Raw genomic sequence first — 115343 nt, forward strand, 5'->3', positions numbered from 1 at the left:
GTTCAACCAGTCCGGCAGGAATGACGCCATGGACGGCTGAACCGGGCCCGCGCCTCCGAAAGTGGATACGGCAAGGTCGCTTATCGCAGAAAAGATCACCCCACAAGCCTACTTGACCGCTGTTGCGGCGACTGTTCCGGCAAACTCTTGACATCGGCTTAGTTGCTTATATGGTTAGTTACATGAGTAATGAACCAGTAAGGCGGTGGTGCTCATGATCGATGACAGCAAGCCGATCTTTATGCAGATCGCCGAACTCATTGAGAACGGAATTGTGGACGGCAGCATGGCCGAAGAATCCCAAGTGCCCTCCACCAATGAGTTCGCAGCCTTCCACCGCATCAACCCGGCAACTGCTGCCAAGGGCGTCAATGTGCTGGTGGATTCAGGAATTCTCTACAAACGCAGGGGGATAGGGATGTTCGTAGCGACCGGGGCGCGGTCCCAGCTGGTAGCCCGCCGGACCGAGGAGTTCTTCGAACAGTACGTCAAGCCGCTGGCATTGGAGGCCCGGAAACTGGGCATCTCGGCAGAGCAGCTGAACACCATGATTGAACGCAGCTCCGGGCTTGTCCCGGAACCCGGGACAGACAAGGAAAGGAGTGCGGCCCTGTGAACGACACCATCGTCGAGGCCCGTAACCTGATCAAGCACTACAAAGACCTCAACGCTCTGGACAACGTCAACCTCAGCCTCTCTGCGAACCGTATCTACGGCCTGCTGGGACGCAACGGCGCCGGCAAGACCACGTTGATGTCCGTCCTTACTGCCCAGGCTTTCGCCACCTCCGGGGAAGCGCTCGTCTTTGGCGCAAACGCCTACGAGAACGACGCCGTCCTGTCCCGGATCTGCTTCATCCGTGAATCGCAGAAATACCCGGACGATTTCCAGCCGCGGCACGCCTTTCGCTCCGCTGCGCTGTTCTACAAGAACTGGGACCAGGGGTTCGCGGACAGGTTGGCTGAGGACTTCCAGCTTCCCGTCAAACGGCGGATCAAGAAGCTTTCGCGCGGTCAGTTATCCGCCGTCGGAGTTATTATCGGCCTTGCTTCGCGCGCGGAACTGACGTTCTTCGACGAACCGTATTTGGGGCTCGACGCCGTCGCCCGCCAATTGTTCTACGACCGGCTGGTGGAGGACTACGCAGAGCACCCGCGCACCATCATCCTTTCGTCACACCTCATTGATGAAGTGGCGAACCTCTTGGAACACGTGGTGGTGATCGACCGGGGCCGGATCATCATGGACGCCGATGCCGAGGATATCCGCGGTTCCGCCGTCACCGTTTCAGGTTCTGCCGAGAAGGTGGACGCGTTCCTGGCCGGCCGGAAGATCCTGCACCGCGAAACCTTGGGGTCCCTGGCGTCAGTGACGGTCGATGAGGCTCTCGGCAGCCGGGGGCGCGCCGAAGCGCAGGAACTGGGCCTTGAACTATCGCCCGTTTCCCTGCAGCAATTGGTGGTCCGCAAGACCATGGCCGGTGCTGGTGGTGCCGGCCACACAGCAGCCACTGGAGATTTCTCCGATGACACGTTGGAGGCAAGGCGATGAGCAGGACCGTAGCAGTTGCCCGGATGCAACTGATCAACAAATGGACGTATATCGGATGGCCGTTGACCATCCTGGCGGCTTCATTTCTGATGTCACTCGCCATCTTCGCCCTGATTCCCGTCCAGGAAGGCAAGTACGGGGGAGGGAGCCAAGCACCTATGTGGTATTTCCTCGTCCTCGGCATCCAGAGCATGACCTTGGTTTTCCCGTTCTCGCAAGGCCTGAGCATCAGCCGCCGCGCCTTCTACCTGGGAACTTTGAGCCTCTTCTCACTCATCGCCGTCGGGATGACGGGGCTCTACCTGCTGGGTGGCGTCATCGAGAAGGCAACCAATGGCTGGGGAGTCTACGGCTACTTCTTCAGCATTCCTTGGGTAACGGACGGTCCTTGGTACTCCACCGCAGCCTTCTTCTTCGTGGTGATGATGTTCATGTTCATCATCGGATTCTGGTTCGCCACGATTTTCAAGCGGTGGGGGACCAGCGGAACCCTGGTCTCCACCTTGGGGTCGGCCGTGGTCCTGATCGGCCTTGCAGCCCTCACCACGTTGCTCGAATGGTGGGGTTACGTTGGGGCGTGGTTCGCCCAACAAACACCGCTGAGCATCAGTGGCTGGGCCGCGTTGCTCTGCGTTGTCTTGGCGGCCGGATCATACTCAACGCTGCGGCGGGCAACACCGTGATGTAGCGTTCGCCACAATACTGGCTGGAAGGGCCGCCCCGCCGCGCAAATCGGCAGGGGCGGGCTTTTCCGGCGGTAACCTTGTCCAGTGGCATTGGACTTTACGGCGATCGACTTTGAAACAGCCAACGGCTTCAGGGGATCGCCCTGCTCGGTAGGCCTGAGCAAGGTCCGCAATGGAATTGTGGTGGAAGAAGCATCCTGGCTGATGCGTCCCCCGGAGAACCACGATCACTTCGAGTTCCACAACACCCGTATTCACGGCATCCGCGCCGAAGACGTGGCCGGCCGCCCGAGGTTCGGCGAGCTCTTCCCGGAAATTGGGGCCTTCATCGGCGGTGATGTCCTGGCCGCCCACAATGCAGCCTTCGACCTCGGCGTTATCCGGTCGGGCCTGGAAGTCTCCGGCCTGGCCGGACCTGCCTATCACTACGTCTGTACGGTGATGCTCTCCCGCCGCTGCTACTCGTTGGTGTCCAACTCCCTGCCCTATGCCGCCGAAGAGGCGGGGGTCCCACTGGTCAACCACCACGACGCAGCGGAGGATGCCCGTGCCTGCGCGGGCATCCTTGTGGATATAGCCCGGCGCAACAATGCGAACAGCGTTGCGGAGCTATATCTGTCGCTGGGCCTCAACCTGCCCCATCAGCCGGCATTCCATCCCTCTGAAGGCCTCTCCAAGGCGACCATGTCAGCGCTCGCGGCCAGGACGGGCAGTTCCCTTGAACGAAACCTGGAGGGGGCCCTTGGCGGACCCAGCGGCTGGTCGGCTTGGCCGGAGGAAGGACCCAACCCCCTGCCGAACCCCGCAGCCGAACCGGGACATCCACTCTTTGGACAGACCGTGGTGTTCACGGGTGACCTCGCCATCACGCGGCCGGAAGCCAAATCCCGGGCCGCAGACATGGGCGCGCGGCCCGAGAGCCGCGTAACTGCACGAACCACAGTGCTTATTGTTGGCGACGGTTTTGTGGCAGGTGACTTGAGGGCCGGTCGTCTCACAGGCAAGGCAAAACGAGTCCTTGAACTGCACGCGAAAGGTCAGCAGATCGAGGTGGTCTCTGAGGGTGAGTTCCTGCAGATGGTGGGCGGCGCCTAGAGGGGCCTTCGGGTCATAGTGCGCAACAATGCTTTCGGTCAGTGGAGCAGCGCTCCTAGCCTTGGTGCATGACCAAGCCCAGCCTTCCCCAAGCACCGGCGCGCCAATCTGCGGACACTTCCGGAAACAGCGGGGTTGATTGGCGGGCTGTTTTCGCTTTTCCCAACCCCGTCAACGAATATGCGGCCCGGATCACGGCTGGGCTGGTTACTGTGCTGGCAGTCGCCACACTGCTGACCGGATGGGGTTGGGGGCTGATCGCCCTGGCGGCCGGCTTCTGGCTGCGGGTGCTGTTTGGTCCCAGAATCTCCCCGCTGGCCCTGCTGTCGGTCAAAGTGCTGGCGCCGCGGATCGGGCACGCCAAGCTGGTGGCCGGTCCTCCCAAGCGTTTCGCCCAAGGCATCGGTGCCGCCCTGACGAGTGCCGCCGTCGTCCTGTTCTTCACCGGCTTCCAGCCGGCGGCGTGGGTACTGCTTGCGATGTTGATCGTGGCAGCGTCGCTGGAATCGTTGGTGGGCTTTTGCCTTGGCTGCGCCATCTTCGGGTTCCTGCAGCGCCTGGGGCTTATTCCCGCTGAAGTATGCGAGGCATGCAACAACATCGCCCTGCGCGGTGCGTAGCAGGGCTACTTGGCAGCGGGGCGTAGTGCCCGTCAGCCGGTGGTCACGGCGAGCAGCCGGTCTGCCATGCCACGGATAACCTCAGGGGCCTCCAACGCCTCCAGCCAATCAGCGGGGAGGCATTGCTCCCCGTAGTGGGCCCCCAGGATGTTCCCGGCGATGGAACCCGTGGAGTCACTGTCGCCATTGTGGTTGATGGCCACCGCGATCGCCTTGCGGAAATGCTCGGCAGGGCTATTGCCGCTGGTGGACAGGACAGCATAGAGCCCGACGGCGAGTGCCTCCTCGGCGACCCAACCCTCGCCGAGCGTTGATATCAGTTCTTCCGGACCCAACGCTGTGGGCTCGGCGGACAGCTGCAGGGCAGCTTCCAACTTCCCACCCAGCTCGGGCGCCTTGGTGGGCACTCCGTTGACGAACACGAGCGCCTCGTTGGCGGCGCTGCGGATATCGCTGCCGGCCACGATGTTATGGATCAGCAGGCTGAACGCAGCTGCGCTGAGCCGCGCCGATGGATGCCCGTGCGTGAGCGAGGCAGCGTCGGAGCTGAGTTTGTAGACAGCTTCCCGCGAGATGTGCGGGATGAGCCCGAACGGAGCCGAGCGCATCACGGTGCCGCATCCCTTCGAATCGGGGTTCACCGGCCGGGCCACCGTTCCCATCTCACCGGTTGCCAAGCCACTCAGGCAGGCGTTCCCCGGTGCGCGGCGGTGCCGCAGAACGTCCTGGGTGTCGATCCACCGCGGCTGCGGGACGGGGGCGGAGGCTGAGACAGCGACGTCCTGGGTGCCGAGCCAGCGCAAATATGCCAGCCACAGGCAGGCGATTTCGTCGGCTGCCACGCCGTCGTTCGCCCACTCGAGGGCTTCCACCAACCCATCAACGGTGTACAACGTCATCTGGGTGTCGTCCGAGAAGTGGCTGCCGCCGTCGAGCTGTCCAAAGGAGGTCAGGCCTGCAGCACCGAAGCGTCCCCGAATCGCCGCAAGGGAATCGAACTCCACCTCATAGCCAAGGGAATCACCCAGCGCGCCACCCAAAAGTGACCCATAAACCCGGGATTCGAAGGACGGCGCGGCGGGGGAGGAAGCTTCAACACTCATGCCAGTAACTTACCGTGCCCACCAAGCTGCGCTGGTATGGTGATGAAGCTGCCGGCACCGATGAAACCCTTGGAGAGACAACGTGCGCGAACCTGCTTGGCGACGAACAGGCAAGACACCTGACTACAGGTTCTCGTTGGCCAATGAACGTACCTTCCTGGCATGGATCCGCACCTCCCTGGCGTTGCTCGCAGGTGCCGTAGCCGTTGACCAACTGGCGCCGAACATCGCGCCGACGCCTGTCCGATTGGTCCTGTGCGTCCTGCTGGCACTCGTCGGTGCAGGCCTGGCCGCTTTGTCCTACCGCCGATGGGGACAGATGGAGGCAGCGATGCGCAACGACCAAGCGCTTCCTTTCTCCCGGGTGATGCTGTTCATGACCATCGTGGTGGCTGTAGCGGCGTTTGCCTTCGCTGTGCTGATTTTGGTGGCTCGGTAAGCGTGGAAGTCCGCGACCCTGGCTTGCAGCCGGAGCGCACCACGTTGGCGTGGCGCCGGACGCTGATCTCTCTGGTTGTGGTGGACCTGTTCATCTGGCGCAGTTGGCTTACTTCCGAACCGTCCACAGGGAACCTCGTGGCGGGCCTTCCGGGGCTCGACTACCAAGGTCTCTGCGCGTTGATGGCTGCTGCTGCCACCATCGTGCTGGCCACGGTGGTTTGGGTCCGCTCCCGCCAGCTCCAGACGGGTACCGGAGCGGCATCGGCACGGCTGGTGCTGGTCAGTACTCTGGCAGTGATGGGCCTTGGGGGTACTGCAATCGCGGCAATCGCGTTGGGCGGCTAAGCTCGGAGGCAGGATTCAGCAACTGCCCAGACTCGGCTGGCAAAATGCTCAAGGGCCCCAGGTTGTCACCGGGGAATACCCATGGCACATCATTGTGCAGCCCTATGCGGCAGGCCAGACCTGCTTCACACCAACCGTAAGGACACATTCACCATGACCTCTCCTGTGCAGGCCACTTCCGAACCCCAACCGGGACTTGTTGCCCGGCTGTCGGCTGAAGCCCTGGGATCGATGTTCGTTGTGGTCGCCGCTGTAGGTGTGGGGATCTTTTCCAATCCCGGTGGTGCGCCTTTGCCGGTAGCCCTGGCGACCGGCCTCACCGTGACGGTCGCGATGCTGGCTTTCGGCTACGTCTCAGGCGGCCATTTCAACCCGGTGATCACTGTGGGCAATCTGATTGCCGGCCGAATCCGGGCTGTGGCGGCCGTAGCTTACGTTGCGGCGCAAATCATCGGAAGCGTGGTTGGCGCGGCGCTGATGTACTTCGTGGTGACCACGGTTCCGGTCCTGACAGATGCCAGGGCGGCGTTCGACGTCGTGTCCCCGGCTTTTGGCGAGCATGCCGCCGCCCAAACGCAGATGGCCGGGGTTCTGCTGGTTGAAGTCCTTGGTTCGGCCCTGTTGGTGGCAGTGTTCCTTGGCGCTACCGCCGGACGCCGGGCGGTTCCCACCTTGGCCCCCTTTGCGGTGGGCCTTGCCATGGCAGTTTTGCTTCAGCTCGGCCAGGTCCTGGGTAACCTTCCCTTCAACCCGGCGCGTGCAACAGCCCAGGCATTCTTCAGTTCATCCTGGGCGCTGGGGGGCCTGTGGCTCTTCTGGGTGGCGCCGCTGATGGGCGCCGCGCTTGCCGGACTCGCTTTCCGAGGCTTCCGGGGCCTGTCGACCGTGGCCAGCCCCGACGAGTTCGCCGGCAGCACCGATGATGGCGTCAACGACTCCTTCGACGCCGACGAGGACCCCACCGAGGACGGCGTGAAAACCGTTGTCATCGGGGGCAAGCAGGAAACGGCGGACGCCAAGGCTGAACCCACTCCGGCGGCTGAGGCTCCGGTTGCGTCGGCCAACGACGACGCACGCGATTTCTTCGACGGTAAAAAGGGCTAAGAACCGGACGGGTTCGACGACGGACGGCTGGCCTCCGCTTTAATGTCGGGGGCCCCGGATAACTTGGGAATATGCGGTTACTTCACACGTCCGATTGGCATCTTGGCCGGTCCTTCCACGGCGTTGGGATGCTTGAAGCCCAACGCAGCTTTGTGGACCAGTTGGTGTCGCTCGTCGAAGCCAAATCCATTGACGTCGTCCTGATAGCCGGCGACGTTTACGACCGCGCGCTGCCTGGGCTGGATGTCGTGAAACTGCTGGACGATGCCCTTGTACGCATCACGCAGGCCGGAGCCAGCGTTGTACTCACTAGCGGCAATCACGACTCCGCCATCAGGCTTGGCTTTGCCTCCCGCCTGCTGGAACGCGGGGGAGTGCACCTGAGGACGCGGGTGGAGGACCTTGATGTGCCGGTTCTGGTCCCTCTTGAAGGGGATGGAAACGGCAAAGATGATACTGGCGGTGGCGTGGTTGCCATTTACGGCATCCCGTACCTTGAGCCGCGGCTCGTGGCTGAACGTCTGGGCGCTGAAAATGCCAATCACTTTGATGTCACCTCCGCGGCAGTGGAGAAGATCCATCGGGATGTTGAGGCCCGCAGCGCATCAGGGCCCGTCTATCCCGTGGTCCTGGCACACACTTTTGCCAGCGGAGGCATTACCTCCGAGAGCGAGCGGGACCTGAGCATCGGCGGGCTGGGAGCAGTTCCCCTGGACCTCTTTGAAAACTTCTCCTACACCGCTCTGGGCCATCTGCATGGTCGGCAGGAGTTGGCGCCCCACGTCCGCTACTCCGGTTCACCCCTGGCCTATTCGTTCTCAGAGGCCAAGCACCATAAGGGCGCTTGGCTGGTGGACATCGACGCCGACGGAGTGACCGGGGTTCAGGACGTGACCTGGGAAGCGCCAAAGGCCCTGGCCGTGCTGCGCGGAACACTGGATGACGTGCTTGGTTCCGTGGAGTACTCCTGGGCGGAAAGCGCGTATTGCCAGATCACGTTGACGGACGCGCAACGTCCCGCGCAGGCCATGGAAAAGCTGCGTGCCCGCTTCCCCGGGACCTTGGTTCTTGCCTTCGATCCCGAAGGCGCTGAAGCCCGGTCCAAGACCAGCTACAGCAGTCGGCTTGCGGAGGCCGAGGACGACCTTGGGGTTTGTTGCGGTTTCCTGGAACATGTCCGTGATCGCACGGCCGGCGACGCCGAAGAAGCTGCACTGCGCGAGGCCCTCGAGGCTGTTCGGTTGGAGGAAGCGGAGCTGTGAGAATACACCGCTTGGACATTGAAGCGTTCGGTCCGTTTGCCACGCCCCAGCACATCGACTTTGACCAGCTGAGTGCACAGGGACTCTTCCTCCTCAATGGCGCCACCGGGGCCGGCAAGACCAGCATCCTCGACGCCATTTGCTTCGCCCTTTATGGATCGGTGCCCGGTGCCCGCCAAGACGGAAAGCGGCTTCGCAGCGACCATGCGGCCCCCGGGGCAGAACCCCGTGTGGTCTGCGAGTTTTCCGCGCGCGGACGTCGTTTCGAGGTATCGCGGTCACCTGCATGGGAACGGCCCAGTGCCCGCGGTCGCAACGGCTTCACTACACAGCAGGCCAAGACGCTCCTCCGTGAGCGGGTAGGCGGCAGCTGGGAAGAAAAGTCATCCAGAAATGACGAAGTGGGTGCAGAACTCGCCGACGTCCTGGGTATGGATCGCGAACAGTTCACCCGGGTGGTGATGCTGCCACAGGGGGACTTCGCGGCATTCCTGAGGTCCAAGGCCAGCGATCGTCTGGAACTTCTGCAGAAACTGTTCGGCACGCAACGCTTCGAGGCTGTTGAACGGCAACTCGCCCAGCAAGCCGCTTCGGCGGCCCACGCCGTGCGGGAGAACGCAACAGAGCTCAAGGCACTTCTGGACAGGGTTGCCTCAGAGCGGGACCAGTTAGGCCTTTCTGCCGCTGGCAGCGAGGAAGCAGACGCCCTGGATGCCAACGCCCTGGACGGCAAGGCCCAGGGTGCCGGCTTAGCAGCGGCAAGCCCTTCCGAACCCTTCCCTGCGCACGAGGAACCAACAGTGTGGCTCGCCGGGGTGGAAGCGGCGGTCAAGGATGAACTGAAGCGCCGGGTTGACCTAGCCAGTGAGGCAGAATCCCTGTCTGCCCGCCTTGCGGCGAGCTTCCAGGAAGCCCAGGAGAAATCCCTGCGTCACGGGCGCCTCGCCGCAGCAAAGCAGCGGCGGGTCCTGAATGAGTTGGCGGCTCCTCGCGCGCTTGAGAACAGGGAAGCGCTCGGAAAGCACCGTCGCGCCGCTGTTTTGAGCGGCCAGATCGAAGCCGTGGATGCGGCCGCCCGCAAAGTCACAGCTGCCGTCGCACGGGTTACAGCAGCCCGGGAGAAACTGGCGGCCGCGGGAGTGGACGCAGCTGACCCTGCCGCGGCCCTTGACGTGGTGAAGTCATCCCATGCGGTTCTTGAAGCCCGTCTTCCAGAGGAACATCGCATGTTGGACGTCGCAGACCGCCTCGCCGCTCAACGTGATGAACTGACCGGCCATCAAGGGGCTGCGGAATCAGCAGCCTCTGCCCTGGAACAGTTGGCTGGCGATGCAGCAACGGTGGAGTCACGGATCCGGCCGCTGGAGCCACTGGCCGGCATGCTCGCGGAACGGGAGCGGGAGGCAGTGGCGGCTGCTGAACGGGTGGGCATCGTAGCCCGCCACAGCACCGCAGCCGCGGAGCTGGAAACTATCACTGCGGAGCACCTCCAGTCCAGGTCCGCCTCGCAGGACCTTCGGCAACAATGGCTGGACATCCGTGAGCTCCGGCTTGCCAACGCGGCGGGGGAACTGGCAGCGGCCTTGGAAGCTGGCCGGCCATGCGCTGTTTGTGGCAGTGCGGACCACCCCAATCCTGCCGCTGCCGTGCGGTCGGCACTCTCACTCGCCCAAGACGAGGAGGACGCCAGGCTGAACTTTGAAACAAGTGAAAAAGCCGTGGGGATCCTCGCCGGGAAGGTTTCGTCCGCAGCGCAGGTTCTCGCCGGGCTGGTGGCTCAAGGCGGTTCCCTGGATGCCGCCGAAGCGGAGGCGATGCTTGTGACTGCCCAAGCACTGGCGTCTGAGTCCCGTGAGGCAGCGGTCATGCTGGAGGGGCTTCGTGGAGAGCACCAGGCCCTCACACAGCGCATTGACAACGCGCGCCAGGAACACTCGGGGGCTGTGAGCGCAGCTGCCCAGGCATCGGCGGCCATCTTGCTGCTTGAGGAACAGCACTCAGCCCTGGCCACCGAGCTGGCAGGCTTGCGGGGCGACTTCCCCAGCCTTCGTGAACGTTTGGAGGCCTTGTCCGCAGAGCGTGCATACCTTCAGGCGGCAGCCGAGGCGGACCAGGAACTGGAACGTGCCGGGCAGCTCCAACGTGACGCCGCTGCTTCACTGGATCGGGTTTTGCCGGAATCGGGATTCCACTCTGCAGAGGAAGCCCGTCGGGAGCTTCTCTCACCCGCAGACGTGGTGGGCTTGGAGAAAGACCTTGCCGATTTCGACGCTGAGACATCCCGCTTGGATGAATTGTTTGCCGGTGAGGACCTGGTTCTGGCGGCGAAGGAAGCCAGCATCGGCGAACTGCCCATGCCAGAGGCCGCACGTGCTGAAGCAAAGCTGCTTGCAAACAAGGCCGCCGAGGATGCGCGGTCCGCGGCTCTGGCAGCAGGCCTGGCCGGGAAGTCCGCGGAGGCCGTTGTACAGCTCCGCGCGGACTATCATCTCCTTGCAGCGTCCGGTGAAGAACCGCGTAAAAAGGCCCGCGTCCTGGCTGATCTGGCAGACACGGTACGCGGGGCAGGAGACAACAACTACCGGATGAGCCTGAACAGCTATGTCCTGGCCGCGCGTCTGGAGCAGGTAGCCATCGCCGCGTCGGAGAGGCTCGTTGCCATGAGCGACGGCCGCTATACGTTGCAACACACCGACGCGAAGGCCGCGCGGGGCGCTAAGTCCGGACTCGGATTGGAAGTCGTTGACGAGTGGACGGGCCAGCACCGTGACACGTCCACCTTGTCCGGCGGGGAATCATTTATGGCTTCCTTGGCTCTTGCCTTGGGTCTTGCAGACGTGGTTCAACAGGAGGCCGGCGGCGTGGATATTGAGACGTTGTTTGTCGATGAGGGTTTCGGCAGTCTCGATGAGCAAGCACTGGAGCAGGTCATGGATGCCTTGGAAGGTCTGCGCGATGGCGGCAGGGTAGTGGGCCTTGTCAGTCATGTTGCGGAAATGAAGCAGCGCATCACCAGCCAACTGCAGGTGCTTAAGGGACGCCAGGGGTCCACGGTGCGAATTGCCGAGGTAGCTCCGGTCTGACGGCTATCCGATAGACTTAACCCGTTACACCGGGTCGCGCGCATCGGGAGGAGGGACGATGCGCACCTTTTAGCGAACCCGGATTAATGGAAAAATCTTCAGTGGCCTCCAAGCCCTCGTCATCTGCACCCCCACGCCCCTCACGTCTGCCAGGCCGTTTCGCCCGGCTTCCGGAACTGGCGGGCCCCGGATTCCTGCCGTTGGGCCTCTTTGCCCGGCTTCCGCTCGCCATGCTTACAGTCGGTACCCTGACGTTGGTGACAGCGGTGAGCCACTCGTATGCCATCGGTGGCATGGCTGCAGGAGCAGTGGGCATTGGCTCAGCGCTGGGGGCCCCGGTCCTCGGTTCCCTGGCTGACCGTGCAGGGCAGCGGGTGGTGCTCCTCGTGGCGGCTGTGGTGAATACCCTCGCCGTAGCAGGACTCCTCGCTGCCGCCTACATCACGCCCGGCTACGGATCCGTTAGTGATGCCGCGGGAGTGCTGGTTGCCGCCTTCCTTGCTGGTGCAAGCTGTCCGCAGGTAGGCCCGATGGCCAGGGTACGGTGGATGGCGCTGACCACACGCAATCTTTCCCCTGGCGCGGGCGCCGGAAGCAAAAGTGTGGCAGCCAACCGTGCCGATCTGGATACTGCCCTTTCCTACGAAGGCACCGCTGACGAGATCACCTTTGTGCTTGGGCCGGCCTTGGTTGGTGTCCTGGCCAGTTTGGTGGCGCCGTGGCTGCCGCTCGCACTGGCGGCCGTCATGACCATCACGCTGGTCCCCGCTTTCGCTGTCCATCCCAGCCAGCAGGCGGTGGCGCCGGCACCCCGGAAGCCGACTGCCGGCGTCGTTGATTCCGGTGCTGAAAGCGGCCAGGCGAATCCCCAGCGGCGCAGCCGTTGGGCCAACGCAGTGGTGGCTGTCCCGGTGGTGGCCATGGTGTGCATGGGTACTTTCTTTGGGGCAACCCAGAACGCGCTGAGTGCCTTCTCCGCGCAGTACGCAAATGCGGAGATCGCGGGGCTCCTTTACGCGGTAATGGGCCTCAGCTCGGCCGTGGCGGCGTTGTCTGTTGCGTTCTGGCCACAACGATTCAGCCTTGCTTCGCGCTGGGTTGCCGCGGCGCTGGCCATGTCGGTTTTGTCGCTGCTGCTCCTGCTCCCAGCCGGAATCTGGCCCATGGTCTTTGTCCTGCTGATACTGGGCATTCCGGTGGGACCTGTCATGGTGACGGTGTTCAGCATCGGGGGCGTGGTGGCCCCCGCGGGCCGAATGGCAACGGTGATGACGGCCCTTGCCAGCGGCATCGTCGCAGGAACCGCGTTGGGCTCCTACTTGGCCGGGCAGCTGGCCGAGACGCAGGGGCCGGCTGCGGCATTCGTTGTTTCCATGGCGGCTGCCGCGGGCCTGCTGCTCCTGGGGGTCGTCACGTCCCTGGTGATGAAGCGCCAGGCTCAGGGGTAGTCGAGCGCTCCGGCGAGGGACCGGGCCATGAGTTCCACCAGCCGCTGGGACCGTTGTTCGTCGGGGTCGGCCAAATGCTGCATGCTGATGCCATCAATGCCGGAGATGAACAACCGGGTGATGTCCTCCAGATTATCCGGGACGGGTTCCCCGGCTGCCTCAGCAGCCCCGCGGAACAACTCGAGGGTTGAGCTGACCCAGCCGTCATACATGGAGCGGTTCATGAGCAATGCCTGCGGCTGGTCTTCGGCTTCCACCCGGAAGCGCCGGAGCAACAGCTCAAACGTGGTGACCTGCTCATGCGGGTTCTCCAGCATGCGGCTCCAGATGCGCCGGGCGTGGGCGCCCACCATGTGGCGCAGTCCCATTCCAGGGTCGGCCACAGGTTCCAGGGCTTTGGCGTAGTCCCGGCTGAGGAAGTTGTAGACCTCCTCAAGGAGCTCATCCTTGCTCCGGAAACAATAGTGCAAGGCTGCAAGCGGGGCGTCGGCTTCACTGGCGATCCGACGTGTAGTCGCCGACGCCAGTCCATCCTGGGCGATCACCCTGGCCGCGGCTTCGACGAACTGCAGCCGCCTTTCCTCGGCGGGAACCCTGGCCATGCACTCACCTTCTTCTTGTTCATTCCACCCTTGGTTGAGTCCACCAACCCGGCGGTCTCATCGATCGTAGGCGTTATCCGCCAGGACTGCCCTGTGGCCGTGCCGTCGAGGTGAAAATGTCCTCTTGGAGAAATTTTACGTCAAAACCTAGTCAAGTGACCCAGTCAAGCGACATACTTCTTTCAGGAACGTTGTCTGCATCACATTTAGGTGCGGTGACCTGAGGAGAATCGATGCAGGATTTCGCTGATCTGGTGATCGTGAATGCCGCGGTCCACACCATGGACCCGACGCGACCACACCGAATGGCTAGTGCCATCGCTGTCAAGGACGGCCGAATTGCAGGGCTTGGCCGCCACGAAGTGAGTCACATGACCGGCCCCAACACCACGGTTATTGATGCTGCCGGTGGGGCAGTTATTCCGGGCATCAACGATGCCCACCTGCATTTCGTTTCAGCAGCCATGGCCGCCCATGGCTATGTGCGGGTGGATCCGGCTGCGGCGCCGGACTGGGCGGCCGTCGTCGACGTCGTCAACGCGGCACCCGCGGGGGAGGACGGCTGGGTTCGTGCCCATGGTTGGGACGAGGCCATCCTCGGTACGGCTTCAGGCAACCTGCTTGATTGCCGGCCCGGCGCACCGCTCGTGGCATTCGACAGCACGGGCCATCAGCTGCTGGCTAACCGGGAGGCGTTACGCCGGGCGGGTATCACCGCTGAAACGCCGGACGTCGACGGCGGCGTGGTGGCCAGGAACGCTGACGGCAGCCCCACGGGCCTGCTTCAGGACGGAGCCATGGAGCTTTTGTCGCGCGCGATGCCGCCCGTTCCCGCATCCACGTTGAGGCCGGCTCTGATGAATTTCCAGCAGGAGCTGCATGCACTGGGAATTACTTCCCTCACTGATCCCGGCCTGGGTCCAGCCAGCGCGGGACTCATGGATGGTGCCGGTTCGACGGCGGCACTTGAGTTACTGGGCGACCTCGCCGCGGCGGACAAACTGACGCTAAGAATCAACGTCCTGATGCTCTTCGCAGGAACGGGGGGAGCCAACGCCCGCGCCGTTGCAGATGGCCTGTCCAGCGGACTGGGTGAATGCTTTGCTGACCGCGGCATTGATCCGCAGCAGTTGCGGATTGCCGGCGTCAAGGTCTTCGCTGATGGTATTCCGCGCAGCGGCACGGCGTGGATGAGTGAGCCCTATGGCAAAGCCTGTACGCATGGAAGCCTGGTGATCCAAGGCGCCAGCGATGAAGAGCGGGTCAAGGAGCTCAACAAGATCCTGGAGCTCATTAATGATGCCGGGCTGCAAGCTGGTGTCCACGCCACCGGAGACGCGGCCACCGCGGTGGCCGTCCAGGCCATGATCGCTGCGTCCAAAAACGCCGGAGGTGCCGGCAAACGTCACTACGTCATCCATGGTGCCTTCAGCGACGCCGACACCCTGGCAAGCATGGCTGCACACGGGATCGGCTACAGCACCAACCCCCTGATCCGCCAGGAAGCCGGTGACATCATGCGGCGCGTGCTCGGCGAGGACCGGTTCTCCCATCATCAGCCCCTGCATTCAGCCCTCGAAGCAGGCGTTCGATTCAACCTCGCTTCTGACGCCCCGGTGACTAGTGCGGATTGGCGGCGCACCGTCGTGGCTGCCGTCCGCCGGGCCACTCGTTCCACGCCTGGTGCGCCGGGGGATCCCGAGCGGATCACCGGCCTGCAGGCGCTCGCTGCCATGACCATCGACGCCGCGTGGCAGGACCACGCAGAACACGTCAAAGGCGCGCTTGTCCCTGGCATGACGGCTGACCTGTGTCTCCTGTCCAACCCGTGGCCGGCCGACGAAGAAATTGAGAAGCTCCTCGACAACGAGGTCAGGCTCACCCTCAGTGGTGGCCGCGCAGTCCACCAATCAACCCGCTAGAACCATCCCTATCCGTTCCACCCTTCGTGATTCAAGGAGCACCATATGCGACGCACTATTCCTTTGGCCGTGGCCGCAGCCCTTTCCATGGCTCTTGCAGGCTGCGGGGGCGGTTCGGGCCCTGCCGCCACACCCGCCGCCGACGGCACCACAACCCTCAAGGTAGGTACCATCGGCATCGGGTCCGACGCCGGCATTCGCCTCGCGGCTGACAAAGGCTATTTCAAAGAGCAGGGTCTCAACGTCGAGATTTCCGTGATAGCCAACCCGCCGGCGGGCATTGCTGCCGCACAGAGCGGCCAGATTGACCTCACCTACACGCCCTCCATCCCGCTGCTGAATGCCCTCAGCCAGAACGTACCACTCAAGATTGTGGCTGCCGCCGACGGCTACAAAGATGGAGCAGGAGAATCCAGTGACCTCAAACGCGTTGACGACACAGGCCTCCTTGTCCAGAAGGCGTCCACCATTACCCGGCCGAAGGACCTGGAAGGCAAGAGCGTCAGTGTTCCTGCCCGGAAGGCCCAGCTGGAGGTTACGGTCAGCAAACTGGTCAAAGACGATGGGGGAGATCCCGCCACAGTGAATTGGATGGTCCTTGACCCGTCCTCGGCGCTCCAATCGTTGAACTCCGGGCGCGTTGACGCCGCATCGCTGGTTGCCCCGTTTACGTCCAAAGGGGTATCTGAAGGCAACCAGCTTCTGGCGTCGCCCGGCGTCGAGTTTTTCGAGCAGGGGGCCATTGGCCTCTGGGTAGCTGGCTCCGGAACCGTGAAGTCCAAGGAGAAGGCACTGCTGGCCTTCAAGACTGCCATCTACAAAGCCAATGCCTACGCCAACGGCCACACCGATGAAGCGCAGCAACTCAGCGCCGAGATCACCAAAACACCGCTGGACGTGGTCAAAGCGGGCGCTGTGAATTACTGGCCGGAGGAGGTTCGCATGGAAGACATCGAGCGGGCCAACAACAACCTTGCTGATCTTGGCTTCCTGAGTGCACCTGTGAAGCTGCCCGCCGACGTTATTTTCGGCAAGTAGGCCGGAAGCGACGTGGGAGATTCATCATGAAAGTATCCATCCACCCCTATGCGCTCAGTGCGGTGGGCATCGCCGGCGCCCTCGTTATTTGGCAGATTCTCTCCGCAGCGAACCTTGCAGGAAACGCACTGCCCGCGGCAACCACAGTATTCGCAACTCTCGCCAGCATCCTGGGGACAGGCGCCTTCTGGTCATCCTTGGGTGCCACCCTCGGTGTGGCATTGCTCGCCTTGGCGGTAGCGGCTGTGGCGGGAGTAGCCCTTGGGTTGCTCGTTGGCAGCTTCGAACCCGTCCACTACGCCACTGCGGCAGTCTTGGAATTCCTCAAGCCAGTCCCGCCGATCGTCATTCTCCCTCTTGCGGTGCTGGTCCTTGGGCCAACCGCGGAGATGTCCTTTTTCCTGGTGGTCTTTGGGTGCTTGCTCCCCATCGTCATGCAAACTGTGGACGGGGTGCAGGGCGCTGACCCGGTGGCACGTGATACGGCCCGTTCCTACGGCATGGGCGAGGGAGAAATCCTGGCCCGGGTTGTGCTGCCCAGTGCCATGCCCTACATCGGTACGGCGATGCGGGTGGCGGCGCCCGCGGCCTTGGTGGTCACTGTGGTGGCAGGACTTCTTGGTGGTGGGCCCGGCCTCGGCCAGAACATTTACCAAGCCCAAGCGGCAGGTGACTATGCCAGTCTCTACGCCTTGGTGATTGTCCTCGGCGTCCTGGGTCTGTTGTTCCAAGCTGCTACCCGGCTGGCGGAGCGCCGGGTACTGCACTGGCATGAGTCCTACCGGGAAGTGGTGCACTGATGAGAAACCTTGCAATCCGAAACCTGGTCATCGGTACAGGCACCCCCGTGCTGCTGTTGGTGGCGTGGTGGTTTCTCTCAGCCAACTCCGCAGACCCGTTCTTCCCGCCGTTGGAAACCATCCTCCTCCGTTTCCGGGAGCTCTGGCTGTTTGACCACTTCCAGTCCGATGTACTCCATAGCTTGGGAAACCTGTTCCTGGGCTTCGCCATCGCAGCGGTGGCCGGGGTCGCCCTGGGCTTCGCTACAGCGCTGGTCCCTCCGGTCCGGTGGATGATCGATCCGTTGATCCATTTCCTTCGTGGCATTCCTCCCGTTGCACTGGTGCCGATCTTCATCTCCCTCATTGGCTTCGGGACGCAAATGCGAGTGACCAGCATTGCGCTGGCGGCGTTCTTTCCCACCATGATCGCCACAGTGGACGGGATTCGGAGCGTCAGCAACGATCTCTTGGACGTTGCAAGGGTTTACCGGCTGAGCCGAAAGGAACGGGTGCTCAATGTGCTCCTTCCCGCAGCGATGCCCCAGATCTTCTCCGGGCTGCAGGTGAGCCTTCAGGTGGCCTTCATCGTGATGATCGCCAGCGAGATGCTGGGCAGCTCACAAGGGATTGGCGCCATGACTTTGCTGGCCCAGCAGAGCTTCATGGCCGCCGACATGTGGGCCGGAATCCTGCTCCTGGGCGTCATTGGCTTCCTGGTCAACATCCTCTTCGGCCTGCTCAGGGGCAAGGTCTTGTCCTGGTACATCGGATCACGTCGCCTGGCGCGTGCAGCATGAGCATCCGTCAGGCCCCGGCTCTCACCACCCACAACAGAAAGTCCACCATGGCACAGCAACCAGAAACCCGCGTCAGCGCAACCACGCCACGGCTGCACGTCGCGCACCTCGCCAAGACCTATGGCAGCGGCGGGAAAGCCCGGACAGTCATCGAAGACCTCACCTTTACTGTGGATGCAGGTGAAGTTGTCTGCATTGTGGGTCCTTCCGGCGTTGGAAAGACCACGCTCCTGAAATGCCTGGCCGGGCTGCAGCCGGCCAGCAGCGGAAGGGCGGCCATTGACGGCCGGACCATCAGTGGCCCACCTCCGGAAATGGCCCTGGTGTTCCAGGACTACAACCGGTCTCTCATGCCGTGGCTTACCGTCCGGAAGAACCTTGTGCTTCCCTTGCGGCACCTCAAGTTGCCCGCGGCGGAACTGAAGGAGCGCTGCGACAGTGCGCTGGCCGCCGTCGGCCTTTCCCATGCCGACAACCAGTATCCCTGGCAATTGTCAGGCGGCATGCAACAACGCGTGGCGATCGCCAGGGCACTGGCCTACCGGCCGGAGATCCTCATCATGGACGAACCCTTCGCTTCAGTGGACGCGCAAACCCGCTTTGACCTGGAGGATCTGTGCCTGAAGATCCGGAAGGACTTCAACATGACGATTCTGGTGGTGACCCACGATATCGATGAAGCTGTATACCTTGCAGATCGCGTGGTGGTCCTCGGTTCAAGGCCTGCGCGCGTTCTCAGGGTGGTGGAGGTGGATTTGCCTGCGCCACGTGACCAAATCACCACACGCTCATTGCCGGAGTTCGCACGGCAGCGGACCGATGTGTTGTCCCTCATTAAGAGGCCCGCATGACGCGGCAGCGGAGCGCCTCCGTCAACCGCCGCCCCAACGTCTTGTTCATCATCGCCGATCAGCTCCGTGCGGACCATCTGGGCTTCGGCGGCAACGTCATTGTGAAGACGCCACATCTGGATGCGCTCGCAGCCAAAAGCGTGGTTTTCGAGAATGCCACGGTGGCCAACCCCACCTGCATGCCCAACCGTGCCAGCCTGATGACCGGCAGGTGGCCGTCGGCGCATGGAACGCGATGCAACGGCATCACTCTGGACCCGCTCACGCAGACCGTTCCCGGATCCCTGGGGGCGGGCGGCTACCGGACCGTGGGTGTGGGAAAGCTGCACCATCAAAACATGGGATGGGAATTTGAGCCGCATCAAGCCGACGAGATCCAGGCTGCTGATCCTCTCCTCTTGGAACGGGGAGTAAGTGATGCGCGGCGTCAGGCATTCTCCCCAGGGTGGGATCAGTGGGAAAACCGTGAAGCTCACGACGATCGCTTCATAGGGCTCCCCTCGGATTACTACGGATATCAGCACGTGGACCTCGTGATTGGGCATGGAGACCGGCCCGGCGGGCACTACGTGCACTGGGCCAGGGAACGGGGTGTTGATCCGGAAACCCTGGGCGGTCCAGGCAATTCATCCAGCACGTACGGCGGGTGGGACCAGGTGTACCAGACGGCCATTCCGGCCGAAGTACACCCCACGAGTTACGTGAGCGAAAAAGCAATCGAGCACTTGAAGGATGCCGCGGGCCAGGATCAACCGTTCTTCATGTTCGTTTCCTTCCCTGATCCCCACCACCCGTTCTCGCCGCCGGCTGGCTACTCGGATCTCTACGATCCGGCTCAATTGCCTCTCCCTCTCGGCTTCGAGCAGGACCACTCAGCTTCGCCAGCGCATGTGCGGGACATGATGGAACACCGTGGTGAGCCCAATGCGGACCCCACCATGACCTGGGCGGCCACTGAGGAACAGTACAGGTTCGCTGCGGCAGCCCAGTACGGGCTGATCACCATGATGGACGAGCACATCGGCCGGATCCTGGACGAGCTGGATCGCCAAGGCCTGGCCGAGGACACCATCGTGGTGTTCACCAGTGATCACGGGGACCTGTTCGGAGACCATGGCCTCATGCTTAAGCACTTTGTCCATTACCGCGCAGTGACCAATGTTCCTTTGCTGGTGCACGTGCCGGGCAGCCTGCCGCGCCGCACAGAGGCCTTGGTTTCCAGCGCGGATTTGGCTCCGACACTTCTTGAACTCACGGGCTCCGCTCCGTACAGGGGAATCCAAGGTCGGTCATTGGTGCCGTTGCTGGAGGGAAAGACGGAACAGCATCGGAAGGCGCTCTTGGTGGAGGAAGAACAGCCCTTTGGCCTGGAAGGACTGCCGGGGCCGGTCAGCATGCGTACAGTCATCACCCTTGAGGGTCGTCTGACCCGGTACTTCGGAACGGACATCACCGAACTCTACGATCACCATGACGATCCCGGGGAACTACTCAACCGAGCGGGGCATCCGGCGTCCGCAGGGTTGGAGGACCGCTTAATGCGGACGATGTTGGACGAGATGGCTGCGTTGGCGGACCGCGGTACGGCCCCGACGGCGGCTGCCTAGCGGTACGGCCCCGACGGCGGCTGCCTAGCGGTACGGCCCCGACGGCGGTCGCTGCGTTGGAGGCGCGGGCCGCCGTCAGTGGCTGTTGCGGTAGCCGGTGGGGGAGTTCCCGAAGGCGGCCCTGAAGATACGGCTGAAATGCGCGGCATCGGTGAACCCCCACCGCGCGGCGATGGCAGTCACCGGGCGTTCTGCAAGCACAGGATCCCTCAGGTCGCGCCGGCAACGCTCAAGCCGCCTTTGCCGGATGGACGAAGCCACGGTGGTACCAATTTCCTGGAAAAGGTCATGCAGATGCCGGGTGGAGATGTAGTGGGCCGAGGCAATGGTTCCGGGGGAGAGCTCCGGGTCGCCGAGGTTTGCCTCAATGTAATCGTGGATGCGGCCCAGCAGCAGCAGATGGGGATCCCGGCCCGTTTCAATCAGCTGGTCGAGTTCGCCGTTGAACAGCGTTGTCACCAGATCCAGGGCGTTGTGGACCAGGCGGAGGCCGTTGGCGCCCGACAAAGCCTCAAGGTTGTCTGCCAGTTTCACCAGGAAGGGGCTGATGAGTTCGCCGAGTCCCTCGTCACCTGGAATGCGCAAGGCCGTCACATGGCCCATGGCTTCGGCCGGCAAGTCCAGCAACACGTGCGGGAACATCAACACAAGGGTACGGAAGTCGTCGTCGAACGTTAGCTCATAGGGGCGGGAGGTGTCGTAGATGGAAAGGTCGCCAGGGCGCAACACGGCTTCGCGTTCGTCCTGAACCAGTCGGCCGGATCCAGCGAGCTGGATGCTGAGTTTGAAGAAACGCCCCGATGACTTGGCGATCAGCTCAGGGGTGCGCAGAACAGTATGGGGTCCGGCCGTAATCTCCACTACGGAGATCTGTCCCAAAACGCGTGCCCGCATGGTGCCGTGGAAGGTGGAATCACGCGGCCCTTGGGCCAGTAATGGAACGAACGATGCGGAGATTGCCCGGCTCCACTCCTGGAACGACTCTGCCACGATGGTGTCCACGGTTGCGGGGCCCGTGTCAGCCGCAACGGTCATCAAACTCCCTTTCAATGGCCCGCGGTGCCGCTGCCACTGGGGCCGGAAGGCCGATCCTGCGGACGTGAGCTTGCCCACGATTCTACACCGGGGCCAGTGGGCCGCCGTGCTTGCGTGCAGCGACAAACACCTTGCCGTGTGAGACAAGTCACGCAACGTCCCGGCGGTGGAAGATTGCGGAATGACAGACACCGTGCCGCGCAATCTCCCGCGGCACCGAGGCAGGAGCACACTATGAGCGTGGACAACCCCGTTAAGGGCAGGACCGCCGCGGCCGCCGGCACCAAGAGGCGGCTGGGCGTACCGGCCGTGACTTTCATGATCATCGCGGCCTCGGCGCCGCTGACCGTCCTTGCTGGCGGAGTAACCACCACCTTCGCGGTCACCGGCGTAACGGGGGTGCCATTGTCCTTCCTGATCCTGGGCGGAATCCTGGCGCTGTTCGCCGTGGGCTATGCCGCCATGAGCCGCTACGTTACCAATGCAGGAGCCTTCTACGCCTACATAGCACAGGGCATCTCAAGGCCGGCAGGGGTGGGCGCATCGCTGATTGCCCTCATGGCCTACAACCTCATGCAAGTGGGCATCTACGGGCTCTTCGGCTTCACGGTCTCGTCACTGTTGTCCGCGAGGCTGGGCGTCAGCGTTCCCTGGTGGATCCCGGTGCTGGTGTGCATCGCCATCGTTGGGTGGCTGGGGGTGAACAGGGTGGACCTGTCCGCCAAGGTACTCGGCGTCCTGGTGGCACTCGAGTTCCTGGTGGTCATCGTGTACGACGTCATCAGCCTTGCTGTGGCTCCGGAGGGTATCAGCGCCGCGACGTTCAGCCCGGAGAGCCTGTTTGTTCCGGGCATCGGCGCCGTCCTGTCCTTCGGCATTGCCGCGTTCATGGGCTTTGAGTCCGCCGCCATCTACGGTGAAGAATCCAAGGACCCCAAACGAACTGTTGCCCGAGCCACCTTTGCAGCCGTGGGCATCATTGCCGTCTTCTATGCGGTATCGGCGTGGGCCATGACCATCGGAGCGGGACCGTCCGCCGTGATAGAGACGGCCACCAACAATGGTCCGGACATGATCTTCGCTTTTCTTGGAGCAAACGGGGGTGTGCTGCTGAGCGACATCGCCCAGGTCCTCTTCGTCACCAGCCTCTTCGCCGCACTGGTGAGTTTCCACAACGCGGTTGCCCGCTACTTCTTCTCTCTCGGCCGCGAACGTGTCTTGCCGGCGGCGCTGGCCAAGGTGCGGGCGCAAAGCGGTGCACCCTTCGCCGGTTCGCTGGCGCAGACGGTGATTGCCGTCGTCGTGACGGTCGCCTTTGCCATTGCAGGAACGGGTTCCGAACTGGGCGAACTGTACCCCGTACTGACCATGTTCACCTGGCTGACCAACAGCGGTGCCATCGGCCTCGTGTTGCTGATGACTGTGGTCTCTGTGGCTGTGATCGGCTTCTTCCGGCGGGAACAACACGGCGCCAGCCTGTGGGTCAGGGTTATCGCCCCGGGCTTGGGCTTTGTGCTCCTGGCCGTGGTCTTCGTGCTCATCCTGGCCAACTTCAACGTTCTGCTGGGCCAGACTGAGTCGACAGCCGTTACGTTCGTCTTGCCGATGCTGGTCCTGTTGCCCGGACTTGCCGGCGTGATCTGGGGCTTGCGTCTCCGGCGCTCGCAGCCGGCACTCTATGCCCGGATTGGGCACGGTGCCGAGGACTGATTCCGGCCCGATAGCAAAGTAAGCCCCGGCGGTTCGTGAACCGCCGGGGCTTACGTTCGTTCTCTGCAGTTGGATTAAGTCGCGTTGGCTTGGTTCAGTTCGGCGGCAGGGTTCAGTTGGGTGGCAGGGTTCAGTTGGGTAGCAGGGTTCAGTTGGGTGGCAGGGTTCAGTTCGGCGCTGTGGTGGGTGATGCTGATCAACCTGCCGTATGCACCAAAGGTGAAGTGCACGGGCTCTGTTCCTGCCTCGTCCCAGCCGAAGAGGCTGCCGTGTGAGCGGATGGCGTGGGGATCGCGGTGGTCGGCCACTGTTACCGAGCCGCAGGGGATGACTTTCTCCCGCCACGTGAAGACAAAGATCCCGGGGCGTATCTGGAAGACGGTGTTGGAATCAGTGTCTGCCAGTCCCCGTTCCGGACCGGCGAGGCATTGCCAGGTGTACCAGGTGGGGCTGAGGTAGATGTGCTCGTACGCGTGTGCATCGCTGTAGACCCATTCGACGCGTCGTCCGATGAGTGCATTGCTTTCAGAGATCGCCGGGCCGAGGGTGCCGTATCCTTCCAGGGTTCCGGCCCGGAAGTCGTGGTGGACTGCGACGCTGGATGGGGTTGCCCTGCCCAGCGCGGCGCCAATGTAGAGCGCCCGGCCGTTGGCCAGATCCAGGACCAGGGATACGGCAAGTTCCCGGTCCACAGGGCTACGCCATTGGGCGTAGTAGAGATCTTCGGCCACGGAAAAGGCCTCGTAGTTGGAGGTTCCCGCGTGGCCGGCGGCAGCCCATTGGACGTCTTCGTCGTCGAAGCTGAACGTCATTGGGCCGCCTTCGCTGCGGACGGAAAACTGTTGTCCTGCCAGGTCTTGCACGGCAGGGGCCTTGTTGGCATCGAAGCCGGGTGCCAGGCCGTCCAGTGGCAGCCAGTTGGAGGTATCAAGAAGATTCAGGCTCATGGGTTCCTTCTGGTGTTCAAAAGAAGGACGGAACGGGTTTGTCCTGTCCTTCTTCGAGTATTCGGTGAACCGATGATTGCCGTCTTGTGCTGTGGGGCACGTCGTTTGACCTGGAAGGAAAGGTTCAGGCCAGTTGGCTTTCGATGCGGGCTGCGCTGGCGGCCAGCGCCTTGCCCACGGCGTCGGCGTCCTGGTCCAAGCGGATGTACACGACGGCGATCGCTGCCGGCCGCCCGCCGGGAACCCGGATGGGGGCTGCGATGGAGGAGAGGCCGGCGATGACTTCGTCATGGCTGGTTGCATAGCCAAGCCGGCGCGCCTCGTGCGCTTCAGCGCGGTAGGGGTTTCCTGCTCCGACTTGCTGCCAGCGTTCCTCGGTCATGGTTGATTGGATCGCAATTCCGGGAGCGCCTGTGGCGATGGGGTGCCGGTTTCCGGGGTGTTGGGCGAGGGCGGCTCCCGAATGTCTGGGTTCCACTGTGACCAGGTTGACGCATTCCTGGTGGTCCCACACGGCCACGAAAGCGGTCATGTGCAGGGTATTGGCCAGCTGGGTGAGTTCCGGGAGGGCAGCGGTTTGGAGGTTCCGGGAAACTCCGCGGGCCAGGACGGACAGGCCGGGGCCTGGTTGGACGCGCCCGGAGTCATCGCGCACCAGCAAGGAGTGGTCCTCCAGGGTCCGCAGGATTCTGTAGGCGACAGAACGGTGCACTCCGAGTGCCTCTGTCAGTTCCGCGATGCTGAGGGGGCGCTCGGCCGCGGCAAGAATCTCCAGTGCCCGGATGCCCCTGGACAGGGTTTGCGACGGCGGAACTTGCGTCGCTGTTTCCGGTGGACCCTTGATGTCGCTGCGGGGATTCATGCGGACCATCCTATGTTGGCGGGGATGTTCCCGGCCGGACGCCCGCTGCGCGGCGGCGTCGACGAGGCGTGTTCCATATGGGAACCATCATTCCGATTATAGAAGTGCCTGGTCTATTGACTCGGCGGGACGGCACAACTGACGCGCTGTGGGGCCGGCTCTGCGCCCCTACTCTCCGTTGAGCCGCGCACGCCGGGCCCCGCAACGCGGAAGCTCTGTGCTTTGGGTCACAGTATGTAGTATCCTTTCCTAACTGACCGTTCTGTCGGTTAATGCACGTCACGCGCCGACCAGTCACTCTCACCCCATGGAGTTCCAATGACCGCAACTTCCACTGTCGACTCCCTGTCAGGACCCAGCAGCAAGCGCGAAGAGCGCCGGGTACTCGCGGGGACACTGGTGGGCACCACCATCGAGTGGTACGACTTCTTCATCTTCGCCCAGCTCACGGCCACCTTGCTGGCTCCGCTCTTCCTTTCTCCCCTTGAGAAGTCCAATCCTGGCGTAGCCCAGCTCTTGTCCTTCGCCACCATTGGTATCAGCTTCCTGTTCAGGCCACTCGGCGCCACCATCGCCGGACACCTCGGAGACCGCCTGGGCCGCAAGGCTGTGCTGGTCATGACGCTGGTGATGATGGGTGCAGCCACGGCCCTCATCGGTGTGCTTCCGACCTACGACACCATCGGCATCTGGGCTCCCGTGCTGCTCATCACCCTCCGTGTTGTCCAGGGCTTCTCCGCTGGCGGCGAATGGGGAGGAGCGGCGCTGATGGCAGTGGAGCACGCTCCCATCAAGAAGCGCGGGCTCTTCGGCGCTTACCCGCAGATCGGCGTTCCCATCGGCATGATCCTGGCAACAGGGCTCCTGTTCTTCCTGCAGTCCGGCATGTCGAAGGAAGATTTCGCTGCCTGGGGCTGGCGCGTCCCGTTCCTGCTGTCCGTGGTCCTCATTGTGGTGGGCTACCTGATCCGGCGTGCTGTGGGCGAAAGCCCGGTCTTCAAGGAAATCGCGCAGCGTAAGGCAGCCAGCAAGGCACCCCTGGGCGAGCTCTTCCGTAAGAACAAGAAGGAAGTCATCCTTGCGGCCATGATCTTCATTGCCAACAATGCTGCCGGGTACCTTCTGATCGCGTTCTTCATCTCCTACGCCACCAAGACCCTGAAGATGCCAACTCCCCAGGTCTTGCTGGCCACCACCATTGCGTCCTTCGGCTGGTTGATCTTCACCATGGTGGGTGGATGGTTGTCGGACAAGATCGGCCGCGTGAAGACGTTCCTGATCGGCTATGGCCTGGTCTTCGCCTGGATGATTCCCATGTTCGTACTCATCGATTCCAAGGACATCCTGCTCTACGGAACCGCCCTGTTCGTTCTGACCATCGGTCTGGGCCTCTCTTATGGCCCCATGTCCGCCATGTATGCGGAGATGTTCCCGGCGCAGGTCCGCTACTCGGGTATCTCCATCGGCTATGCCCTGGGGGCAATTCTGGGCGGTGCCTTTGCTCCGCTGATCGCCCAGGCCCTTCTTGATTCCACCAAATGGTCGGGCTCTGTTGGCCTCTACATCATGGGCCTCTGCATTGTCTCGGCAGTTGGCGTGATCCTGGCCAAGGAAACCAAGGGGCGCCCGCTGGGTTTCAGCGCGCACCACTAGCCCTTCACGGGAATTGACGTGAAAGGCGGGAGCGGTCCAAGTGGCCGCACCCGCCTTTTGCTTTCAGGCAGCGTTTCCGTCAGTCACCTGTTGGGGGTGCCTGCGCCTTCCAGTTGATGGACGACGTCGGAATCGGACAACTGCTCGAATCGTTCGTAGAACGCGCCAACAGCATGGAACTTGCCGGGCGTGTGGAGAGCGAACACGTAATCGCACACCCTGGCCAGGGAAGTGGATGCCTCGAGGGATGCCACCGGCACCGCAGCCACGATGACGCTGGCGCCGCCGGCCCGGACTGCTTCCACGGCTGCACGCATGGTGGCTCCCGTGGCCAGGCCGTCATCGGCCAGCACTATTGTCTTGCCCCGGAGGTCATGGTCCGTACCGGGATACTCTTCTGCCCGCCGAAGAAGCTCCGAGCGTTCATGGGTTTCCACAGCATCCAATGCGGACTGGGAAATACCGCGGGAAAGGATGAGCTCTTTGAGCGGCTTGTTCACGATGCGAAGAACGTCGCCCCGGGACCATGCCAGCGCCCCAAAGGCGGTCTCGTCACGGCCGGGGATACCGAGCTTGCGGACCAGCACGGCGCCAAATGGGAGATACAACTCAGCTGCCGCAGCTGCGGCTACGGGGATTCCTCCCCGGGCGAGGCCCAGGACAATGGTGTCCGGGCGCTCCCTCAGCTGGGGGAGTCCTTCAGCCAGGCGTCGACCGGCTTCCGCACGGTCCTTGAAACGCATGCCCATCTGCTCCACTTCCACGATATTCGTTGCACTTCCAAGCCTACCGTCCATGCCTTGCCCGGGGGCGCCTCCGCTGCAAGCATGGCCTTGTGAACAAGCCCATCGGATACTGGATCAAGAGGCTCGACGCTGCGCTGGACATCCAGCTGGACAGTACCTTGGCGCGGATCAAGCTCAGCAGGCGTCAGTGGCAGACCCTGGGCACTCTCTCAGGGGGCGCCATGCTTCCTGACGAGCTTGAGCAAGCACTGCTGCCACTGTGGGGCAGCGATATCCGCTTGCGCGAAAGGGAGCTTGCGGCCTTGGTGGGCCGCGGATTAATCACCATGATCGATGACCGGCTGGCGCTCAGCGAACGCGGCCGCGAGAGGTATCACGAAGCCCAGCGCCTCGTGGAAGATGCGCGCCGGGACTTGTCCATGGGCATCGGAATTGACGAGTACGCCATGACCTTAAGCGTGTTGGAGCGCATGAGCCTTAACGCGGAGCGGCTGGCCCGCTGACGTCAGCCAGCAGGACCAGCCGAGGGCGTCGGGGGCCAGCGCCTTACACGCAGGCGCCTTGCACGCAGGCGCACTGCACACCAATGACCCTACACACCAATGAATTGGACGGCGGCTTCCTTGAAAGCGCGGCTGGTGATCACGTTGGTGTGCGTGCGTCCGGGGATAACCAGGGTTTCCACCATCCCGCCGCGCTTGCCGGCGATGGAAGCCAGCTCCGGCATGGTGGCAGCCCGCTCGTCCTTCTCGCCCGCAACCAGCAGCAGCGGTACCTGCGGAGCTGCCTCGGCGGGATCGAAGGGCTCACCCTTGATGGCCTCAATGAGGGACAACATGGCGAAAAGGTTGTTGCTGGGCAGCATTTGCGCCATCTTCAACAAGCCGGCAGTTGATGGGTCCTCGATGGGCGTGCCGTCGGCCAAATGCCGTTGGGCGGCCACGAGGTCGAACGCCGCCAACGGATCCGCTGAGCTGGGTCCACCCAGGACAATCCGGTGGACGAGGTCGGGCTGGGTGGCACCGAATTCCCACGCGAGCCTGGAGCCGAGCGAGTAGCCAATGAGGTCCAGCCCCGTGGACGAGTCGCCATCGCGCAGAGGCCGGGCGCCGACGTCGGTCACTATCTGCAGGAGGTCGGCACGGATGCGGCTGGGGGTGTACGAGTCCAGGTCCTCGGGGGAGTGACTGCGGCCGTGACCGGGCAGGTCAACAGTAATCACCCGCCGGCCGGCGTCCTGCAGAGTGGTAATCCATCCGCTGTCCACCCAGTTCAGTTTGCTGGAGGAAGAGAAGCCATGGATCAACAGGACGGGGCGGAGTCCGGCATCGGCGGCGGGCTCATGGACTTCCACAAACAATCCGGGGTCGGTGCCTTCCACGGTGTGCCTGTTGTGTTCCACGGTGTGCCTGCCGGTCATGGTGTCAGTCCTCATCGAGTACGGCGCTCAGGCGGACCCGGCGCTTGGGTGCTTCGTCCTTCGGAACAGTGCCCACGATACCGGCAGTGTCATCCGGAACCTCGAACACAATCAGGGGTTCGCCGACGTTGATGGTGTCACCGGGCGCCCCATGAATACGCACCACTTTACCTGCCTGCGGGCTGGGCAATTCGAGGGCCGATTTGCTGGTTTCAAGCTCCACGAGCGGCTGGTTCCGTTCCACCTGCTGCCCCGGCTCCACCAGCCAATCCAGCACGGTTGCTTCGATGAGGCCTTCGCCCAGATCGGGGAGCGGGAAGGAAATTTCAGCCACGGCGGTACTCCAGTACGCGTTGGATCCCAAAGAGGATGCGGTCGATGTTGGGGATGTATTCGTCCTCCAGGTCTCCGGAGGGATAAGGCACGTCGAAGCCGGTGACACGCTCCACCGGCGCCTTCAGGGTTGCGAAACAGCTCTGCGTAATGAGTTGGGCCACTTCGGCGCCCAGGCCTGAGGTCAGCGGCGCTTCATGGACGACGACGGCGCGTCGCGTCTTGCCGACGGAGGTCGCCAATGCTTCGGCGTCAATCGGCTTCAGCCAGCGCAGGTCCAGGACCTCGACGTCGATGCCGTCCTCGGCCGCGAGCTCGGCAACCTGCAGGCACCGGGCAACCATGGCACCCCATGCCACCAGCGTAAGGTGGCGGCCTTCCCTGACCACGCGTGCGCCCGTGAGGTTTCCGCCGCTGTCCGTTCCGGCGTCGTGCGCTGCTGTATCCATGTCCGCGGACGCAAGGTTCACCGGGCCCTTTTGCCAGTAGCGGGACTTCGGTTCCATGAAAATGACAGGATCCGGCCGCGTGGCTGCGTACTTGAGCAGATGATAGGCATCGTGCGGGGTGGCGGGCGAGACTACCTTGAGGCCCGGTACGTGGGCGAAGAGCGCCTCCAGGCTTTCGCCGTGGTGCTCGGGTGCGCGGATACCGCCGAAGCTGGGCACCCGCAGCGTGATGGGCATCGGCAGGGTGCCGCGGCTGCGGTAGTTCATCCGGGCGATCTGGCAAACGATTTGGTTGATGGCCGGATAAGCGAAGCCGTCGAACTGGACCTCGGGGATGGGGTGGAATCCGGCCATGGCCAGCCCCACCGACATTCCGAGGATGCCGGACTCAGCCAGCGGGGTGTCGAAGACGCGGTCCTCGCCGTGCTTCGACTGGAGGCCGTCGGTAATCCGGAAAACGCCGCCCAGGCGGCCGCAGTCCTCACCAAAAATGACGGCCTTCGGATTGTCGGCCAGGATCTCGTCCAAGGCCCGGTTCAGTGCCTGCTGCATGGACATGTGCTGAACGTTGGCGTCGGTTTCACCAGTTCCAGCCAGGGCTGTGATGGTCTCAGACATGTTCGGACTCCTCGCGCCACGCAGTGGCCTGGGACTGAAGGGTGGGTGTTGGCTCTTGGAAGACCAGGCTGAACATCTCAGCGCCGGGGCGGGGACCGAGGTCCTCTATGCCGGCACGGACGGCTTCTTCCTCTTCTTCTGCCAAACGTTGGGCCTCCATGAAGAAGGCCTCATCGGCAACTCCGTCGGCCAGCAGGCGCTGCCTGAACCGCTCGAGCGGATCCTCGCCGGCTCCGAGCCTCTCCTCGTCCAGCGTGCGGTAACGGCCAGGATCGTCGGCGGTGGAGTGTGGGCCGCGGCGGTAGGTCATGGCTTCAATGACCACGGGACCATTGCCGGCGCGGCAGTGGGCAAATGCGGATCGGGTGGCTTCAAAAACGGCCACTACGTCATTGCCGTCCACTTGAAGGGATGGGATGCCGTACCCGGCGGCGCGGGCTGCAACGGAGCCGCCCGCCACTTGGCGTTCTGTGGGGACGGAGATGGCCCAGCCGTTGTTCTGGATGAAGAAGACCACAGGTGCTTTCATGACGGCGGCGAAGTTCATGGCTTCGTGGACGTCTCCTTGGGAGGATGCGCCATCGCCGAAGTACGTCATGGCGACGCCCATCTCCGGTGCCCCGGAGAGCGTCTGGCCGTGGGCCCAGCCGACGGCGTGCAGGACTGACCCTGCCACTACGGCCTGGATCGGTGCGAAGCGGGACTCCAGCGGGTTGTACATGCCGCCGTGCCAGGTGGCCTTGTGCGTGGACATGTAGCCCACCATGTCCAGGCCCATGGCCCGCGCAACGCCCATTTCGCGGTAGGTGGGAAAGACGAAGTCGCGGCTGCGGTCAACAGCGTAGCCGCTGCCCACCTGCGCGGCCTCCTGGCCCAGTTCGGGTGCATAGCCGGGAATAATTCCCTGGCGCTGCCAGGCGACAGCTGCGGTATCCAGGTGACGGACGGCGGCCATCAGGGTGTACAGCTCACGGAGTTGATGGTGGGTGAGCGGGGCCGCGTCATCATCGACAGCGGCCAGCACAGGTTCTGTAGTCATGGCTGTGACCCTAGTCACCCATCTTGTGTGTGCGCAATCAGCTCAGTTTAAATGGAACAGTTTGTACAATTTGGGCATACACAGAAGCCCCGCACGGTACAAATTGTGCAGGGCTTCTGGAAGGTTGCTAGCAGGTGCTATTCCGCGTGTGATGCCTGCTTGGCGGCCTTGGATTTGGCGTTGACGAAGCAGCCCGCCGCGATGACCAGGATCAGCAGGAAGGTGCCGATCAACTGCCCGGCGCTCTCCGGGTTGGCGAAGCCCACCACGAGGATGAGGCCCAACAACACCAAGCCAAGAATCGTGAGGTAGGGGAAGCCTTTCATTCGCAAGGGAAGGTCGGTGCCCTCCTTGTCCGCCCTGCGGCGCAGGATGAACTGCGACACCAGTGCCGTGCCCCAGACCACCAGGCAGGTGGAGCCCACAAGGTTCAGGAGTGCCGGCAGGATCTTTTCCGGGAACAGAAGTTCAAGGACGGTGGCGATGAAGCCAAACGCGACGGAAACGACGACGGCGGCCACGGGAACCTTGGAAGCGCTCAGGCGCGACAGGATCCGCGGAGCTTCCCCGCGCTCGGAGAGGGAGAAGATCATCCGCGAGGCGCCGTACAGGTTGGCGTTCAGCGCGGAGAGCAGAGCCACAACTGCAACCAGCGTGATCGCAGCTCCGGCGCCCGGGATGCCTGCGATGTCCAGTACTCCGGCGAACGGAGACTTGAGTCCCTCTGAGCCTACGGGGAGAACGGCTGCGATCACGAAGACAGAGCCGATGTAGAAGACCAGGATGCGCCAAACCACCGTGCGGATGGCCTTGCCAACGCTGTGGGCGGGGTTCTCGGTTTCAGCGGCAGCAACGCTGACGATCTCTGTTCCCCCGAAGGCGAAGATGACGACGAACAAGGCGGCGGCGATGCCGCCGATGCCGTTGGGGGCGAAGTCGCCGAACGCGGAGAAGCCGGGCGACGGGACGTTCGGCAGCCAGCCGAAGAGCAGGGCTGCGCCAATGAGCAGGAAGATCACGATTGCAGCGACCTTGAGGATGGCGAACCAGAATTCGAACTCGCCGAAATTGCGCACGCCCACCAGGTTGATGCCGGTGAACACCACCATGAACACCAGTGCAAGGACCCATACGGGGATGACTGGCCAGATGGAAAACAGGAGCCCGGCCGCTCCAATGGCTTCGGCGGCAATCACCACTACCAGCTGCAACCACCACAGCCAGCCGATGGTTCCGCCGGCTGTCTTGCCCATGGCTTTCTCCGCGTATACGGAGAACGCGCCGCTGTTCGGGTTGGCGGCCGCCATCTCGCCGAGGGCCCACATGACCAGGATGATCAGGGTGCCGGCCACGAGATAAGAAATGAGCACCGCCGGTCCGGCAGCCTGAACGCCCGCTCCCGAGCCGAGGAAGAGGCCGGCGCCGATCGCGCTGCCCAGGCCCATCATGGTGAGCTGGCGTGGCTTGAGGGAGTGGCCGAGGCCGGATGTAGGGGCAGGAGCCGCGATGGACTTCGTTGTCATACGTGTCTACCTTCTATGGATTACATGCTGGTTTTGCGCGTTTGCCTCATGGGCTTGGCACGCGGGCGTCGACGACGCAGCAAGAGCCGTGGAATAATTCTCGCAGATTGTAAGATACATCACTTTTTGCTGTAGCGATGTGATGGGTAAGGATCCCCGGGGACAGGAACTTTGATGCTGGTCGATGCGCTTGATGCAAAAATTGTACGTTTCTTTACTGATTCACCACGATCCTCGGTGCTGGAGGCCTCGCGCGTTCTGCGGGTTGCCAGGGCCACGGTGCAGTCCAGAATCGATCGCATGATCGAGAATGGGGTCATTGGTTCGTGGGTTCCTCAGCCGGATCCAGCCAACTTCGGCTTTCCCGTGGTGGCGTTCTGCTCGGTCACCATCACGCAGGAGATCGGCCATGACGCCATCATCGAAAGCCTGGGCGCCATTCCGGAGATCATCGAAGTGCATACCGTGACCGGAAACTCGGATCTCATGGTGCGGATTGCGGCGCGGTCCAATCCGGACATGCAAAGGGTGCTGGATGCCATGATCGCCACCAAGTCCGTGGTGCGCTGCTCGTCGGTGATTGTTCTCAACAGCCACATCCAAGGCCGGACTCTGCCATTGATGGAAGCCGCCGCGAAGTCCGTGTGACGTAAAGCATTTTGCCAGAGGCCGGATCAGTCGTACCATTAGTTCTAGTCAAGATGACTTTAACTAATTCTTCGGCTTATGGGCCGGGCGGCGATGAAGCGAGGTGAACGCCGTGAACACCAACTCAGCAAACGTTGCAGAGCGGCGGCTCGCACCGCCGTCGTTGGCTATTTCCACGGTAATTTTCGCTCTCCGTCCCAGTGAAAAGTCCGGCCGCCCCACCCTGTGGCTCCCGCTGGTCCGCAGGATCCGCGAACCGTACAAGGACATGTGGGCCCTTCCCGGTGGACCGCTGGCCCATGACGAATCGCTCCAGGACGCAGCCTCAAGGAATCTTCGCGAAACCACGGGCCTCACCCCGCACTACCTCGAGCAGCTCTACGCTTTTGGCGGCCTCCACAGGTCACCCACCCAGCGCGTGGTCTCCATCGTGTACTGGGCCTTGGTGCAACCCACCGAGGCCGCCCTCGCTGACGAATCAGAGAATGTGCGGTGGTTCCGCGCGGACCGGCTGGGCGAACTCGCTTTCGACCACAACGCAATCGTGGATTACGCACTGTGGCGGCTCCGCAACAAGATGGCCTACGGATCAATTGCGTACCACCTGCTGGGGGAATTCTTCACCCTGGCGCAGGTCCGCGAAGTCTACGAAGCTGTGTTGGATCGCCAACTGGATCCGGCGAACTTCCGCCGGCACATCAAAGCCACACCGGAAATCGAAGAAACCGGTGAATACCTGCAAGGCGGAAAACATCGTCCGCCACGCCTCTACCGCTTCACCGGCACGCCCGGCCTCGGGCCAGATAACAGGAGTACACCATGAGCAGCGTCAACACTGCCGTCCAGCTGATCACTCGCGAGGAGGCCGAGAAAGGCCTCTCCCGCGCAGGGTCCACGTGCAGCCCGGCCCTGGCCAGGGGCCCATGGGAATACGACCTCGCTGAAGCCGTAGCGGGTGCGCCCGCCTACGGCCCCGGCGCTTCCAGCGAGGACGTCGCGCCCAAGGCCACTCCACGGCAAGGCCAACTGCCTGAGGAATATAAGAAAGCCAGCGACGCCGAACTTGACGCCCGGATCCGGGCCGCCAAGGCGACGCTCGGGGACCGTGCCGTCATCCTTGGCCATTTCTACCAGCGTGACGAAGTCATCCAGTACGCGGACTTCGTAGGCGACTCGTTCCAGCTTGCCAATGCAGCACTCACCAAGCCCGACGCCGAAGCGATCATCTTCTGCGGTGTCCACTTCATGGCTGAGACAGCGGACATCCTCTCCACGCCCCAGCAAGCAGTCATCTTGCCCAACCTCGCTGCTGGCTGTTCCATGGCGGACATGGCGGATGAAGACTCCGTGGAGGAATGCTGGGAGCAGCTTGAAGAAATCTTCGGCACGGAACCGGACGCCGACGGCCGCGTACCCGTCATCCCCGTCACCTACATGAACTCTTCGGCAGCGCTGAAGGCGTTCTGTGGGCGGAACGGCGGGATTGTCTGCACCTCCTCCAACGCCAAAGTGGTCCTGGAGTGGGCCTTCGAACGCGGACAGCGCGTCCTGTTCTTCCCCGACCAGCACCTGGGCCGCAACACGGCAAAGGCACTCGGCGTCCCCCTGGAGCAGATGCCCATGTGGAACCCGCGCAAGGAACTCGGCGGGAACGACGAAAAAACACTGCAGGACTCCCGAGTCATCCTCTGGCACGGCTTCTGCTCGGTCCACAAGCGCTTCAACGTGGGCCAGATCGAGAAAGCCCGCCAGGACTTCCCGGGCGTCAACGTGATCGTCCACCCCGAATGCCCCATGGAGGTAGTGGACGCCGCGGACTCCGCAGGATCCACCGACTTCATCAAGAAGGCCATCGCCGCCGCCACCGAACCCACCACATTCGCCATCGGCACCGAGATCAACATGGTGAACCGGCTCGCCGCCGAAAACCCGCAGCACACCATCTTCTGCCTCGACCCCGTCATCTGCCCGTGCTCCACCATGTACCGGATCCACCCCGGCTACCTCGCCTGGGTCCTTGAGGAGTTGGTGGAAGGACGCGTCGTCAACCGCATCACCGTGGACGACTCCGTGCAGGACAACGCCAAGATTGCGCTGGAGCGCATGCTGGCCGCCAAGCCGGCCTAGCAGCCAGGCACACCCGACCCATCGAATCGAGCCTCGCATGACCACAGTGAGCTTTGCTGAAGGGCGCCGGCCCAAGCGGTTGATCGTCGTCGGAAGCGGCATCGCCGGACTGTACTCCGCCCTGTTGGCAGCCGAAGCGGGAGCCGACGTGGTGCTGTTGACCAAGGGCGCGCTCGCGGACAGCAACACGTACTACGCCCAGGGTGGCATCTCAGCTGTTCTGGACGAGCCTGCTCCCGGCGACACCGTGGCGGCCCACATCGCCGATACCCTGAAGGCCGGTGCCGGGCACTGTAACGAAGAAGCAGTGCGAGTACTGTGCACCGAGGCGCGGCTGGATATCGCCGGGCTTGGCAGGTTTGGTGTCCGCTTCGACCTTGACGACGACGGCGAGCCCGCCTTGGGTCTGGAAGCCGCCCACTCAGCGCCACGCATCCTGCACACCGGTGGCGACGCCACGGGGGCCGGGGTAGCTGCTGCTTTGATCCGGGCCGTCCTGGACTTCCAGGCGGCAGGAAAGATCCGAGTCATCGGGCACGCCCAGGTCACGTCACTGTCCCAAGGCCCTGACGATCGGCGCGGCAACAGGGTCATAGGGGCAACCTTCCTTCACGACGGCCGTGAGCTTGGGGTCGACGGCGATGCCGTGCTTCTGGCTACAGGTGGCGCCGGGCAGTTGTTTGCCCAAACCACCAACCCTGCCGTGGCCACAGCAGACGGGCTGGCGCTCGCGTGGCGCGCGGGTGCCGCCGTGGCAGATCTGGAATTCTTCCAATTCCACCCCACCTGCATGGTGCTTGCTGATGACGCCAGGGAAGCCGAAGGCAACAACGACCCCCTGCTCATCTCGGAAGCAGTGCGGGGTGAAGGCGCCCTCCTGGTTGACGCCAGGGGACACAGATTCATGCCCGACTACCACCCTGATGCAGAACTTGCCCCACGGGACGTCGTCTCCCGCAGCATCGCCCTGCACCTGGCAAAACTCGGGGACCCCAACGGCCACGTCTTCCTCGACGCCACCGTGATCGAAGAACAGCGGGGCCGGGGCTTCCTGGCCAAGCGTTTCCCCACCCTCAGCCGACGCACCCGCCAAGCCGGAGTTAACTGGACAACAGAGCTCGTCCCCGTGGCACCCGCGGCCCACTACTGGATGGGTGGCGTGGTGACCGACCTCCACGGCCGGACGTCTGTTCCTGGTCTGCTTGCTGCTGGTGAGGTTGCCTGTACCGGTGTGCAGGGAGCCAACCGTTTGGCGAGTAACTCCCTCCTCGAAGGCCTGGTGTTCGGGCGTCGGGCCGTTGAAGCGTTCCTCTACGGTGACAGCGGCGCCGCAGGCCCCTTGGCGCCGCTGGATGAGCTGGAAGCTGGCGTCCCCGCTAACATTTCCTGGGAGTTTGAGTCTTTGCCTGGGCCGGGGGCCCGTGAGGTTACTTTTGCGCAGGCGGGGGCATTCTCCCGGCAGGCGCTGCGGCTCTTGATGACCGCCAAGGCTGGCGTACTCAAGAGCGGGGAATTGCTGGCTGAGGCCGCAGAGGTCTTGGCGGCTTGGGACGGTGACGTCATGCCTTTGAATGTGCCGGACTCATTGGACGCCCGGGTGCATGAGGACTCCAACCTCCTGTTGGCTGCGCAGCTGCTTGTTCATGCTGCACGGGAGCGGCGGGAGTCGTTGGGGGCGCATTACCGCAGCGACAGCGTGACCGAAGCGGCCGCCGTCGACGATTTTGACAAGCGTTACACCATGAGCCGGAAAGTGAGCCTCGTCCATGACTAACCTGACCCTCCCTGCAGCCCCTGTTCGGGAGATCCTGGAAAGGGCGTTCGCCGAGGATGCACCCAGCGGGGACATCACCTCGCAACTCCTGATCCCGGCCGACGCACACGCCACGGCCGTGCTGAATGCGCGCGTCCCCGGTGTTTTCAGCGGCGGCACAGTGTTCCGCGACGCCATGAAACTGGTGGACCCTGACACGGTGGTTGAGTTGCTGCTCGCCGACGGTGAAGCGTTCGACGCCGGAACGCACCTCGCGCGCGTCAGCGGCCGCGCCCGCTCGGTGCTGTTGGCCGAACGCGTAGGGCTCAACCTGGTGCAGCGCATGAGCGCGATTGCCACCAAGACTGCTGAGTTCGTGCGGTTGGTTGAAGGGACCCGCGCCCGGATTACCGACACCCGCAAGACCACGCCCGGCCTCCGTGTTCTGGAACGCTACGCGGTGCGATGCGGCGGGGGAGCGAACCACCGCTATAGCCTCTCCGACGCCGTCTTGGCCAAAGACAACCACCTGGCCGTCATGACCGGAGGCGATTCCAGCAAGTTGACTGAGCTGCTGATCGCCGCCAAGGCGCAGCTGGGCCACACCACCCACTTCGAGGTGGAAGTGGATAAGGCTGAGCAGATCGAACCCGTCCTGGCTGCAGGAGTGGACACCATCATGTTGGATAACTTCTCCATCGCTGAGCTCCGTGCAGGGGTCAAGCAGGTTGACGGGCGGGCGATCATCGAAGCCAGCGGCAACGTGAACGTCAGCACCGTCACGGAGATCGCCGCGGCTGGCGTGGATGTCATCTCAATCGGGGGACTGACCCATAGCGTGAGCGCCTTGGACCTCGGCCTCGATATCGAACTCACAGCACCCCGGAACTGAAGGTCGCGTAAGCCATGATCTTCCTCGACGCTGCCGCGACCACTCCGGTCCGCCGCGAGGCACTTGAGGCCATGTGGCCCTACTTGAGTGGCGAGTTTGGTAACCCTTCCAGCCACCACAGCCTTGGCGAGGCCGCCGCAGCCGCGCTCGCAGAGGCGCGTTCCGGCGTCGCGAAAGTCCTTAATTGCCGCGCCGGCGAGGTGACCTTTACCTCGGGTGGCTCTGAGGCAGACAACCTTGCCGTCAAAGGCATAGCCCTTGCCCGGCAGGCGACTGATCCGTCGCTGAACCGCCTGGTCATCAGCGCAATCGAGCATCCCGCTGTGGAAGAGTCTGCCCGCTACCTGGAGCGGGTCCATGGCTTTGCCGTGGATGTGGTGCCGGTGGACCGCGACGGCCTGGTCTCCGCGGACGACCTTCGGGACATGCTGCGGGCCGGGACTGCGCTGGTCAGCATCATGTATGCCAACAATGAGATCGGAACTGTTCAACCAGTGGCCCACCTTGCCGCTGTTTGCCGGGAGTACGGAGTGCCCTTCCATACTGACGCGGTGCAGGCCGCGGGGTGGCTCCCCGTGGACGTCAAAGCGTTGGGCGTGGACGCATTGAGTCTCTCCGGACACAAGCTCGGAGCGCCCAAAGGATCTGGCGTGCTGTTTACCAAGGGCCGTTTGCGGGTGGAGCCCTTGGTTCACGGCGGCGGACAGGAACGCGGAAGGCGTTCCGGCACCGAAAACGTGGCCGGAGCTGTCGCATTGTCCACGGCGTTGGCAATGTCCCACGCCGAGCAGCCGGACCAGGCGGCGCGGGTTTCGGGTCTTCGGGATCGGTTCATCGGCCACATCCTGGCCACCGTGCCCGATGCCATGCTGACCGGACACCCCAGCCTGCGACTTCCATCAGTAGCTTCCTTCTGCTTCCCGGGAACAAGCGGCGAATCGGTGCTGCTTGAGCTTGAACGGCTGGGCGTCGTGTGCTCCAGCGGTTCGGCCTGCGCGGCTGGTTCCGATGCTCCTTCGCCCGTACTGGTAGCCCTCGGCCTGGCGACGGAAACCGCTCAGACCGCCGTGCGGTTCAGCTTCCCGTCGACTGTCACCGGGGCCGAACTCGAGCAAGCCGCCGCGGCCGTGGAAGCCGCCGTCGGGCGTGTCCGTAACCTGGCATCTCCACAGCCGAACTGACTACACGTGCCGGGCGCGGCGGAAGATCCAGTGCCGCAGCAACGTGAACCGTACGGCGGTGGCAACAAATCCTGAAAGCGTAGTGGTCCAGAGTTCTTCAGTGACCGTAGCTTCCGGGCGTAAGAGGTGGAGCACAGCCAGGGAGCCCCCGGTGATGATCAACGCAATGGCGATGACTATCACCCCACTCAGATGGTCCTGGGCGCGTTTCTTCTTGCCCGTGATTTTGAAGGTCAGCCGACGGTTCAGCGCGGTGTTCATCAGCGATGTCACTATCAGGGCCACCGCGTTGGCCAGTTGCGGATCAATCCATGGGCGCAGCAGCGCGTAGATGGCCAGCGAACTCGCCGTGCACACAACGCCGACGCCAGTGAAGCGCAGTAATTGGCGCACCACAGGATATTTCAGGGGCCCGCGATGCCGTTTCTTGGGTGGCTTTTGTGCGGGAGAAGGGCGTAGCTCAGTGGCCTCCGCAGCGATCTCCATGAGGTTAAGCCTGACACACTATGCGGGATGTTCCTCCCAGGAGGCGCCGGTGACGGGGTTGTGCAGCTCGCCGATGCCCTCCACACGGCACACCACGGTGTCGCCGGGCTGGATGCGCGCGCACTCCGCCGGGAATCCGGTGAGCACCAGGTCGCCGGGTTGCAGGGTCATGAAGGAGGTGAGGTAAACGAGGATCTCTTCCACTTTCCAGCCGAGGTCCGCGGAACTGGCAGCCTTCAGTTCAGTGCCATTGTGGATGATCCCGATGGAGAGGTCTGAGTGGTCCAGCTCCGTGACAATCCACGGACCCGCGGGTGTGAAAGTGTCCTGGCTCTTGGCGCTGATCCAGAGCTCGTCGGTCTTTTGCAGGTCTCGCGCTGAGACATCATTGCCGATGGTGTAGCCCAGGATGGCGGACCGCGCTGTTTCGAGGGTCAGGTTCCGCGAAGCAACCCCGACGACGACGGTCAGTTCAGCCTCCGGGTCCACGTAACCCACCGTGGGGCTGAGTTGGATCGCCTCGCCCGGGCCGATCACGCTGGACGCCGCTTTGTGGAACGCCTGGGGTGGCAGGTCGCGGCCCGGTTGGCCCGTGTTGTGGGCCATGCCGAACACGTTGACCGGAACTGACGGGGCCAGGAAAGTAAACGCGTCCTCGCTGACAACAGCGCCACGTTCCCATCCAAGCCGGGCTGGGCTGTTCGCGTTGGCCCTTGATGCCGGGAAGGGCGAGTCGATGACGGTCCACTGCATGCCTTCGGCGGAATCGAACACGGATGCGTCATTGGCCACGAAGTATTGCTCGTCCAGTGACTGGTCAGTGAAAGACGTGTCCGGGGAGGACTGGCCCGCGGATGGCGGGCCGTCGAGGGGCCGGACACGGGCAATGCGGCGGGGGAGGCGTGAAGTCATGAAGACATCCTACGTCCCCTCAGTTGTCATCAGTGCGTTGGCGGCCAGCTTTACGCCCCGCGACGACACGCGACCTCGCGGAGGTCAACCCGTCGCGCGGCCCCACAACGCGTCAGGCGAGAGGCGCAGAGCCGAAAGCCACGCTGAAACGGTCGCACCACAGAACTACGGAGGTCAGGCCTGAGAGATCGGTGCCGGCAGGGATGACGTAATTGTGATTGCCATGCGTGGCCTTGACCGCTCCGAGATCTACGTATCGTCCGGAGCGGTACTTGAACCAGTCGCCGCCGGCTTCGAGGCTGCTGAGCCACACCTTGACGTCTGGGCCATCGCTGCTGGCCAGGTTCTCAAGCCGAAGCAAGTGACCGCCATCGGGCAGCTCCAGGACCAGTGCGGTTCCGGATGTTGCGTGCTCCTGTGATTCGAAAGTACCCGAGCTGACCACCACCGGTTCCTGGGACACGGGACGTGGACCGTTGGCCGCAGAGGACGATGGTACGGAATGTGGTGTCCCGCTCACGGAAGCCCCCACAGCAGGCAGGGCCTCGTTGATGCTGCTGGAAGTGAAGATCCGCCACGGCTGAAACAGTGCGGCTCCTGCCAGCACCGCGCAAACGACTGCTGCACCGGCGATCGCGGCGAGTGTCGTGTGGGCCCGGATCAACCTCCGGAAACGGTTCATGGTCCAACGTTAGGCTTCAACACAGCACCGTGGGGGCGTCATTGCTTACAGTACGATGACATGCCGTTGACCGTGCCCCGGAGCTGGAACACAGGGCCCGGGCTTAGAATCCGTTTCATGCGTCTGGCGATCATCGGCTTGGTCCTTCTCGTGGCAGGTGGGGTCACTGTCGCCACGGGTGTCCTGCCATGGCAGGAAGTCGCGGTCCTGATAGACCGGGTGGCGCCCATCCTGGGCTTTGTGGTTGCCATGACAGTGGTGACCGAGCTGGTGAGCGAGGCGGGTGCCTTCCAATGGATTGCCCGGCATCTGCGCGGGTGGGGACGCGGACGCAGCGTCCTGCTGTGGCTACTCGTGGCACTGTTCGCCACCTTGAGTACCATCTTTCTGTCCTTGGATACGACGGCGGTGCTCCTCACCCCGGTGGTGGTCACGGTGGCCCGCCAGGCTGGCTTGCCCGTCCTGCCCTTTGCTTTGACGACTGTGTGGCTGGCGAACACGGCAAGCCTTTTGCTTCCCATCTCCAATCTGACCAACCTTTTGGCGCAGCACAATCTGGGAGGCATCAGTCCTGCCCAGTTCGCCCAGCTCATGTGGGCGCCGTCCCTGGCCGCCGTCCTGGTGCCTTTGGCATGCGTCGCTGTGGTGTTCCGGCGCGATCTGCGGAAGACCTATGCCAGGGACTCCACGCGTCCCGTCCACAGCCCTTCGGCAAGTCCGGCCGCGGACGGGGTCCTGTTGCTGGTCAGTGCGATTGTCCTGTTGTTGCTGTTGCCGGCTTTGGTATCCGGAGTGGCCATCTGGATTCCCGCAGCAGCGGCCGCGGCCATCCTGGCCGTGGCCTTTGCCGTCCGTCGGCCCAAGGTGCTCACAGTGACCTTGATTCCGTGGTCCTTGCTGCTGTTCACCTGCGGCCTCTTCCTGGTGGTTGAGGCCACCCAATACCTCGGGGCCTCCGTGTTGCTGGGAGAGGTGGCAGGCCAGGGCGATGGGTTCTTTGAACTGCTGCGGTTGGCCATGACAGGAGCCCTGGGCTCCAACGTCGTCAATAACCTGCCCGCCTACTTGCTGGCCGAACCACTGGCCGGGACATCCCAAAGAATGGCTGCACTGCTGGTTGGCGTCAACGCAGGCCCACTGATCACGCCGTGGGCATCACTGGCCACCCTGTTGTGGCATGACCGCCTGGTGCGGATGAATGTGCTGGTCAAGTGGAAGGGGTACGCCGTCTTGGGCTTGATCGTGGCCCCGCTGACCATACTGGCTGCCATCGCGGCGCTCACCGTTGTGGGGCCTGGCGGGTTGTTTGGCTAGCCCAAGTACATTTCGCCGACGGGAACCTCACTGGCCAGGCGATTGGCTGGTCCTGCCAGTGGGCATGCCCAAGCTTCGTTGTAGGCGCACGACGGGTTGTAGGCGAAGTTGAAGTCCAGAATGAATTCCTGTTCCGCCGACGAGCCCCTGGTCCCGTGGAATGAGCCCTTCACCGTGTCCAGGAGGTACCTCCCGGCTCCGTAGCTTCCGCCGGTTTTCCCGGCCGTGGTGTCGCGGAAGGGTACGAAGATGCCGCCCCCGTAGCTCCGCAGCCGCCAGGCAGCCAACGAGCCAAGACCGGGCAACTCAAAAGTGCCGATTCTGACAAACGGCACCACACCGTCGGTGCCTGTCTCAACATTCATTTCCTGCCCCGCACCTTCGGGGGATAGTGCGGCGTACCTGCGGAAACCGGGATCGTACTCGGCGGTGCGCAATCCAGTGAATGAAGCCTTCACTTCGGGTGTCAGCGCTGAGGCAGGATGCGTGGCGAACATCAGATCGCGTTCCTGCCGCCAAAACACGTGGGCGTCGAACGGATTGGTGGCCGCAAGCTGACGCACTTTGTCGTAGAGGGCGAACGTCCGCAAGCGCCAGTCAGCTATTTCCACTGCAGACATTGGGCGGACACTGTCCTCGAATTCGTCGTGCTGATCGGGAGCCATACCTTCAGCCTAGTCCTGTGCGTGTCGCGGCAACGCCGCCACTAGGCTGTGCTCATGAACCCGCACCGCATTCCAAGGAGGCTGGCCGCGTCGGCACTGGCGGTATCCCTGCTGACGGCGACTGCCGCATGCTCCACGGAAAACAAGGGCCCGCAAGTCAGTTCCACTGCCACCTCGCGTCCGAATACGTCGGAGTCAGGCACGGCGACTGCAACAGAAGGCACGACGACGGCACCCGGTTCACCGTCGGTGTCGCCAGGGTCCAGCGGGACGGCTTCTCCAACGGATTCAGCTGAGGTAAGCCCGACTCCGGCGGCCACGGCGGTGTCGTGGAAGACATACACCGATGCGGCCAAGTCTGTGAGTTTTGACTTGCCCAAGGAGTGGATTACACAATCGGTAGCTCCTGAGGCGGGCTCTTTGCCCGGCGCGCTGAAAGTCGAAGTCAAGGATGGAGAGGGACGCTACGTAGCCACGCTGCAGACTGGCCTGCCACCTGCTGTGCCGGCTGCCTGCCCAGCAGGACAAGGGCGGCCATACGTGGTGATCAGCAGCGTACCCTTGGATGTTCCGCACTCCGACGGCCCGGACACCATAGATCCCAGGGTGGTTTTTCGTGTTATTCAGGGCTATAAGTTTTTCGGCTCCTACGGAATCACCAATGTGGTGGCCGGTGCTGACGGGCAATCCTGCGAACTCCGGAACCGGGTGCTCGGGCCCGCCAACAAGGGGGATTACTCGTTCGGGGACGTCCCGGCTGTCCATGCCTTCGCCGCTGATGAGAAGGTGGCACCGGCCAAAGCATTCGACACTCTGGACCTGGCCGCCAAGTACGCAGTCCATGGCTCTGAGTTCGCCAATGTCCAGCGGATGCTACTGTCTCTGAAGGTCAATTTGTAGTCCTGCGATTGGCTGATCCACGCAACGGCGGCATTGGGGCTGCCCGCCGCAACCCACCCCGGAGATCAATTGGAACGCAACGTTGCTGCCACGCTCGTTTTCAAGACCGCAGCCAACACCAAGGTAGCGATGGCAATAGCCGTGGCCCGGAACTCCGGCTACGAGTCATTGACGGAGACCCTGTCCATCACTTCGGCTGGAGGAGATGTTCCGTTCGCCGAACTTAGCGACCACCACGGCGGACGCTTCCAGTACATGGAGTTCAGCGAACCGAGCGAAGTGTCGGTGGAGTACCGAGCCACCGTCCACGGCTTTGGCGTGCCTGATGAATCCTCTCCCATGGAGCTGATCCGTTACGTCCGTCCCAGCAGGTATGCCGAGTCCGACCGGCTGCTGCCCACGTCCTATGCCGAATTCGGTGGCCTGCAGGGAGCCGAACTGCTCCACGCTGTCCGCACCTGGGTCAACGGTGAGCTCCGCTACGTCAGCGGATCCTCGCGAGGTACCGACGGCGCCGTGGAAACGCTGCTTCACCGGAAGGGCGTATGCCGGGATTTTGCCCACCTCGCCATCGCCCTGTTGAGGGCAAAAGATGTTCCCGCCCGACTCGCCGCGGTCTACGCTCCAGGCTTGAGTCCCATGGATTTCCACGCCGTGGCGGAAGCTCACATTGACGGTGCCTGGCACATTATCGATCCCACTGGACTGGCGCCACGGGAATCCATGCTCCGCATTACGGCGGGTCGTGATTCCTCGGACACGGCGTTCCTGTCCACCGTGGGAGGCAGTCTTTCCCTCAAGACACTCAAAGTGAGTGCATCGATCAACGGGGAGCTCCCGGTGGAGGACCTCCGGGAGCTCATCAGCCTGCGTTAGTGTCCAGCCACGGAGGCCCGGAGCTTTTCGGTCAGGCGCAACAGCTCGCGCTGTTCGTCTGCGGTGAGTGCTGGTGCCACCAAGTGGGCGATGTCGCGAACGTGTTCGCGGCCGATCGTCTTTTGCAGTTCACTGCCGGCCTCGGTGAGTGACAGCAGAACCCCACGGCCGTCGTCGGGCGCTGTAGTCCGTTCCACCAAACCGCGCTTCTCCAAGCGGTCAACCAGCCGGCTCAGGCTGGACTGGCTCAACAGCACTTTGTCGTTGATTTCGTTGAGGCGCAGCTGGCCGGAGGGGCACCGGGACAGGGTGAACAGGACGTCATACTCCTTGACGGGGAGATTCTTGAACGCGGGTCCGGATTGGAGCTTCCGCATCACCGCCACCTGGGAGCGGAACAACGACTCCCAGGTTTCGGCGGCGAGGCGGACGGCGGACGACGCCGAGGGGCCGGACATCAGGCGTCCTGCCCCGCGGCCCCGGCGGCTGCAGATTCGCTGACCCTGGCCTCCAGCGCTGCGGCAACGCGGGAAGCGTGGGTGGGAGCGTCCGGTACATGGGCCGGCTTCATGGCAGCGTATTCCTTGCGGAGGACAGGAAGGACTTCCTCGCCGAAGAGGTCCAACTGCTCCAGGACGGTCTTCAATGGAAGGCCGGCGTGGTCGATCAGGAACAACTGGCGCTGGTAGTCGCCGAAGGCCTCGCGGAATGTGAGTGTCTTTTCGATGACTTCCTGCGGGCTGCCTACCGTCAGGGGTGTTTGGGACGTGAAGTCCTCCAGCGAAGGTCCGTGGCCGTACACCGGTGCATTGTCGAAGTAGGGGCGGAATTCCTTCACCGCGTCCTGGGAGTTTTTCCTCATGAAGAACTGGCCTCCCAGCCCGACGATTGCCTGGTCAGCCTTGCCGTGCCCGTAGTGCTCGTAGCGCTCACGGTAGAGGCCGATCAGCTGCTGGTAGTGCTCCTTGGGCCAGAAAATGTTGTTGGCGAAGAAGCCGTCGCCGTAATACGCCGCTACTTCCGCGATCTGTGGCGTCCGGATGGAGCCGTGCCACACAAAGGGAGCGACGTCGTCGAGCGGTCGCGGCGTGGAGGTGAAGTTCTGCAGCGGCGTGCGGAACTTGCCTGACCAGTTGACGGTGTCCTCGTCCCAGAGCTTGCGGAGCAGGCTGTAGTTCTCGATCGCGAGCTCGATCCCGTCCTGGATGTTCTTGCCGAACCAGGGGTACACCGGAGCCGTGTTGCCGCGTCCCAGGACCAGGTCCACGCGACCATCGGAGAGGTGTTGGAGCATGGCGAAGTCTTCGGCAATCTTGACCGGATCATTGGTGGTGATCAGTGTAGTGGCCGTGGAAAGTGTGATGCGCTCTGTCTGGGCGGCAATGTAGGCCAGCGTGGTGGTGGGGGAGGAGGAGAAGAAGGGCCGGTTGTGGTGCTCGCCCAAGGCGTAGACATCCATGCCGATTTCTTCGACCTTCTTGGCGATGGCAACGGAGGCCTTGATGCGTTCGTTTTCCGTGGGCGTGCGGCCCGTGGTGGGGTCAGTGGTGATGTCACTGACGCTGAATACGCCGATCTGCATGATGTGCCTTTCTCCCTGCCCGTTGTTCCGGGCTCTGTAAACAGTGTACCTCAAACTAGATGCATTTGCATGTATCACTGCCTGTAACAGGGCAGGGCCGGGAGATGTTCCCGGCCCTGCTGATGGTCTCGAGGGTGGCTACTCCGCGGGGTTGTGTGCCGCGCGGCGGCCCTTGACCCGGGGAATCATGCCCGTGGTCCAGTCCTGGAACTCGTCCGCTCCATTGCCGGATGGGCTGCCTATGCCGCTTGTCGGCGTCGGCTTATCCTGAAGGTCCTTCAATAGTTGCTTCTTCTCCCGGCGGCCTTCCACCAACTTGTACAGCACGGGCACCAGGACCAGTGTCAGCGCAGTGGAGGAGACCAAGCCACCGATGACCACAATGGCCAAGGGCTGGGAAATGAACCCGCCGCCGCCCGTCAGGCCCAAAGCCATCGGAGTCAGGGCGAACACTGTGGCCAGCGCCGTCATCAGGATCGGCCGGAGGCGCTGGCGGGCACCGTGCGTGATGGCATCCGCCACGTTCATGCCCGGACTGCCGTCATGTGGTTTGCGGTATTGGTTGATGAGGTCGATCAGCACAATCGCGTTGGTGACCACGATTCCCACCAGCATGAGCATGCCAATCAGCGAGGGGAGTCCCAGCGGAACGCCGGTCAGCAGCAGCAGGCCAACGGCACCCGTTGCGGCGAAGGGGACCGAGACCAGCAGGATCAGCGGTTGGATCAGTGATTTGAAGGCTGCCACCATGATCACGTAGACGATGGCGATGGCGGCCAGAAGAGCCAAGCCGAGTTGCCGGAATGACTCCGCCTGTTGGGTGGTGGCGCCACCGATGGTCGCGGTGACCCCGGCCGGCAAATCGACGGAGGCCAGCCGCTCCTGAACCGCTGTGCTCACGCTTCCGAGGTTGGAGCCCGACGGCGTCACGGTCACCTTCGCTGTCCGCTGGCCGTTGCTGCTGGTGATGGACACAGGAGTGTCCACCTGCTCGACGGCGGCAATGGACTCAAGCGCTACGCCACCCCGGGCTGTGGGGAGTTGGAGTCCCCGGACCGCTGCAATGCTGGTGAAACGCGTTCCTTCACCAATCTGCACTGGGTAGTCGTTGGTGTCGATCCTGACAGTGCCGGCAGGAATGGGGCTGACTGTGGAGGCAAGGAAGGCTCCTACCTGCTCTTCGGTCAGGCCTGCCGCCACTGCCTTGGCCCGGTCAACGCGGACCTGGACCACCGACTGCTTGGCGGCCAGGTTAGTGGCTACTTCGGAACTGCCGGGAACGCCTTCCATGGCCTTCACCATGGCTTCGCTGGCAGTCTGAAGATCGGCGGAGTTCGCTGCCTTGATGGTGATGTCCACGGTGGAGGAGGTGCCGAAACCGCCCTGCTGGGATCCCACCGTGATTTTCCCGGCGGCCCCTTCGAGCTTGCTGCGGACCTCGTCCTGAAGCTTGGTTTGGTTCACTTTCTCGTCCGTGACAATGGTGAACGTCGAGTTGGATGAGCCGGTGGACGTCAGCGCGGCAAAGCCCGTTTGGGCGTTGCCGGACGTGACCTGGACGTCCTTGATGCCGTCGATGCCCTTGAGGGAATCTTCGATCTTTGTGGCCTCTTCGCTGGTGGCCTGCAGGCTGGTTCCGGCCGGGAGGACCTGACGCACAGTCATGCTGTTCTCGCCGGAGCGGCCCAAAAGATCAGTGGCCAGAAGAGGCGAGACGGCGATGGTGGCCACCAGAATCAATGCCGCGGCTGACAAGGTGATGACGGGATGTTTCTGCGTCTTGGCAAGAATCGGAAGGTAACCGCGCTGGAGGCGGCTCCGTTGTTCGGCTTCCCGGGCCTTCTCGGCGGCTTCCTTGGCGGATGCCTGTGCCTCAGCGCCCTTTCCGGGTGAGGAAAGGAACCAATAGGCCAGGACCGGAACGATCGTCAGGGAAACCAGCAGTGACGACAACAGCGCGATGGTTACAGTGAGGGCGAAGGGCCGGAACAGCTCACCGGCGAGGTCGCCCACGAAAGCGATGGGGAGGAACACGGCCACAGTGGTGAGGGTGGAGGCGGTAATGGCTCCGGCAACTTCACGGATGGACGTCACGATGGCGTTCAGTTTGTGTTCGCCATAGCTGAGGTGTCGTTTGATGTTCTCGATCACCACAATGGAATCGTCCACCACACGGCCGATGGCAATGGTGAGGGCACCGAGGGTGAGGATGTTCAGGGAGTACCCAGTGGCCGAGATGCCGATGAACGTGATGAGCAGGGACAGCGGAATGGACACGGCCGTTACCAAAGTAGACCGCACAGACATCAGGAACAGCAGGATGACGGCCACAGCGAAGCCCAAGCCCAGGAGGCCTTCGGTAGTGAGGTCCTTGATGGATTTCTCAATGAAGGGGGCTTGGTCGAACACCGGGGTGAAGGTGGCGTTGTTTCCCAGCTCGGCTTCCATGGGTGCGATTGCATCGCGTACGGCGTGCGATATCGCCACCGTGTCACCTTCTGGTTTCTTGGTGACGGACAATGCCAGCGTGGGCTTGCCATTGGTGCGCGTGATGGACGTGGCGGCATCGTCCTCAATGCTGACTTCCGCGACGGCCCCGATGGTGGCGGCGGTCCTGGTGCCAGCCAAGGGAAGGCCCTTGATAATGTCCAAGGAGTCCACCGGGCTGCCGAGCTGCAGGGAGAGGGTTTTTCCCTGATCCTCGATGGTTCCCACCGGAACCAAGGTCCCGTTGTTCTTCAGCGCATTGTTTATGGCCTGTACGGAAGCTCCGGTGGCAGCGAGATCGGCAGGACGTGGCTGGATGAGGATGTGCTGGCTGGCGCCGCCTGTCACATCGGCGCCGCGGACGCCGTCGATCTTCTGGAGCCGCGGGACGCTCAGCCGCAGGAGGTCGGCGTTGAGTTCGCTGAGCGGCTTGTCCGAGGACACGGCGAGGTAGACGATCGGGAAGTCACTGATGTTGCCGGCGATGGACTGTGGTTCCACGTTGGCGGGCAGTACCCGCTTCGCGTTGGAAATGGCCCGGTCGATCTGGTTGCGTGCCCGGTCCAGGTTGGAACCGTAGGTGAACACCATGGTGATCTGCGAAACGCCGTTGCGTGAGGTCGACGTGGTGGACTCAAGGCCCTCGACGCTGTTCAGCGCTGTTTCCAGGGGCTGGCTGAGCTGCTTGTCCACCACCTCCGGAGAGGCCCCAGGCATGGAGGTGACCACGGTGATTTGAGGGAACTCGATGGACGGGATGAGTTCCTGCTTCAGCGACCCCATGGTGATCACGCCGAACACCGCCGCAAAAACGGTGATCAGCGCGATCAGGGCACGATTTCCCAGGGACAGCGTGGCCAGGCGGAACATTTCATTGACTCCTGAGGTCTAACGAACGATTCAGCTGACGGGAACCGGCCGCAGCCCCGGGTGTGGCCTAGCTTTGGACGGCGTTGGCCACTTCCAGCTGCAGGGACCGTGCTGTGCTTGCTTCCAGCTCGGAAGCGAGCTCAGGGTTCTCGTTGAGCTTGACGCCGTAGCCCGGCATCATGTCCTTGAGCTTGGACTGCCAACCCTTGAAGTTCTTGGGGAAGGACTTCTGCAGCAGTTCGATCATGATGGGCACGGCCGTGGAAGCGCCCGGGGAAGCTCCCAGCAGGGCACCAATGGAACCATCACGGGAAGCAATGACCTCTGTGCCGAACTGCAGGACGCCACCCTTCTGCGGGTGCTTCTTGATGATCTGCACCCGCTGGCCGGCCGTGATGAGTTCCCAATTGGCGCCGGCAGCCTCGGGGTAGTACTCCCGAAGGGACTCCACCTTGGCTTCGTGGCGCTTGGCCACTTCCTTGATGAGGTAGGCGGTGAGGTCCATGTTGTCCTTGGCCACTGCGAGCATCGGGATGATGTTTCCCGGACGGATGGACAACGGCAGGTCCAAGTAACTGGAGGTCTTCAGGAAGTTCGTGGAGAACCCGGCGTACGGGCCGAACAGCAGGGAGCGCTTGCCGTCCACGTACCGGGTGTCCAAGTGGGGGACAGACATGGGGGGAGCGCCAACGGATGCCTGGCCGTAGACCTTGGCGCTGTGCTGGGACGTAATGGCGTCATCCGTGCAACGGAAGAACTGGCCGGACACGGGGAAGCCGCCGTAGCCCTTGCTTTCGGGAATTCCCGAGGCCTGCAGCAGGTGGAGTGCTCCGCCGCCGGCTCCTACAAAGACGAACTTCGCGTGGATACGGCCGTGCTCCCCGGACTTGGGGTGCTTGATGGACAGGTCCCATCCGCCGCCGGCTGCACGGCTGATGTTGGTGACATCGTGGCCGTAGTTGACCTCTGCGCCGCTGTCCTGCAGGTAAGTGGTCAGTTCGCGCGTCAAGGCGCCGAAATCGACGTCGGTTCCTTCAGCTGCGCGGGTGGCGGCGACGCGCTGCTTGCGGTCCCGGCCCTTGACGATCAGCGGCGCCCACTTGGCGATCTGGGCCTGGTCTTCGGTGTATTCCATGCTGCGGAACAGCGTGTTGGGCTTAAGGGCCTCGTACCGGGTCTTGAGGAAGTCCGCGTGGTCATCGCCAATGACGAAGCTCATGTGCGGAACGGTGTTGATAAAGCCCTTCGGGGACCCGATCACGTTGCTGTCCACCAAATGGGACCAGAACTGGCGGGAGAGCTGGAACTGTTCGTTGATGTGGAGGGCCTTGGACGGATCCACAGAGCCGTCCTTGGCTGCGGGGGAGTAGTTAAGCTCACACAGCGCAGCATGTCCGGTGCCGGCGTTGTTCCACGGCCCGGAGCTCTCAAGCCCCGCTTCGCCGAGTCGTTCGAACAGGGAGATGGTCCAGGTGGGTTCAAGTTGCTTGATGAACGCACCAAGGGTGGCACTCATGATTCCGCCGCCAATAAGGACGACGTCGGCATGTTGAGTCTTGGAAATGAAGGTCACGATCAATCTCCGTTAGCGGCGGCACTGGCTGTCACAGAATATCCCCGCTCAGACCCAATACTGAAATTGCGGGGAATCGTCAAGGCTTTAAGCGGACGTTCGTGAAAACTTCGTTGAGGACGGGGGAAGCGGGGTAGCTTTCCACCTTGTTGGACAACGCCAGTGCAGAGATGGGGAAGGCAATCGGAACGGCCGGCACCGATGCCGCGATCTCCGCGTTGATGGCCTGGTACTGGGCATTGCGGTCGTTGCCGTTGGGCATGGCCCGGGCCCTTTCGATCTTGTGGAAGACCTCAGAGTCCGAGTATCCGAACTCCGCCCGTGTTTCCCCGAAGAGTGGGCCGAGGAAGTTGTCGGCGTCTGCGTAGGAGCCGTTCCAGCCGAGCAGGTGCAGGCCACGGTCCCCGGCGGACTGTACGCGCTGCAGGTAGCCGTCCTCCCAGTCCACTGGCACAGGCTTAATGTTGAAGCCCACTGCCACAAGCTGGCGGCTGATTTCTGCGTAGATCTTCTCCGGAGTGGGCATATAGGCGCGGGTGGCGTTGAGTGGGTAGTAGAACTTGATTTCCTCGCCCTTGTAGCCCGCTTTTTCCAGCAGTTGCTTGGCCTTCTCCGGGTTGTATCCAAGGGACGGAGCGTTGTTGTTGAAGCCACTGAGCTTTGGTGGCACAAACTGGGATGCTTGCGCCGTGTTGTCGATGAAGAAGCGCCGGATGAGCGTTTCCTTGTCAACGGCCATTTCGATCGCTTGGCGGACTTCAAGCTTCTCCAGCGGGGCAACAGCCTGGTTGATGCCGAGGTACATCACCGAGAAGGGGTCGCGTTGGATGATCTGCACGCCCTTTTTGACCAACTGGTCAAAGGTCCCGGATGTCACGAGGTCGTAGGCGTCGATCTTGCCGTCCAGGAGGGCCTGCTGCCGGGTTTCCGCGCGGTCGTAAGGGATGAAGTTGATGGTGGCGATCTGGCCCCTGTTTCCCCAGTACCCCTTGTAACTGGACAGGGTGACCTTGTTCTCGTCCCATGCGCTGAACTGGTACGGGCCAGTCCCCACAGGATGGCTGGAGTAGGCGGAGACCGCTTGCCCGTTCTGGACTTTATCCAGGACGTTGGCCTTCTGGGCCTCCAAGGCAGTGGGGGATGAGATGGCAAATGCCGGCAGCGTCAAAGCCTGCAGGAAGCCTGTGAAAGGCCTTGTCAGGTTGATCTGGACGTTGCTGGGCGAGACCACCTTGCAGTCCTTGAAGATGGAGAACACCGGCTCGTCCGAATAGGCCTTGAAGACGCCTTGGAACGAGATCCCAGGTGCTTGTTTTCGCAGCTCGGCGGGGAAGGAGAACCACCGGTTGAAGTTGGCGCAGACCGCGGCAGCATCCAAGGGAGTTCCATCATGGAAGGTCACCTCGGAACGGAGCGTGAAATCGTAACTGAGTCCGTTGTTGCTGTCCTTCCACTCCGTGGCGAGGAGGGGAGTGGTATCTCCGGTCTCCCCGTCGACGCCGACGAGGCCTTCCAGAACCTGACGCGTAACCCGGTATGACTCCGAGTCGGCCGTCATTGCGGGGTCGAGTCCCAGAGGCATGGAGGCTGTACCGAAGTTGAACGTGGCAGAAGGCTCTGCAGCCGCGGTGCTGCTGGACGATGATGAAGGCGTCGGGGCTGGTGAGCCCGTGCATGCTGCCAGTGCCAAGACCGCGACGGCGGCTCCGAATTGTACGGTCAGGCGCCGCATTTTGATGCTTGCCACTCTTGTCCCCTCAAGCCGGTTGGAAATGCTGTGGCCGGCTTCGGCCTGACCGCATTCCAGTCTAGTTGAACGTCCTGAGTGCACTTCCCAGCGCATCTTCAGGAAGCAATCCCCGCTGCTTGAGGAAAAACACCCCTGGTTGCGGCGTCCGCAACCAGGGGTGTTCCGGCAGTTGTCCACTGCCGCTGTGCGCAAGGGGGGACTTGAACCCCCACGCCCGAAGGCACAGGAACCTAAATCCTGCGTGTCTGCCAATTTCACCACTCGCGCTGGCTGGCATTCGGGCCGTCTTGGTGGACGCCCCTGCCATATACCGGACTACAGTGTACCCGCTAGTTGTCCAGCTTGAGATCCCGCCGAAGCTTGGCCACGTGGCCTGTCGCGCGGACGTTGTACTGCGCCAAGGAAACCTTCCCGTCCGGGTCCACAACAATGGTGGAACGGATCAGTCCCATGTACGTCCGGCCATAGTTTTTCTTTTCGCCCCAGGCCGCGTAGGCATCAGCCACGGCGTGGTCTTCATCCGAGAGCAGCGGAAAGGTCAGCCCTTCATCAGCAGCGAACTTGGCCAGCGCCTTGACGGGGTCCGGTGAGATGCCCACGACGTCGTAGCCCGCGGCTTGGAGGGAACCCAGAGTGTCGCGGAAGTCACAGGCCTCTTTGGTGCACCCCGGCGTGGAAGCTGCCGGGTAGAAATAGACGATGGTCTTCCGCCCGCGGAAGTCCGACAAGCTGACGTTTTTGCCGGATTCGTCCTGAAGTGTGAAGTTCGGGGCATCATCGCCCGGGATTAGTCTTTCAGCCACAATTTGCTCCTTGCTTACGTTCGCGATTCCCCAGTTTAGTGGGAAGACGCCGCGCCTTCACCCCGTCCGCGCATATACTGGCGGCATGCCAGATATGGAGAGATGGCCCACCACCCGATTGCTTTCGACAGCTGCGCGCCTGGTGGAAATCTCGTGGAACGAAAAATTGAAGTCCATCGGCCTTACCCATGCCGGGGTCATTGCCATGCAAGTGCTGGCAGCCAAGGGTGCAATTACCCAGGCAGCGTTGGCCGAAGTTGCGCGGGTCAAGGCCCAGACCATGGGCACCACTCTTGCGCGTTTGGAGTTGCACGGGCATATCACCCGCCAGCGCAGCGACTCCGACCGGAGAAGCCATGTGGTGACCCTTACAGAGGCCGGCATCGCCGCTCTGGCCGAGGCTGTGAAGCTCGAGCAGGACGTCTTGTCGCCCGTGGCGGTTGATACCGCGCGTCTTCGCGAGGAGCTCAGGGTAGTGGTACGCGGCTTGGCCGGACTGCCCGCGCCGGACGCGGGTTCCCCGGAGCTCGATACCGACGTTCCCCGGGCCTGACCACATTCAGTGCGGAGCGGCCCCTCCGGGGCCCAGCCAAGGGTAATTAATGGCCGGGAATAGCAGAAAGGCTCCGGATCGTGGAAACGATCCGGAGCCTTTCTTGTTGGTGCACCCCCCGGGACTCGAACCCGGAACCCATTGATTAAGAGTCAATTGCTCTGCCAGTTGAGCTAGAGGTGCATCTATTGTTTTGGCCCGCTGAAGGAATTCCCATTCCTCATTGACCTCCGCAACGACAAATAACTCTACACCACATTTTCGGCACTCATGACCATTGGATGCTGATCGTGATGCAAGCCATGCTTTCACTATTACGAGAGTGGAAAGCAAAAAGGCCCTGGAGTGAATTTCACTCCAAGGCCCTTCTTTAGTGCACCCCCCGGGACTCGAACCCGGAACCCATTGATTAAGAGTCAATTGCTCTGCCAGTTGAGCTAGAGGTGCAGCTGTTGATTTCGACCAACCCGGGGCTTTTCTTTCCCCGGCGATCTCCGCAACGACATGTAACTCTACACGACTTCTGCCGAACTGTGAAATCCACCGGATCCCGCCCTGATCACTTAGTCAGCTACCCCCAAAATCAGCACAAAATCAGGGTTTCTGTTGTTGCTGAGGATCCACAAAGTGCCGTCGGGGGTGCGGGCAACGTCCCGAAGCCGCCCATACTGTCCTGTGAGATAGGCCACGGGGCTCCCTGCGGCTTCGCCGTTTAGTGGAACGGCCCAGAGCCGTTGGCCCCGGAGGGCGCCGGTGTAAGCGACTCCTTCCAGGATTTCCAGGCCACTCGGTGAGGCGTCGGAGGTGGACGGCCAGACGACTTTGGCGTCGATCAACCCGCTCCTGCCGGGTGCGCCGGTCACGGTGGGCCATCCGTAGTTGCCGCCCGGAGTGATGAGGTTCAGTTCGTCATCCACGTCAGGTCCGAATTCGCTGGCCCACAGCCTCCCCTCCGCGTCCCAGGCCAGGCCTTGCACGTTCCGGTGTCCGTAGCTGTAGACCGGATTGTCGCCGAAGGGATTCCCCGCGGCCGGCTGGCCCTCCGGAGTCAGCCGCAGGATCTTGCCGCCCAGGGCGTTGATGTCCTGCGGCTGCTCCCGACGCTGCGAATCGCCGGTCCCCACGTACAGGAATCCGTCCGGGCCAAAGCGGATCCGTCCACCATTGTGCGTCGATGCCTTGGAGATGCCGGAGAAGATGACCTCGGGCTGACCAAGGGCAAGTTTGCCGTCGGCATCCGCATCAAGCCGCATGCGGGCCACTCGGTTGTCGCCGGCGGACGTGAAGTAGGCATACAGCCATCGGTCGCTGGCGAACGTCGGGGAGAGGGCGAGGCCCAGCAGCCCGCCTTCGCCGCCGGGAACCACGCCGGGCACCTCACCAACCGTGGTTGCCTTGCCATCGCGGATGCTTTTGATCTGCGCGGAATCGCGCTCGGAGACAACAGCTGTGCCGTCCGGCAGGAAGGCCACAGACCATGGCAACTGCAGGCCGACGTCGAGCTTTTGAAGAAGTTCGGGAGTCTGCGTCGGGGCCTGTGTCGCCGATGCCTGCGGCGTGGCGGCAGTGCCCGGAGACGAGGGGCTCCCGGTACACGAAGCCAGCCCCAGGATCAGCGTGAGCGCAAAGGCAGGCACCAGGTGCGTTCTGCGAATAACCCAGTGCCTGCTCATGGCGGTTACAGCCGGTTCAGTGCCGGTTGCGCCTGGGCGGGCGGAATCCTGCAGCTTCGGCATGGGCTGCGGACTCGAACCACACGTCTGCGGCAACGTCTCCGTAGCCGGCGGCGTCTTCATCGTGATAGGTCATGTCCGTTGCGCTGGCCTTCACCGGATAGGCCTCGCCCGGCGTACTGGATGAACCGGTTCCGTAGGGATGCTCCGCGGCCAGGTGACCGGAAGCGGCCGGATCCTCAGCGGCGGCGGACTCGGCGCCTGGCAGGGTGGGGGAGTGTGCGTCCGTGTACTCGTGATGATGCACTGGAGTTCCGCCGGCATCCGTCCACGAGGATTCCCACTCGGCCTTGTCTGCTGCCTCATCGGCCCGCGTGACGTCGTCGGCGGTGACCTGCGGCGCAGGGGAACCACCTGCCGTCGCCTGCGCCTCTTCGGCTGTCGTCGGGGGCGCGCCTGCATCCCAGTCGTCAACGTCGCCGGCGTCGGCTGCATGGACTTTGCCGTCCCTGTCAACCAGCGGTTCGTCCACCACGGGTTCATCCACCACAGGTTCCTCAACTGCGGGCTCGTCCACTGCAGGGGCGGCAATGACCGGTTCCGGCACCATGAGTCCCGGCGTCGCGGCCGGCTGGGATTCGGCAGGCACCGGCTGGGTTTCGGCAGGAACAGTCCCCGGTGAATCCTCGACGACGGAACGGGGTTCAGTTTCCATGTCCTGGCCGCTCCCGGTGGCGTGGGAGGCGTCAGGGGTCCTGTCCTCCACGCTGTTGGAGTGTCCTTCGGTGTCCGGCTCCGCGTCGCCGGGTTCGTCAACAATGCCGGGTTTGTCATGAGTAGGGCCACTGCCCTCGGCGGCCGCCTTGCCCAGGTTGGTCACTCCCGCCAAGCCCGCCACGCCGGCTGCTGCGGCAGCGGTGTCCGGTATTGACCCCGTGTTGCTTGGCTCCATGGCGGCAGGAGCTTGGGGGGAGGTGGAATTGCGCGTTTTGTTGCGGTTCATTAGCCACCAAACAATGGCAATGACCAAAACAATGACAATGACCCAAATAAACCAAGTATCCATGGTGGGCGCCCTTCTGCTCGCAGCGGTGCAGTTCGTGGTGTTCCTGACGTTACGTGCCTGTTTATGGGCTGTCCAGCCTCTGACCTGCTGCTCCACGGAATTGATCAGCTTGCTGAGTAAAGCTGGGGGGTTCGAATTCCTTGGAAAGGAAATTGGTTCGCGTCGCCTAGTCTGGCTGCATGGACTTCAAAAGGCTGCAGATTCTGCGCGAACTGGCAGACCGGCAAAGCATTGGAGCCACGGCCGATGCCATGAATGTGACGGCTTCGGCTGTCTCCCAACAGTTGAAGACCTTGCAGGCGGAAATCGGTGTTGTGCTGGTGGAGAAGGTGGGCAGGGGCGTCCAGTTGACTGAGGCGGGGTACGCCATGGCTGCCGCTGCTGCAGACATCGCCACGGCGATGGCCCGGGCAGAATCCACCATTGACACCTATAGGAAGGGCTGGCAGACCCGCGTTTCCGCTGCATTCTTTCCCAGCGCTGCCGAAATGCTGTTGCCCGGAGTGCTGCATCGGGTCGCGGCAGTGGATGGACTCACCTTTGATGCCCATTTTGAGGATCCAGGAACCGCGCACTTCGCACCCTTGGTTGCTGACTACGACATCGTGCTCGCCCACAGTGTGGACGGGCCGGAGGTTTTCGCGCGCCAGGGACTGACGGTGGTTCCGCTCTTGGAAGAGGCCCTCGACGTCGCTATGCCCACCGGGCATCCCTTGGCGGAGAAGGAGCGCTTGAGCCCCGGGGATGTAGTGGACTACCCCTGGATCGGCGTCCCTGAAGGCTTTCCGTTTGATACGGTCCTTCGCCAGATCGAACTCCATGCCGGCAGGCAGGCGATGAGGGGCCAGCGATATCCCGATCTCCGGGTGTTGGAGGCCTTGGTGGGGGCCGGCCACGGGATCTGCCTCCTCCCTCGCTATACGGCGCGGGCGAGTGCCCGCCGCGGCCTGGTTCTGCGGCCACTGACCGAGGTGAAAGCCAGCCGGAGCATCGTGGCTTTGGCTCGGCAGGAGGTTGCTGCCCGGGCCACCATCGCCAGCGTCCTGGACATGCTCACCACTGAGGCCGCTGCCATCGCGAGGGAGCTGAGCGAGTCACGTCCCACCATTTGAGATACGAATCCAGTATCCGGTCCGGATGTGAGCGCAATATTCGGCAGTTCCCACTTAACCCTGTGTGGAACAACCCTTGGCGGGACCAGGTACACATAGACTTTGGACCATGAGCGACACCACCCAGATTGCGACAGACAACACGCCGGACATCAAACCCCGCAGCCGGGTAGTCACCGACGGGATTCACGCGGCGCCCGCCCGCGGCATGTTCCGCGCGGTAGGCATGGGCGACGACGACTTTGCCAAACCCCAAATTGGTGTCGCCAGCTCATGGAACGAGATCACCCCCTGCAACCTGTCCCTGAACCGTCTTGCGCAGGGTGCCAAGGAAGGTGTCCACGCCGGCGGTGGCTTTCCGATGCAGTTCGGCACCATCTCTGTTTCCGATGGCATCTCCATGGGTCACGAAGGCATGCACTTCTCGCTCGTTTCCCGCGAAGTCATCGCCGACTCCGTGGAGACAGTGATGCAGGCCGAGCGCATCGACGGGTCAGTCCTCCTGGCTGGTTGCGATAAGTCCCTCCCCGGCATGCTCATGGCTGCTGCCCGGTTGGACCTTGCTTCTGTCTTCCTTTATGCCGGCTCCATCATGCCGGGCTGGGTCAAGCTTGAGGATGGTTCGGAGAAGGAAGTCACCTTGATTGACGCCTTCGAGGCGGTCGGTGCCTGTGCTGCAGGCAAGATGAGCATGGAAGACCTCACCCGCATCGAAAAAGCCATCTGTCCTGGTGAAGGCGCCTGTGGTGGCATGTACACGGCCAACACCATGGCCTGCATCGGCGAGGCACTGGGTATGTCCCTTCCGGGTTCGGCCGCGCCGCCGTCGGCAGACCGCCGTCGTGATGATTTCGCACGCAAGTCCGGCGAAGCAGTAGTAAACCTCCTGCGCCTTGGCATCACGGCCAGGGACATCATGACCAAGAAGGCTTTCGAGAATGCCATTGCCGTCACCATGGCTTTCGGCGGTTCCACCAACGCTGTTCTCCACCTCCTGGCGATTGCCCGTGAAGCCGAAGTGGAGCTGACTCTGGATGACTTCAACCGCATCGGCGACAAGATTCCGCACCTTGGAGACCTCAAGCCGTTCGGCCGCTACGTGATGACTGACGTGGACAAGATTGGCGGCGTGCCGGTCATCATGAAGGCGCTGCTCGACGCCGGCCTGCTGCATGGCGACTGCCTCACCGTGACGGGCAAGACCCTCGCGGAGAACCTTGCTTCGATCAACCCGCCGGACCTTGACGGAAAGATCCTCCGCGCGCTGGACAACCCGATCCACAAGACCGGCGGCATCACCATCCTCCACGGCTCCATGGCTCCGGAAGGGGCCGTGGTGAAGAGCGCAGGCTTTGATGCGGATGTGTTTGAGGGCACCGCGCGTGTGTTTGAGCGTGAACAGGGTGCCTTGACTGCCCTGGACAACGGCGAGATCCACAAGGGAGATGTGGTGGTCATCCGCTACGAAGGCCCCAAGGGTGGTCCGGGCATGCGCGAAATGCTTGCCATTACCGGTGCCATCAAGGGTGCGGGCTTGGGCAAGGACGTCCTTCTGCTGACCGATGGCCGCTTCTCCGGCGGTACCACCGGCCTCTGCATCGGCCACGTTGCGCCGGAAGCCGTCGACGGCGGTCCGATCGCCTTCGTCAAGGACGGCGACCGCATCCGGGTGGACATCGCCGCCCGCTCGTTCGATCTCCTGGTTGACGAGGCTGAACTTGAGGCCCGGAAGGTTGGCTGGGAGCCGCTGCCGGCCAAGTTCACCAAGGGCGTTCTGGCCAAGTACGCCAAGCTGGTCCACAGCGCCTCCACCGGCGCTTATTGCGGCTGATTCCTGCCGGTGGCTCCGGCTGTCATGAGACAGTCGGAGTCCGGTAGGCGGACATTGCTGTCCAAATAGTGAGATACGATGGTGGTCAATTGACACGTATCTCACTTAGAGGGAACACTGAACGCATGATCACATTCGTTACCGTCGGCGTCGTCGTCCTTACCAAGCGCGTGGCTTAGCCCGACTGGTAACGAACCGTCACGCGCAAACCCCTCGAAGAGCCGGAAGGCTGAGGGGTTTTTTTATTCCCAAGACCCACCCATTGAAGATCCACTAAGGAAGAGTCCGATGAGCAAAGGATCGCCGATCAGCCCCTCGCTGATGGCTGCAAAGTCCGCTGGAGCCCACAAAGCTCCGGAAAAGGTCGACCGTCCGGCTGACGCCGTCGTCGTCGACGCTGCTGCACCTCTCTCTCCTGTCCTTGGGCCGAACACCGTTGTACCCCCAACGGTGATGTCCGGCTCGCAAGCAATTGTCCGTTCGCTCGAAGAACTCGGCGTGGACGATATTTTCGGTTTGCCCGGTGGCGCGATCCTGCCCACCTACGACCCCTTGATGGCTTCCAGCATGAATCACATCCTGGTCCGTCACGAACAGGGAGCCGGCCACGCCGCGCAAGGCTACGCCATGGTCACCGGACGGGTTGGCGTTTGCATCGCTACCTCGGGCCCGGGTGCCACCAACCTCGTTACCGCCATCATGGACGCCCACATGGACTCCGTGCCGATGGTGGCCATTACCGGCCAGGTTTCCAGTGGAGTCATCGGTACCGATGCCTTCCAGGAAGCTGACATTGTGGGCATCACCATGCCCATCACCAAGCACTCGTTCCTGGTGACTGACCCCAATGACATCCCTCATGTGATGGCAGAGGCTTTCCACCTCGCCTCCACGGGCCGTCCCGGTCCGGTCCTGGTGGACATCGCCAAGGACGCCCAGGTGGGCCAGATGACCTTCTCCTGGCCGCCGAAGGTAGACCTGCCCGGCTACCGTCCGGTGGTCCGTGGCCACAACAAGCAGGTCCGCGAGGCTGCCAAACTGATCGCAGCAGCCAGCAAGCCTGTCCTGTACGTGGGTGGCGGTGTGGTCAAGGGCCATGCTTCCGCGGAACTGATGGAGTTGGCGTTGGCCACTGGAGCTCCGGTGGTCACCACTTTGATGGCACGCGGCGCCTTCCCTGATTCACACCCGCAGCACGTGGGCATGCCGGGTATGCACGGTTCCGTCTCCGCGGTCACGGCACTCCAGCAGGCTGACCTGCTGATTACGCTCGGCGCCCGCTTCGATGACCGCGTGACCGGTGTCCTGAAGACTTTCGCTCCCTTTGCCAAGGTTATTCACGCCGATATCGATCCCGCGGAAATCTCCAAGAACCGTACGGCCGATGTCCCGATCGTTGGCTCCGTGAAGGAAATCATTCCGGAACTCACCGAAGCCGTGAAGACCCAATTCGAACTGAGCGGAACGCCGGACCTGGATTCCTGGTGGGCCTTCCTGGGCAACCTCCGGGACACCTACCCGTTGGGCTGGACGGAGCCGGAAGACGGACTTACCGCCCCGCAGCGCGTGATCAAGCGCATCGGCGAGCTCACGGGTCCCGAGGGTATTTACGTTGCCGGCGTTGGCCAGCACCAGATGTGGGCTGCCCAGTTCATCAAGTACGAACGGCCCCACGCCTGGCTGAACTCCGGTGGCGCAGGAACCATGGGATACTCGGTTCCGGCAGCCATGGGTGCCAAAGTGGGTGAACCGGACCGCGTGGTCTGGGCCATCGACGGTGACGGTTGCTTCCAGATGACCAATCAGGAACTGGCCACGTGCGCCATCAACAACATCCCGATCAAGGTCGCCATCATCAACAACTCCTCGCTGGGCATGGTCCGTCAATGGCAGACACTGTTCTACGAGGGCCGCTACTCAAATACGGATCTGAACACCGGCCACGACACCATCCGGATTCCGGACTTCGTGAAACTGGCCGACGCCTATGGCTGTGCAGCACTGCGTTGTGAGCGCGACGAAGACATCGACGCCACCATCCAGAAGGCGCTCGAGATCAACGACCGCCCGGTGGTCATCGACTTCGTCGTCAGCCCCAACTCGATGGTGTGGCCGATGGTGCCGTCCGGCGTCAGCAATGACCAGATCCAGGTTGCCCGCAACATGACCCCGGAATGGGAAGAGGAGGACTAGGCATGAGCCGCCACACACTGTCCGTTCTGGTAGAAGACAAGCCCGGCGTGCTGACCCGCGTGGCCAGCCTCTTCGCCCGGCGTGCATTCAACATCAATTCCCTTGCTGTAGGACCCACAGAGGTTCCCGGCATGTCCCGCATGACGGTTGTCGTCGACGCCGACGGCGACCTGATCGAGCAGGTCACCAAGCAGCTCAACAAATTGGTCAACGTGATCAAGATTGTGGAGCTGACTTCCGAATCTTCCGTACAACGTGACCACATCCTGGTCAAGGTACGTGCGGATGCCGCGACACGTCTGCAGGTTACCCAGGCTGCAGACCTGTTCCGTGCCGCCGTCGTCGACGTGTCCACAGACTCGTTGGTGATCGAGGCAACCGGTACCCCCGAGAAGCTCGCCGCGCTGCTCTCAGTGCTCGAGCCGTTCGGCATCCGTGAAATCGTGCAGTCCGGCACCTTGGCCGTTGGACGGGGATCCCGCTCCATGAGTGACAGGGCGCTCCGCTCCGCATAAGGGAAGGCAACCCAGGCTTCGGCCTGCGTTGCCTCCATGCTGAGCATCGCGCCCAGTACCGCAGCACCACTATCAATATCTACGAAAAACCACTCAAGAGGAGTTACGCAAGTGACTGAAATGTTCTACGACGACGACGCAGACCTGTCGATCATCCAGGGCCGCAAGGTAGCCATCGTTGGCTACGGCTCCCAGGGCCACGCCCACGCGCTTAACCTGCGCGACTCCGGCGTCGAAGTTGTTATCGCCCTCAAGGAAGGCTCCAAGTCGACCGCCAAGGCCGAGGACGCAGGCTTCACAGTCAAGAACGTTGCGGACGCCGCCGAATGGGCAGACGTCATCATGATCCTGGCACCGGACCAGCACCAGCGCTCGATCTACAACGACTCCATCAAGGACAAGCTGACCGAGGGCAAGGCACTGGCCTTTGCCCACGGCTTCAACATCCGCTTCGGTTACATCGAGGCGCCGGCCGGCGTTGACGTTATCCTGATCGCCCCGAAGGCTCCGGGCCACACCGTGCGCCGCGAATTCGAAGCCGGCCGTGGCATCCCGGACATCATTGCTGTGGAGCAGGATGCCTCCGGTTCCGCTTGGGACCTGGCAAAGTCCTACGCCAAGGCCATCGGTGGCACCCGCGCCGGCGTCATCAAGACCACCTTCACCGAAGAGACCGAGACCGACCTCTTCGGCGAGCAGTCCGTCCTCTGCGGCGGCGTTTCCCAGCTCGTCCAGTACGGCTTCGAAACCCTGACCGAAGCCGGCTACCAGCCGCAGATTGCCTACTTCGAGGTTCTTCACGAGCTCAAGCTCATCGTTGACCTCATGTGGGAGGGCGGCATCGCCAAGCAGCGCTGGAGCGTTTCCGACACCGCAGAGTACGGCGACTACGTCTCCGGCCCGCGTGTCATCACCCCCGAGGTGAAGGAAAACATGAAGGCTGTCCTCGCGGACATCCAGAGCGGTGCGTTCGCCAAGCGGTTCATCGACGACCAGGACAACGGCGGCACCGAGTTCAAGGAGCTGCGCGCCAAGGCAGAGCAGCACCCGATCGAGGGCGTTGGCCGCGAACTGCGTTCCCTGTTCTCCTGGCAGCAGCAGGACCAGGACTACGTCGAGGGTTCCGCAGCCCGCTGATCGCCACTCCGGCACCAGCACTGACAAACGACGCCCGTCCGGCCACAACAGCCGGGCGGGCGTCGCTGTTTCAACCGTCATTTCTCCACCGACTTGGCCAGCAAGCCAGGCTGTGAACTTCTTCACAACGGCTACCGGTCCGGCCGTAACATCACTCGCCGGCACCGGAAACCCCGCCCGGATTCGATATTCTGGGCTGGTCCCGGCGCCGTGCCCGGGCCACGCATCCGCTCCTTGTCCAGTTCTGTCCCAAAGTTGTCCAAAGTAAGGTGCCACCCCGTGTCAGCCAGCAAACCCGTCGTCCTCCTCGCTGAGGAACTTTCGCCCGCCACAGTCGAGGCATTGGGCCCGGACTTTGAAATCCGCCAGACCGACGGCGCCGACCGTTCCCAGCTGCTGTCTGCCATCGCTGACGTTGATGCGATCCTGGTCCGCTCGGCCACGCAGGTGGATGCCGAAGCAATCGCCGCGGCCAAGAACCTCAAGGTCATTGCCCGCGCCGGTGTAGGCCTGGACAACGTGGACATCAAGTCCGCCACCCAGGCAGGCGTCATGGTGGTCAACGCCCCGACCTCCAACATCGTCTCGGCCGCAGAGCTCACCGTGGGCCACATCCTGAGCCTCGCCCGCCATATCCCACAGGCCAGCTCCGCGCTGAAGAATGGCGAGTGGAAGCGCTCCAAGTACACCGGCATCGAGCTGTTCGAGAAAAAGATCGGCATCATCGGCCTGGGACGCATCGGCGCGTTGGTTGCCGCCCGTCTGCAGGGCTTCGAGACCGAAATTCTCGCCTACGACCCCTACATCACGTCTGCCCGCGCGGCGCAGTTGGGCGTCAAGCTGGTCACGCTGGATGAACTTCTGCAGAATTCCGATTTCATCACCATCCACATGCCCAAGACCCCTGAGACTGTAGGCATGCTGGGTGCTGACGCCTTCCGCAAGATGAAGGAATCCGCCTACGTCATCAACGTTGCCCGCGGTGGACTGGTGGACGAAGAAGCGCTCTATGTCGCTCTGAAAGAGGGACAGATTGCCGGCGCCGGCGTGGACGTTTTCGTCAAGGAACCGAGCACCGACCTCCCGTTCTTTGAGCTGGACAACGTCATCGTCACTCCGCACCTGGGAGCGTCCACTGACGAAGCCCAGGAGAAGGCCGGCGTCTCCGTTGCCAAGTCCGTCCGCCTGGCACTCGCTGGCGAGCTTGTACCGGATGCCGTGAACGTTGCGGGCGGAGTCATCGCACCGGACGTGCGTCCCGGCATCCCGCTGATTGAAAAACTGGGCCGGATCTTCACCGCGCTGACCCACGCGTCCTTGACGCAGATCGACGTCGAGGTCGCCGGCGAGATTGCTGCACTTGACGTCAAGGTGCTTGAGCTGGCCGCACTGAAGGGCGTTTTCGCTGATGTCGTTACCGAGCAGGTCTCGTATGTGAATGCTCCGGTCATCGCGGAGCAGCGCGGCATCAACACCCGTCTGATCACCACGCCGGACGCTGAAGACTACCGCAACGTGCTGACCATCAGGGGCGCTCTGAGCGATGGCTCACAGATCTCCGTCGCCGGTACCTTGACCGGACCCAAGCAGGTGGAGAAGCTGGTAGGCGTCAACGGCTATGACGTGGAAATCCCCATCAGCGAGCACTTGGTGGTGGTGGCCTACGCCGACCGTCCGGGCGTCATCGGAACCATCGGACACATCCTGGGCATGAACAACATCAACATTGGTGGCATGCAGGTGGCCCGCCAGACTGAAGGTGGCCAGGTCTTGGCGTTGCTGACCATCGACAGCTCTGTTCCGCAGCAGGTACTGGAGGCCATCAAGGCCGGTATCGGCGCTGACATGGTCCGCGAAGTGGACCTGGAGGACTAGAACTGCTGATCCCCATCAGCTAAGTTCGCGTGCCGGCGACACACCTTTGGCACGCAGGAGTGGCCGGTCTGCTTACAATGGCTGGGTCCGGGATTCGGACCCGGCAGCAGGCCGGCCACAACTTTTTGCACATACAGCCCGGTATTCCTCTGTGTTTTTCGAGGAATCACGGACCATGTGTGCGCGCCCGCAATCAAGGTCTCAGGGAGCCCAATGAACGCCGTCCAAAGGTTCATCAGAAGCCGTGTGCTGCTGCTGACCGCGGCCATTTTGATCGTCGCAATGTGCTTGTCCGTCCTCGTCCAAAGCCAGTCGCAGGCTGCTTTGAACCGGACTGTGGATGAGAACTCGCGGGGACTCTACGACATCCTGGTCCAGGCGAAGCCTGACCAGTCTCAAGACGGCGACGGCGGTGCATTGATCCAGCCGGAAATAGCGAACGGCCAGGGTGGCATCAGCTTTGACCAGCTGGAGAAGATCCGGACCATGGGACAAACGGCTGTGGCCGCCCCCATCAGCCTGGTTTCCCGCGTATCCCAGAACCTTGAGGCACCCCGCCTCAACGCCATGGATTACCTCGGCTACAACGCCGGCCTCGCAGGGGCTGTGACTGCGGGTGACCCCTCCGCCATGGACTCCAGCAAGTGGCCTGCAGCGGAATCCGTGTTGTCCGACTCACCCAAGAAGTACCGTCTGACCGCTTCAGCGACGAGCTCCGATGGCGTGAACCAGCAAACCCTGTTCAAGACCAGCGCTGAAGGCACCCTGGGCAAGGGCCGCCTGATCCAGGAACAGGCAGCAGGCGGCACGAACGTACGGATCGCAGGCCCTGAAGGCGAGACAGGTGTTAAGTTTCCTGCTCCGGCGCTTGGATCCGAGCACAACCTCTTCAATCTTTCCGTGGCGCTGCCCCTGGCGCCTGAGGTGACAGAATCCGTCGTCGCGGTTGATCCTGCCGCCGAAAGGGCGCTCCTTGGCTCTGCGGGTGACTTCCTGGCACCGCTGGAGAAGGCGCCGCCGGCCGATGCCCGTGACGCAGGCGCCATCGGTCGCCACTTCGAAAGCCTCTTCACCACCGGTCTCAGCATGGACCAGCTGGAAGAAGGGCCGGACTTCCTTGGCGTGAAGCTCAAATACTGGGCTCCGCTGATGACGCAGTACCAGCAGGCCAAGCGTGATGGCTTGCTGACTGACGACTCGCAGGCCATCCCGCTGATTGTCCGCTCCGGTACTTCCCTTGATCTGCAGTACTCGGTGAAGATCGAGGAACTGGACGCCAGTGGCAAGGTCGTCAAGGAAGTCGGGACCGTGACGCGGTCCTTGGACAAGGATTACCTCCCGTTCGTCTCCAAATCCCCGTTTGCCCTGGAATGGCCGGGATCCACTGATCACAGCAAGCTGCTGGGCAGCACTGCTTCGTTCAGCCAGGGCCTCTACAACCCGGCCACGTGGAGCACGGCTTTCGCGGCCGCTCCGCAGTACAAGGACGGCGACGAAGCCGCCAACGGCGCATCGGACAAGAGCGCCACTCCGGGGGACTGGGTCACGGTCAACCGCCTGCCTGAGAAGTCTTCCTTCGGCGCGGCCGTGGACCAGACGCAGCGCAAGCCTGTCGACGAACGCTCCTACCGGGAAGACCTGGAAACAGGCAAGAAGCCGGCCGCTCCGCTGCCCATGGTGTACGGCACCTTTGACCCCGCTGACGTCCAGGCCGCGGCCGGAGACGTCAACAAGCTTCCCCTGGGTGGCTACGACCCCGCTCCGATGACCCTCAGCAAGGACGCCGAGGGCAAAGACGTTGATGGTACCGAACTGAAGCCCTCGCTCAGTGCCACGGGCCTGGTTAGCCAGTCCGCCGGCGCCATCACCGATTACTACGGACTTGCAGCGGCCCGAGGCTACGACACCAACGCCAACGTCATCGACGCCATCCGTGTCCGTGCCAGCGCAACCGGCAACTGGAAGACGGCGCAGCCTGAGGTAGAGAAGCTGGCCGCACAGATCCGCGACCTTGGCCTCGAAGCCACCGTGGTTGCCGGTTCCGCCCGCGAAGATGCCAACATCTTCGTCCCCGGTTACAGCAAGGACGACGCCGGCAAGGAGTCGCCGCTGGGCACTGTCCAGCAGTCGTGGGTACGCCAGGATGCGGCCGACGCCGTCTCCGGCTCGCTGACCGGCACCAACATCACGCTGCTCTTCCTGACACTGCTGGGGGCTACGCTCCTGACGGGTGCCTCCACCGTGAGTTACATCCGCCAGCGCCGAAGCGAAGCCGGGATTCTCCGTGCAATGGGTTGGACACAGAAACGTATCCGCTCGTGGGTCCTCGAAGAATTTGCTGTGGGCGCGGCTGCGCTTGCGGCGGCGGGAATTATCCTGAGCCTGCTGAGCTGGAATGTGGCCACCGTGATCGTGTCCGTCACGATGCTGGTGATCTACTGCGGCGCTGCCTGGCTGGCGGCCCAGCAGTTGCGCCACCGCGTGGTCATTGACCAGGAACCGCAGCACGATGACCGCTTGGTGACTGTGGACTCGCCGTTGACGTTCGCCAACAGGCAGCTCACCACCAATCGGTTCAATTCGGTTTCCTTGGCGGTGGCAGTTGGAGTGTTCGGCGCGGCAGTTGGTGCGTTGATCGCACTCCTGATCGACATCCCACGTGCTGCCGGAGCCAGTGCGCTCAGTGGCCTGGCCGCTGCCAGCATTGCCTTGCCCAGCGTCATCCTCGCCGTCTTCGGCGTGGTTGTTGGCCTGCTGCTCACCCTCGTCACTGGACGTTTCGAACTCCACGCCAAGAGGGAGTACCTCGGTACCCTCCGCGCCATGGGCTGGAACCCGGACATGCTGGGTCAGGTCCGCTTCTTTGAAAACGCACTTGTAGGCACTGTGGCACTTCCCCTGGGTGTCCTCGGCGCCCTTGGGCTGGGACTGCTCCTGGCTCCCTACGCGGCTCTCTGGGCCGGACTGGCCGGTCTGCTGGCCGTAATTTGCTGGATTCCGATTGCAACGAAAGTAGTCAAATGACTGACAACCTCAACCCCGAGCTGACGCCCACCCCGGAGTCCACGGACGAGTCGCTGCAAACCCGCGCCAACACCATCGTGAAGGCCGCGGACCACGCAACTCCCTTGGAACTGAGCCGTGTCACCATCCACTACGGTGGCGACAAGGGCGGTGCCGAGGAAGTCGACGTCGTCGATGACTTCAATCTCACGCTGCACGCTGGAGAGATGCACTGCATCGCCGGCCGAAGCGGCTCCGGCAAGACCAGCATCCTGACGGTGGGTGCCGGCCTCACACTGCCTACCTCGGGCAAGGTCTTCTGGGAAGGCCATTCCCTGGAATCCATGGGCGATGATGAGATCGCTGACCGCCGACGTGCCCTGATTGGGTACGTGGACCAGGGTGGTGCTTTGATCGACGGCATGAGCGCCCTGGAGAACGTCCTGCTCCCTGCCGTACCGGACGGCGAAGTGGAGCAGCGCACGGAGATGGCCAAGGACCTTCTGGACCTGGTGGGTCTGGGACGCCGCATGCGCCACCGTCCCGCCCAGCTCTCCGGCGGTGAGCGCCAGCGCGTGGCAATCGCCCGCGCCCTCATCCTGGGTACCCGTGTGCTGGTGGTGGACGAACCCACAGCCAGCCTTGACCGTGCCGCGGCCAACCGGATCATCGGCATTCTGAAGGACACCACCAGCGACGGCATCGCTGTGCTGGTTGCTTCGCACGACCATGAGCTGGTGCGGCTCAGCGATTCGCTGACCGAGCTTAACTAACGCTATTTCATCCCAAAAAAAGGTAACTTCTTAGAGTGACGTCTCCAGAGAAATCCCCGTTCTACATCACCACCGCAATCAGCTACCCCAATGGCGTGCCGCACATCGGCCATGCCTACGAGGTCATTGCGACTGATGCCATGGCGCGCTTCAAGCGCCTGGATGGCCATGAGGTGTTCTTCATGACCGGAACGGACGAGCACGGACTCAAGATGCAGCAGTCCGCTGAGAAGGAAGGCATCACTGCCAAGCAACTCGCGGACCGCAACTCTGCTGCCTTCAAGCAGATGAGCCAGGATCTGGGCATCTCCCATGATCGCTTTATCCGCACCACGGACCAGGACCACTACACCGCCTCGCAGGCCATCTGGAAGAAGATGGAAGCCAACGGCGACATCTACCTATCCAAGTACGAGGGCTGGTACTCGGTCCGTGACGAGGCGTATTACGTCGAGGACGATACCGTGGTGAAGGAGGACGGCCTCCGTTACTCCAAGGAGACGGACACCTTGGTGACCTGGACGGCTGAGGAAAGCTACTTCTTCCGGCTTTCCAACTACCAGGAGAAGCTCCTGGCGCTCTACGAGGAACAGCCTGAGTTCGGCGCGCCGCAGTCCCGCTTCAATGAGGTCATCAGCTTCGTCAAGCGTGGCCTGGAAGATCTGTCCATCAGCCGCACCACGTTCGACTGGGGAGTTCCTGTCCCTGGCGACCAGAAGCACGTCATGTACGTGTGGGTTGACGCGCTCACCAACTACTTGACGGGCGTTGGCTACCCGGATGTGGATTCAGAGTCCTTCAGGAAGTTCTGGCCGGCCGACGTTCACGTCATCGGCAAGGACATCTCGCGCTTCCACGCGATCTACTGGCCCGCATTCCTTTTGAGCGCGGGGCTGGAGCTGCCAAAGCGCGTCATGATCCACGGCTTCCTCACCAACAATGGTGTGAAAATGTCCAAGTCTCTGGGCAACGTTGTGGCACCGCAGGATTTCGTGGCGCAGTACGGCCTGGACCAGTGCCGGTACTTCTTCCTGCGCGAAGTTCCGTTTGGTGCGGACGGCAACTACAACCACGAAGCCATTGTGGGTCGTATGAACTCCGACCTCGCCAACAACTTCGGCAACCTTGCCCAGCGTTCGCTGTCCATGGTTGCGAAGAACTGCGAGGGCAAGGTCCCGGTACCCGGCGAGTTCACAGCAGAGGACGAGGCTTTGTTGGCGCAGGCCGCCGGGTTGCTGGAAACCGCCCGTTCTGCGTTTGACAAGCAGGAATTCAGCCGCGCGCTGGAAGCCATTTGGACGGTTCTTGGTGACACCAATGCCTACTTCGCTGAGCAGGCTCCGTGGGTGCTGCGCAAGACGGATATCGACCGTATGAACACGGTCCTTTACGTCACGCTGGAGGTTGTCCGGATCGTGGCGATCCTGGCGCAGCCAGTCATGCCGTCGTCGTCGGCCAAGCTCCTTGAGGTCCTGGGCCAGCCCGAAGGTGAGGCGCGCCAGTTCGCTGCCATCGGCACACCGATCGTTGCCGGCACGGTTTTGCCGGCACCGGCGCCGGTCTTCCCTCGGTACGAAGAATCCGTCGAGGCTTAAGGCCCGACGCTCTCTCGCGTCCCGCCGTCAGACGCGAAACGCTCTCCCACCACCTACCGGTTAGCCGGCAGGGGGTGAGAGAGCGTTTCGCTTTAAGGGTGTTTAGGTGAGAGAGCGTCGGTTCCTTAGGCGGTAGCGAGGCCTTCCACGGGCGATAACCGTGCCGCCCGCCGGGCAGGGATCACCGACGCCAGGAGTCCGGCCACCACCGCGACGCCAAACACTGCAGCCAACTGCAGCCACGGGACTGCCGGAACAACGGTGGCCACGCCGCCCAGGGTCGCCTGGGCGCCGAGCCAGCCGTAAACGATTCCCATGCCGGCTCCCATAATGGCGGCTACGCCTGCGACGAGCACAGCCTCGATGGCCAACATCCCGCGGAGCTGGCCTTTGGTCAGGCCGAGTGCACGGAGGAGTGAGTTTTCCCGTGTGCGTTCGAAGACGGAGAGGGAGAGGGTATTGGCTACACCGATCAGGGCGATGACTACCGCCACGCCGAGCAGCCCCGTGACCACCAGCAGGAGGACGTCGATGATGCTGTTGAACGTGACGCGCTCGATCGCGGCCCCGCTGACCGTGCGCTCCTGCACTCCCAACGCTGCGGCAACTTCTTTCTGGATGGCCTGAACCCGGTCTGCTGACACGGAGTCGTCCAGTTTCACCCACACCATGGCAGGTGTTTCCGGCAGGGCGGCGGACGGGATGCTGGCACTCTCCACGAACGGTGGCACGTGGCGGGTCCGCAGAACCTTAGCGTCGAGCGATACGTTGCCGGACGCCGTCTTGATGGTGGCAGGGCCCTCAGGGGAGTCTTCAGGCAGGTAGACCGTACCCGGAGCCGGCTTGAGGTGGTTGTCGCGGAGGACCGAGCCGGCATCTGAGGCGCTGAGGCTGTAAATCGTGCTGCCGCCATCGGGCGTCGTGGCATCACTCAGCGTTCCCACCGGTTGGAGCAGCACCGCAGCGCTCACGCCGTCGAGGGCTTTGATTCGGGAGACAGCATCGCCGGGGTCGCGTCCACCGTCCACGGCGGTCTGCGCGGACAGGTCCACCGGGTAGTTCTCGGCCAAGGTGTCGTTGAACGCCTGCCGGGAGGTGGCTGCTCCGGTCATCATGAGCGACACCAGGGTGACGCCGATCAGCAGCGCAGCAGCTGTCGCCGAAGTGCGGGCGGGGTTGCGCGTGGCGTTGACAGCGGCGAGCTTGCCCGGAACGCCGGCCGGAGCTGCCAAGCGCCCGGCCAGCGACACAACGGTGGGGATGAACAGCGTGGAGCACAGCAGGATTCCCACGAACGAGGCCGCGCCACCCAACAGTGCGAGCGGAAGCGACACGTTCATGCTGCCGTACACCAGGAGCGTAGAACCACCCGCCAGGGTGATGAGGCCCAGTATCAAGCGGAACTTGCCGCGGCGGTTCCGCACGGATGCGTCATCGGCAGGCCGCAAGGCGGCAAGAGGTGCGACGGCGGTCGCGGCCTTGGCGGGCACCAGCGCCGCCACCACGGTCAGCAAGGTTCCGGCCACCAGGCCGGCAATGATGGCCGACGGCGGCACCGCCAACGTCGCGAAGGCTTGCTCGGGTTGGGACTTGGCCCAGGCAATCAAGCCCGTCATCAGGCCCGTCGCGGCCAGGACGCCCAGTACCGAGGAAATGAAACCAACCACGAGTGCCTCGAGCATCACCGATCCGCGGATCTGCGAACGTCCGGCGCCCAGGCAGCGCAAGAGTGCCAGTTCCCTGGTCCGCTGGGCCACCAGGACGGAGAACGTGTTGGCCACCACCAAGGTGGAAACAAGGATAGCCACACCGGCAAAGGCCAACAGGACAACCGTGAGCTGGTCCTGCCCGGCACTCAGCATGGCCACAGTGGAGGTGACCTTTTCCTGGGCGGTTTCCAGCACAGGCTCAACGGCACCCGCGGCCTCCATACGGTGGGCGATATAGTCCTTGGCCGCAGGTACATCTTCGCCAGGCTTGAGCGTAAATTGCAGACCCGAGTACCCGGCTCCTGCATCCTGCACGGCGTTCAGCACGGTCTCGGAAGCCATCAACTGTGCCGCAGACGACGAGAAGGGATCGTTGGTGGCCCGGATCAGGCCCGTGATGGTCACCTTGGCATTCTTGACAGGCCCGGCACCGTGCAGCTCCAGAGTGCTGCCGACGGAGAGACCCAGGTGCGCGGCAGTTTTCACATCAACTGCTGCGTCCAAGGCGCGTGAGGGCATGGAACCCGAGGAAAGGACGGCACCTTCCAGGGAAGTGGGGGCTACATTGCGGAGACGGCCATACTGCTCGCCACCGCCGGCCTCAAACGTCACGTACGTGGATCGCTCGGCGTAGCTGTCTTCCACTGCGGGGGAGGAAGCAGCAGCATCCACGGCAGCCTGGGTAAATGCTTCGCCGTTCTTGGACGTGGCAACGAGGTCCGCGTTGCGGTAGGCCTCGCCGAGACTTGCACCCAGCGATGCGTTGGTGCTCGCGCCCACCATGAGGGTGGAAGAGAGGAACATGACGGAGAGCATCACGGCCAAGCCGATGGCAACGAAGCGCCGGAAATGCGTCGTCAATTGGGAAAGGGCAACACGCAACATGCCTCAGGCCCCCAGCTTGCCGAGGGCGGCCAGGACGGAGTCTGCGGTGGGGTTGTGGATTTCGCCCACCAGGCCACCGTCGTTCATCAGCACCACACGGTCGGCGTAACTGGCGGCAACGGGATCGTGGGTGACCATGATGATGGTTTGGCCCATCTCCTGGCTGCTCCGCCGCAGGAGGGCCAGAACTTCTCCGCCTGCCTTCGAATCCAGGTTGCCGGTCGGCTCGTCGCCGAATACGACGTCGGGCCGCGTCAACAGTGCTCTCGCCACGGCCACACGCTGCTGCTGGCCACCGGACAACTCATGTGGGCGGTGTTTGAGCCGGTCCTTCAGGCCAAGCGTGCTGACAACGGTATCCAGCCACCCGGCGTCGGCGGTGGTACCCGCCAAGGCCAGCGGAAGCGTGATGTTCTGCTCTGCAGTCAATGTAGGCACCAGGTTGAACGCCTGGAAGACAAAGCCGATCCGCTCCCGCCGCAGCGCCGTCAATTGACGGTCATTGAGCCCCGTGAGCTCTGTTCCGCCCAGCACAATACGTCCGGAATCCGCCGTGTCCAGTCCTGCCAGGCAGTGCATCAGCGTGGATTTGCCTGAACCGGACGGGCCCATGATGGCAGTGAATTTGCCGGCGTCGAAGCTCACTGAGACTTCGTTCAGGGCCGTCACGGAGGTATCGGCGCGGCCGTAGCTCTTGGTCAGCTTGAAAGCCTCGACGGCCGGACGGGCCTGGGCGGCGTCCGATCCCGCGGGGCGGCCGGTACCTGACGGGTGGGGGAGTGGCGTGAATGTTGTCATGGTTCCACGCTATGTTTCAGCCCTGCCCGGCGGGATCGGGCCATGGGCCCATTATCAGGAAGCCCTGCTCATACCCTGGTCTGAGTCCGGGGACAGCCCGGGATGAGGCCGTTAACCCCCGGGCGCCACGATCCCTGTCTCGTAAGCGATGACAACTACCTGCACGCGGTCACGGGCGCCAAGCTTGGCCAGGATATGACCCACGTGTGTCTTGACCGTGGCTTCGGAAAGGAACAGACCCGCCGCAATCTCGGGATTGGACTGTCCCTGTGCGATCAGCTGGAATACCTCTCGCTCGCGGGCAGTGAGGCGCTCCACGGCCGCGGCGTGCTCACCCTGCTCGGGAGTCTGGGCCCGGAGCAGAGGTGCCACATGGTCCAGCAAGCGGCGCGTGGTGGACGGCGCGATCACTGCGTCCCCCCGGTAAACAGTGCGGATAGCCTCCAGGAGTTCCTCGGGTGGCGCATCCTTCAGGAGGAACCCGCTGGCACCTGCCTGGATTGCGGCAAGGGCGTACTCATCGAGGTCGAAGGTGGTCAGCACCACAATCTTGATCTCGGCCCGCTGGGAGCCAGAGGGCTGTGCCGCTGCTTGCTCCAGAATTCGTCGGGTTGCCTCTATGCCGTCCATGCCAGGCATGCGGACATCCATCAGGACCACATCGGCTGCAGTGGCGCTCAGCGCTTGGACGGCCTCGATCCCGTTGCCTGCCTCGGCAACGACTTCCAGGTCCGGCTGCGAATTGATCAGCATGCCAAAACCTGAACGGACCAGGTGCTGGTCATCAACCAGGGCCACCCGGATGGGTGCAGGAACGTCAGACATGGGTTTAGGCCTCCGAGTAGGGGATGAAAGCGGACACACGGAAACCGCCGCCCTGTTCGGGGCCAGCGGCCAAGGAACCATCGTAGAGGGAGACGCGCTCGCCCATTCCCCGGAGCCCGTTGCCACCCCCTGCCGACGGCGGATCAGCAGCGGCGCCCCGGCCGTCGTCGACGATGTCCAGTTGCAGGCCGCGGGCCTGCCACGTCAGGGTGACGCCCGCCGTCGCCTTCGGCCCGGCGTGCTTCATCACATTGGTGAGGGCTTCCTGAATGATGCGGTACGCGGTGAGCTCGGCGCCGGCGGGGAGAGATCGGCGGGGGATTCCTACCTGTTCAAACGCGACCTGCAGGGTAGCGGCCCGGAATCCGAGGAGGAGCTCGTCCAAATCTGACAGGCGGGGTTGCGGACGGGTAGGGGAGTCGTCGTCGGAGCGGAGTACGCCCAGCAGCCTGCGCATTTCCCCCAGCGAGTCCCTGCCCGTGGCCGCGATGGTGGCCAGCGCTTCGGTGGCGAGCTCCGGTTTTGCCGCGGCTGCGTAGCGGGCACCGTCGGCCTGGGTAATGATGACGGACAGCGAGTGGGCCACGATGTCGTGCATTTCCCGCGCGATGTGGGAGCGTTCATCGGCCGCAGCCAGTTGGCGCTCCTGCTGCTGCTCAACTTCAAGCCGTCGGGTCCGGTCCTCCAGCGCCTGAAGCTGGAGCCTGCGGACGCGTGTGAGGTCACCCAGCGTCCAGCTCACCAGCACCAGCATCCAGATCAACACCGTGTAGAGCGCTCCGATGGTGAGCCCCATGATCCCTGACTCGGCGGTACTGGAGTACTCGCGGGTGGTCAGCATGATGCCACCCAGCATTCCGGCCACCAGGACCGTGCGGCTTGCCCACGCCGGGCCGTAGGCCGCGGTTGCGTAGATGACCAGCGGGACCGCGATCTGGCCGGCTACGGGCTCGGAACCCACCGCCCACTGGATCAGGCACACCAGAATGACGACGCCGGCTGCAACGGCCGGGCGCGTGCGTCGCCACGCCAGCGGAAGCAGGAGGCTGCAGGAAAGGACAAAGAGCCAGGGTCGCGAGGCAAGCAGATAGACCGGACCAAAAAGGAGTATCAACAAGGACGTCGCCGTCATATCCACTTTGAAGCGGTTGATCCGGAACCATTCATATACTGCGTGCCTTCTGTCCACGCTACGACTCTATGCGCTTGGTCCGGAGGCGGGCATCATGCCGTGGTCTGAATCGGCACGACGTCGAGTGTTCGCAGAATGAGACGATTTTGACCAGCATGTGGATTGCTTGGCTAGATAGAGCTATGAGTGCATCGTCCATCAATCTCGCTGTCATCCCCGGCGACGGCATTGGCCCGGAAGTCATCGCCGAAGCTGTCAAGGTCCTGGAAAAGGCTGTCGCTACCGAAGGCGTCTCCCTCGAGCTGACCAATTACAAGCTCGGTGCCCAGCACTGGCTTGAGACAGGTGAGACCCTCCCCGACGAGGTCCTGGCAGACCTGCGCACCCGCGATGCCATTCTTTTTGGCGCAGTGGGAGCAGCCCCGGGCGATACACGCATCCCTTCGGGCATCATCGAACGCGAGATGCTGCTCAAGCTCCGTTTCAGCCTGGACCACTACGTGAACCTCCGCCCGTCCCGCCTCTACGGAACGGTCGGCAGCCCCCTGGCCAACCCCGGGGCGATCGATTTCATCGTGGTCCGCGAAGGCACGGAGGGCCCTTACGTGGGTAACGGCGGCACCCTGCGTGGCGGGACTCCCCACGAAGTAGCCACTGAGGTTTCCCTCAATACCGCCCACGGCGTTGACCGCGTGGTGCGCGATGCCTTCCGCCGTGCCAGCGAGCGTCCGCGCAAGCACGTCACGCTGGTCCACAAGCACAACGTACTGGTGTACGCCGGTCACTTGTGGAAGCGAACCGTTGAAGCTGTGGCCCAGGAATTCCCGGAGGTCACTCACGATTACCTGCACATCGATGCTGCCACCATCTTCATGGTGACCGATCCTTCCCGCTTTGATGTCATCGTCACCGACAACCTCTTCGGCGACATCCTCACCGACCTCGCTGCAGCCGTTACTGGCGGCATTGGCTTGGCGGCATCGGGCAACATCAACATGGACCGCACAGCACCGTCCATGTTTGAGCCCGTCCACGGCTCCGCTCCGGACATCGCCGGACAGCAGAAAGCCGATCCCACCGCGGCCATCCTCTCCGCAGTGCTTCTCCTGGACCACCTTGGCTACACCACGGCGGCCCGCAAGATCGAGGCGGCAGTAGTCGCCGACGTCGAGAGCCGCACCGGCGAGCCACGCAGCACAGCTGCCATTGGCGACGCTATTGCGGCCGCACTTTAGGCCCAATACTCAGGCGTAAGCTTGTCTTGAATTATTTACCTGCTTCCCTGGTCCATCGCTGAACCACACCCTTTTTGGGGCCCGGTTCGCCCTGCCAGGTAGCTGACTGTGGAGGAAACATGACTCAGACTGCCCATGGCGTCGAATTCAGCCAGCAGCTTTCGGAAACCCCGAAGTCTGCTGAGGAGCGTGCAGCCGTCCTGGCGAACCCGGGATTTGGCGACTACTTCACCGACCACACCGCCGTCGTCGACTACAAAGTTGACGCCGATGGCAATGGCGGTTGGCAGAATGCCCGGATCGAGCCGTACGGACCCATTTCCCTGGACCCCTCGGCTGCGGTCCTGCACTACGGCCAGGAAATCTTCGAAGGACTCAAGGCCTACCGCCATGCCGATGGCTCCGTGTGGACCTTCCGGCCCGAGGCCAACGCTGCGCGCCTGAACAAGTCCGCCCGCCGTCTGGCCCTCCCGGAGCTCCCGGAAGAATACTTCCTCGGAGCCATTCGCGAGCTGGTGCAGGCGGACAAGGAATGGGTTCCCTCCGGCGACGGCGAGGCTCTCTACCTGCGTCCGTTCATGATTGCCACCGAGGCATTCCTCGGAGTTCGGGCTGCCCGCGAAGTGTCCTTCCGGGTTATCGCTTCACCCGCCGGAAACTACTTTGGTGGCGAGCTCAAACCCGTCTCCATCTGGATCTCCCGTGAATACGCCCGCGCCGGCCGCGGCGGAACCGGTGCAGCCAAGTGCGGCGGCAACTACGCGGCCTCCTTGATCGCACAGCAGGAAGCCGAAGCAAACGGCTGCAAGCAGGTGCTTTTCCTGGATCACTTCAATGACGACGCCGTGGAAGAACTCGGCGGCATGAACGTTTTCTTCGTCATGAAGGACGGCTCTCTGGTTACTCCTGCGCTCAGCGGAACCATCCTGGAAGGTGTGACGCGCATGTCCGTCATCCAGGTGGCCAAGGACATGGGCCGTGAGGTCTCCGAGCGTAAGATCACCCTGGACGAGTGGCGTGACGGTGTTGCTTCCGGCGAGATCACCGAGGTCTTCGCTTGTGGCACTGCAGCAGTGATCACGCCGATTGGTGTGCTCAAGGACGCCACAGAGTTCATCGGCGCCGAAGACGCCAAGGCTGGCGAGACCACCATGGCTATCCGCGAGCAACTCCTGGGCATCCAGACCGGCACCGTCGAGGACCGCCATGGCTGGCTGACCCGATTGGTCTAACCATCGGATTTCCCCCGCACAACTGAAACGCACGAAACGCACGACGGCGGTCCTGCCTCTTGGTCACCTAGCGGCAGGGCCGCCGTCCTGCATCCCGGACGCTCTCTCACTGTTCGTCGTTTTTTGGTGGATGCTCTCTCACCTTTTGTCGTCTTTTGATGGATGCTCTCTCACTGTTCGTCGCTTTTTGGTGGTCGCTCTCTCACCGTTCGTCGCTTCATGGCGAACCTTCACTCTTCCGCCGCGAGCCGATCCCTGGGGGTGGTGAGAGAGGGTTGGTGTGGTGGGGGTGTTTGGTGAGAGAGGGCTGGTGTGGTGGGGGTGTTTGGTGAGAGAGGGTTGGTTCGGTGCCAAGATGGGACAGTGACTTCTGAATCCATGGCGACTCCCGGCCCCACACCTTCCGGCCCCACACCTTCCGGCCCCACACCTTCCGGCTTTGGCTCCTCCCCTCAACGCGGCAGCGACTCTTTGCGGCGAAGCAGCGAACTCACTCGATTCCGGCTGGCCCCCAACCCCGGTCCGATGAGTCTTGACGGCACTAACTCATACGTCATAGGCGCGCCGGGCTCCACGCGTGTGGCTGTGGTGGACCCAGGCCCGGAGGACGAGCAGCATTTGTCCGATTTGGCAGCAGCCGGCGTGGTGGATGTAGTACTTATTACTCATCGCCATGCCGACCATACCGAGGCTTCTGCGCGCTTCCACGAACTGACGGGGGCGCCGGTCCGGGCTCGGTCCGCCGAGTATTGCCATGGTGGTGACCCCCTCCACGATGGCGAAGTGCTGCATGTGGGCGGTGTCGAAATCCGCGTTGTAGCCACCCCTGGCCACACGTCCGATTCGCTCTGTTTCCACCTGCCCAAGGATGGGCCCACGGGTTCCGTCCTCACAGGGGACACCATCCTGGGCCGCGGTACCACAGTGCTGGACTATCCGGATGGCAAGCTGGGGGACTACCTGGCGAGCCTGGACCGCTTGGAAGCACTCGGCGCCGCGACACTCCTGCCGGCCCACGGACCGGTGCTGCCAGCGCTGGACGAGAAGTGCCGCGAGTATCGGGACCACCGTGAGCAGCGTCTTGACCAGATCAGAACAGCCCTGGAAAACCTGGGACAGGACGCGTCAGTCGAGGCGGTCACGGATGCTGTGTACCCCGACGTCGACCCGTCCGTTCGGTGGGCGGCCGAGACTTCCGTGGCTGCCCAGTTGGATTACCTTCGAGGCTGAGCGCTGACGGTAGGCTTGAGCCCATGCGTATCGCCCGGTTTGTAGTTGATTCTGATCCCCTTTACGGCGTTGTTGAAGGCGAGCCCGGCAGTGAGGAAATCACTGTCATCAACGGCGACCCCTTCTTCAACGGCGTTGAACGTACTCATGTGAAGCACAAGCTCGAGGACGTGCGGCTCCTGGCGCCGATCATTCCGCGCAGCAAGGTGATCGGCGTGGGCCGGAACTTTGCGGAGCACGCCGCGGAACTCGGGAACGAGGTTCCCCAGCAGCCGCTGCTGTTCCTCAAGCCCAATACGTCCGTGATCGGCCCAAACGATCCCATCATCCTTCCCGAGTTCTCCGAAGAAGTGTCCTTCGAAGCTGAGCTGTGCGTCGTTATTGGCCGCATCTGCAAGGACGTCCCGGAGGAGCGCGCAGACGACGTCATCTTCGGCTATACCTGCGGCAACGACCTCACCGCCCGTGATGTTCAGAAGACCGACCTCCAGTGGGCACGCGCCAAGGGCTTCGACACTTCCGCCCCGCTGGGTCCGTGGATTGAGACGGAACTCGACCACGAAGACCTGTCCATCCAGGGACGGCTCAACGGTGAACTTCGCCAGGACGGCAGCACCAACCAGATGATTCGCGGTGTTCGCGAGCTCGTCTCGATTGTCTCCCACGCGTTTACGCTGCTCCCGGGGGACGTCATCATGACAGGTACCCCGGCCGGTGTCGGCCTGGTCAGCGAAGGCGACCGCTTCGAGGTGGAGATCGAAGGCATCGGCCGGCTCTCCAACCCGGTGGTCCGCCGCTAGGCGCCCAACCGCAAGCTGGAGCCCGACGGCGGCACGCACTTTTCGTACGGAAGGTGCGTGCCGCCGTCGGGCACTTCCAACGGGGAAACCGACGCGGTGCCAAGCGGTAAAGTTGGAACCACTATGACTACTGCTTCTGCGTCGAACGCTGCCTCCAGCGCCATCCCTGCCGTCAACGCCGAGACTCCGGTCCGCGTCCGTTTCTGCCCGTCGCCTACGGGAACCCCGCACGTTGGCCTGATCCGTACGGCCCTGTTCAATTGGGCCTATGCGCGCCACACGGGCGGCAAGTTGATCTTCCGCATTGAGGACACGGACTCTGCCCGTGACAGCGAGGAGAGCTACCACCAGTTGTTGGACGCCCTCAAATGGCTCGGCATCAACTGGGATGAGGGCGTGGAGGTGGGCGGCCCGCACGAACCGTACAGGCAGTCGCAGCGAGGTGACATCTACCAGGACGTCATTGCCAAGCTCAAGGCCGGGGGACACGTCTATGAGTCCTATTCCACTCCTGACGAGATTGAAGCCCGCCACAAGGCAGCCGGCCGCGACCCCAAGCTGGGCTACGACGGATTCGACCGCCACCTGACAGAAGAGCAGCTTGCCCAGTTCAAGGCCGAGGGCCGGGAAGCTGTGCTGCGCCTCCGCATGCCGGACGAGGACCTCACCTTCAACGATCTGGTCCGCGGCGAAATCACCTTCAAGGCCGGCTCGGTTCCCGACTTCGCGGTGGTTCGCGCAAATGGTGCTCCGCTGTACACGCTGGTGAACCCGGTGGATGACGCGCTCATGGGGATCACCCACGTCCTTCGTGGCGAGGACTTGCTGAGCTCCACCCCGCGCCAGATTGCGCTGTACCGCGCTCTCTACGCGATCGGTGTTGCGGAGTACATGCCTGAGTTCGGCCACCTGCCATATGTCATGGGCCAGGGGAACAAGAAGCTTTCCAAGCGCGACCCCGAGTCGAGCCTGTTCCTGCACCGCGAGCGTGGCTTCATCCCCGAGGGCCTGCTCAACTACCTCTCGCTGCTGGGCTGGTCCCTGAGCGCGGATGAGGACATCTTCACGGTGGAGCAGCTGGTGGCCAACTTCGACATCCACGATGTCTTGGGCAACCCGGCGCGCTTCGACATCAAGAAGGCCGAGGCCATCAACGGAACCCACGTCCGGATGCTTGCGCCGGAGGACTTCAAGGAGCGGCTGGTTCCGTACCTCCGCGCCGCCGGTTTTGTAGGGGAGATCCTCACTCCGCGGCAGGAAGAGATCCTCGCCGAGGCGGCTCCGCTGGTCCAGGAACGCATCACCCTCCTTGGCGAGGCTCCTGAAATGCTGGCCTTCCTGTTCAAGGCCGATGACGCCATTGACGTTGCGGACGACGCCCGCAAGGGCCTCCCGGCCAATCTGGAGGAAGTCCTGGACGCGGCCATTGCGGCGCTGGAGCCCATCCAGGACTGGAATGCCGAGAACATACAGGCGGCGCTGAAACAAGCGCTCGTGGAGGATCTGGGCATCAAGCCGCGGGCGGCCTTCGGGCCAGTGCGCACGGCCATCTCCGGCCGCCGGATTTCCCCGCCACTGTTCGAGTCCATGGTGATCCTCGGCAAGGATTCCTCGCTGGCCCGCGTTCGCGCCTTCCGCGGCTAGAAGCGGCACCCGTCATGGCGATTGCAAGCTCTTTCGGTACTATCCGCGGTGTTCTGTTCGACATCGACGACACTTTGGTGGACCTTGAGTACGCCATGACCACAGCATTGCGTGACGTCAGTGAACATCTCCTGCCCGGCCTTGACCAGGCCGGGTGGGTGAAGTTCGGGCGAATCTTCACGCACGAAACCACGCATTTCTACGACCGTTACCTGGCCGGCGAGCTGACCTTTAACGAGCAGCGGCTGCTTCGCGGCAGGGCTGCATTGGGTCATTTTGGTGTGGAACTGGCGGAGGGCGAGGCGGCGCAGGCCTGGGTCATGGAGTACCACCAGCGCCAGACGGCTTACGTGCGGCCTTTTGATGATGTCCAGGATGTCCTGGATGAGCTCGATGCCGCAGGGATTCCCTACGGAGCTGTGAGCAACAACGTCCATGACTACCAACGCGCCAAGCTGGATGGCGCGGGCCTGTCGCGGATCAAGATCCTCGTCGGAACAGACACCGTGGGCGTGCCCAAGCCGGATCCGGCAATCTACCTCGAAGGTGTGCGCCTGCTTGGCACCAATCCGGGCGAGACCCTTTATGTTGGTGACAACCGGCTCCTCGACGCCGAAGGAGGAACGGCTGCCGGCCTGGTGGGCGTGTGGCTCAACAGGACCGGTGAAGTAGTGGAGGAATTCAAGGGGCGCCAAGTGGATTCGCTGTCCCGGCTGCTGGTCAGGGCTTCCACCGCGGCATAGGGCTCCCACGGACATCCAAGGCCCCCATGGCACTGAGTGCCTCCGCGGCGGGCCGGGATTCATGTGATGCAGGTAACGCCTTCTCGATTTGTGCAGGTGGCAAGACTCCGGTAGAGTCATTACTCGTGCTGAGGGGCACGGAGGGAAAAGTCAGGGGAAACCGAGACGAGGAACTCCGGTCCAAAAGTCACTTTGGGATATGGTGTAATTGGCAACACTACGGTTTCTGGTACCGTCATTCTAGGTTCGAGTCCTGGTATCCCAGCTCCGAAAATCCGCGTAAACACGCGGTTAATTCGGAACTACCAAGTCGCCAAGGCGATTTGGAGAGAAGCTGAAAGTATGAAATACTCATTCAGCTTGATCGCCGGAAACGGTGATAAAAAAGTGCAAGGCCCCATCGTATAGCGGCCTAGTACGCCGCCCTCTCACGGCGGTAACGCGGGTTCGAATCCCGCTGGGGTCACCAACAAATCCCCCGGAACCACGGTTCCGGGGGATTTCTTTTTTCCTCTTCCGCCCGCCTCAGCGCTGATCGCAGCGATCCGGCTGGCATGATGATGCTGTGACCGCAAACGAAGACTCCGCCGCAATCCGGGCAACCCCCGCTGACCAAGCTGCGGCCCTTAGCCAAGGTGCGGCCGCCGCCGTCGATATCCTGGAAGCTGCCCGTACGGAGCTTGCGGCCACCACGCTTCCGCTCGCTGTGCCGGAAGCGCAGGAGGCCCGGCATTGGATCCGGGAGTCTCTCGCGCAGTTGGACGATTACGTGATTCCCCGGTACCGCAGCCTGGACGCCCCGCTGCTGGCCGTCGTCGGCGGTTCAACCGGCGCGGGTAAGTCCACGCTGGTCAACGCGCTGGTTGGCTATCCGGTGACACGTGCCGGCGCCATCCGGCCCACGACCCGCCAGCCTATCCTTTTGCACCACCCCCAAGACGCGGGGTGGTTTGAAGGGCACCGCATCCTGCCGAGCCTGGAACGTATCCGCGGGAACGTATCAGCGAGCCCCGTGCCTGCCAATCAGGCAGGCGCCGCCCCGGATGCCCAAGCGATCACGTCGTTGGTGCTCGTGGGGCACCACCATGTACCTCAAGGCATCGCTCTGCTGGACGCGCCGGACGTCGACTCGATCTCTGATGACAACCGGAGGCTGGCGGGGCAACTGCTGGCCGCTGCGGACCTTTGGGTGTTCGTCACCACAGCAAACCGATACGCCGACGCTGTCCCGTGGCGTTTGCTCCTGGACGCGGCTTCCCGCGACATCACGGTTGTCGTGGTCCTGGACCGGGTGCCGCCCGCCGCAGAGAATGAAGTCAGGACCGATTTGCAGTCAATGCTGGACCGGCAGGGGCTGGGGGCCGCGAAGCTGTTCGTCGTTCCGGAGAGCCCGCTGGATGACCTCGGAATGCTGCCTGAGGAATCGGTGGCACCCTTGCGCCACTGGTTGGGGGCCTTGGCCGCGAACGTCGGGGGACGGGCTGATGTGGCCAGGCGAACACTCAATGGCGCAGTCAACGCCGTCAGTATCCGCATGGAAGGCATCGCGGCTGCAGCGGCGGCCCAGGACCTTGCGGCGCGCGAACTTGAGTCGAGCTGTCTCCATGAGTATGAGCAGGCACTCATCCGGATCCTCGACGCCACCAAGGATGGAGCGCTGCTTCGAGGTGAGGTGCTGGCGCGGTGGCAGGATTTCGTGGGGACCGGGGAATTCTTTAGGGCCCTGGAACAGAATATTGGCCGCATGAGGGATCGGGTGGGGGCGTTCTTCCGGGGTGAACCCGCGCCCGCGGTGAAGGTCGAGACCGCCATCGAGACGGGGCTGCAGGCTGTGATTCTGGACGAAGCCGCCACCGCAGCTGAGAACGTGGACAGGCGATGGCGTTCGGATACTGCCGGCCGACATCTGCTCGGCGCCGACGATCTCTCTGGAACCGGCAATGGCTTTGACGCGAAGGCCGCTGCTGCCATCCGCTCCTGGCAGGAAGGTCTGATGGAGATGATCCGCACGCAGGGACAGGGGAAAAGAACCCAGGCCCGCTGGCTCTCCTTCGGCGTCAACGGGCTCGGCGCTGCGCTCATGGTGGTGGTGTTCTCCATGACGGCAGGCCTGAGTGGTTTGGAGATCGGCATCGCGGGTGGAACTGCTGTGGTGGGCCAGAAGCTGCTGGAGGCTGTGTTTGGCGAGGACGCCGTCCGTCGCCTTGCCCAACAAGCCAGGGACGACCTCCACACGCAGTGCCAGCGACTTCTTGATGATGAGAAAGAGCGATTCCTCAGCCGCCTCGCTGCAGCCCATCCACGCTCAGGCACTGAACTATTCCGGCATGCCAAGGCCCTTCGCAGCTTGGCAGGAGCCGCATGAGCCGGCATAGCCAGGTCCGCGAATCCTCGCAATTGCAGCGCAGGCTTGAGGCGCTCAACACTGCCCGTGAGCTCGCTGAAGGCGTTCTCCCGGATGATGCACTCCACTCCGCATACGAGGTCCTGGAACGTGCCACGTCCCGGCGCTCCTTGTCCGAGGGGCATACCGTGGTGGGCTTCTTCGGGGCAACCGGCAGCGGTAAATCGTCCTTGTTTAATGCAGTGTCCGGAAGCGGTCTGGCCACCGCGACGGCGCGGCGTCCTACGACGTCCCAACCCCTGGCCGGTATCTGGGGCGAGGATGGCAGCGGACCACTGCTGGACTGGCTGGACGTGAAAGAGCGTCACACGCTGCCACCTGTTCCGGGGTTGGCCGACGCAGACACCGGACTGGTGCTCCTGGATCTGCCGGACTTCGACTCCACCAGGGCGGAGAACCGGGAAATCGCCCAACGCATGGTGGGCATGGTGGACGTCCTGGTGTGGGTATTGGACCCGCAAAAGTATGCAGATGCCGCAGTGCACAATGATTTCCTGCGGCCCATGGCTTCCCACGGCGCGGTCACATTGGTGGTCTTGAACCAAGTGGACACGCTGAGTGCCGCCGATGCATCTGCTGTGATGCTGTCCTTGGAAGGGATCCTGGCGCGTGATGGTCTCGGCGCTGTTCGGGTGCTGGGTACATCGGCTGTAACGGGCGACGGCGTCCCTGCCGTCCGCGGGGCCATCAGGAACGTCGTGGTCCAGCGGGAGGCGACCACCAAGCGTTTGGCCGCCGACGTTACGAAGGCGGCCGCCGAACTCGCGGCGGTTTCCGGGGAAGGGGAAGCCCGGGGCATCCATGGAGGTGCCAGGGCCCGCCTGGCGTCTGAATTGGCGACGGCGGCGAACGTGCCCGTGGTAGTGGACGCCGTCCAGCGATCTTTCGCGAGGGAGTCGGCCCGCAGGACGGGTTGGCCGGTAACGCGGTGGTTACTGCGCTTCCGTCCTGATCCGTTGCGGAGATTGAATTTGGGCAGGGGGGATACCAGGCCCGAACTGAACCGGACGTCCTTGCCCCCTGCTGGCGCTCCTGAACGTGCGCGAACTGACGCAGCTGTGAGGGATTTCGCCGATGAAGCGTCCGCTGGCGCTCCAGGTCCATGGCGTGCCGCCATCCGGAGTGTGGCCAGGGACGGCCGCGGCCAATTGCCTGATGCACTGGACCAAGCCATTGCGGGAACGGACCTGAAGGCCACCAAGCGTCCGCTGTGGTGGGTTCTCTTCAACACTTTGCAGTGGCTCGCGCTGCTGCTTGCAGTGGGTGGCTTGGGCTGGCTCGGCGTGCTGGCCGCGCTGGGTTATTTCCAGATGCCCGTCCCGGAAGTTCCGCGCACTGAAGGATGGCCATGGCCCACGCTGATGGTGGCTGGGGGAGTCGCGCTGGGAATCGCCCTGGCGGTTGCGGGCCGTATTTTGGGTGGATGGGCGGCGCGAGCCCGGGCGTCCGGTGCGGCGAAGCGCCTGAAATCTGCGGTGGCAGTGGTGGCTGAGAAGTGGATCGTGGAACCCGTGGACGTAGAGATCACACGCCTGAAGGCGTTCAACGCCGCGTTGAAAGCGGCGCGCTCGGCCTAGAGTGCCGCTGCTGCGTCGCTGACCTTGATAAGCGTGCGCAGGTTCCTGGTGGTGGTGCTGGCTTTGTAGCGTGCCTTCGCGGAGAGCTTGCTGAATGGGCTGTCCAGCGTGCCGCCCGCGGGGGCCAACCATGCGGACGCTTCAGGGCCCAGACGCACCTGTTCCACGCTGCCCAGGTCCTCGCCGGCCTCGAAGAGTTCATCCAGCATGGCAGTGTCTGATGCCAAAGTGATGTAGCTGTGAGTGGCCTTGTCGTCAGCGGGGTAGGGGCAGGCCTGGACCAGTTCGGCAACCCTGGCTGCCGTGAGCACCACCACCCAGGCGTCGTAGCCGAAGGTTTTCCGCAGGCACGCCTCAAACTGTGCTTTGACGTCCTTGCTGCCGAGTTCGCTTTGCAGGACAACGTTTCCGCTGGCCAGCAAGGTCTTGACCTTGCTGAACGGGTAGTCCTGGAGCGCGGTTTTGAGATCGGCCATCTTGATGTTGATGCCGCCCACGTTGATTCCGCGGAGGAATACGGCGTAGCTGTTCATGTTAGTCGTTGTTCTTGCGCAGGGCCTCGGTGAGTACCCGGGCGGCGTTACAGACAACCTCGGCATGCAATCGGCCCGGCTGGCGGGTGAGGCGCTCAATGGGGCCGGAAATTGATACAGCGGCGATGACCCGTCCCGAGGGTCCGCGCACTGGAGCGGAAACCGAAGCGACCCCCGGCTCGCGTTCGCCCAGGCTCTGACCCCAGCCCCGGCGTCGTACTCCTGCCAGGACGGTGGGCGTAAAGCGGGCGTTCTGGAGCCCCTCCAACAGGCGGTCGTGGTCTTCCCAGGCCAGCAGGACCTGGGCGGCGGAGCCGGCCTTCATGGAGAGTTGCGTACCCACCGGAATGGTGTCGCGGAGACCGATGGGCCGTTCGGCCGAGGCCACGCAGACGCGCCAGTCGCCTTGCCGGCGGAAAATCTGGGCACTCTCGCCCGTGGCGTCCCGCAGTTGGATGAGGACAGGGCCGGCCGAGGCGATGAGCCGGTCTTCACCTGCAGCGGATGCCAGTTCCACCAGCCGGCTGCCGAGCACGAACCGTCCTTGGATGTCCCGACTCACCAGGCGGTGGTGAACCAGGGCCAGCGCGAGCCGGTGAACCGTAGGCCGGGCCAGGCCCGTTGCCGCTACAAGTTGCGCGAGTGTCGTGGGCCCGGCCTCGAGGGCATCGAGTACCTGGGCCGCTTTATCAATGACACCGACTCCACTAGAATTGTCCATGTAATGATATTGCCGTCTCAATATCTGAGATGCAAGTTGTTTCACTGGCCTATTTCGCAACCGTGCTGGTTCAGTGGAAGAAGAACAGTTCAGTGGATGAAGACCATCCAACCGCAGTGAAGGGAGCAAGGCCGTGGGAAAAACACTGGCCGAGAAAGTCTGGGACGCGCACGTAGTGCGCAAGGGTGAAGGCGAAGGAGCCAATGCCCAGCCCGATCTTCTCTTCATCGACCTGCACCTCGTTCATGAAGTCACCTCACCGCAGGCATTCGAAGGCCTGCGCCTGGCCGGACGGCCTCTGCGTCGCGTCGATCTCACCATCGCCACGGAGGACCACAACACTCCCACGCTTGACATCGACAAGCCGATTGCCGACCTCACCAGCCGCACCCAGATCGAAACCCTGCGCGCCAACTGCAAGGAGTTTGGTGTTCGCCTGCACTCCCTGGGGGACAAGGAACAGGGCATCGTGCACGTCGTGGGACCCCAGTTGGGGCTGACCCAACCCGGAATGACCGTAGTGTGCGGCGACTCCCACACCTCCACGCATGGCGCTTTTGGTGCGCTGGCCATGGGCATTGGTACGTCCGAGGTTGAGCACGTCATGGCCACGCAGACGTTGTCGCTGAAGCCCTTCAAGACCATGGCCATCAACGTTGAAGGTACCCTGCGCCCCGGCGTGACGGCGAAGGACATCATCCTCGCAGTCATCGCAAAGATCGGAACCGGTGGCGGCCAGGGCTACGTTCTGGAATACCGCGGCTCTGCCATCCGGGCGCTTTCCATGGACGCCCGAATGACCATCTGCAACATGTCCATCGAAGCCGGTGCACGTGCCGGCATGGTGGCTCCGGACCAGATCACCTACGACTACATGCATGGCCGCCCCCACGCGCCCGAAGGGGCGGACTGGGATGCCGCCGTCGAGTACTGGAATACACTGCACACGGACGACGACGCCACCTTTGACGTTGAGGTGGACCTCGACGCCGATACCCTGGAACCGTTCGTCACCTGGGGCACCAACCCCGGCCAGGGCGTCTCCCTCTCAGCCAAGGTCCCGTCCCCGGAAGACTTCGGTGACGAGAATGCGAAGGCTGCTGCCGAGCGTGCGCTGCAGTACATGGGCCTTGAGGCCGGCACACCCATGAAAGACATCCGCGTGGATACCGTCTTCCTGGGCTCCTGCACCAACTCCCGCATTGAGGATCTGCGTGCTGCTGCGGACATCATCCGCGGCCGGGCCAAGGACCCCAACGTCCGCATGCTGGTTGTTCCGGGCTCCGCCCGCGTCCGCCTGGAGGCCGAGGCTGAGGGCCTGGACAAGGTGTTCAAGGAATTCGGTGCTGAATGGCGATTCGCCGGGTGCTCCATGTGCCTGGGAATGAACCCGGACCAGTTGGAGCCGGGGGAGCGGTGCGCATCAACGTCCAACCGCAACTTCGAGGGGCGCCAGGGCAAGGGCGGCCGCACGCACTTGGTTTCACCCGTAGTGGCCGCGGCCACGGCAGTCCGCGGCACGCTGAGCTCGCCGTCGGATCTTGAGTCCGCCCCCGCAGGCACACTGACCGGAATCGCAGTCTAGGAGGATCCCATGGAAGCATTCACAACCCACACCGGCATCGGTGTACCACTGCGCCAGAGCAACGTGGACACCGACCAGATCATCCCCGCTGTGTACCTCAAGCGCATCACGCGCACCGGCTTTGAAGACGCCCTCTTCGCAGCATGGCGCAAGGATGAGTCCTTTATTCTCAACCAGGCACCGTTTTCTGCTGGTTCCGTGCTGGTGGCCGGGCCCGATTTCGGCACCGGATCATCCCGTGAGCATGCTGTGTGGGCTTTGAAGGACTACGGCTTCAAAGCTGTCCTGTCCTCCCGGTTCGCCGACATTTTCCGTGGCAACTCGGGCAAGCAGGGGTTGCTGGCAGCACAGGTTGCACAGGACGACATTGAACTGATCTGGAAGGTCCTGGAAAACGATCCCGGTACCGAGGTCAAGGTGGACTTGGTCAGCAAGACGGTGGAGTGCGGCAACGTTGTTGCTCCCTTCGACATTGACGATTACACCCGCTGGCGCCTCCTGGAAGGGCTCGACGACATCGGTTTGACCTTGCAGCACGAGGAAGACATCACCGCCTACGAGGCCACCCGTCCCTCCTTTAAGCCCAAGACGCTCCCAGCGAAAGTTGATGCCCAGTAGCGTTTGCTGAAGCAGCCGGATTGCGCTGGAAGAGGACCGCCGAAGCCCCAAAGGAGGGCCCGGCGGTCCTTTTTCGTGGGGCTCCTGCGGGTGCCGGATCCTTGTGGCGCGGGGCGGGTCCATTTCGGTTCGGTAACGCGAGCTTCTATGCTTAGCTGGAGCCTTTGTAAGTTTGGGGGGCGAGTAGTCGTGAGGAAACCGGTATAGATGAGTAGTGTTCTGACAATCCGCGGTGGCGTCCCGTTAACAGGGCGAGTGACCGTTCGCGGTGCCAAGAACCTGGTGCCCAAAGCCATGGTGGCGGCGTTGCTGGGCAGTGAACCATCGGTGCTGAGGAACGTGCCGGAAATCAAGGATGTAGAGGTTGTCACCAGCCTGCTGCAGCTGCACGGCGTGACCGTCGTCAAGGACCCGGTATCAGGTGACCTCACCTTGGACCCCAAAGATGCCAAGACGGCGTCCAGTACCGCCATTGACGCGCACGCCGGGGATTCCAGGATTCCCATCCTGTTGTGCGGGCCCCTGATCCACGCGATCGGGGAGGCTTTCATTCCTGACCTCGGTGGTTGCAAGATCGGCGACAGGCCCATTGACTACCACCTCAACGTGCTTCGCCAGTTCGGGGCAGTGGTGGAGAAGCGCCCCGGCGGCATCCATATCTCCGCTCCGCACGGCCTGCACGGCGCCAAGATCTCCCTTCCATATCCGTCCGTTGGGGCCACCGAGCAGGTCCTGCTGAGCGCGACCCGCGCTGAGGGCATCACGGAACTTATCGGGGCGGCAACTGAGCCGGAGATCATCGACCTCATTGCGGTCCTGCAGAAGATGGGCGCCATTATCAGCGTCCAGACTGATCGCACCATACGCATCGAGGGCGTCAAGGATTTGCGTGGCTATAACCACCGCGCGCTCCCGGACCGCAACGAGTCCGCCTCCTGGGCTTCAGCTGCACTGGTCACCCGTGGCGACATTTTCGTTGAGGGCGCCTCCCAGCGCGACATGATGACCTTCCTGAATACTTACCGCAAAGTGGGCGGCGGGATGGACATCGGGGACGATGGAATCCGTTTCTACCACCAGGGCGGCAAACTTTCACCGCTCGTCCTGGAGACCGACGTGCACCCTGGGTTCATGACCGACTGGCAGCAGCCGTTGGTGGTCGCCTTGACGCAGGCCGAGGGCGTCTCCATCGTTCACGAAACGGTTTACGAGAACCGCTTCGGCTTTACTGACGCGCTGGCCCGCATGGGCGCCAACATCCAGGTACATCGCGAGTGTTTGGGCAGCGTTCCGTGCCGGTTCGGACAGCGCAACTTCCTTCACTCCGCCGTGATTTCCGGTCCGACTCCACTCCGGGGTACCGACATCGACATTCCGGACCTCCGGGGCGGGTTCAGTCACCTCATTGCGGCGCTGGCTGCCACGGGCACATCGCGGGTCACAGGCATTGACATCATCAACCGCGGCTACGAGCGCTTCACCGAGAAACTGGCCGGCCTGGGCGCCGACTTCGATATCACCACCACCAAGTAGCGGGGGATCCTTTGAAGGAATCGGCCAAGAGCCGTGCCACGTTCATCTTGCTGGCGGGCCTCGCGCGCCCATTGATGAACATCCTGATGTCCAAGAAGTGGGAGGGCCTGGAAAAGCTGCCCGCCGGCGGCTTCATTGCAGTGCCAAACCATTGCACGGAGATCGACCCGATCGTGGTGGGGCACATGGTGTACAACCAAAAACGCCCGCCGCACTTCCTTGCGAAGTCCGGCCTTTTCAAGGTTCCTGTATTGGGCGCCCTGCTGCGTTCGACCAACCAGATCCCAGTTGAACGCTCGACGGCGGGGGCGAACCGATCGCTGCAAATCGCCAAGGAGGTGGTGGACGCCGGTGGCGCCATCATCATCTACCCGGAGGGAACCCTCACCAGGGACCCTGACCTGTGGCCGATGAAGGGGCATACCGGTGCCGCCCGCCTGGCATTGCAGACGGGTGCGCCCGTGGTTCCGGTGGCTCAGTGGGGTGCCCACGAGGTTTTTCCCCGCTATGCCAAACGCTTCCATGTATTCCCCCGCAAGACCGCACGCGTGCTGGTCGGCGAGCCGGTGGACCTGAGTGCCTTTGCGGACAGGCCCCTGGACAGGGCAACGCTGACCGAGGCAACCGACGTCATCATGGACGCCATCACGGCGCTCCTGGAAACGCTCCGCGGCGAGACCGCTCCGTCTGAGCGTTGGGATCCGGCAGTTCACAAACAATCCAAGCATGGCCGCTTCGTTGAGCGGGGATCCGCCGATGCCCCGGATACGGAGGAAAGTCAATGACAAGTCTCCAGAGTCCTGTTGACGCGCCCAACGTCGTAGCTGTCTTGGGGGCGGGGTCGTGGGGTACCACGTTTGCCAAAGTCCTGGCGGACGCTGCCGCCGCCACCGGTGTTGACCGCAGCATCCGGATCTGGGGACGCCGGGCCGAGGTAGTGGAGCAGATCAATTCGCTTCACCGCAATGAGCAGTATCTGAAAGACATTGAGCTTCCGGGATCGATTACTGCATCGACGGATGTTGCAGCGGTCCTGAAGGACGCAGGCTTGGTGGTCCTGGCTGTCCCCGCCCAATCCCTGAGGCCCCAACTGGGCGAGTGGAAGCCGTTGCTGGCGCCTGATGCCGTGGTTGTGTCGCTGATGAAGGGCCTGGAGCTGGGTACTGACGCGCGGATGAGCGAAGTCATAGCCCAGGAGCTGGGGTTCCCGGCGTCGCGTGTAGCCGTGGTTTCCGGCCCCAACCTTGCGATGGAGATTGCCAGGGAGCAGCCAACCGCGTCCGTTGTTGCCTGCAGCGACGGCGAAACGGCTGCCGCCATCGCCTTGTGCTGCACGGCGCCGTATTTCCGCCCTTACACCAGCACCGACGTTGTGGGTGTGGAGATCGGCGGGATCGTCAAAAACGTGATTGCCTTGGCCGTGGGTATCTGCGAAGGCCGCCAGATGGGTGACAACACCAAGGCATCGGTCATTACCCGGGGACTGGCTGAGACCTCCCGGCTGGCGTTGGCCCTCGGCGGGGAAGCCCACACCATGGCCGGCCTTGCCGGACTGGGCGACCTCGTGGCCACCTGTTCTTCGGCCCTCTCCCGGAACCACACGGCTGGCCGGTTGCTGGGCGAAGGACTCAGCCTGGACCAAGTGGCCGAGCACATGACGCAGACTGCTGAAGGTATCAAGTCCGGTCCTGCAGTGCACGAGCTGGCCGGCAAACTGAATGTCGAAATGCCCATCACAGCTGCCGTTGTGGCAGTTCTGGAAGGCAGAATGTCCGTTGATGATCTGGGCCCGCGACTGCTGGCCCGGGCACTGAAGTCCGAAGGCGACTACTGATAGTGACTGAAGAATCTCCCCGCATTGCAGGCAGCCGTCCCCGCGTAGCGATCCTTTTTGGCGGTCGTTCCAGCGAGCACGCCGTCAGTTGTGTCACGGCTGCCGGCGTCATGGGAGCCATCGACAAGAACAAGTACGAGGTCATTCCCATCGGCATCGCCAAGTCGGGGCAATGGGTCCTGGCGTCGGGCGACACCAGCCAATGGTCCCTCAGCTCCGCGGCACTTCCTGAGGTAGCGCCGTCGGGAAAGACAGTGACCCTGGCGGAGGTGGGCGGTGAGCACCAACTGATTGTCACCGAGCCCAATGCCGTTCCGCAGGAACTAGGTTCCGTGGATGTGGTCTTCCCGTTGTTGCACGGGCCATGGGGCGAGGATGGAACCATCCAAGGCTTGCTCGAACTGTCCGACACCCGCTACGTGGGCGCGGGCGTGCTGGCCTCTGCGGTGGGAATGGACAAGCATTTCATGAAGGTGGTGTTTGAATCCGCCGGATTGAGCGTGGGGCCGTACATTGCCGTCACGGACCGCGACTGGCTCACAGACGCCGAGGCTGTCCGGAAGCGGGTGGACAAGCTTGGGTTCCCGGTGTTCGTCAAGCCGGCCCGTGCCGGGTCCTCCATGGGAATTTCCAAGGTCGACTCGATGGAAGAACTGGACGCTGCCGTTGAGGAAGCGCGCCGTCACGACCTGAAACTGGTCATCGAAGCGGGCATAGTCGGCCGCGAGATCGAGTGTGCTGTGCTCCAAGGCCGCGGCACGGATACACCGCGCGTCTCCATGCCCGGTGAAATCGCAGTGGCTGCCGGGGAGCACCAGTTCTATGACTTCGCTGCCAAGTACGTTGAAGACGGTGCTGCGGCACTCAGCTGCCCGGCCGACATGCCAGACGAAGCAATCGCCCGTGTGCGCGAACTTGCGGCTGTCGCTTTCGACGCGGTGGGAGCTGAAGGACTCAGCAGGGTGGACTTCTTCTATACCCCGGCGGGTGAACTGGTCATCAATGAAATCAACACCATGCCGGGCTTCACGCCGAAGAGCATGTATCCACAGATGTGGGCGGCCTCGGGTTTGGCCTATGGCGAGCTGATTGATGAACTCATTCACCTGGCACTGACCCGCAAGACCGGTTTGCGCTAGAGGCCTACTTGCTGGAGGGCAGGTTCTGCAGGTCTTCCTGGCCAACGCACTTGCCGGTGGCTTTGATTTTTCCCACAGCAGCGGCAAGCTCCGTCAGGACTGTTGCGGAGCTGATGTTGGCTGCTTCCAACTTGACCGGATCGATCAGGATTTCGGTGGCAGGTTCCCGGCCAAACGTCGTCAAGGTGTAGACGGGGTCGCCTTCCTTGATGACCCAGTCGATGTCGTTGACGCTCACGCAACGGTCCGTGGTGGGGCCGGGCACATTGACGCCGCACCGGAGGATCACCTGGGACGGGTCGCCCCAAGCCGCGGTGGCCTGGCTGTTGGTCTTGCGGAGGGCGGCGTCGCCGATCTGGTCAGGGAGTGCCACCATCATGGGGGCACAGGCAGGATTGGCGGCGTCAGCCGCGGCAGTGACATCAACGGCGGGTGAACAGGCCGACAAAGCGATGATGGACGCAGAGGCCAATGAAACTGCTAGGGCAGTCCGGCGGAGGGTCTTTTGGTGCATTCATCCAGCCTATCCCGCATGTCATCCCCGGCAGATTCGCGGAGCCCCGGTCACATTTCCAGTCGGCTTCCGGAGTTGGGCAGCGGCACAATCTTGTCGGTGGATCGCGATAGCGTAGTTCCGTGCCCGCAGAACAATTCAGACCCACAGAGCCCTTGAGCCATGCAGTGCTTTCGGGCGCCACAGTGCCTTTAACCGTCCAGGACCTCTCCGAATCTGAGCTTCTGGCCAGGATCTTTCCGCGCCTGAACCATAGCCCCGGCGTTCTTTTGGGGCCGGGCGACGACGCTGCGTTGGTTGCCGCTCCGGACGGCCGAACCTTGATCTCCATCGATACGCAGACCCAGGATCAGGATTTCCGGTTGGAGTGGAACAACGGCTACCGGACCAGCGGGTACGACGTCGGCTGGAAAGCCGCTGCACAAAACCTCAGTGACATCAACGCCATGGGCGGCAGTGCCACGTCATTGGTTGTCAGCCTGACCATGCCGCCGGAAACTCCCGTGGACTGGGTAGAGGCCTTCGCTGACGGTCTGACGGCGGCCATCATCGCCCTGGGTGCTCCGGACTGTTCAGTGGCCGGCGGTGACCTCGGCCGGGGCCGCGAGCTCGCAGTGACCGTCGCCGTCGTCGGGACTCTTGACGGGTTGGCTCCCGTACTGCGTTCCGGGGCAAAACCCGGCGACACCATCGCGGTAGCCGGGACGCTGGGCCGTGCAGCTGCCGGCTGGGCCTTGCTGGAAAGCGACATTCCCATGGAAGGTCTCAGCAGCGACGCGAAGGCCTTCATAGACAGTCAGTGCAGGCCGTCGCCTCCCTTGGCAGCTGGCCCTGTGGCTGCCCGATCCGGTGCCACGGCAATGTTGGATATTTCGGACGGTCTGCTGCGGGACGGCAGTCGACTGGCCGCGGCCAGCAACGTGGCCCTGGATTTCGATCCCGTGGTTTTGAAGATCCATGCTGCTGCATTGGAGCCGGCTGCTGCCCTGCTGGGCAGGGAGGCAATGCCCTGGGTTCTGGGTGGGGGAGAGGACCACGGTTTGCTTGCCACGTTCCCAGCCGGCATTCAGCTGCCACAGGGCTTCACTGCGATAGGCTCAGTTCAAGCCGTTGTCGAGCCGCCAGGCACCGGCGTCCGGATTGCCGGGCACGCTGCTGACACCGTTGGATGGGATCACTTTGCAGACTAAGATCGCCGCGAATGCGCACGCCATGAAACGTTGGCTCGGCAAGGCGGAGGTGGTCCTGGGTAACCACAGCGACCGCCTTAATGCGATTAATATCTTCCCGGTCGCTGACGGCGATACCGGCACCAACCTGTACCTCACGGTCCGGGCGGCCGTTTCCGCGCTTGAGGGCGCGGCGACGGACGCCACCGAAGCCGGAAACGATGTTGGCGCAGTACTTTCCCGTGCCGGCCAGGCGGCCATGGAGCAAGCGCGGGGCAACTCCGGCACGCTTTTTGCCGTCTTTTTGTGTGCGGCCGCCGAGCCGTTGGCCGGAAAATCCCGGCTAAGCGCACCCCTGCTGGCCACTGCCCTGAACAGGGCCCAGATCCGGGCTTGGTCTGCGTTGAGTGAGCCCGTTGCCGGCACAATGCTGTCCGTCCTGGAAGCGGCCGCCCATGCGGCCCAGGCCGTGGACGCCGCCCAAAATTCCGACGACAGCAACCACGCACTGGGGTTGTCGCTCGATGCAGTTGTGGAGGCAGCTTTCCAGGCTGTTGTCCGGACGGAAGATGAACTCGCGCAGCTGCATGAGGCCCACGTGGTGGACGCTGGAGGCGTGGGCATGCTGCTGGTGCTGGACTGCCTCCGCTCTGCTGTTCTGGGTGAGGCACTTCAGGACGAACTCCTGGACGGCCTGCACGGCTACAAACTGCAGGACCCCCACATCCACGAGCACATGCCGGCCGATGACGGCGTGGAAGTCATGTGCACCATCAGCTTGTCTCCCTTGAATGCGGCAATCCTCCGGCAGCGGCTGGACGAGATGGGCGATTCGGTGATCATGAGCCAGGTGGGCAATGCGCAAGGCCCCGATGATGACGACGATTCAACGGCAGAACCGAGCTATCGGTGGCGGGTTCATGTGCACGTTCCGGATCCGGAGCCGGCCGTAGCCTTGATCCGATCCCTGGGCGAGCCCACGGACATCGCCGTCAGCCAGTTGGCCCTTCCCCGCGAAAACGGTCAGGAAGCAACTCCACACGAGTCAGCAGGCAAGCAAGCCAACGGTAGTACAGGCCAGTCACGGTATGACCACTGAGCTGGAATTACCCCTCGAACGCAGGATAGGCAAGAGGTCTGCGGCTGTCATCGAAAAGCACCTGGGGCTCAAGACCACAGGTGCCTTGTTGAACTACTTTCCGCGTCGTTACTTGAGCCGCGGTGAGCTGACGCCCATCAGCAACCTTCCGTTGGATGAAGAAGTCACTCTCATCGCCCGGGTCCTGTCCAACAGCACACGCCAGATGCGGGCGCGCCGCGGCTCGATCACTGACGTTGTGGTGACGGACGAGGCCGGTGGCAGCAGCGTTCCGGGCACTCTGAAAGTCAGTTTCTTCAACGGATTCCGGGCTAAGGCAGAGCTCCTGGCTGGGCGCCGTGCGATGTTCTCCGGCAAGGTGACCCGATACGGTGGTGCCCTTGGCCTGACCAACCCGGATTTCCTGTTGCTTGACGAGGATCCCGGGGCAGAGGGGTCCGTGGATCCTGAGAAGCTCGCGGCCATGCCAATCCCGGTCTATCCGGCAACTGCCAAGCTGACCAGCTGGTCCATCCACAAAGTGATCACCGCCTTGCTTCAGACCCTGGACCTGGATGCGCTGGAGGACCCCCTTCCGGTCGAAATCGTCGCCAGGGATGGACTTCTGAGTGTTGCCGAGGCCTACAGGTTGATTCATTCACCGGAGGTCGCCAAGGACTGGCAGCGTGCACAGGAGCGTTTTCGCTATCAGGAAGCCCTGGTGCTCCAGACTGCCCTTGCGCGTCGACGTGCCCAGTTGGCCGCAGAGGAAGCCACTGCCCGCCGGCCCATCGCTGGCGGTTTGCTGGGCAAGTTCGACCAAAGCCTGCCCTTTACGCTGACAGCCGGCCAATCCGCCGTCGGGAAAACACTTGCTGAAGAGCTGGGGCGGGACACCCCCATGAACAGGCTGCTCCAGGGCGAGGTTGGTTCCGGCAAGACCATCGTTGCCTTACGGGCCATGTTGCAGGTGGTGGATGCTGGTGGACAGGCTGCTTTGCTGGCGCCCACGGAGGTCTTGGCGGCGCAGCATTTCCACTCCATCCGCCGGACCTTGGGCGAGTTGGCACGCGACCATGTGTTTGGTGGCACCGGCATGCTCGGCGGAGATTCAGCGCAGGAGGCGGTGCAGGTCACCCTGCTGACGGGTTCCATGCCCACGGCTGCGCGCCGGCAGGCCATGCTGGATGCTGCCTCGGGGAATGCCGGAATCGTGATCGGCACGCACGCCCTGCTGAGCGACAAAACAAGTTTCCAGGACCTCGGCTTGATTGTGGTGGATGAGCAACACCGCTTTGGCGTGGAGCAGCGCGATGCCTTGAGGGCCAAGGCGCAACGGCCGCCGCACCTGCTGGTGATGACGGCCACGCCTATTCCACGCACTGTGGCAATGACGGTGTTCGGAGACCTTGAAACGTCAATCCTTGATGAGCTCCCGGCTGGCCGTGCCCCCATTTCCACTCACGTAGTGGGCCTCGCGGAAAACCCCGGCTGGGTGGACCGTATTTGGAAGCGGTCGCGTGAGGAAGTCGATTCAGGCCACCAGGTCTACGTGGTGTGTCCCAAGATCGGCTCGGACGACGACGGCGACTTCAGCCCCGGTGAAGCGGAACCAAGCGACGCCGACCTTGCGGACGAGGGCCCGGCGAGGGAGTTGGCGTCGGTGACGGCCGTCGTCGAGAGTCTCCTGCAGGAGCCGTCATTGGCTGGCGTGCCTGTTGCGCCGCTTCATGGGCGTCAGGATCCGCAGCTGAAGTCCGACACCATGGCATCGTTCGCGGCCAACCAGACCAAGGTCCTGGTGTCCACCACGGTCATCGAGGTGGGCGTGGATGTCCATAACGCCACCTTGATGGTCATCCTGGACGCTGACCGATTCGGAATTTCGCAGCTTCACCAGTTGCGTGGACGTGTGGGGCGTGGTGGATTGCCGGGCACCTGCCTGCTGGTCACCACGTTGGAACCGGGCCACCCCAGCCGCCGTCGTTTGGAGGCGGTTGCTTCCACCACCGATGGATTTGAGCTCTCCCAGGAAGACTTGAAGCTGCGCCGGGAAGGCGACATCCTGGGCGCTTCGCAATCGGGCGGACGATCCACACTGAAGCTCCTCCGGGTCCTGGACCATGAGGACATCATTGCCAAGGCACGCAGCGACGCCCAAGGTCTGGTGTCGGAAGACCCCACTTTGCAGCAACAGCCGGCCCTTGCAGTCGCAATCGACGAGTATTTGAACCCGGAAAAGGAGGCGTTCCTTGAACGCGGTTAGAGGTCCACGCGAAGCAGCGAATGGAGCAAGCCTGTGAGCCGTATCATCGCCGGCGTCGCCGGAGGCAACCCGCTGACCAGCGTCCCCGGAACCGCCACACGGCCCACCACGGACAGGGTCAAGGAAGCGCTGTTCTCTCGCCTGGAGTCCTTATCCGTGGTTGATGGTTCCAGGGTCCTGGATCTCTACGCAGGTTCGGGCGCTTTGGGTATTGAGAGTGGCAGCCGCGGTGCGCGCAGCGTGGATCTGGTGGAGTTTGATGCCAAGGCCAGCGATGTTTGTCAACGCAACGCGGATCTGGTGAACCAGATTTTGGGCGGGAAGCGAGTCTCGGTCCACCGCTCCAAAGTGGAGTCGTTCCTGGAACGGGCAGGGGACGCTGAGCTGTGGGATCTGGTTTTCCTGGATCCGCCATACCCCTTGGATGAGCCGGCGCTGAGTGCTGTGCTGGCCAAATTGGCCCCGCACCTGGATGACGCAGCCGTAGTGGTAGTGGAGCGGAGCTCGCGGAGTCCCGAACCCGCCTGGCCTGAGTCCTTGGAATGCTTCGCCGACAAGAAGTATGGCGAGACCAAGTTGTGGTTCGCCGAGCCTGCTTAACCCTTGGGAAAGGCGTGGCCTGTGATCCGGTCAAGGTCCACGCCGGTGAGGATACTGGCAGGATGCGGACCGCGCGCCAGCAGTTCCGTGGTCCACTCCGATGGCCACGGACTCCGGGTGCCCACCAGGACGATGTTGCCGGGGTACCGGCCGGCGAACATGCCCGTTTCCGCAAAGGCGGCGACGTCGGGCATCGCCTGCCGCAGTGCGGCCACCTGGCTGCGCACAAGCGTCAGTGCTGCTTCGTCGCCCACGTTCACGATCAGCACTCCGCGGGGGCTTAGCCGCGCGGCGGCTTCCTCGTAGAATTCCCTGCACGCAATGTGTGCCGGCGCCTCTGGCCCGGAAAAGATATCGAGAATCACGACGTCGAAACGCACGTGGGCGGGGAGCTCCGCCAATGCGTCGCGGGCGTCGCCGATGTGTGTGGTCAGGGCGGTGCCGGCGGGCATGGGCAACTTTTGGAGGACGAAGTCCAGGAGTTCACGCTCAAGCTCAACCGCGTATTGTGCCGAGCCTGGCCGCATGGCCTGGATGTACCGGGCGAGTGTGAGGGCTCCTGCGCCCAGGTGGAGGGCATTGATGGGGCATCCAGGCTCTGCGGCCAGGTCCACCACGTGCCCTATCCTGCGCAGGTACTCGTAAAAGATGTCTGCCGGATCTGCCAGGTTGACGTGCGATTGCTCGGCCCCACCAATGCTGAGGATAAAACTGCCCTCGACGAGCGGGTCTGCGTCGATGGTTGCGTGCTGCCCCGTGGTGCGAAGGAAGCGGCTGGCATGGTGGGCCGGGCCTGCGGGTTTCAGAGCCTGTCCTTGAGCGTGGCGAGGCGTCCGGCAGCTTCTTCCAGGACCTCGGTTTTCTTGCAGAAAGCAAAGCGGAGCAAGCTGCGGGTACGCTCTGCTCCCTCCGGATGGCAAAACACCGGGACGGGAATGGCGGCTACTCCCACCAGTCCCGGCAGCCGCCTTGCGAGGTCCACAGAGTCACGGATGCCAAGAGGCGCCGTGTCGACGTTGATGAAGTATGTCCCGCTCGGGTTATAGACGCCAAAGCCGGCGGCGCGCAGTCCTTCTGCAAGAATGTCGCGTTTGTTGCGGAGCGTGCTGGCGATGCCCGTATAAAACTCATCGGGAAGGCCCAGCCCAACAGCGATGGCGCTCTGGAAGGGCGTACCCGAGCTGTAGGTAAGGAATTGCTTGACGGTGCGCACGGCTGCCACCAAATGCTCCGGCCCGGTGAGCCACCCTATTTTCCAGCCGGTGAAGGAGAACGTCTTTCCGGCAGAAGAGATGGTGATGGTCCGTTCCGCAGCGCCGGGCAGCGACGTGATGGGTATGTGTGCCACGCCGAAGGTCAGATGTTCGTAGACTTCGTCGCTGACAATGATTGCTTGGTATTTGGTAGCCAGGTCCACGATCTTCGCCAGGACAAGTTCCGGGAAGACCGCGCCAGTGGGGTTATGCGGATTGTTAAGGAGTACCACCTTGGTGCGGCTGCTGAAGGCGTCCTCCAATGCCGTGAGATCAGGCATGAAGTCAGGAGCCAGCAGGGGAGCGGTGACGTGTTTGGCTCCAGCCATGCCAATGATGGCTCCGTACGAGTCATAGAAAGGTTCGAACGTCAGGACTTCATCCCCGGGCTGGATAAGGGCGAGCAATGTTGCTGCGATGGCTTCTGTTGCACCGGTGGTGACCAGGACTTCGGTGTCCGGGTCCGGGTTCAGCCCGTAGAAACGGCCCTGGTGGGCTGCGATGGCATCCCGTAGGGCGGGAACGCCTTTGCCGGGTGCGTACTGATTGGCCCCTGAGGCGATGGCTTCCTGGGCGGCAGCCTTGATCTCAGCCGGCCCGTCCTCATCGGGAAATCCCTGGCCCAGATTGATGGAGCCCGTGGACATCGCCAAGGTGGTCATCTCCTCAAAGATGGTTACCCCCAAGTCCCCGTTGGGCGACAGAAGGTTTGCTCCGGTGGCGGCCCGTTGCCATGGTGCGGGACTGCCTGCGCTGGTGCCTGTGCTCATGTCAAGAAAGGGGCTGCTGCTGCCTGCGGATGCCATGTCAGCCATGGTATCCCGGCAACGCTATGGGGTAGGTTCGTCTCATGAGACGCGCGGTATGCCCTGGATCCTTTGACCCTATCCACAATGGACATCTCGAAGTCATCGCCCGGGCTGCCGGCCTGTTTGACGAAGTGATCGTTGCCGTGTCCACGAACTACACCAAGAAGTACCGGTTCAGCCTTGAAGACCGGATGGAAATGGCACGCGAAACCTTGGCTTCCCTGCGCGGAATCATTGTTGAACCGATGGGCGAAGGATTGCTTGCCGAATACTGCCGCCACCGGGGCGTTTCTGCGATCGTCAAGGGTTTGCGCTCGTCCTCGGATTTTGACTACGAGTTGCCCATGGCCACCATGAATCGTCAGCTGACCGGTGTTGAAACAGTGTTCCTTCCGGCCGAGGCCCACTACGTCCATCTGTCCTCAACACTGATCAAAGAGGTTAATGTCCTGGGCGGCGACATCTCGGACTTCGTTCCCAAATCCGTGTTGAAGCGGCTCCTTGCTGGCGAGCCTGCAACGGAACAGCCCCGCAGAGGGTAGGCTTGACCGGTACCTCGCAGCTTCATGCGGAGTGCCCCAAGCTGAAACCACCGCGTGCTTGCGCGCGCCCGGCGTCAGTTTGAGTCCTCAAGCGTGATCAGGCTAAGATGGTACGTCGGTCATATGTTCTACAGGAGTTCTCATTAAGCGAGATGCAAGTTCGCCCTTGGCGCTGGTAGTCAAGGACCTTGGACGCAGTCCAGGGACCATGCGGACACTCAACGAGCATGTACCTGCGCCAAGTGACCTTGGTGTGGCGCTCATTGGCGTAAAGGAAGGCTCGGATATCGAGCTGGATCTTCGCCTTGAGGCCGTACACGAAGGAATTCTGGTATCTGGCTCTGTCCTCGTCGAAGTAACCGGCGAGTGCGGTCGATGCCTGGATCCCCTTGCGTATGACCTTGAGGTCAATGTGCAAGAACTTTTCTTCTATGAAGGTGTTGAGCTTTCAGGCGAAGAAGACGATGAAGAGCAACGTCGAGTCGAGTACGATCTAATCGATCTTGAGCCGGTGTTGCGGGACGCAGTTGTCACTATGCTGCCGTTCCAGCCGGTGTGCCGGGAAGACTGCCAGGGTCTGTGCTCCGAATGCGGAGCGCGCCTGGAAGACGAGCCGGGGCACCACCACGAGGTCATTGACCCTCGCTGGGCTGCCCTAGCTGATCTGGCTAAGACTGACCGGCAAACCGATTAGTAAGTGTTCGTCTAAGAGAGAAATGAGATAGCCGTGGCTGTTCCCAAGCGGAAAATGTCTCGCGCAAATACACGCGCCCGCCGTGCCCAGTGGAAGGCAACTGCCCCCAACTTGGTCAAGACCATCGAAAACGGTCAGGTTGTCTACAGCCTGCCGCACCAGGCAAAGGTCGTCACTGACTCTGCCGGCACCGCGCTGTTCCTTGAATACAAGGGCCGCAAGGTCGCAGACGCCTAATCTGCCGTACAGGCTGACTAAGGATGTCTTCAACTGAAGAGCTTCTGAAGCGTCTCGGTGTCTCGATTGACACCGAGACGCTTCGTCTTGCTCTGACACATCGCTCATACGCGTATGAGAACGGCGGGATTCCCACCAACGAGCGCCTGGAGTTCCTTGGCGACTCCATCCTGGGATTCTCCGTTACGGATTCTCTTTACCGTGAGAATCCCTCGCTTCCGGAGGGCGAGCTTGCCAAGCGGCGTTCCGCCGTCGTCAGCACGCGCGCCCTGGCCGGAATTGGCCGGTCGATCGGCGTTGGGGAGTTCATCTACCTCGGGCAAGGCGAAAAGCTGACCGATGGCAAGAACAAGGCCTCAATCCTGGCTGACACCATGGAAGCGTTGATCGGTGCCACGTACCTCTCGAACGACATCGAGACTGCGCGCCAATTGGTCATGCGCCTGGTAGGACCGCTCCTCAAGGATGCAGGTGCCTTGGGAGCAGGAACCGACTGGAAGACGAGCATTCAGGAACTGACCGCCAGCCGGCAACTTGGGGCCATCCACTACGCCGTAGAAGGTTCGGGACCGGACCACGCCCGCACTTTCGAGGCCGTGCTGAACATCGGTGGGACACCCTATGGCAGGGGTTCCGGCCACTCCAAAAAAGAAGCCGAGCAGGAAGCTGCCGCTGACGCCTGGCGAGCCTTGACGGCCCTGGACGCCACAACTGCCGGTCCTGCTTCCGACTGACTCCCATGCCTGAGCTTCCCGAAGTAGAGGTTGTCCGCCGTGGCCTGGCCCGTTGGGTCCGTGGCCGTTCCATCACTGGCGTTGATGTCCTTGATCCACGTTCCATCCGCAGGCATGCCCTTGGGACGGAAGACTTCGTCGGAAACCTTGAACACGCCACGGTGCAGGATGTCGTCCGTAGGGGCAAATTTCTCTGGTTGCCGCTGGCCATGAACAACACCCTGGAGTCCACTCCTGCAGAACTCCCTAAGGTGGCTCTGATGGCGCATCTGGGGATGAGCGGCCAACTGCTGATGCAGGACCCCCACGTCCAGGACGAGAAGCACCTCAAAGTCAGGATCCGGCTCAGTCCTGCAGAAGGTATGCCGGAGCAACTGCGGTTCGTCGACCAGCGTATATTCGGCGGCCTGTTCGTCACGTCCTTGGTGCCGACGCCCGACGGTGGGCCAGGTGGGCTGGGCGAAACGCCGCTGCCCGAAATCGCCGAGGAAGCTTCCCATATTGCCAGGGACCCGCTGGACCCATACTTCTCGTTTGAGGACTTCTACCGCAAGGTCAAGAGTCGGAAGACCGGACTGAAACGGGCGTTGCTGGACCAATCAGTCATTTCGGGCATAGGCAATATCTATGCCGATGAAGCCCTGTGGCGTGCGCGCCTTCATTACGCCAGGGCGACGGATACCTTGCGCCGTCCCGATGCCGAGCGGTTGGTGGAGGCGGTCAAGGATGTCATGAACGCTGCGTTGGCCGCTGGAGGGACAAGTTTTGATTCGCTGTATGTGAACGTCAACGGCGATTCGGGGTACTTTGCGCGGTCCCTCAACGCCTATGGGCGGGCCGGAGAATTGTGTGGCCGCTGTGAGGAAATGGGCCTGCACAGCATCATGAAGAGGGAACAGTTCATGAACCGCTCTTCCTACACTTGCCCCGTCTGCCAGCCGCGGCCACGGAACGGACGTTGGTAGAGCCAAAACTGTTCCCGAATCCGGGTGGCAATGGCAGACTGTCCCCATGAACAGCTTGGCGCTTCGAATCGCCATCGCGCAGGCCAACGCCACCACAATGTGGGTGGCGTCAGTTCTACCTGTGACACTTCCTGAATACGCGTCCACCTTTCCCCTGAGCGGCCCTTCCGGATCAGGTAAGCCATGATGGCGCGGCGGCTGGTCATCGCGGGTATTTGCCTTGCCGTGCTGATTGCCGCCGTCGCCATAGTGCTGGACCAGATGGCAAAGCCGGGTGCCACCTCCGCGCAGAGCCCGCCATCCTCCAGTTCAAGCCCGGGTGCCACTCCTTCGGGCGCCGGCACGTCTACGTCCGGCAGTACGGCGTCGGGAGCTGAGGGCAGTGGAACCGGTACCGGCGGGACCGAAACAAACGGAACCGGGAACGACGACGGCGGAGGTTCCGGACCTTCCACCGCCAAACCGCTGGAGGTCCTCCCGCCGGTAACTGCCACCCCCACGGGATTACCTGCACCGACGGCGCCTGCCCCGCTCATCACAGGCGCGCTCCCGGCAGCTGGCAGTGCGTCAGGTGAAATGGTGGACGGCTGGCCTGACGGAGTCCTCACTCTGCCCTCCGGGACCACCATAGGATCTACCTCCGTGTCGACGTCGGGCAATATCCTCCAAGTGACTGCGGACGGTATCCTTGCCAAACCGCGGGCCGAGGTCCTCGATTTCTTCCGTCAATCCCTGGTTTCGCACGGCTTCTGGTCGGAGGAAGCCCCCGCTGCGCAGGACGCTGTAGCCGCTCGATTTGTGCGGGGGACGGACTCCGTGACGGTTTCAGTGTCCACCACGGGGACAGGCAGCTCGCGCTTCCAGCTGCTGGGCAGCCTTCACACTACGGCGGGCTAGGGGCATCCATGTACATTTCGCTTTCGGACCGCAGCGGCGGTAAACGCGACAAGCCACAGGGCAACGGAACGGCACTGGCAAGCGAGGTGCCGTTCCGTTTGTCCCCTGTCATCCTGTGGCTGGGCATCGTGAGCATGGTGACTGATGTGTCCTCCGAGTCCGTTACGGCAATCCTTCCCCTGTACGTGACCGGGTTCCTGGGGCTGTCCACCATCGCTTTTGGATTCATTGACGGTATTAATCAAGGTGCCAGCGCCATCGTCCGGATCGCTGCCGGCTGGGCTGCGGATCGCAGCGGCCACCCCAAACGGATCGCCTTGGCCGGCTACGGACTATCCATGCTCGCCAGGATCGGGTTCCTCTTCGCAGGGGGATTCTGGGCGATCGCCGCCATCGTGACGGGGGACCGGATTGGCAAGGGGATTCGCACGGCTCCCCGGGACGCTCTCATATCAGTGTCCGCGCAGCCTGAACATTTAGCCCGGTCCTTCGGCGTGCACCGAATGCTGGACAACATCGGGGCTGCGGCCGGCCCGTTGATTGCCTTTTTTGTGTTGTTAATGATTCCACAAGGCTTCAGCACTGTTTTTGTGGTGTCATTGGCGTTCGCCGTGATCGGCGTCGCCGTTTTGGCTTTGGTTGTGCCTGACATCCAGGCCCGGGGACTGAAAACTGCCGGCGGACGGGAGGGGCGCAGGCTTTTCGCTTTTTCCTGGAGCCATCTCAAGGAACCTGGGCTGGGCAAGCTGCTGATTGCTGCCGGGCTCCTGGGACTGGTGACCATTGGCGATGGGTTCATTTACTTGGTGTTGCAAGCCAGGGATTCGTTTGCCGTCCAGTGGTTCCCGCTGTTGTTTGTGGGTACCAACGTAGTGTTCCTGGCGCTGGCCATTCCGCTGGGACGGCTCGCGGACCGGGTGGGCAAGGTTCCGGTGTTCATTGGCGGGCACCTCGCCTTACTGATCACGTATTTGCTGGCGGCGGCCCCCTTTGGCGGGCTGTGGGGAACCGTGGGCTGCCTGGTTCTGCTGGGGGCGTTCTACGCAGCAACCGACGGCGTCCTGGCCGCCTTGGCCAGCCAGTTGACACCACCTGGCAAGCTTGCCACGGGTATCGCCTCGGCGCAGACCGTGGTGGCGTTGAGCCGCATGACCGCCTCCGCGGGTTTCGGCGTTCTCTGGTATGCCGTGGGTGCATCCACGGCAATGATCGTGGCCGGTGCCTTGCTGGCCTGTGCCTTGGTTGCTGTGGCGCTCATCCTGCGTGGTACAAAGTCCGGTCCCCGCAGCGACCTGGGCGGAGGGGCATGAGCGGAACCCTGGCTGCCGGCAAAACCAAGTGGGGAATTCTCCTGGCCGTGACAGCCATTGTTCTGGTGGCGGCCGGCATTTATGCCGTGGGAGCCTACCAGCGCTTTGAGGAGAGCCGTACCGCAGCCTCGTCAGTGGGTGTTACGGCGGGCCAACCGCTTCCGGGCGTGCCATTCGTCCTGTTCCGGAATACAGCATCGGGCCAGGGCTATGGCAACGCGGCAACCGTGCCGCTGAGTGCTCCGAGCGGCACCAGGGCCGTCAGCGACCAAGAGTGTGACCGCGTCTATGGAACCCATGAAACAGTGGTGTGCCTCAAGACAAACCGGGGCCTGGTCACAGCTTTCGAAGCGGCTGTGCTGAACAGCGATTGGCAACAACAGCGGACCTGGCCTGTCCCGGGCATTCCCAGCCGGACCCGGATCAGTCCGGACGGGTCCATGATTGCCACCACGGTGTTTGTCACCGGGCACTCGTACGCAACAGCGGGCTTTTCCACGGCGACGGAGATCACCCTGCCGGGTGGGACCTCCGGAAACCTTGAGGACTTCGCCCTCATGGTGAATGGGGAGCGCCTGGTCTCTACGGACAGGAACATTTGGGGTGTCACGTTCGCTCCGGGCCAGAGTGATGTCTTCTACGCCACCGCTGCGTCATCGGGCCGGATCTGGCTGGTCCGTGGGAGCCTTTCGGCGAGGACCCTCACGGCCATGCACGACAATGTGGAGTGCCCGTCGATATCGCCGGACGGAACCCGGATTGCCTTCAAGAAGAACGACGGCGGGGCGTTGGCTGCGCACTGGAAAGTCGCTGTGCTTGACCTCGCTACGGGACAGGAAACGGTCCTGTCGGAAAAGCGAAGCGTGGATGACCAGATTGAATGGTTGGACGACCACAACCTGCTTTACGGTTTGGCGGATGAGGCTGTTGAAGGGGACAGCAACATCTGGAAACTGGGGACCGAAGCAGCGTCGCAGCCCAGCCTGTTCATCGCCCATGCGTGGTCGCCCAGCGTAGTGCGCTGACCGGAGGCGGAGCAGCCGGCCCGCGACAACACAACTCCGCTGGCGCCCGGCCCGGAGTTCGGGGGCAGTGCGCCAGCGGAGCCAGCCTTTACCTTCGGGTCAGCAGAGCCCGAGCAACCCGCAGAGCAGCCCACCGGATTGTGTGGGGCTGGGCGACGGACTCGGAGTTGCCGTTGCCGTCGCCGTTGGTGACGGTGTAGGCGTCGGGGTTGCCGTTGCCGTTGGTGTAGGTGACGGAGCCGGTGCAGCCAGCTGTTGTGCCGGCGCTGTGGTGGAGTACACCACATCCACAAAGTAGTTCGTGGCATTCCAGGAGCTGGTCGGCATGACCCCGCCAGTGCCATACCGGTAGCGTCCGTTATTTGGGCCGCTGGCTGTGAATACTCCGCTGGTGTATGTCTGGTTGAAGAACCCAGAGGTGTAGGAGTAGCGGCCATTGGGTGCTCTGTACGAGACGACGTAGGTTTGGCCCGTCACCAACGCCACAGGGGTTGCCAACGTAGCGGTCTGCCAGCCAGTGGGTGTTTCATTGGTAAAGGTCACCTGGGCCAGGCGTGTGCCTGCCGAGTTCCAGAGCGATCCCACGTGGGTTCCGGTATTGCCGGTCCCTTTGTAGAAACGGATGCCCGTGACGTTCCCGGCCTGCGAAACGGTGAAGGCAGTCCCCAGTTCAACGGACAAGATATCGGGTGCCGATAGCGTCTGGGGTGTCAGAGCGCCGAAGATGGTGGATACCTGGACGGCCGGTGCAGCGGTGGTGAATTGCCAGTTGGTAGTGGGGAACGCATGCCCCTGTTGGGAGACAACGTTAGCCACGCTGGCGGAAATCACCGTGCTGTTGGGAAGAGGTGCGGCAGGGGTGAACGTGACGGACTTGCTGTCCGCAGAGAGGGCTGCTGTGCCGGCCACAGAGGCGCCGTTGGCCGTCAGAGTAAACGACGAGCCCGTATTGATGGCGGAGGAGAACGTTATGGATGGCTTCACATCCGTCGGAATCCCGGTGGCACCTGGGGCGGGAACTTGCTCGGACACCGTCAGTGGCGGTGTTGAGGTAGCGAAGACCAGGTCCACCAGGTAACTGGCAGTGGACGTGGCATTGGGGAAATCGCTGTTATAGGCGAAGGCCCCCGAATCCGCGTCGGTGCGCAGTGGCCCACTGGTGAAGCCGGCACCAAACCCTCCGGCAGTGTAGGAGTACTTACCCGTCGGAGCCTTGTAGGCTGCTACGTACTCCGTGTCGGCCTCGATATTCACTGGCTGGCTGAAGGAAGCGGTCTGCCAACCAGAACTGGATTCATTGGTGAAGGTGACTGTGGCCAGGAGTTGACCGGTGGCCGTGTAGAGCGATCCAGTGTGTGTTCCTGTGTTGCCGGCCGCCTTGTAGAAGCGCACACCGGTTACCTGGCCAGCCGTATCACTGGCAAACCGGACCCCAAGTGACAACGGCACGCCGTCGTTGGCGTCAGGCGTCGTGGGCGTCACTGTGTCCTGGTAGAGCGTGCAGGGGCACACGCCAGGCGTCCTGGGAGCCGGAACTGTGGTGAAGCTCCAGGTGCCACCAGCCGTCATCGGCTGCCCGGACACTGATGTTGCCGTCACCGTTGCCGTGTAGGACGTCCCTGCAGTGAGTGCCGCAGTGGGCGTGAAGGTGACCTTACGGCTCGTAGCGTCGTAGCTGGATGTCCCGGCTACGGCAGCTCCGCTGGTGACCTTCAATGCCATGGTGACGCTCGACGCAACGGCGGCCTCCGACAGCACGGCACTGACAGCAGTGTTGAGGGGAACGCTGGACGCATTCGGCAACGGCGAATGCGAACCCACCGTGAACGGGGTGTTCGGTACAGTGACCACCACGTCCACCAGATAGCTGGCTGTGGACCGCGAGGACGCAAAGTCGCCGCTGTACGTGTAGGCGCCAGCGTCAGACGCTGCCCGGAGCGGTCCTACGCTCATGCCGGAACCGAAACCGTTGGCAGTTGCCGAATACGTTCCGGTCAGGGACTTGTAGGACACGATGTATTCGGTATTGGCAGCCATCTGGACTGGTTGGCTGAACATGGCAGTCTGCCACCCGGACGCACTCTCGTTGGTGAACGCCACCGTGGCCAACTGCTGGCCGGTGGCCGAGTACAGGGCGCCGTTGTGGGTGCCCGTGTTTCCAGCGGACTTGTAGAAGCGAACACCCAGCACCTCGCCCGCGGACACGCTGGAGAATCTCACACCCAGGGTCACGGGCACGCCCTCACGGAGCTCCGCGATTCCCGGGGTCACCGAGTCGTCAAAAAGGCTGCAGGGGCAGGAACCCGGCACAGGCAGGGTGGCGGCGGTGGTGAAGGACCAGGTCCCGCCTGCTGTCACGGGACCACCGACAGAGTCGGTGCCGGCCAACGTCGCCGTGAATTGGGTACTGAACGCCAAGGCGCTCGACGGCGTGAAGGTCGCCCGCCGCGTGGCGGCGTCATACGCTGTGGTTCCCGCCACTGGACCCGTTGGGGACTGCAACGTGAGTTGGACGCTGGCTGCCGTAACAGGCTTGGAGAATACAGCGCTGACCTTCGTATTGACTGACACGCTGGACGAAGACGGGATGGGCGTGTGGCCCGAGACCGTCATGGGCGAGCTGTCAACGGTGCTGAACAGGGCATCGGCAAAGTAGTTTCCGCCGTTGTAGCTGGTGGTCGGGAAGCCTTGGGACGTGCTGTACACGCCGGCCGGTTCGGCGCCGAAGCCACCGGCCACCTTCAGCGGGGCATCCGTGGAACCAAAGCTCGCCCATTGATAGTCCTTGGTGGCGTAGTGGCCGTTGGGTGCCCAATAGGAGGCTGTGTACTTTTGCCCGGCCGCTACAGGCACTGCCTGGCTGAACAGGGCCGTTTGCCAACCGGAAGCAGTCTCGTTGGTGAACGTCGTTGTCGCCAGGCGCTCGCCGGTGGAGCTCCACAGGGATCCGGTGTGGGTTCCTGTATTGGCTGTGCTCTTGTAGAAGCGGACACCTGTGATGAAGCCGTCCACTGACGGGGTGAAACGCAGGCCCATCTCGTAAGCGCCGCCATCGCCGGAGTCCTTGACCACTGGAATGGTCTGGCCGAAGACGCTGTACGGGCCGCTAAGGGTGATGCTCCTGGTCACGGCCGTTCCGATGTTGGCGCTGTCGTCAATGGCCCGCGCCTGAACGGTGGCCGTCGTGAGGCCCTTCTGGATGTAGGTGTAGGTCCACGTCTGCTTTCCCTGTGCAGGGTGCCAGGTGGCACCCCCATCAGTGGAGACTTCGACGCCGGCCACCACACCGCCAACATCGGCGGCAGTTCCGGTCACGGTAACGCTGCTGCCGTGTGCCACGGTGGCTCCGGTGGCGGGAGCAGAGATGGCCACTGTTGGTTTGGTGGTGTCAGTGCTCGCTACGGCAGCAACCAGTCCGGCTGCCCTGGTTGCCGGTTGCGCGCCCATATCGGCCAGCAGGTTGACCTGCGCCTGCCGCATCCGGACATCGGCAGGTGCGCCATCGCCGTCGTGCTCCTGGTCCAGGCCCCACGTCCACTGGACGCTTCCGGCGGAAAAGACCAAAGCGCCACTGGCTGCCTTGTAGAGGGTCACGTTGTGGGTAGTGCTTCCTGGTGCCACGGTATTGCCGAAGTCCTGAAGGTACTCGGGCACGCTGCCAACAGTGGTGGAGAGCCGGATGAGCCCCGCCGGCCGGAAGCCATTGTCCAGGTCTTCATTGGATTCGTAGCCCACGGTGTGTGCCGCAAGGGCTGCAGAAGACCCTGCAGGCAACGATGCAAGGGTGGTGTTTCGCCAGAGCCTGGTCTTCCCTTCGTCCGCTTTGACAGTGATGGGCAGGTCCGAGTGGTTGGACATGTACATGGTGCCGGTCAGGCCATTCTCCGGCAGCCCGCCGCCATTGGCCTGGGAGGCAAAGCGCGGGTCGCGCCAAGTGCCTGTCCACTGGGCGCTGGGATCAATCTTGGCGTTGCCCCAGGTTTCCTTGTAGCAAGTGAGCGTCCGGTTGGCGGCGCCGTCCACCGTTGAGGGTTCAAAGCGGGTACGCCAGTACATCTCGTTGCCCGACAGGAATTGCAGGTTCACCCCGGCGTCCCGGGCAGCAGTGACGTTGGCCCGTTGGGGGCCGGACCAATACTCGTCGTGCCCGACGGACAGGAACACCTTGTGGTTCAGCAATTCCGCGCCGCTGCGATCGGTATCAAGGCCGCTGATATAGCTGACGTCATAACCGTTCTGTTCCAGGAAGCGAACCATGGGGTACTCATTGGAGAAGTAGAAGTCGCGGCCACCGGGGCCGTCCCTGGTTGCCATGGGACGGTTGTAACTGACTTTGTAGGACCGGCCGTTAGCGGCACCCTGGTAGAAGTCCGAGCCGCCGTAGGTGTTGTAGGCCTGCCAGGTCTGGTCAGCGGTCTGGAAGACGACGGCGGAACGGTTGCCGTCGTTGCGCACGACGAACGTGATGTGGCTCTTCGCTCCCGTGTCAGGGCGCGTGAGCAGCGCAATGTAAACGCCGGACACAGCCGTAGCCGGTACCTGCCACGTTGCAGACACCGCCCACGTACCGCAGTCATAGAGTTCGGTGCTCACGTCAGTCCGGCAAGCGGGCTGGTTCTGGCGGAGGACCGACGGCGTCACATCGGCGATCTTCCGGGCCCCGTTGCCGCCGTACCAGCCTGTCCGGTAGATGCCAATGGTGTACGTGAGCGCATTTGTGTCCACCTTGAAGCGGATGGGCTGCCCGGCGTTGACGCTGATCTCAGTGGAGAAGCCCTGGATACTGTCGTCGCCGGCACCGTTGATGTCCCACTCGGAGGGCGGACTTCCGGTTTTGGAGTTCTCGCACGCCACCAGGTTCACCACCGGATCGCAAGGACCGGCAGCCACTGCAGGGCCTGCGGTGAGGGGAAGCAAAGCCGCCACCATGGAAATCACCAAAGGCACAAGGAGTCCCTTGAGGCTTCGCTGGGGTCGGGTAGCTGAAGGACCGGGCATCAGAACTCCTGGAGTGGTACGCCAATTGCTTAGACGGGCCCGCCGATTTCCGTGCACGGTCCCTGCTTGTCGCTCCCCAGCCAGGGTCAAACCAAGATCTTCAGTTGTGTAACTCAGGGTTTCTGCACTTGGGGTCGTCGTTCCGAAGATCGGGACCGGATCCGGAAGGGACGGAACAGAAGTTCACGCCATTGCCGGATCACCGGAACGATAAGGCCAAGTAGCCCTTGGCAGGAGTGTAGGGGTGCAGCCTGCCGCCCGCAAGGCGTTCCGGCATCAGATCCGTAGATTTCCATCAAACGGCAGTAGATTTAGGGGATACAACCACCCGGGCCACCCAGGAGAACCGAAGCGCCTTGCACCTTAAAAGTCTGACTGTCCGAGGATTCAAGTCGTTCGCGTCGGCCACGACGTTCGACTTCGAGCCCGGCGTCACTGCCGTCGTAGGACCCAACGGATCGGGCAAATCCAACGTGGTGGATGCGCTGGCCTGGGTCATGGGGGAGCAGGGCGCCAAGACCCTGCGCGGCGGAAAAATGGAAGATGTCATCTTCGCCGGCACCTCCGGCAGGGCAC

Annotated in this window: 101 protein-coding genes and 5 tRNA genes (2 of these 106 only partly in view); 68 read left to right on the forward strand and 38 right to left on the reverse strand. The window is 62.8% G+C overall.

Annotated features, from left to right (window positions below):
• Positions 1 to 84 carry the 5' end (the start) of a DedA family protein gene (locus BMY91_RS04225; RefSeq protein WP_090819164.1) on the reverse strand. The gene continues 681 nt to the left of window position 1, outside the view, so 84 of the gene's 765 nt are visible here — the first part of the coding sequence; it begins with the start codon at positions 82 to 84; its stop codon lies off the left edge, out of view.
• 130 nt (positions 85 to 214) lie between these two features.
• Here BMY91_RS04225 and BMY91_RS04230 point away from each other — a divergent pair, with 130 nt between their 5' ends.
• From BMY91_RS04230 to BMY91_RS04250, 5 genes are all read left to right on the forward strand, one after another.
• Positions 215 to 616 (forward strand): GntR family transcriptional regulator, encoded by a 402-nt coding sequence (locus BMY91_RS04230; RefSeq protein ID WP_254779695.1) that lies wholly within the window; start codon positions 215 to 217, stop codon positions 614 to 616.
• Complete coding sequence (locus BMY91_RS04235; protein WP_090818660.1) at positions 613 to 1551, forward strand: ABC transporter ATP-binding protein; 939 nt, start codon at positions 613 to 615, stop codon at positions 1549 to 1551. The genes BMY91_RS04230 and BMY91_RS04235 overlap by 4 nt, the downstream gene beginning before the upstream one ends.
• Positions 1548 to 2234, forward strand: coding sequence for a hypothetical protein (locus BMY91_RS04240; RefSeq protein WP_090818663.1), 687 nt, complete (start codon positions 1548 to 1550; stop codon positions 2232 to 2234). Before BMY91_RS04235 ends, BMY91_RS04240 begins: the two co-directional genes overlap by 4 nt.
• An 87-nt stretch (positions 2235 to 2321) precedes the next feature.
• A complete protein-coding gene (locus tag BMY91_RS04245) occupies positions 2322 to 3332 on the forward strand; it encodes a 3'-5' exonuclease (RefSeq protein ID WP_090818666.1) in 1011 nt (336 codons plus the stop codon).
• Between the two features lie 68 nt (positions 3333 to 3400).
• Positions 3401 to 3952, forward strand: coding sequence for a DUF4395 domain-containing protein (locus tag BMY91_RS04250; RefSeq protein ID WP_090818669.1), 552 nt, complete (start codon positions 3401 to 3403; stop codon positions 3950 to 3952).
• 32 nt (positions 3953 to 3984) lie between these two features.
• Here BMY91_RS04250 and BMY91_RS04255 read toward each other — a convergent pair whose 3' ends face one another.
• A complete protein-coding gene (locus BMY91_RS04255; protein ID WP_090818673.1) occupies positions 3985 to 5055 on the reverse strand; it encodes an ADP-ribosylglycohydrolase family protein in 1071 nt (356 codons plus the stop codon).
• Positions 5056 to 5137: 82 nt separating this feature from the next.
• On the opposite strand from BMY91_RS04255, the gene BMY91_RS04260 reads away from it, so the two are divergent.
• The 6 genes from BMY91_RS04260 (at position 5138) to BMY91_RS04285 (ending at position 12738) form a co-directional block, all read left to right on the forward strand.
• Positions 5138 to 5494, forward strand: coding sequence for a YidH family protein (locus tag BMY91_RS04260; RefSeq protein ID WP_175538584.1), 357 nt, complete (start codon positions 5138 to 5140; stop codon positions 5492 to 5494).
• Between the two features lie 2 nt (positions 5495 to 5496).
• Positions 5497 to 5841: a DUF202 domain-containing protein gene (locus tag BMY91_RS04265; protein WP_090818675.1), complete on the forward strand. Its 345-nt coding sequence runs from the start codon at positions 5497 to 5499 to the stop codon at positions 5839 to 5841.
• A gap of 153 nt (positions 5842 to 5994) precedes the next feature.
• Positions 5995 to 6945, forward strand: coding sequence for an MIP/aquaporin family protein (locus tag BMY91_RS04270; RefSeq protein WP_090818678.1), 951 nt, complete (start codon positions 5995 to 5997; stop codon positions 6943 to 6945).
• A gap of 71 nt (positions 6946 to 7016) precedes the next feature.
• Positions 7017 to 8207 (forward strand): exonuclease SbcCD subunit D, encoded by a 1191-nt coding sequence (locus tag BMY91_RS04275; RefSeq protein WP_090818681.1) that lies wholly within the window; start codon positions 7017 to 7019, stop codon positions 8205 to 8207.
• Positions 8204 to 11290, forward strand: coding sequence for an AAA family ATPase (locus tag BMY91_RS04280; protein WP_090818683.1), 3087 nt, complete (start codon positions 8204 to 8206; stop codon positions 11288 to 11290). Before BMY91_RS04275 ends, BMY91_RS04280 begins: the two co-directional genes overlap by 4 nt.
• An 86-nt stretch (positions 11291 to 11376) precedes the next feature.
• Complete coding sequence (locus tag BMY91_RS04285) at positions 11377 to 12738, forward strand: MFS transporter (RefSeq protein WP_090818686.1); 1362 nt, start codon at positions 11377 to 11379, stop codon at positions 12736 to 12738.
• On the opposite strand, the gene BMY91_RS04290 is transcribed toward BMY91_RS04285, so the two are convergent.
• Entirely contained in the window at positions 12729 to 13340 is a 612-nt protein-coding gene (locus BMY91_RS04290) for a TetR/AcrR family transcriptional regulator (RefSeq protein ID WP_090818689.1), read from the reverse strand. The two genes, BMY91_RS04285 and BMY91_RS04290, sit on opposite strands and share 10 nt — an antisense overlap.
• A gap of 233 nt (positions 13341 to 13573) precedes the next feature.
• Between BMY91_RS04290 and BMY91_RS04295 the strand changes: the two genes are divergently transcribed.
• From BMY91_RS04295 to BMY91_RS04320, 6 genes are read left to right on the forward strand one after another with little or no spacing between them, the layout of a single operon-like run.
• Positions 13574 to 15262, forward strand: a complete 1689-nt coding sequence (locus BMY91_RS04295) for an amidohydrolase (RefSeq protein ID WP_090818692.1) — start codon at positions 13574 to 13576, stop codon at positions 15260 to 15262.
• 45 nt (positions 15263 to 15307) lie between these two features.
• Positions 15308 to 16300, forward strand: coding sequence for an ABC transporter substrate-binding protein (locus BMY91_RS04300; RefSeq protein WP_090818695.1), 993 nt, complete (start codon positions 15308 to 15310; stop codon positions 16298 to 16300).
• A gap of 26 nt (positions 16301 to 16326) precedes the next feature.
• Entirely contained in the window at positions 16327 to 17100 is a 774-nt protein-coding gene (locus BMY91_RS04305; RefSeq protein WP_090818697.1) for an ABC transporter permease, read from the forward strand.
• Positions 17100 to 17879, forward strand: a complete 780-nt coding sequence (locus tag BMY91_RS04310; protein ID WP_090818700.1) for an ABC transporter permease — start codon at positions 17100 to 17102, stop codon at positions 17877 to 17879. The genes BMY91_RS04305 and BMY91_RS04310 overlap by 1 nt, the downstream gene beginning before the upstream one ends.
• Positions 17876 to 18730 carry an ABC transporter ATP-binding protein gene (locus BMY91_RS04315; protein ID WP_090818704.1) on the forward strand — a complete coding sequence of 285 codons (855 nt, stop codon included), beginning with the start codon at positions 17876 to 17878 and terminating at the stop codon, positions 18728 to 18730. Before BMY91_RS04310 ends, BMY91_RS04315 begins: the two co-directional genes overlap by 4 nt.
• On the forward strand, positions 18727 to 20337 hold the full coding sequence (locus tag BMY91_RS04320) for a sulfatase-like hydrolase/transferase (RefSeq protein WP_090818707.1): 1611 nt from the start codon (positions 18727 to 18729) through the stop codon (positions 20335 to 20337). Before BMY91_RS04315 ends, BMY91_RS04320 begins: the two co-directional genes overlap by 4 nt.
• A gap of 75 nt (positions 20338 to 20412) precedes the next feature.
• Here the strand turns inward: BMY91_RS04320 and BMY91_RS04325 are convergent, their stop codons facing one another.
• Entirely contained in the window at positions 20413 to 21372 is a 960-nt protein-coding gene (locus tag BMY91_RS04325; RefSeq protein ID WP_090818710.1) for an AraC-like ligand-binding domain-containing protein, read from the reverse strand.
• A 234-nt stretch (positions 21373 to 21606) separates the two neighbouring features.
• Here BMY91_RS04325 and BMY91_RS04330 point away from each other — a divergent pair, with 234 nt between their 5' ends.
• The gene (locus BMY91_RS04330; protein WP_090818714.1) at positions 21607 to 23082 is read left to right on the forward strand and encodes an APC family permease; all 1476 of its coding nucleotides are present in this window, start codon (positions 21607 to 21609) and stop codon (positions 23080 to 23082) included.
• Positions 23083 to 23156: 74 nt separating this feature from the next.
• Here BMY91_RS04330 and BMY91_RS04335 read toward each other — a convergent pair whose 3' ends face one another.
• Together BMY91_RS04335 and BMY91_RS04340 are read right to left on the reverse strand one after the other, a co-directional pair.
• Positions 23157 to 24029, reverse strand: a complete 873-nt coding sequence (locus BMY91_RS04335) for a MoaF C-terminal domain-containing protein (protein WP_090818717.1) — start codon at positions 24027 to 24029, stop codon at positions 23157 to 23159.
• A gap of 124 nt (positions 24030 to 24153) precedes the next feature.
• The gene (locus BMY91_RS04340) at positions 24154 to 24900 is read right to left on the reverse strand and encodes an IclR family transcriptional regulator (RefSeq protein WP_090818720.1); all 747 of its coding nucleotides are present in this window, start codon (positions 24898 to 24900) and stop codon (positions 24154 to 24156) included.
• Between the two features lie 309 nt (positions 24901 to 25209).
• Between BMY91_RS04340 and BMY91_RS04345 the strand changes: the two genes are divergently transcribed.
• Entirely contained in the window at positions 25210 to 26544 is a 1335-nt protein-coding gene (locus tag BMY91_RS04345) for an MFS transporter (protein WP_090818723.1), read from the forward strand.
• Positions 26545 to 26627: 83 nt separating this feature from the next.
• Here BMY91_RS04345 and BMY91_RS04350 read toward each other — a convergent pair whose 3' ends face one another.
• Positions 26628 to 27341, reverse strand: coding sequence for a phosphoribosyltransferase (locus tag BMY91_RS04350; protein ID WP_254779697.1), 714 nt, complete (start codon positions 27339 to 27341; stop codon positions 26628 to 26630).
• Between the two features lie 38 nt (positions 27342 to 27379).
• On the opposite strand from BMY91_RS04350, the gene BMY91_RS04355 reads away from it, so the two are divergent.
• Positions 27380 to 27793 carry a MarR family transcriptional regulator gene (locus tag BMY91_RS04355; protein ID WP_090818728.1) on the forward strand — a complete coding sequence of 138 codons (414 nt, stop codon included), beginning with the start codon at positions 27380 to 27382 and terminating at the stop codon, positions 27791 to 27793.
• Between the two features lie 89 nt (positions 27794 to 27882).
• Here BMY91_RS04355 and BMY91_RS04360 read toward each other — a convergent pair whose 3' ends face one another.
• The 5 genes from BMY91_RS04360 to BMY91_RS04380 form a co-directional block, all read right to left on the reverse strand.
• Positions 27883 to 28710, reverse strand: coding sequence for an alpha/beta fold hydrolase (locus BMY91_RS04360; RefSeq protein ID WP_090818731.1), 828 nt, complete (start codon positions 28708 to 28710; stop codon positions 27883 to 27885).
• Positions 28711 to 28714: 4 nt separating this feature from the next.
• Positions 28715 to 29044 carry a biotin/lipoyl-containing protein gene (locus tag BMY91_RS04365; RefSeq protein WP_090818734.1) on the reverse strand — a complete coding sequence of 110 codons (330 nt, stop codon included), beginning with the start codon at positions 29042 to 29044 and terminating at the stop codon, positions 28715 to 28717.
• Positions 29037 to 30110: an alpha-ketoacid dehydrogenase subunit beta gene (locus BMY91_RS04370; RefSeq protein ID WP_090818736.1), complete on the reverse strand. Its 1074-nt coding sequence runs from the start codon at positions 30108 to 30110 to the stop codon at positions 29037 to 29039. The genes BMY91_RS04365 and BMY91_RS04370 overlap by 8 nt, the downstream gene beginning before the upstream one ends.
• Positions 30103 to 31149, reverse strand: coding sequence for a thiamine pyrophosphate-dependent enzyme (locus BMY91_RS04375; RefSeq protein WP_090818739.1), 1047 nt, complete (start codon positions 31147 to 31149; stop codon positions 30103 to 30105). The genes BMY91_RS04370 and BMY91_RS04375 overlap by 8 nt, the downstream gene beginning before the upstream one ends.
• 137 nt (positions 31150 to 31286) lie before the next feature.
• Positions 31287 to 32672, reverse strand: coding sequence for an amino acid permease (locus tag BMY91_RS04380; protein ID WP_090818741.1), 1386 nt, complete (start codon positions 32670 to 32672; stop codon positions 31287 to 31289).
• A gap of 174 nt (positions 32673 to 32846) precedes the next feature.
• Here BMY91_RS04380 and BMY91_RS04385 point away from each other — a divergent pair, with 174 nt between their 5' ends.
• The 6 genes from BMY91_RS04385 to BMY91_RS04410 all read left to right on the forward strand — a co-directional run bounded on the left by BMY91_RS04385 (position 32847) and on the right by BMY91_RS04410 (position 39273).
• A complete protein-coding gene (locus BMY91_RS04385; protein ID WP_090818744.1) occupies positions 32847 to 33320 on the forward strand; it encodes an Lrp/AsnC family transcriptional regulator in 474 nt (157 codons plus the stop codon).
• A 103-nt stretch (positions 33321 to 33423) separates the two neighbouring features.
• Complete coding sequence (locus BMY91_RS04390) at positions 33424 to 34143, forward strand: NUDIX hydrolase (protein WP_090818746.1); 720 nt, start codon at positions 33424 to 33426, stop codon at positions 34141 to 34143.
• Positions 34140 to 35447, forward strand: a complete 1308-nt coding sequence (gene nadA / locus BMY91_RS04395) for a quinolinate synthase NadA (protein ID WP_090818748.1) — start codon at positions 34140 to 34142, stop codon at positions 35445 to 35447. The genes BMY91_RS04390 and nadA overlap by 4 nt, the downstream gene beginning before the upstream one ends.
• A gap of 37 nt (positions 35448 to 35484) precedes the next feature.
• Positions 35485 to 37221, forward strand: a complete 1737-nt coding sequence (gene nadB, locus BMY91_RS04400; protein WP_090818751.1) for an L-aspartate oxidase — start codon at positions 35485 to 35487, stop codon at positions 37219 to 37221.
• Positions 37214 to 38092 (forward strand): carboxylating nicotinate-nucleotide diphosphorylase, encoded by an 879-nt coding sequence (gene nadC, locus BMY91_RS04405; protein ID WP_090818756.1) that lies wholly within the window; start codon positions 37214 to 37216, stop codon positions 38090 to 38092. The genes nadB and nadC overlap by 8 nt, the downstream gene beginning before the upstream one ends.
• Before the next feature lie 14 nt (positions 38093 to 38106).
• Entirely contained in the window at positions 38107 to 39273 is a 1167-nt protein-coding gene (locus BMY91_RS04410; RefSeq protein ID WP_090818759.1) for a cysteine desulfurase family protein, read from the forward strand.
• On the opposite strand, the gene BMY91_RS04415 is transcribed toward BMY91_RS04410, so the two are convergent.
• From BMY91_RS04415 to BMY91_RS04425, 3 genes are all read right to left on the reverse strand, one after another.
• Entirely contained in the window at positions 39274 to 39759 is a 486-nt protein-coding gene (locus BMY91_RS04415; protein ID WP_090818762.1) for a GtrA family protein, read from the reverse strand. It lies immediately after the preceding gene.
• Between the two features lie 18 nt (positions 39760 to 39777).
• On the reverse strand, positions 39778 to 40671 hold the full coding sequence (locus BMY91_RS04420) for a fumarylacetoacetate hydrolase family protein (protein ID WP_090818765.1): 894 nt from the start codon (positions 40669 to 40671) through the stop codon (positions 39778 to 39780).
• Between the two features lie 112 nt (positions 40672 to 40783).
• Positions 40784 to 41353, reverse strand: coding sequence for a DM13 domain-containing protein (locus BMY91_RS04425; protein WP_090818768.1), 570 nt, complete (start codon positions 41351 to 41353; stop codon positions 40784 to 40786).
• A gap of 117 nt (positions 41354 to 41470) precedes the next feature.
• Between BMY91_RS04425 and BMY91_RS04430 the strand changes: the two genes are divergently transcribed.
• The gene (locus BMY91_RS04430) at positions 41471 to 42667 is read left to right on the forward strand and encodes an SLC13 family permease (protein ID WP_090818771.1); all 1197 of its coding nucleotides are present in this window, start codon (positions 41471 to 41473) and stop codon (positions 42665 to 42667) included.
• Here BMY91_RS04430 and BMY91_RS04435 read toward each other — a convergent pair.
• Positions 42664 to 43332 (reverse strand): DUF1684 domain-containing protein, encoded by a 669-nt coding sequence (locus BMY91_RS04435; RefSeq protein WP_090818774.1) that lies wholly within the window; start codon positions 43330 to 43332, stop codon positions 42664 to 42666. The two genes, BMY91_RS04430 and BMY91_RS04435, sit on opposite strands and share 4 nt — an antisense overlap.
• A 41-nt stretch (positions 43333 to 43373) precedes the next feature.
• Positions 43374 to 43688, reverse strand: a complete 315-nt coding sequence (locus tag BMY91_RS23605) for a hypothetical protein (RefSeq protein ID WP_371261009.1) — start codon at positions 43686 to 43688, stop codon at positions 43374 to 43376.
• Between the two features lie 184 nt (positions 43689 to 43872).
• Here BMY91_RS23605 and BMY91_RS23610 point away from each other — a divergent pair, with 184 nt between their 5' ends.
• Together BMY91_RS23610 and BMY91_RS04445 are read left to right on the forward strand one after the other, a co-directional pair.
• Positions 43873 to 44232 carry a hypothetical protein gene (locus tag BMY91_RS23610; protein ID WP_371261010.1) on the forward strand — a complete coding sequence of 120 codons (360 nt, stop codon included), beginning with the start codon at positions 43873 to 43875 and terminating at the stop codon, positions 44230 to 44232.
• A gap of 69 nt (positions 44233 to 44301) precedes the next feature.
• Positions 44302 to 45108: a transglutaminase-like domain-containing protein gene (locus tag BMY91_RS04445; RefSeq protein WP_090818780.1), complete on the forward strand. Its 807-nt coding sequence runs from the start codon at positions 44302 to 44304 to the stop codon at positions 45106 to 45108.
• On the opposite strand, the gene BMY91_RS04450 is transcribed toward BMY91_RS04445, so the two are convergent.
• From BMY91_RS04450 to bcp, 7 genes are all read right to left on the reverse strand, one after another.
• Entirely contained in the window at positions 45105 to 45566 is a 462-nt protein-coding gene (locus BMY91_RS04450; protein WP_090818782.1) for a MarR family winged helix-turn-helix transcriptional regulator, read from the reverse strand. The genes BMY91_RS04445 and BMY91_RS04450 overlap by 4 nt on opposite strands.
• Complete coding sequence (locus BMY91_RS04455; protein ID WP_090818786.1) at positions 45566 to 46690, reverse strand: LLM class flavin-dependent oxidoreductase; 1125 nt, start codon at positions 46688 to 46690, stop codon at positions 45566 to 45568. Before BMY91_RS04455 ends, BMY91_RS04450 begins: the two co-directional genes overlap by 1 nt.
• A gap of 138 nt (positions 46691 to 46828) precedes the next feature.
• The gene (locus tag BMY91_RS04460) at positions 46829 to 50047 is read right to left on the reverse strand and encodes an efflux RND transporter permease subunit (RefSeq protein ID WP_090818789.1); all 3219 of its coding nucleotides are present in this window, start codon (positions 50045 to 50047) and stop codon (positions 46829 to 46831) included.
• Positions 50048 to 50114: 67 nt separating this feature from the next.
• Positions 50115 to 51620 carry a malate:quinone oxidoreductase gene (locus tag BMY91_RS04465; protein ID WP_090818792.1) on the reverse strand — a complete coding sequence of 502 codons (1506 nt, stop codon included), beginning with the start codon at positions 51618 to 51620 and terminating at the stop codon, positions 50115 to 50117.
• Between the two features lie 79 nt (positions 51621 to 51699).
• On the reverse strand, positions 51700 to 53352 hold the full coding sequence (locus BMY91_RS04470; RefSeq protein ID WP_175538595.1) for an ABC transporter substrate-binding protein: 1653 nt from the start codon (positions 53350 to 53352) through the stop codon (positions 51700 to 51702).
• 203 nt (positions 53353 to 53555) lie between these two features.
• A tRNA-Leu gene (locus BMY91_RS04475) sits at positions 53556 to 53637 on the reverse strand.
• Positions 53638 to 53699: 62 nt separating this feature from the next.
• Positions 53700 to 54173: a thioredoxin-dependent thiol peroxidase gene (gene bcp, locus BMY91_RS04480; protein ID WP_090818798.1), complete on the reverse strand. Its 474-nt coding sequence runs from the start codon at positions 54171 to 54173 to the stop codon at positions 53700 to 53702.
• Positions 54174 to 54258: 85 nt separating this feature from the next.
• On the opposite strand from bcp, the gene BMY91_RS04485 reads away from it, so the two are divergent.
• Entirely contained in the window at positions 54259 to 54726 is a 468-nt protein-coding gene (locus BMY91_RS04485) for a MarR family winged helix-turn-helix transcriptional regulator (protein ID WP_090818800.1), read from the forward strand.
• 107 nt (positions 54727 to 54833) lie between these two features.
• Here the strand turns inward: BMY91_RS04485 and BMY91_RS04490 are convergent.
• The 4 genes from BMY91_RS04490 to BMY91_RS04505 all read right to left on the reverse strand — a co-directional run bounded on the left by BMY91_RS04490 (position 54834) and on the right by BMY91_RS04505 (position 57465).
• Positions 54834 to 54909 (reverse strand) — tRNA-Lys (locus tag BMY91_RS04490).
• Between the two features lie 191 nt (positions 54910 to 55100).
• Positions 55101 to 55173: transfer RNA gene (locus tag BMY91_RS04495), tRNA-Lys, on the reverse strand.
• A gap of 116 nt (positions 55174 to 55289) precedes the next feature.
• On the reverse strand, positions 55290 to 56399 hold the full coding sequence (locus BMY91_RS04500) for a PQQ-dependent sugar dehydrogenase (protein WP_090819167.1): 1110 nt from the start codon (positions 56397 to 56399) through the stop codon (positions 55290 to 55292).
• 16 nt (positions 56400 to 56415) lie between these two features.
• A complete protein-coding gene (locus BMY91_RS04505) occupies positions 56416 to 57465 on the reverse strand; it encodes a sunset domain-containing protein (RefSeq protein ID WP_256212566.1) in 1050 nt (349 codons plus the stop codon).
• Between the two features lie 179 nt (positions 57466 to 57644).
• Between BMY91_RS04505 and BMY91_RS04510 the strand changes: the two genes are divergently transcribed.
• The 9 genes from BMY91_RS04510 (at position 57645) to metG (ending at position 71499) form a co-directional block, all read left to right on the forward strand.
• Entirely contained in the window at positions 57645 to 58577 is a 933-nt protein-coding gene (locus tag BMY91_RS04510; protein WP_090818803.1) for a LysR family transcriptional regulator, read from the forward strand.
• Positions 58578 to 58686: 109 nt separating this feature from the next.
• A complete protein-coding gene (gene ilvD / locus BMY91_RS04515) occupies positions 58687 to 60408 on the forward strand; it encodes a dihydroxy-acid dehydratase (RefSeq protein WP_090818806.1) in 1722 nt (573 codons plus the stop codon).
• 288 nt (positions 60409 to 60696) lie between these two features.
• Positions 60697 to 62601: an acetolactate synthase large subunit gene (locus BMY91_RS04520; protein WP_090818809.1), complete on the forward strand. Its 1905-nt coding sequence runs from the start codon at positions 60697 to 60699 to the stop codon at positions 62599 to 62601.
• Positions 62602 to 62603: 2 nt separating this feature from the next.
• Positions 62604 to 63116: an acetolactate synthase small subunit gene (gene ilvN, locus BMY91_RS04525; RefSeq protein WP_011775174.1), complete on the forward strand. Its 513-nt coding sequence runs from the start codon at positions 62604 to 62606 to the stop codon at positions 63114 to 63116.
• A gap of 111 nt (positions 63117 to 63227) precedes the next feature.
• Positions 63228 to 64253, forward strand: coding sequence for a ketol-acid reductoisomerase (gene ilvC / locus BMY91_RS04530; RefSeq protein ID WP_090818812.1), 1026 nt, complete (start codon positions 63228 to 63230; stop codon positions 64251 to 64253).
• A 279-nt stretch (positions 64254 to 64532) separates the two neighbouring features.
• A complete protein-coding gene (gene serA / locus BMY91_RS04535; protein ID WP_090818814.1) occupies positions 64533 to 66128 on the forward strand; it encodes a phosphoglycerate dehydrogenase in 1596 nt (531 codons plus the stop codon).
• 213 nt (positions 66129 to 66341) lie between these two features.
• Complete coding sequence (locus BMY91_RS04540; protein ID WP_090818817.1) at positions 66342 to 69152, forward strand: FtsX-like permease family protein; 2811 nt, start codon at positions 66342 to 66344, stop codon at positions 69150 to 69152.
• Positions 69149 to 69904, forward strand: coding sequence for an ABC transporter ATP-binding protein (locus tag BMY91_RS04545; protein WP_090818820.1), 756 nt, complete (start codon positions 69149 to 69151; stop codon positions 69902 to 69904). The genes BMY91_RS04540 and BMY91_RS04545 overlap by 4 nt, the downstream gene beginning before the upstream one ends.
• A gap of 35 nt (positions 69905 to 69939) precedes the next feature.
• Positions 69940 to 71499, forward strand: a complete 1560-nt coding sequence (gene metG, locus BMY91_RS04550) for a methionine--tRNA ligase (RefSeq protein WP_090818823.1) — start codon at positions 69940 to 69942, stop codon at positions 71497 to 71499.
• Between the two features lie 125 nt (positions 71500 to 71624).
• Here the strand turns inward: metG and BMY91_RS04555 are convergent, their stop codons facing one another.
• The 4 genes from BMY91_RS04555 to BMY91_RS04570 all read right to left on the reverse strand — a co-directional run bounded on the left by BMY91_RS04555 (position 71625) and on the right by BMY91_RS04570 (position 76905).
• A complete protein-coding gene (locus tag BMY91_RS04555) occupies positions 71625 to 74069 on the reverse strand; it encodes an ABC transporter permease (RefSeq protein WP_256212567.1) in 2445 nt (814 codons plus the stop codon).
• 27 nt (positions 74070 to 74096) lie between these two features.
• Positions 74097 to 74891 (reverse strand): ABC transporter ATP-binding protein, encoded by a 795-nt coding sequence (locus tag BMY91_RS04560; protein ID WP_090818828.1) that lies wholly within the window; start codon positions 74889 to 74891, stop codon positions 74097 to 74099.
• Between the two features lie 111 nt (positions 74892 to 75002).
• Positions 75003 to 75716, reverse strand: a complete 714-nt coding sequence (locus tag BMY91_RS04565) for a response regulator (RefSeq protein ID WP_090818831.1) — start codon at positions 75714 to 75716, stop codon at positions 75003 to 75005.
• 4 nt (positions 75717 to 75720) lie between these two features.
• The gene (locus tag BMY91_RS04570; protein ID WP_256212568.1) at positions 75721 to 76905 is read right to left on the reverse strand and encodes a sensor histidine kinase; all 1185 of its coding nucleotides are present in this window, start codon (positions 76903 to 76905) and stop codon (positions 75721 to 75723) included.
• A gap of 125 nt (positions 76906 to 77030) precedes the next feature.
• Between BMY91_RS04570 and BMY91_RS04575 the strand changes: the two genes are divergently transcribed.
• The 10 genes from BMY91_RS04575 (at position 77031) to BMY91_RS04620 (ending at position 87713) form a co-directional block, all read left to right on the forward strand.
• The gene (locus BMY91_RS04575) at positions 77031 to 78083 is read left to right on the forward strand and encodes a 3-isopropylmalate dehydrogenase (protein WP_090818834.1); all 1053 of its coding nucleotides are present in this window, start codon (positions 77031 to 77033) and stop codon (positions 78081 to 78083) included.
• 119 nt (positions 78084 to 78202) lie between these two features.
• Positions 78203 to 79315, forward strand: coding sequence for a branched-chain amino acid aminotransferase (locus BMY91_RS04580; protein WP_090818837.1), 1113 nt, complete (start codon positions 78203 to 78205; stop codon positions 79313 to 79315).
• A 363-nt stretch (positions 79316 to 79678) separates the two neighbouring features.
• Positions 79679 to 80545, forward strand: a complete 867-nt coding sequence (locus tag BMY91_RS04585; protein ID WP_256212569.1) for an MBL fold metallo-hydrolase — start codon at positions 79679 to 79681, stop codon at positions 80543 to 80545.
• Positions 80546 to 80568: 23 nt separating this feature from the next.
• Positions 80569 to 81345 carry a fumarylacetoacetate hydrolase family protein gene (locus BMY91_RS04590; protein ID WP_090818840.1) on the forward strand — a complete coding sequence of 259 codons (777 nt, stop codon included), beginning with the start codon at positions 80569 to 80571 and terminating at the stop codon, positions 81343 to 81345.
• 123 nt (positions 81346 to 81468) lie between these two features.
• Positions 81469 to 82989 carry a glutamate--tRNA ligase gene (gene gltX, locus BMY91_RS04595; RefSeq protein WP_090818843.1) on the forward strand — a complete coding sequence of 507 codons (1521 nt, stop codon included), beginning with the start codon at positions 81469 to 81471 and terminating at the stop codon, positions 82987 to 82989.
• 14 nt (positions 82990 to 83003) lie between these two features.
• Positions 83004 to 83732 (forward strand): HAD family hydrolase, encoded by a 729-nt coding sequence (locus BMY91_RS04600; protein WP_090818847.1) that lies wholly within the window; start codon positions 83004 to 83006, stop codon positions 83730 to 83732.
• 193 nt (positions 83733 to 83925) lie between these two features.
• Positions 83926 to 83997, forward strand: a tRNA-Gln gene (locus BMY91_RS04605).
• 128 nt (positions 83998 to 84125) lie between these two features.
• Positions 84126 to 84201, forward strand: a tRNA-Glu gene (locus tag BMY91_RS04610).
• Positions 84202 to 84297: 96 nt separating this feature from the next.
• Positions 84298 to 86097, forward strand: coding sequence for a dynamin family protein (locus BMY91_RS04615; protein WP_371261011.1), 1800 nt, complete (start codon positions 84298 to 84300; stop codon positions 86095 to 86097).
• The gene (locus BMY91_RS04620) at positions 86094 to 87713 is read left to right on the forward strand and encodes a GTPase (RefSeq protein ID WP_090818850.1); all 1620 of its coding nucleotides are present in this window, start codon (positions 86094 to 86096) and stop codon (positions 87711 to 87713) included. Before BMY91_RS04615 ends, BMY91_RS04620 begins: the two co-directional genes overlap by 4 nt.
• On the opposite strand, the gene BMY91_RS04625 is transcribed toward BMY91_RS04620, so the two are convergent.
• Both BMY91_RS04625 and BMY91_RS04630 read right to left on the reverse strand, forming a co-directional pair.
• Positions 87710 to 88246, reverse strand: coding sequence for a DUF1697 domain-containing protein (locus BMY91_RS04625; protein ID WP_090818853.1), 537 nt, complete (start codon positions 88244 to 88246; stop codon positions 87710 to 87712). The genes BMY91_RS04620 and BMY91_RS04625 overlap by 4 nt on opposite strands.
• Position 88247: 1 nt before the next feature.
• Entirely contained in the window at positions 88248 to 88967 is a 720-nt protein-coding gene (locus tag BMY91_RS04630; RefSeq protein WP_014922101.1) for an IclR family transcriptional regulator, read from the reverse strand.
• Positions 88968 to 89100: 133 nt separating this feature from the next.
• Here BMY91_RS04630 and leuC point away from each other — a divergent pair, with 133 nt between their 5' ends.
• The 6 genes from leuC to BMY91_RS04660 all read left to right on the forward strand — a co-directional run bounded on the left by leuC (position 89101) and on the right by BMY91_RS04660 (position 95676).
• The gene (gene leuC / locus BMY91_RS04635; protein WP_090818856.1) at positions 89101 to 90552 is read left to right on the forward strand and encodes a 3-isopropylmalate dehydratase large subunit; all 1452 of its coding nucleotides are present in this window, start codon (positions 89101 to 89103) and stop codon (positions 90550 to 90552) included.
• Positions 90553 to 90561: 9 nt separating this feature from the next.
• Positions 90562 to 91170, forward strand: a complete 609-nt coding sequence (leuD, locus tag BMY91_RS04640) for a 3-isopropylmalate dehydratase small subunit (protein WP_090818858.1) — start codon at positions 90562 to 90564, stop codon at positions 91168 to 91170.
• Between the two features lie 207 nt (positions 91171 to 91377).
• Entirely contained in the window at positions 91378 to 92703 is a 1326-nt protein-coding gene (gene murA, locus BMY91_RS04645; RefSeq protein ID WP_090818861.1) for a UDP-N-acetylglucosamine 1-carboxyvinyltransferase, read from the forward strand.
• 11 nt (positions 92704 to 92714) lie between these two features.
• The gene (locus BMY91_RS04650; protein ID WP_090818864.1) at positions 92715 to 93488 is read left to right on the forward strand and encodes a lysophospholipid acyltransferase family protein; all 774 of its coding nucleotides are present in this window, start codon (positions 92715 to 92717) and stop codon (positions 93486 to 93488) included.
• Positions 93485 to 94537: an NAD(P)H-dependent glycerol-3-phosphate dehydrogenase gene (locus tag BMY91_RS04655; protein ID WP_090818867.1), complete on the forward strand. Its 1053-nt coding sequence runs from the start codon at positions 93485 to 93487 to the stop codon at positions 94535 to 94537. Before BMY91_RS04650 ends, BMY91_RS04655 begins: the two co-directional genes overlap by 4 nt.
• The gene (locus BMY91_RS04660) at positions 94537 to 95676 is read left to right on the forward strand and encodes a D-alanine--D-alanine ligase family protein (RefSeq protein ID WP_090818870.1); all 1140 of its coding nucleotides are present in this window, start codon (positions 94537 to 94539) and stop codon (positions 95674 to 95676) included. The genes BMY91_RS04655 and BMY91_RS04660 overlap by 1 nt, the downstream gene beginning before the upstream one ends.
• 4 nt (positions 95677 to 95680) lie before the next feature.
• Here BMY91_RS04660 and BMY91_RS04665 read toward each other — a convergent pair whose 3' ends face one another.
• Entirely contained in the window at positions 95681 to 96190 is a 510-nt protein-coding gene (locus tag BMY91_RS04665) for a DUF3515 family protein (protein WP_090818873.1), read from the reverse strand.
• A 155-nt stretch (positions 96191 to 96345) separates the two neighbouring features.
• On the opposite strand from BMY91_RS04665, the gene thiL reads away from it, so the two are divergent.
• The 4 genes from thiL to rsmD are packed head-to-tail and all read left to right on the forward strand — an operon-like array spanning position 96346 to position 101303.
• Positions 96346 to 97380, forward strand: coding sequence for a thiamine-phosphate kinase (thiL, locus tag BMY91_RS04670; protein WP_090818877.1), 1035 nt, complete (start codon positions 96346 to 96348; stop codon positions 97378 to 97380).
• 22 nt (positions 97381 to 97402) lie between these two features.
• On the forward strand, positions 97403 to 98458 hold the full coding sequence (locus BMY91_RS04675) for a DAK2 domain-containing protein (RefSeq protein WP_090818879.1): 1056 nt from the start codon (positions 97403 to 97405) through the stop codon (positions 98456 to 98458).
• On the forward strand, positions 98448 to 100703 hold the full coding sequence (locus BMY91_RS04680; RefSeq protein ID WP_090818882.1) for an ATP-dependent DNA helicase RecG: 2256 nt from the start codon (positions 98448 to 98450) through the stop codon (positions 100701 to 100703). The genes BMY91_RS04675 and BMY91_RS04680 overlap by 11 nt, the downstream gene beginning before the upstream one ends.
• 33 nt (positions 100704 to 100736) lie before the next feature.
• Entirely contained in the window at positions 100737 to 101303 is a 567-nt protein-coding gene (rsmD, locus tag BMY91_RS04685) for a 16S rRNA (guanine(966)-N(2))-methyltransferase RsmD (RefSeq protein ID WP_090818885.1), read from the forward strand.
• Here the strand turns inward: rsmD and BMY91_RS04690 are convergent.
• Both BMY91_RS04690 and BMY91_RS04695 read right to left on the reverse strand, forming a co-directional pair.
• Complete coding sequence (locus tag BMY91_RS04690; protein WP_175538598.1) at positions 101300 to 102109, reverse strand: spermidine synthase; 810 nt, start codon at positions 102107 to 102109, stop codon at positions 101300 to 101302. The genes rsmD and BMY91_RS04690 overlap by 4 nt on opposite strands.
• Positions 102106 to 103371: an aminotransferase class I/II-fold pyridoxal phosphate-dependent enzyme gene (locus BMY91_RS04695; RefSeq protein WP_090818888.1), complete on the reverse strand. Its 1266-nt coding sequence runs from the start codon at positions 103369 to 103371 to the stop codon at positions 102106 to 102108. Before BMY91_RS04695 ends, BMY91_RS04690 begins: the two co-directional genes overlap by 4 nt.
• A gap of 35 nt (positions 103372 to 103406) precedes the next feature.
• Here BMY91_RS04695 and coaD point away from each other — a divergent pair, with 35 nt between their 5' ends.
• From coaD to BMY91_RS04735, 8 genes are all read left to right on the forward strand, one after another.
• Complete coding sequence (coaD, locus tag BMY91_RS04700; protein WP_090818893.1) at positions 103407 to 103907, forward strand: pantetheine-phosphate adenylyltransferase; 501 nt, start codon at positions 103407 to 103409, stop codon at positions 103905 to 103907.
• A gap of 166 nt (positions 103908 to 104073) precedes the next feature.
• Positions 104074 to 104601 (forward strand): YceD family protein, encoded by a 528-nt coding sequence (locus BMY91_RS04705; RefSeq protein WP_090818898.1) that lies wholly within the window; start codon positions 104074 to 104076, stop codon positions 104599 to 104601.
• Between the two features lie 33 nt (positions 104602 to 104634).
• Entirely contained in the window at positions 104635 to 104838 is a 204-nt protein-coding gene (gene rpmF / locus BMY91_RS04710) for a 50S ribosomal protein L32 (RefSeq protein WP_090818901.1), read from the forward strand.
• Positions 104839 to 104861: 23 nt separating this feature from the next.
• The gene (gene rnc / locus BMY91_RS04715) at positions 104862 to 105572 is read left to right on the forward strand and encodes a ribonuclease III (RefSeq protein WP_090818904.1); all 711 of its coding nucleotides are present in this window, start codon (positions 104862 to 104864) and stop codon (positions 105570 to 105572) included.
• A gap of 5 nt (positions 105573 to 105577) precedes the next feature.
• Positions 105578 to 106537, forward strand: coding sequence for a bifunctional DNA-formamidopyrimidine glycosylase/DNA-(apurinic or apyrimidinic site) lyase (gene mutM / locus BMY91_RS04720; protein ID WP_090818907.1), 960 nt, complete (start codon positions 105578 to 105580; stop codon positions 106535 to 106537).
• A 183-nt stretch (positions 106538 to 106720) separates the two neighbouring features.
• Positions 106721 to 107434 (forward strand): hypothetical protein, encoded by a 714-nt coding sequence (locus BMY91_RS04725; protein ID WP_090818910.1) that lies wholly within the window; start codon positions 106721 to 106723, stop codon positions 107432 to 107434.
• A gap of 8 nt (positions 107435 to 107442) precedes the next feature.
• Complete coding sequence (locus tag BMY91_RS04730; protein ID WP_371261012.1) at positions 107443 to 108744, forward strand: MFS transporter; 1302 nt, start codon at positions 107443 to 107445, stop codon at positions 108742 to 108744.
• A complete protein-coding gene (locus tag BMY91_RS04735) occupies positions 108741 to 109769 on the forward strand; it encodes a TolB family protein (RefSeq protein WP_090818913.1) in 1029 nt (342 codons plus the stop codon). Before BMY91_RS04730 ends, BMY91_RS04735 begins: the two co-directional genes overlap by 4 nt.
• Positions 109770 to 109868: 99 nt before the next feature.
• Here BMY91_RS04735 and BMY91_RS04740 read toward each other — a convergent pair whose 3' ends face one another.
• Positions 109869 to 114767, reverse strand: coding sequence for a DUF4082 domain-containing protein (locus BMY91_RS04740; protein ID WP_090818916.1), 4899 nt, complete (start codon positions 114765 to 114767; stop codon positions 109869 to 109871).
• Between the two features lie 356 nt (positions 114768 to 115123).
• Between BMY91_RS04740 and smc the strand changes: the two genes are divergently transcribed.
• A protein-coding gene (gene smc / locus BMY91_RS04745; RefSeq protein WP_177179840.1) for a chromosome segregation protein SMC crosses the window boundary here: on the forward strand, positions 115124 to 115343 show its 5' end (the start). 3359 nt of this gene lie beyond the right edge of the window; only the first 220 of its 3579 coding nucleotides appear in the window; it begins with the start codon at positions 115124 to 115126; its stop codon lies off the right edge, out of view.

Source organism: Arthrobacter sp. yr096 (assembly GCF_900108925.1).
In the GTDB taxonomy this organism is placed as follows: Bacteria; Actinomycetota; Actinomycetes; order Actinomycetales; family Micrococcaceae; genus Arthrobacter.

Excerpts from the sequence above, each read along its gene's own strand:
- BMY91_RS04230 (WP_254779695.1), top strand. The coding sequence starts at position 215 with ATGATCGATGACAGCAAGCCGATCTTTATGCAGATCGCCGAACTCATT.
- BMY91_RS04240 (WP_090818663.1), top strand. The coding sequence starts at position 1,548 with ATGAGCAGGACCGTAGCAGTTGCCCGGATGCAACTGATCAACAAATGG.
- BMY91_RS04250 (WP_090818669.1), top strand. The coding sequence starts at position 3,401 with ATGACCAAGCCCAGCCTTCCCCAAGCACCGGCGCGCCAATCTGCGGAC.
- BMY91_RS04255 (WP_090818673.1), bottom strand. The coding sequence starts at position 5,055 with ATGAGTGTTGAAGCTTCCTCCCCCGCCGCGCCGTCCTTCGAATCCCGG.
- BMY91_RS04270 (WP_090818678.1), top strand. The coding sequence starts at position 5,995 with ATGACCTCTCCTGTGCAGGCCACTTCCGAACCCCAACCGGGACTTGTT.
- BMY91_RS04275 (WP_090818681.1), top strand. The coding sequence starts at position 7,017 with ATGCGGTTACTTCACACGTCCGATTGGCATCTTGGCCGGTCCTTCCAC.
- BMY91_RS04285 (WP_090818686.1), top strand. The coding sequence starts at position 11,377 with ATGGAAAAATCTTCAGTGGCCTCCAAGCCCTCGTCATCTGCACCCCCA.
- BMY91_RS04290 (WP_090818689.1), bottom strand. The coding sequence starts at position 13,340 with ATGGCCAGGGTTCCCGCCGAGGAAAGGCGGCTGCAGTTCGTCGAAGCC.
- BMY91_RS04295 (WP_090818692.1), top strand. The coding sequence starts at position 13,574 with ATGCAGGATTTCGCTGATCTGGTGATCGTGAATGCCGCGGTCCACACC.
- BMY91_RS04300 (WP_090818695.1), top strand. The coding sequence starts at position 15,308 with ATGCGACGCACTATTCCTTTGGCCGTGGCCGCAGCCCTTTCCATGGCT.
- BMY91_RS04305 (WP_090818697.1), top strand. The coding sequence starts at position 16,327 with ATGAAAGTATCCATCCACCCCTATGCGCTCAGTGCGGTGGGCATCGCC.
- BMY91_RS04310 (WP_090818700.1), top strand. The coding sequence starts at position 17,100 with ATGAGAAACCTTGCAATCCGAAACCTGGTCATCGGTACAGGCACCCCC.
- BMY91_RS04315 (WP_090818704.1), top strand. The coding sequence starts at position 17,876 with ATGAGCATCCGTCAGGCCCCGGCTCTCACCACCCACAACAGAAAGTCC.
- BMY91_RS04320 (WP_090818707.1), top strand. The coding sequence starts at position 18,727 with ATGACGCGGCAGCGGAGCGCCTCCGTCAACCGCCGCCCCAACGTCTTG.
- BMY91_RS04325 (WP_090818710.1), bottom strand. The coding sequence starts at position 21,372 with ATGACCGTTGCGGCTGACACGGGCCCCGCAACCGTGGACACCATCGTG.
- BMY91_RS04330 (WP_090818714.1), top strand. The coding sequence starts at position 21,607 with ATGAGCGTGGACAACCCCGTTAAGGGCAGGACCGCCGCGGCCGCCGGC.
- BMY91_RS04335 (WP_090818717.1), bottom strand. The coding sequence starts at position 24,029 with ATGAGCCTGAATCTTCTTGATACCTCCAACTGGCTGCCACTGGACGGC.
- BMY91_RS04340 (WP_090818720.1), bottom strand. The coding sequence starts at position 24,900 with ATGGTCCGCATGAATCCCCGCAGCGACATCAAGGGTCCACCGGAAACA.
- BMY91_RS04345 (WP_090818723.1), top strand. The coding sequence starts at position 25,210 with ATGACCGCAACTTCCACTGTCGACTCCCTGTCAGGACCCAGCAGCAAG.
- BMY91_RS04350 (WP_254779697.1), bottom strand. The coding sequence starts at position 27,341 with ATGGACGGTAGGCTTGGAAGTGCAACGAATATCGTGGAAGTGGAGCAG.
- BMY91_RS04360 (WP_090818731.1), bottom strand. The coding sequence starts at position 28,710 with ATGACCGGCAGGCACACCGTGGAACACAACAGGCACACCGTGGAAGGC.
- BMY91_RS04370 (WP_090818736.1), bottom strand. The coding sequence starts at position 30,110 with ATGTCTGAGACCATCACAGCCCTGGCTGGAACTGGTGAAACCGACGCC.
- BMY91_RS04375 (WP_090818739.1), bottom strand. The coding sequence starts at position 31,149 with ATGACTACAGAACCTGTGCTGGCCGCTGTCGATGATGACGCGGCCCCG.
- BMY91_RS04380 (WP_090818741.1), bottom strand. The coding sequence starts at position 32,672 with ATGACAACGAAGTCCATCGCGGCTCCTGCCCCTACATCCGGCCTCGGC.
- BMY91_RS04385 (WP_090818744.1), top strand. The coding sequence starts at position 32,847 with ATGCTGGTCGATGCGCTTGATGCAAAAATTGTACGTTTCTTTACTGAT.
- nadA (WP_090818748.1), top strand. The coding sequence starts at position 34,140 with ATGAGCAGCGTCAACACTGCCGTCCAGCTGATCACTCGCGAGGAGGCC.
- nadB (WP_090818751.1), top strand. The coding sequence starts at position 35,485 with ATGACCACAGTGAGCTTTGCTGAAGGGCGCCGGCCCAAGCGGTTGATC.
- nadC (WP_090818756.1), top strand. The coding sequence starts at position 37,214 with ATGACTAACCTGACCCTCCCTGCAGCCCCTGTTCGGGAGATCCTGGAA.
- BMY91_RS04410 (WP_090818759.1), top strand. The coding sequence starts at position 38,107 with ATGATCTTCCTCGACGCTGCCGCGACCACTCCGGTCCGCCGCGAGGCA.
- BMY91_RS04415 (WP_090818762.1), bottom strand. The coding sequence starts at position 39,759 with ATGGAGATCGCTGCGGAGGCCACTGAGCTACGCCCTTCTCCCGCACAA.
- BMY91_RS04420 (WP_090818765.1), bottom strand. The coding sequence starts at position 40,671 with ATGACTTCACGCCTCCCCCGCCGCATTGCCCGTGTCCGGCCCCTCGAC.
- BMY91_RS04425 (WP_090818768.1), bottom strand. The coding sequence starts at position 41,353 with ATGAACCGTTTCCGGAGGTTGATCCGGGCCCACACGACACTCGCCGCG.
- BMY91_RS04430 (WP_090818771.1), top strand. The coding sequence starts at position 41,471 with ATGCGTCTGGCGATCATCGGCTTGGTCCTTCTCGTGGCAGGTGGGGTC.
- BMY91_RS04435 (WP_090818774.1), bottom strand. The coding sequence starts at position 43,332 with ATGGCTCCCGATCAGCACGACGAATTCGAGGACAGTGTCCGCCCAATG.
- BMY91_RS04450 (WP_090818782.1), bottom strand. The coding sequence starts at position 45,566 with ATGTCCGGCCCCTCGGCGTCGTCCGCCGTCCGCCTCGCCGCCGAAACC.
- BMY91_RS04455 (WP_090818786.1), bottom strand. The coding sequence starts at position 46,690 with ATGCAGATCGGCGTATTCAGCGTCAGTGACATCACCACTGACCCCACC.
- BMY91_RS04460 (WP_090818789.1), bottom strand. The coding sequence starts at position 50,047 with ATGTTCCGCCTGGCCACGCTGTCCCTGGGAAATCGTGCCCTGATCGCG.
- BMY91_RS04470 (WP_175538595.1), bottom strand. The coding sequence starts at position 53,352 with ATGCGGCGCCTGACCGTACAATTCGGAGCCGCCGTCGCGGTCTTGGCA.
- BMY91_RS04485 (WP_090818800.1), top strand. The coding sequence starts at position 54,259 with ATGCCAGATATGGAGAGATGGCCCACCACCCGATTGCTTTCGACAGCT.
- BMY91_RS04500 (WP_090819167.1), bottom strand. The coding sequence starts at position 56,399 with ATGAGCAGGCACTGGGTTATTCGCAGAACGCACCTGGTGCCTGCCTTT.
- BMY91_RS04505 (WP_256212566.1), bottom strand. The coding sequence starts at position 57,465 with ATGGATACTTGGTTTATTTGGGTCATTGTCATTGTTTTGGTCATTGCC.
- BMY91_RS04510 (WP_090818803.1), top strand. The coding sequence starts at position 57,645 with ATGGACTTCAAAAGGCTGCAGATTCTGCGCGAACTGGCAGACCGGCAA.
- ilvD (WP_090818806.1), top strand. The coding sequence starts at position 58,687 with ATGAGCGACACCACCCAGATTGCGACAGACAACACGCCGGACATCAAA.
- BMY91_RS04520 (WP_090818809.1), top strand. The coding sequence starts at position 60,697 with ATGAGCAAAGGATCGCCGATCAGCCCCTCGCTGATGGCTGCAAAGTCC.
- ilvN (WP_011775174.1), top strand. The coding sequence starts at position 62,604 with ATGAGCCGCCACACACTGTCCGTTCTGGTAGAAGACAAGCCCGGCGTG.
- BMY91_RS04540 (WP_090818817.1), top strand. The coding sequence starts at position 66,342 with ATGAACGCCGTCCAAAGGTTCATCAGAAGCCGTGTGCTGCTGCTGACC.
- BMY91_RS04545 (WP_090818820.1), top strand. The coding sequence starts at position 69,149 with ATGACTGACAACCTCAACCCCGAGCTGACGCCCACCCCGGAGTCCACG.
- BMY91_RS04560 (WP_090818828.1), bottom strand. The coding sequence starts at position 74,891 with ATGACAACATTCACGCCACTCCCCCACCCGTCAGGTACCGGCCGCCCC.
- BMY91_RS04565 (WP_090818831.1), bottom strand. The coding sequence starts at position 75,716 with ATGTCTGACGTTCCTGCACCCATCCGGGTGGCCCTGGTTGATGACCAG.
- BMY91_RS04575 (WP_090818834.1), top strand. The coding sequence starts at position 77,031 with ATGAGTGCATCGTCCATCAATCTCGCTGTCATCCCCGGCGACGGCATT.
- BMY91_RS04580 (WP_090818837.1), top strand. The coding sequence starts at position 78,203 with ATGACTCAGACTGCCCATGGCGTCGAATTCAGCCAGCAGCTTTCGGAA.
- BMY91_RS04590 (WP_090818840.1), top strand. The coding sequence starts at position 80,569 with ATGCGTATCGCCCGGTTTGTAGTTGATTCTGATCCCCTTTACGGCGTT.
- gltX (WP_090818843.1), top strand. The coding sequence starts at position 81,469 with ATGACTACTGCTTCTGCGTCGAACGCTGCCTCCAGCGCCATCCCTGCC.
- BMY91_RS04600 (WP_090818847.1), top strand. The coding sequence starts at position 83,004 with ATGGCGATTGCAAGCTCTTTCGGTACTATCCGCGGTGTTCTGTTCGAC.
- BMY91_RS04620 (WP_090818850.1), top strand. The coding sequence starts at position 86,094 with ATGAGCCGGCATAGCCAGGTCCGCGAATCCTCGCAATTGCAGCGCAGG.
- BMY91_RS04625 (WP_090818853.1), bottom strand. The coding sequence starts at position 88,246 with ATGAACAGCTACGCCGTATTCCTCCGCGGAATCAACGTGGGCGGCATC.
- BMY91_RS04630 (WP_014922101.1), bottom strand. The coding sequence starts at position 88,967 with ATGGACAATTCTAGTGGAGTCGGTGTCATTGATAAAGCGGCCCAGGTA.
- leuD (WP_090818858.1), top strand. The coding sequence starts at position 90,562 with ATGGAAGCATTCACAACCCACACCGGCATCGGTGTACCACTGCGCCAG.
- murA (WP_090818861.1), top strand. The coding sequence starts at position 91,378 with ATGAGTAGTGTTCTGACAATCCGCGGTGGCGTCCCGTTAACAGGGCGA.
- BMY91_RS04655 (WP_090818867.1), top strand. The coding sequence starts at position 93,485 with ATGACAAGTCTCCAGAGTCCTGTTGACGCGCCCAACGTCGTAGCTGTC.
- BMY91_RS04665 (WP_090818873.1), bottom strand. The coding sequence starts at position 96,190 with ATGCACCAAAAGACCCTCCGCCGGACTGCCCTAGCAGTTTCATTGGCC.
- BMY91_RS04675 (WP_090818879.1), top strand. The coding sequence starts at position 97,403 with ATGAAACGTTGGCTCGGCAAGGCGGAGGTGGTCCTGGGTAACCACAGC.
- BMY91_RS04680 (WP_090818882.1), top strand. The coding sequence starts at position 98,448 with ATGACCACTGAGCTGGAATTACCCCTCGAACGCAGGATAGGCAAGAGG.
- BMY91_RS04695 (WP_090818888.1), bottom strand. The coding sequence starts at position 103,371 with ATGGCTGACATGGCATCCGCAGGCAGCAGCAGCCCCTTTCTTGACATG.
- coaD (WP_090818893.1), top strand. The coding sequence starts at position 103,407 with ATGAGACGCGCGGTATGCCCTGGATCCTTTGACCCTATCCACAATGGA.
- rnc (WP_090818904.1), top strand. The coding sequence starts at position 104,862 with ATGTCTTCAACTGAAGAGCTTCTGAAGCGTCTCGGTGTCTCGATTGAC.
- mutM (WP_090818907.1), top strand. The coding sequence starts at position 105,578 with ATGCCTGAGCTTCCCGAAGTAGAGGTTGTCCGCCGTGGCCTGGCCCGT.
- BMY91_RS04725 (WP_090818910.1), top strand. The coding sequence starts at position 106,721 with ATGATGGCGCGGCGGCTGGTCATCGCGGGTATTTGCCTTGCCGTGCTG.
- BMY91_RS04730 (WP_371261012.1), top strand. The coding sequence starts at position 107,443 with ATGTACATTTCGCTTTCGGACCGCAGCGGCGGTAAACGCGACAAGCCA.
- BMY91_RS04735 (WP_090818913.1), top strand. The coding sequence starts at position 108,741 with ATGAGCGGAACCCTGGCTGCCGGCAAAACCAAGTGGGGAATTCTCCTG.
- BMY91_RS04740 (WP_090818916.1), bottom strand. The coding sequence starts at position 114,767 with ATGCCCGGTCCTTCAGCTACCCGACCCCAGCGAAGCCTCAAGGGACTC.